Raw genomic sequence first — 115,343 nt, 5'->3', positions numbered from 1 at the left:
TATGTGGAACGTCACTTTGTGCACCGAAGCCACCAAAACCACCAGCATTTACGTTTGGCTGCTGCTCAAAATTTTGAGTGTTCGGCTGTTCGAACTTCGAGCTGTTACCACCAAATGCAGGCTGCTGACGATGCTGATTCATACTGCCCTGCTTCGCAGCCAACATGCCTCGCATCAGTTTAAAGATTAGGAAGGCAATCAAGCCAATAATAAGGATATCCATAAATTGGATACCTTCAAAAGCACCACCAAAGAATGCTGCCAGAAGGCCACCAGCTAAAAGACCTCCGAGTAAACCACCCATCAAGCCTTTCTTGCTTGAAGATTTGGCGGTTTGATCTTTACCGACGGTACTCGTGTTTGTTGTTTGCTTCTGTGTTGGCGCAGGCGCAGTCTTGTAGCTCTTACCAAAAGACTTACCACCACCAAACTTTTTCGCTTCTGCAATAGGTGTTACAGCAACGGTGAACATTAGCAGAGCAACAATCGAAAATATGCGTTTCATCGTTATCCTTACAATTGACGATAGTTATCCAAGAATGTGCCCAACTGAATCATCAGTTCTAGTGTTCAGATAGTGGCACGTCAAAGATGAGTGTTGAATCATCATACTCCGTATGCATGCTCATTAAAACAATCTAACCCGTCTGACATGTATCAGAATATTGCCAAAGTTACACTCGCTGATCATTTCTTATGCAAGTATCAGTAACAACAGACAAATCCACCTCTCGTTATGCTCATTTGGATACAGGATTTATTGACGGTGAATAACTAGCCGACTATCATATTGAACAATGTTCAATAAAGCAGTTTGAAGTATGGCGCGCAGAAACGATCACACCAGAGAAGAGTTAATAAACCTAACCTTAGCAACCGTTAAAGATTTTTTAGAAGAGAACTCTTATCACGAGCTTAGTCTTCGTAAGATCGCTAACATGATCGGTTACGTGCCAAGTACATTAGTTAACATTTTCGGTAACTACAACTTACTACTTTTACATGTTGTAGCTCAGACTCTGGATGAGTTATCCCAGGAGTCAAGAAAAGCGACAAGTGATTGTAAAAACGCAAACGAAGCACTGTTTGAACTGGCCTATTGTTACCACGATTTTGCCCTTAAACATCCATACCGATGGCAATTAGTATTCGAGCATAACATGAACGGCGCAGAGCTCCCTGAATGGCAAGCAAAACGCATTGATGGTATGACAGGGATATTAGAGTCACTTCTCGCGGAAATTGCGCCTCACCGCACAGACTCTGAAGTAATTCAAGCCAGTCGTGTGTTGTGGTCTGGCGTACATGGCATTACCCTACTCAGCGTAGATGATAAATTTTTCTCGAGTGAACCAGTGGACGGTAAAGTTTTAATAAGTAACCTGCTATCTAACTACCTCAATAACTGGTAATAAAGGATTCGACATGTCATCGGACAGACATCCCTCCTTACTTAGACAAAGAAAGTTCCTGCCTTATTTCATTTCTCAGTTTTTCGGCGCTTTCAATGACAACATTTTTAAGAACGTTTTACTGCTTTTTGTCGCCTTTGCTGGTGCGGGTGCCTTACCTATTTCCAGCAACCTGTTCATCAATTTAGCCGCGGGTTTATTCATTCTTCCTTTCTTTCTGTTTTCAGCCTCAGCAGGTGTGTTAGCAGACAAGTACGAAAAGTCCTGGTTTATCCGCAAGGTAAAGTTATTTGAAATTGCAATAATGGCTTTGGGCGCCATTGGCTTTATTACCGAAAGTTATGGCGTGTTATTACTGCTGCTGTTTTTGATGGGCACTCAGTCCGCATTTTTTGGCCCGGTAAAGTACGCTCTGCTGCCACAAAACCTGAATGACAAAGAATTGGTTCCGGGTAACGCCTTAGTCGAAGCCGGTACCTTTATCGCGATTCTGATTGGGACTCTGGGAGCCGGAATTATTGCCTCATCAGAGAATGCCAAATACCTCGCAGCATTTTGTGTGGTGCTATTTGCGCTGCTCGGTTATTTATCGAGTCGTTTTATCCCATTTTCAGCCGCTAGTGCACCGAACCTGACCTTCCGCTGGCAACCATATCAACAAACTAAGCACACCCTCTCGATCTGTAAGTCTGATCGGGTAGTCTTTCAATGTATTATGGCGATCAGTTGGTTCTGGTTTCTGGGTGCTGCTTACCTAACCCAATTTCCAAACTTTACGAAAGTGTATCTGAGCGGCACAGAGAGCGCGGTTTCCTTCTTACTTGCCCTCTTTTCAATCGGTATTGCGCTTGGGTCATTGCTTTGTAACTGGATTTCCAATCACCGAATTGAAGTCGGCATCGTGCCAATTGGCGCGCTGGGCATCACAATATTCGGTTACTTGATGGCGACCTCGATTCCAGGCGACTTACCTCAATTTCAAACTTTTAGTGAATTCATCGCCTTCCAGGATTACTGGCTTCTGTTTTTCTATCTATTGATGATTGGTGCATCAGGCGGGTTATTCATTGTTCCTCTTTACGCGTTAATGCAGCACCGAGCAAAAGAAACCGAACGTGCTCAGGTCATTGCTGGGCTCAACATCTTTAACTCGTTCTTTATGGTCGGTAGCGCGGTGTTAGGCATTGTCTGCTTAAGCGTGATTGAAATGACGATTCCGCAGTTGTTTGCGTTACTTGCAGTACTCAACCTCCTTGTCACTGTGTACCTGTTTATGCAGGTACCTATCTTCGTCGTCCGTTTTGTTGTTTGGATGCTGACTCACACTATTTACCGAGTCAAACACAAGAACCTGCATCATTTGCCAGAAAGCGGCGGTGCCTTGATTGTGTGTAATCACGTCAGTTATATGGACGCATTACTTTTAAGTGCGGTATGCCCTCGCCTCATTCGCTTTGTAATGGAAGAAGATTACGCCAACCTGACGCCGATACGTGGCTTCTTGCGCCGAACGGGTGTGATACCTATTTCAGCCAGTAATCGAAATTCAATCCGAAGAGCGTTCAATGACGTCGAACAAGCATTAGCCGAAGGCGATATCGTGTGTATTTTCCCGGAAGGTAAGCTGACCTCTGACGGCGAGATCCAAGAGTTCATGCGCGGTATTGATATTATTCTGCGCCGCAGTCCAGTCCCTGTTATTCCAGTAGCATTAAAAGGGCTTTGGGGTAGTTACTTTAGCCGATGCAAAGGCAGAGCTTGTAAAGGGCTTCCAACCAGATTCTGGTCGAAGCTGGAAATAGAAGCAGGCTCGCCAGTCCAGCCAAACGACGCAACGGCTCAATTGATGTTTGAGAAGGTGCGAGAATTACGCGGTGATTGGCGCTGATAAGCCCCGTTGAATCTATTCATTTGAACACATGTTTAGGATAACTGAACATGTGTTCAAATCATTAAGACAAACTGACCATAAGTGATGCGATATACTCACACTTTCACAAACAATAACGAATAATAAACCTTGAATAAAAAGTATCTTCTTTTTGGATTGGCGCTGCTGTTTTGCCTGACCCCTTTTGTATCCTCACCTATCGCGCTGGTTATTGGCTTTTTACTGGCTAGCTTTGGCTTTGTGCCAGGCGAACTGCCGATCGCGTCTTTCACCAAAAAGCTACTGTCTTATTCCATTATCGGTTTAGGGTTTGGGATTAATTTCGAGCAGGCTCTGGCGGTTACGTCTGATGGTATTGGTCTTATCATCGCTACCATACTCGGTACATTGGTGATCGGTTCGCTCATTGCCAAAGCCATTAAACTTGAAACAACGACGGCGTACTTAATTTCTTCCGGCACTGCGATTTGTGGTGGCAGTGCTATCGCAGCCGTTGCCCCCGCGATTAGAGCCAAAGATGAACAGATTGGTTTGGCACTGGCAACTGTATTCGTCCTAAACTCGGTCGCCCTATTCGTATTCCCCGTAATTGGCCATGCGCTGGAACTAGACCAACATACGTTTGGCACATGGGCAGCCATTGCCATTCATGACACCTCTTCTGTGGTCGGCGCCGCATCGGCTTATGGTGAGGAAGCGCTTACCACAGCAACGACCCTCAAATTAGCTCGCGCGCTTTGGATCATTCCGGTTGCATTAATTAGTGCTGTGATTTTCTCGCGAGATAATGGAGAAGATGGTTCAAGTAAGATTGCGATTCCTTACTTTATTTTTTGGTATTGCGCGGCCATTGCGTTCAGTGACTTTTTACCTCAATTCGAGATGCTCTATCACGGTATCTTTACCGTTGCCAAGCAGGCATTGGTGGTGTGCTTATTCTTGATAGGATGCAGTATTTCCGTTTCTAAGCTGAAGTCTGCTGGTGCTAAGCCATTGCTATTTGGTGTCAGTTTGTGGGTTTTAGTTTCCGTATCATCACTGATATGGTTGTTGATTCACTGATCCAATCAACCGTAGAAAATATTAATTAAACGCTTTCTGACTCAGTTCCACCTGACGCACGATCACTTCGTTGCTTGTGAGTAAAAACTAAAGCGATCGCGATGAGGAATGCCGTCAGTTCAGCTAAAGAACGAGCTAATCCTTCACTGTTTAGTGAGATGCCTATTTGTAGCAGAACTGCCGCTATTAACGCAGTCTTGACCATACTGAACCTTATGCTTTTATTCTCTAGAATGAAGCGTAATTATGATTCAGTGTTATAAGGATACAAAATTCCCTTTCTGACTAACACATAGCAAAATTGACTAACCTTACTTAAGATTGGTCAATTCCCCTGCAGCCACTCTTTTACCGCTTTGCGAGAGACCTTTATTCCACCCGCTAATAATGTCTTTGGCATCGAGTGATACGCGATTGGCCACTTGAACTTCTCAAGTTTGGCCTGCAGAAAATGTTCGTAGTACTCTGAACTCATCAACTGGTCGGTTTGAATCACCGCTACAGGTCGATGACCGAACTCCTTATCTTCAACGGGCACCACAATACTTTGCACCACAGTCTCGATCTGGTTCAGAACCGCCTCTATCTCTTCACAATGAATGTTTTCACCACCTGAGATGAACTGATTATCAGCACGACCGATAATCTTCAGCTCATTGCCCTGCCATTCTCCTAAATCCTTGCTGTCAAACCAGCCTGATTCGTCCACCAACGGCGTAATGTCACCCTGGAAAAAATAGCCAGATGCTAAGGTTTGCCCACCGATAAAAATACGGCCATCCACTATCTTGATGTCGCGATTTTGGAGCACGTGGCCAGCATTGCTGGTTTTGTCGATTTGCTTTGCTGTCACTGTAGACGCCGCTTCTGTCATACCGTAGCCCAGCCAGGTTTCAATCCCCTGACTTGCTGCACGCAAAGCCAACTCATGATCGACATGGCTCCCTCCCAGCAAAACATGAGATAAAGACAGCACTGCCTTGTCATCCAATAATCGTTTAAGTTGTGTAGGCACTAGTGAGGCATGAGAGACACCTAAAATATCCTGTGCCAACTGACCATTACCAACCTTCAGCGTTGCACCAGCAAACAACCAACGGTACATAATCGCCAGCCCAGACACGTGATAAAGAGGCAGTGACAACAACCAAGTATCCTTCTGAGTGAACGTAAACTCACTCAACAAACCTTGTGCTGAGGCGAAATGTTGTCGATGAGTATGCACCACGGCTTTCGGCACGCCAGTTGAGCCTGAAGTGAAGACAATCGACGCCGCATTATCATGGCGATAACCGCTCTCTTGCTTGGCGTTTAATGGTTGCGATGTATTCTTAGGGCAGGTCAGTAATGTGCCGTTCAGAGCGGTTTGATCTTGTTTAGAATAAGAGGCCAATGCCTCTTCGGTAAACCACATGAAACGCGGCTGTTTTGGCTGGTACAAAGTGTGCAACTTGCCGTTAAGAGCCTCGAACGGCTGTGGCATAGTTAATGCCGCAATAGCGCCTATCTGTTGTGCCGCCAGATATATCAACACCGTCTCAGCTTGATTCTTGCCGACGAGCGTAACAACGCTTCCGCACCCTACTCCTTGCTCCCGCAAATAGTGAGCATAATGTTCAATACGAGATTCAAGCTGCTGCCAGGTTAAGGGCTCTTCTGGAGTCACTAATGCAGTAGAAAATGGGCTCGTCTGAGCCCAGTAATTCCAAGGTGCAATCGCGCTATTTTCTGTCGCGAATGGCTCTACGCTGATTGCCACACTAATTCCTGCTCAGCGAGAGGGGCAATTGGAAGTTCACACTCTGGCCAACCTTGCTCTAACTGTGATTTAAACAGTCCGATGGTGTCTAGTCCCGGAACTTCATCAGGAAGTTGCCATTTCGCAAAACGTGCAAGTTGAGTCAATCCTAAGCTGGATTCGATACTTGAACTGATCACCGCTTTCATGCCCAGAGACTTTGCTTTTTCGATTAGCTTAATACAAAAATCAACGGAGCCAATCAGAGTCGGCTTAATGATGATAGCCTTTACGCCGGTTAGATCTTCGAGACGGAAATCTTCACGTCGAGACGCATCCTGTAGGGTTTCATCCCAAGCGATCGCAATGCCTGTGTTAATAGCGAACGACAGACTGTCGCCCGGCGAACGGCAAGGCTCCTCTAAGAACGAGATCCGTTGACGCAACGATGGCGTTACATATTTGGCGAACTGCTGAGCTTTTTCTGGTGTCCACGCCCGATTAGCATCAAGTCGCAAAGTGAGCTGAGGAATGGATTCCAGAAACAGGTTCACCAACATACCGTCGCGAATAGGCTCATAAAGCCCTACTTTGATCTTGGCGACTTTGTCCCCTTCCATCTCGTTCAATTTTGGAATCAGTTCGTCAGGATCACCGGTACAAAGTGGCGCAGCTTGATATTGACCATCACGAGGCAACTCTCCCGCCAGTTCAAGTTGAGCCATTGACAAACCAAAAGCAACCGACGGCACCATATTGGCGTAATCAATCGGCAATCCGGCAACCCAACGTTCAGCCTGATCCTGCAGCTGTATACCCGCCTCATCGCTGGTTTCGTGGCTAAACCCCACAAGAGGGGCCACTTCACCAAGGCCAACCTGCTCATCATCAGTTAACTCAATAACGTAACCGACACGCTCGGTCAATTTGTTATCACGTAATATAACGCCACTATCCATGGGAAGGCAGTAACGGTAAATTTTCGCTTTACGCATAATCCTCTCCTAGTAGTCCGTATAGCCCAAGCACGCTAGAAGAAAAATCAGCGTCCTCCCGAAGGACAAGATCCTTGGGCTCTAAATTCAATTCAGAGAAGCCCTATGGCTTCTCTTCTATACGGATTAAGGGTTACGAGGGAATTTATCGAAGTCTGGTCGACGCTTCTCGTTAAAGGCGTTACGACCTTCCTGACCTTCATCGGTCATGTAGAACATCATGGTCGCGTTACCTGCCAGTTCTTGTAAGCCTGCCTGACCATCACAGTCAGCATTCAACGCCGCTTTCAGACAACGCAACGCCATTGGGCTGTGCTGAAGTACTTCACGACACCAGCGAACGGTTTCTTTCTCAAGATCTTCCAGTGGTACAACGGTATTCACTAAGCCCATATCTAATGCTTCTTGCGCATTGTAGAAGCGACACAGGAACCAGATCTCGCGTGCTTTTTTCTGGCCGACGATACGAGCCATGTAAGAGGCACCCCAACCGCCGTCAAACGAACCGACTTTAGGACCAGTCTGACCAAACTGCGCATTATCAGCTGCAATGGTTAAATCACACATCATGTGCAGAACATGACCACCACCTACAGCCCAGCCAGCAACAGAAGCAATGACTGGTTTTGGACAAGTACGGATGTCACGTTGGAAGTCCAGAACATTCAAATGGTGGGTGCCCTGATCATCTTTGTAACCGCCGTAATCACCACGGATCTTCTGGTCACCACCAGAACAGAACGCATCTTCACCCAAACCGGTTAAAATAATCACACCAACTGCAGAGTCATAACGTGCGTCTGCTAATGCATCAATCATCTCTTTCACTGTTTGAGGGCGGAACGCATTACGCACTTGTGGACGCGCGATGGTTATTTTCGCGATGCCATCTACAGACTTGTGATAATGGATATCATCGTATTTTTCGCTGCAATCTTTCCATTCAACCGGAGCGTAAAGTTCTTCTTCAGAAATGCCTACTGTTTTTGCCATGGTGATTCCCATTGTTATCGTTACTCTCACTTTAAGTGAGATTGAATTATTTGCTTTATATACATCGCAAATTGTTTGGGTTGCTCTTGATGGACGTTGTGTCCGGCTCCCTCAATTTGTCGATACATCAACCCGCTATTTGCTGCCAGTTGACAGAATTTTTTATCTTTCGCACCACAAAGGTAATAAACCGGTACTGGTTGCGCTTGTAATGCTGGTAACAGATACGACTGTGTTGCCAGCGATGTCGCACGTAACATCTTCGCGACAGCATCGCCAAGATTAGCACTACGCTTTGCAATCAATGTTTGTCTTTGCTCATGGTTTAGTGAAGAAAACACCGTTTGCTGATACCAATCGCTCAAAACGTGTTCAATAGGTTCGATTTCAAAGCGCGACGCCCAGCGATAGTCGTTTTCAAACCTCGCTCGTTTCTCTGACTCTGTTTGAAGCCCGAAGTTTCCCCCCTCAATAAACGCGGCGCAAATATTGAGATCTGGAAAGCAGTTCTTGGCTAATCCATGCATGGTAATTCGGCCACCCATGGAGTAACCAATCAAAACAAGCGGTTGGTGAGAAGAAAATAATAAAGATAGTGTGGAATTAAGGGATTTGCAGCAATCATCTAAATCGGAGCAACAGGTAGCCTGGCTAGCCCCATGGCCGGGTAGGTCTATGGTCACCCGTTCAAACTCGGTCAACTCATCGATACAGGTTTGCCAATCCTCCCCACTTCCTAACAAGCCATGCAAAAACACCAAAGTAGGGAGTTTGACGCTTTGGTGTTTTCCAGTTGCCGTAAAGTATTTAGAACTTAGCATGCAGGTTTTTATTAAATATTTTAATCAGTTCCACCGCTTGGCTAGGTGGTGTTTGTACTTCTACTACCAGTGTGCCTTGTCCATGCTCAAAGTGATCGGAGACCAGTGCCTGATACTGTTCTAACGTTTTGGGCTGTTGGTAACTCAAGCCAAATTGTTTTGCCGCATGTTCAAACTGATAACCATGAGGCATTTGGTAATAGGTCTGGCGATGTTCCTGTGGCACAGGGAGCATATCAAATATGGCACCGCCGTCATTATTGGTAATAACGATAACAGCAGGCCGCTTCGAATGAGTAAACAGCGACAGAGAGTTAAGATCGTACAACGCGGATGTATCACCAATATAAACCAGTAATGGATTGTCACGAGAGCGCTGTACGCCAGATGCCGTAGCCAGAATTCCATCAATACCAGAAGCGCCACGATTAGAAAACACCTCACTTTTGCCCAGACGACCAAACATATCGACTAAACGGACGAACAGGCTATTGCCAAGAAAGACGTCTACGTTTTTCGCTCTTTCTTCGATATCAACCGCCACGGCAACTTCATTTAAGTCGAAGGTCGATGCACTTAAAAACGAGTGTCTAATGTGCTGGCTGATTTGCTCAACGTCTGCTTTTAGCTGGCTTGCCCATCCAGACTCAATTGAATTGACAGCAGAGACACGTTCCACCCAACTTTTTGGCGATTCAACCCAATGCAGTTGCGGCAGATGGCTTTGGTTATTTCGGCCTGGGCGCTGGGAAATATACCAATATTCAGTTTCTCGCTCTGCAACTCCCCGGGTAACCTGAGTTTCAATCCAATGATTCAGACGTTTGGAGATAATGCGGCTGCCGAACTGGACTATCAGATCACACAATTCAAGCTGCTGTACCAGATTCGGCAAGGTCAACCATAAATCGTAGTGTCCCCACTCAGAGCTGACACCACTTTGTGGATCAGCCAATACCGGCCAACCCATCTTTTGAGCAAATGAAAGCGCAGCTTCGGACTCTTCCAAAGGCAAGCTACCAATGATCACAACACCTTTTTTCTGGTCCAAACAAGGGATGTCGCTGACTGCGAGAGACGAAAAACGCTGAGTGTAAGTACGGCGGCTCTCCCTCCAAGCGGTGACAGAGCTGAGATAGTGCTGATATTCGCGTTTAGAGCCTGTGGAATATAGAGGCTCAGGGAAAGCACAATTAATATGTACAGCGCTCCCCTCCAGCTGCTGTGTAAACATCACTTCATCAACGGATGTAAGCAACCAGTTAAGCGGCGTAGTTTCTGTCGGACTTGGCAGATTCAAGCTCGCAGACACATGTTGAGAAAAAATGCCCAATTGATTGATGGCTTGATTCGCTCCACAGCCAACCAGTTCTACCGGACGATCTGCGGTTAACAGCACCAGCTTCTCACCGGTTAATTTTGCTTCCGCAATCGCTGGTAGTAAGTTCGCGACAGCAGTACCCGAAGTCACAATGACCGCTACCGGACTTTGACTGGCTTTCGCTAAGCCCAACGCCATAAAGCCTAATCCACGCTCATCAAAATGGGTATGAATCGTAAAATTAGGATTATCGGCGGCTTCTAGCGTTAACGGTGTTGAACGTGAACCAGGCGCGATGCATACATGCTCAACACCAAATCGATTCAGCTCTATCAACAGTGTTTCAGACCAAATACGATTTAGTACGGCTTGATCATGACTCATGATGCCACTCCAAGTGGCGGGTGCTCAGAGATGAGCGTTAACAACGTTGACATTTTCTTATCCAGTTCAGCCCATTCATGCTCGGCAACCGAGCCAGGTACGATCCCTGCCCCGGCAAACAACTGAACTTGATCACCAAGTACCAAAGCACTTCTTATAGCGACACAAAACTCCGCACGTTCGTGACTAATGTACCCCATAGAACCTGCGTACCAACCTCGAGCAAACGGCTCATTTTCAAGGATGAACTGCATAGACTCTTGACGAGGTAAACCAGCAACGGCCGCAGTAGGCTGTAATGCAGAAAGCAGCTGCACACCATTTATGCCAGCTTTGAGGCTTGCGTGGATATTACGTTTGAGATGCTGCACTTTTCTCAGTCGCACCAATCGGGGCTCCGTTTCCACCTCGACTGATTCAGAGTGAGGGGATAAACGCTCAACAATATCATCCACAACATACTGATTTTCTTTCAGGTTTTTAAGGTCTTGCGATAGCCAGTTAGCCAGTTCCATATCATGGGTCGCATTATCCCCACGACCAATGGTTCCAGCTAAAGCTTCAGTATGAAGTTCATGCCCCACCCGCACATAGAGACGCTCTGGGGTAGAGCCCATAAAGCTGTGCTTACGATCCAAACTGAACAGAAAATGGAAGCTATGATGATTTTGGCTGGCACTTGCTTTGAGCAATTGTGCTGCACTCAACTCTCTATCGAGGTGAAGCGTGGAACGACGTGCCAGAACAACCTTTTTGAAGTCATCATTTTCAATACCATTCAGTACTTTGTCTACCAGGTCTCCCCACTCAGGCTGAGTCGGAGTATGCTCTATTAACCGTATGTGAGTAGAAATTGGCGTTAAGGCTGCGACATCACAAGCCAGCTTGTGTAATCCAGCTAATGTACGTGATGTATCTTCAGCAACATTAACCGCTAAAGACCATTGCTCATCAAAGCGAATCAGTTCTATTTGCGGCAAAAAGAAAAACGAGGTCATGCAGCGACGGTTTTTCTCATGCTGGCCGTCAAAAGAGCGCCCGCCCCAAACTCGCTGGCCCTCTCCCAGAATCGTATAGGCTGAACCAGGGTCGACAAAAGAATGCAATTGTCCTAGTGCGACAACTTCTTCACGAGTATCACGGGATTGCCAATAAAACTTGGGAAAAAGTGGTTGCGCATCAAGCCAATCAATCAATGAAAAGTGTGGTTTCTCGCCAAGAGGCTCGACCAAACGCATTGGATTGCCTTGTATTTTCTGAACTCGCTTGATAATTCTTTGTACGGCTTGATGGAACTGTGACAAATCAACCTCGTAGTATGTGAGGATAAAGGGTAACTTATGGCTACTCTAAGTTTAGACCTAAAGCAAATCAAGGCTGTATGCGATCTTTTGCAAACTCGTAGAACAGCAAAGGTGCAAAACAAAGACTATAAACAGATAATTTACAGATATATATTCTATTAAAATACAAATTATTGTATTTTAATAAAGAAATTAACGAATTTTTAGGAATTAAACAATGCAAAATATCGGGATGTCGTCAAAACTCGATAATGTCTGCTACGACATTAGGGGTCCTGTACTCAAACATGCTAAGCGCATGGAGGAAGAAGGGCATAAAATCCTAAAGCTAAACATTGGTAACCCCGCCCCATTTGGTTTTGACGCCCCTGATGAGATTTTAGTCGATGTAATCCGAAATCTGCCAACTTCTCAAGGTTACTGCGATTCCAAAGGGATCTATTCAGCTCGTAAAGCCGTGGTTCAGCATTATCAGCGTAAAGGCATTCGCTCTCTAGACGTAGAAGATGTCTATGTAGGCAATGGTGTATCAGAATTGATCATGATGTCGATGCAGGCGCTGTTAAACAATGGTGACGAGCTGCTTATTCCTGCCCCAGATTACCCATTGTGGACTGCTTCTGTGGCACTATCGGGTGGTAAACCGGTTCACTATATTTGTGATGAGGAATCAGACTGGTATCCAGATTTAGAAGATATCAAGAGTAAAATCACGCCGAAAACTCGCGGCATCGTTTTAATCAACCCGAACAACCCAACGGGTGCGGTTTACAGCCGTGATTTCCTACTTGAATTCATTGAAATTGCACGTCAGCACAATCTGATTATTTTTGCAGACGAAATCTACGATAAAGTTCTTTACGACGGTGCGACACACACCTCTGTTGCGACACTGACTGAAGACGTGCTCGTGATGACGTTCAACGGCCTGTCAAAAGCATACCGTGTATGTGGCTTCCGCGGTGGCTGGATGTTCCTTACAGGGCCGAAGCACCTCGCACCTGGCTATATAAAAGGCCTGGAGCTGCTCTCATCAATGCGTTTGTGTGCAAACGTGCCAATGCAGCACGCGATCCAAACCGCACTGGGTGGATACCAGAGTATCAATGAACTGATTTTGCCTGGTGGTCGCCTGCTCGAGCAGCGTAATCGCGCTTATGAGCTGATCACGCAAATCCCGGGAGTATCGTGCGTTAAGCCGAAAGGCGCTATGTATCTGTTCCCGAAAATTGATACCAAGATGTACAACATCAAAAACGATCAGCAAATGGTGTTGGACTTCCTGAAACAAGAAAAAGTGCTTTTGGTTCAGGGCACCGGCTTTAACTGGCCAAAACCGGATCACTTCCGTATCGTGACACTCCCACATGTCGAAGATCTTGAAACCGCAATCGGACGATTCGAACGCTTCTTAACGACTTATAGCCAGTAATGAATCACTGGTAGTAATTAGTACTGATCTCTCATATGCTTAGAGGAACTCCTAGTGAGTTCCTTTTTTACACCAGAAACGGAGAAAGCTATGAAAGAGAGCCATTTTTTCGCCCACTTGGCAAGAATGAAGCTGATCCAACGCTGGCCTTTGATGCGCTCTGTATCACCAGAAAACGTTTCGGAGCATAGCTTACAAGTCGCTTTTGTTGCCCATGCCCTCGCGTTAATCAAAAACAAGAAGTTCGGCGGCGCTCTGAACCCTGAACGTATTGCCCTTCTCGCGATGTATCACGATTCAAGTGAAGTGCTTACTGGTGATTTACCAACGCCTGTTAAGTACTACAATCCAGAAATCGCGAAAGAGTATAAAAAGATTGAAGCCGCTGCAGAGCAAAAGCTTCTGTCTATGCTTCCAGAAGAGTTTCATGAAGACTTTGCCCCATTTCTTCTTTCTCACTCTGCACACGAAGAAGACGCAAAAATTGTCAAACAAGCGGATTCTATTTGTGCCTATTTGAAATGCTTAGAGGAATTGAGTGCAGGTAACCACGAGTTTGCTTTAGCGAAAAAGAGACTTGAAGTGACATTGCAAGAGCGTCACACACCAGAAATGGATTACTTTCTGACTACCTTTGCACCAAGCTTTGAGTTGTCACTGGATGAAATCAGTTAAGGTCTTAGTCAAAGGAGATATTCGTGTCATTTGAATTGCACTCACAATGGCAACAACGCCATGACGATGAACATAAGATCCGTCGAGATGACCACAGAAGCCCGTACCAACGTGACAGAGCCCGAATCCTGCACTCTGCCGCATTCCGTCGCCTGCAGGCCAAAACCCAGGTGCACGGTAACAGTCTAGAAGACTTTCACCGCACCCGGTTAACCCATTCACTTGAAGCGGCTCAGCTGGGAACGGGAATCGTTGCTCAGCTTAAAAAGAAACAAGCGGAATTTCGAAATCTATTACCATCAGATAGCCTAATAGATTCGCTCTGTCTGGCGCATGACATCGGTCATCCTCCATACGGACATGGTGGTGAAATCGCGCTAAATTACATGATGCGAGAACATGGTGGCTTTGAGGGTAATGCTCAAACCTTTCGTATCGTGACCAAGCTAGAGCCGTATACAGAACACTTTGGCATGAACTTGTCGCGCCGAACTCTGCTTGGCCTAATAAAGTACCCCGCCCTAATAAGCCAGACTCGCTCAACCGTTTTACCTGCTCCAGCAGAACACCAACGAAAACTGAAAGCGCACGAATGGTACCCAGCGAAAGGAATATACGACTGCGACAAAGCGCTGTTCGACTGGGTTTTAGAGCCTCTTACAGACAATGATAAAGCTCAGCTTAGCCAAATGCGCAATGAGCCAGAATCCGACTTGGAACACAGCAAAACGCGCTTTAAATCGCTTGATTGCTCCATCATGGAGTTAGCCGATGATATCGCCTATGGCGTTCATGACTTAGAAGATGCGATTGTTCTTGGCATGGTAACGCCCCATCAATGGCAAGAAGGCGCGGCCAGCCAGTTAGCCGACTGTGGTGACCCGTGGTTTGAGGCACATATCGAGTCCATTGGGCAAATGCTGTTCAGCGGTAAACACCATGAACGAAAAGACGCGATTGGCGGTATGGTCAATGCGTTGCTGACCAGCATTTCAATTAAACCAGTAGATGTCGCCTTCACTAGTCCGCTTCTCGCCTGGAATGCTTGTTTAGAGCCGCAAACAGCAAAAGCCCTGGATGTTTTGAAACACTTCGTTAGCCAGTACGTCATCCAGGTTCCACAAGTGCAAATTGTGGAGTACAAAGGTCAACAAATCATCATGGATATCTTTGAAGCGCTGACGGCCGCGCCTGAACGTTTACTTCCGATACACACCAAAGAGCTTTGGGGTCAGGCTGGCACTGAAAGTGACAAAATGAGGGTCATTGCTGACTATATTTCAGCTATGACCGACAGCCATGCGCAGAAACTGCATCGACAATTATTCTCGTCGATCGTGCTTTAGTCGTTACTGTCCTTCAGATAATTCTTTTCAAAAACGCCCGGAGGCATCTGGGCGATTTGAAACTCAATCATCTTTTCAAACACATTCAGCAGAGGCGTAAAGTTCTGTTGAGGTTCAAGTATGCTTAGTGCATAAAAGCCCGCTTCTACCGTCGATAAACTGTTCTGAGAAGGTGCTTTTCGAATCGTATACCCGCCTTGAAGGTTTGCAGGTAACTTCACCGTTGGTAAATCATGTAGGTTGGAAGAAAGCTGCCACATCTTGTACGCTTTCTTCCAGGTTCCATCCAACAGGATAAGACGAATTTTCTTGTTGTTTATACGCTTCTCTTCTTCAACTTCAGACAGGCATACGGATTGCTCCGATGGGTAGAGAATCAAATGCTCATAATCGCCATCCGCCAGTAAGTTGTTTAGGGTTTCATCCTGAGAAAAATCTTCCCCGATCAAACAAGTACAGTTGTCTAAGCTTAATTTTAGAATCCGTGCCGTACCAAGTGGCCGATGCTCTTCACTACTATGTTGAAGAATGATAAGTTCGACTTCGCTTTCTAGCGGTACAATCCAAGAGCAAATACAAGCTTTGCGCGATTTTCCACACTGAGAACAATAACGAGACATAGAGTGAACCTTTATACTTTGCTGACTATCATCAGCGTTATCTGCGTAGCACTGCAATTTGAACCAATGGCGAGCCTGAGCGAGTGGCACGCCTATAATATTCGCCACGGTGAATGGTGGCGAATCGTAACAGGAAATTTAACTCATACCAACTTTGCTCATTTAGGCATGAACCTGGCCGGACTATGGATTATTAGCTTTGTTTTCCGCCCGAGTACAAAAAACTTCCTCATTGTCTTTCTACTGCTGTGTACTTTCGTCGGTGCTTTTAATTTGTTCACCAACATGAAAGTCTATGTGGGACTTTCTGGTGCGCTGCATGGCCTGTTTGGCTTTTGGGCGTTAAGAGAGGTGTTCGAAGCCAGAAGAAGCAGCTTATTACTCGTTGGCGGTTTGATAGCTAAAGTGGTTTGGGAACAGCTTTACGGCCCATCAACAAGCACAGCAGCAATGATTGGTGCACGCGTCGCAATTGATGCCCACCTATTTGGGACGATTGGCGGTCTGGGTATGGCACTGCTGGAAAAAGGCAGTCGTCGCCGTTTGTTTGGGTAAAAAAAACCGAGCCAAGAAAAACTTGGCTCGAAAAACAGTAACCGGATACTAAACTCAATAACACAATGAACAAAAGCCGTGGCTAGAGGATGATGCGACCTTCGTTTTTCTTCAAAGTAGCATCTCCGATTCCCTTAACATTCCCCAGGTCACTCACTGTTTTAAATGGGCCATGCTCTGTACGATAATCGACAATATCTTGCGCTTTCTTGTCACCAATCCCTTTAAGCATTGTTGCAATCTCTTCTGCTGTCGCTGAATTGATGTTTACGGTAATTTCAATTCCTTCATATTTATCCGCTGTTGTATCTACTGCCAACCCAAACGGTGCAAATACACATAACAATAAAGTTAAAACCCATTTCATATTAAACATATGCTCTCCCTATTAGTTGACATATAAATTTCAACGATGGTCTCAGTATTGTTGCTGGTAAAAACATCGGAACTAATTTAGGTAAAGCTCGCTATTCATTGAAGTTTGTTGAGCAGAAAATAAAACGGGCCGCTTGCGCGACCCGTTTTAGTTAACATGCAAATTACATTATTAATGCTTAGTTGCTCACAACAAAGTATTCGATGTCGGTATTCGCTCGTAGTACTGCCAGTACAGAAGACAGATCTTGTTGCGAAGATGAACGTTCCATCTGCATCGCTACTTGATCCTCTAGGGCACTGTCTAGCTCAGAGTTAACCGCATCCAGCTCAATAACAACAACGTTGCCTTCTAGATCTTTCGATTGAGCGTATACAGGCTTACCTTCAACTGGTTTCGCCATAGCAAATACAGTCTGTGCAAACGGAGAGCGACGATCGACTGTTTCTTTCTCGCCGAACGCTAAGTTATTTTCAGCAAGAACTTCCGTTTTGCCTTCTTTCAGATCCGCGACAACTTTTGTACCAAGCTCTAGTGCACCCTGCTCACCTTTCACTCGTGAAAGTTCAGTAACCACTTGGTCTTTCACTTCGTCAAGAGGAAGAACCGTCTCAGGGCGAGCCTCTTCAACACGCACAACCACAATGTGTTCAGGTGCCACTTCGATCGCTTCAGAGTTAAGGCCGTCTTCTTTAACTTCCGGGCTTAGGATAGCTTGTATCACAGCTGGGTTACGAAGTACTTCTGGTGCATCCGCTTGAGAAACAAAGCCAGTCGTTTTCACTTCTTGATCTACCGCTTTCGATGCGTCGTCCAATGAATCTGGGTATTCAAAGGCAACACGTTCAAGCTCATTTTGTAGCTCATAGAATTTATCAACCGCTTTCTGATCAACCAGTTCTTGTTTGATTTCAGCAGCTACATCAGCAAATGGTTTTGCAACTGAATCTTTTAGCTCTTCAAGCTTGATAATGTGGTAACCGAAATCAGACTTCACTAGCTCTGACACATCGCCAACGTTCTCAAGTGCGAAAGCCGCTTCCTCAAACGCCGGGTCCATTACATCACGCTCAATCCAACCTAAGTCACCACCAATTTCAGCGCTGCCAAAGTCATCAGATTTTTCTTCTGCAAGTGTTGCGAACTCAGCACCGTTATTTAACTCATCCAAAATCGCTTGAGCTTTCGCTTCATCATCACCTTCTACCAGGATATGAGCGACACGACGCTGCTCTTCTGAAGAGTATTTATCAAGGTGCTCGTCGTAGTACTTTTGCACTTCTTCATCAGATACTTCGATCTGTGTTTTCAGTGCTTCAGCAGACAGTTCAATGTAAGCCACTTTAGCTTGCTCTGGGCGAGTAAAGTTATCTTGGTTTGCTTTGTAGTAGTCTTGAATTTCTTCATCGGTTAGTTCTACGTTTTTCGCAAACTCTTCGAAATCGATAGCAACAGTACGGATATCACGAGTTTGAGTGAAAAGCTCACCTTGAACTTGTACTTCACCAGGAAGAGTGAACTCACTGGTTTGTAGAGCATTAAGCAGCTGCTCACGAACGAGCTCACGACGCATGTATTCAGCAAAAGTATCTGGAGAGAAACCGGCGCGACGTAAAGACGCTTGGTAGATTTCCTGATCGAATTGGCCGTTTGACTGGAACTGAGGCATTTCCAGAATCATGCTACGAACCTGCTCATCGCTGATTCGAAGACCAAGTGCTTCTGCTTGCTGATCAAGCAACACATCATTGATCATACGATCAAGAACCGATTTGCGGAAAGATTCAACGTATGCCGGATCTGCCAGCATTTGAGAGAAGTAGTCACCCAATTGAGCTTGCATGCGGTTACGCTCATTTTGGTAAGCCATCTCGAACTCGCCACGAGGGATATCCGTGTTACCAACTTTCGCTGCTGCGTTGTTAGTGCCACCAACAATGTAGCTACCTACACCTGCGAATACGAAAGACAGGATGATAAGCCCAAGGATAATTTTGACCGCGATGCTATTCACGCCTTCGCGTAGTCGATCCATCATAATTTAATTGCTCTCCACAATTGAAGCCTACTGCTTCTATCTAATAGAAATAATGCCGCAATAGTACCAGAAAAAGAAATGCGCATCAGTATGATGCGCATAATTTAAGAAAGTTCGGCCCGAAGATTGTAAATTTTTGTTCGAAACGAATTGTTTGAGCAAAAGTTATTCAAATAGCCTTTATAGAGTCAAAGCCCTATGAATTAGTTCACTGAATCTTTTAGTGCTTTACCAGCTTTGAATGAAGGCACTTTTGCTTCTGCGATTTGGATTTCTTCACCAGTTTTTGGATTACGACCAGTACGTGCAGCGCGAGTACGAACGCTGAAAGTACCGAAACCAACTAGAGCAACTTGGTCACCTGTTTGAAGCGTACCGCTTACTGCTTCAATGAATGCATCTAGTGCACGACCTGCTGACGCTTTAGAAATATCTGCATTTTCTGCGATTTGTTCAACTAACTGAGTTTTATTCACTGTAATTTCCCCTTTGTGCCATCTGTGATTATTTTTGTGATGACTTTTCGTTCCATAATTAATAAATATGCTTCAACCCTTATACATAAAGGGCTGAGAGCTATCAAAACTAACTTAGCGCCCAAAAAAAACGCTGACAAGCCTTTTTAGGCTTATCAGCGCAAACTTTTACTTATTTTTGCTACACATCACTATTTTTTAGCTTCAAACTCAACGCCCGCCGGGTCTCGCTCGAGTGCAACTTTCAGTACTTCATCAATCCACTGAACCGGGATAACTGTCAGATCTGCGATAACATTCTCTGGAATCTCTTCCAGATCACGCTCGTTATCTTTTGGAATCAGTACCGTTTTAATGCCGCCACGATGTGCCGCAAGTAATTTTTCTTTTAGGCCACCGATAGGCAAAACTTCACCACGTAGTGTGATTTCACCCGTCATTGCCACTTCCGCTTTCACTGGGTTACCAGTTAACGCAGAAACCAAAGCAGTGCACATTGCTGTACCAGCACTTGGACCATCTTTTGGTGTCGCACCTTCAGGAACATGCACGTGGATGTCTTTCTTCTCGTAGAAATCGGTGTTAATACCCAGCTTTTCAGCACGAGAGCGAACAACTGTCATGGCTGCTTGGATAGACTCTTGCATCACGTCGCCAAGAGAACCCGTCTGTGTCAGTTTACCTTTACCCGGCATAGACTGAGTTTCAATCGTTAGCAAATCACCACCAACTTCAGTCCAAGCCAAACCAGTCACCTGACCAATACGGTTGCTTTCGTCAGCTTTACCATAGTCAAAACGCTGAACACCCAGGTACTCTTTCAGGTTATCCATGGATACGGTCACAGACTTGATGTCTTTATCCAGCAAGATATTCTTCACCGCCTTACGACAGATCTTAGAAATTTCACGCTCTAGGTTACGTACACCCGCTTCACGAGTGTAGTAACGAATAATGCCGACAATCGCTGAATCCTCGATAACAATCTCGTTTGGCTTCAGTCCGTTACGCTTCAACTGCTTATCTACCAAGTGGCGTTTCGCGATGTTCAGTTTTTCATCTTCTGTGTAACCAGAAAGACGAATAACTTCCATACGGTCAAGAAGCGGACCTGGGATATTCATCGAGTTAGACGTCGCAACGAACATTACATCCGACAGATCGTAATCTACTTCTAAGTAGTGATCGTTGAATGAGTTGTTTTGTTCAGGATCCAAAACTTCTAGCAGTGCAGATGCTGGATCACCGCGCATGTCAGAAGACATCTTATCGATCTCATCTAGAAGGAATAGCGGGTTTTTAACCCCAACTTTAGACATTTTCTGGATAAGCTTACCCGGTAGTGAGCCGATGTAAGTACGACGGTGGCCACGAATCTCAGCTTCGTCACGCACACCACCAAGCGCCATACGCACATATTTACGCCCAGTCGCAGATGCGATTGAACGGCCAAGAGAGGTTTTACCCACACCTGGAGGACCAACAAGACAAAGGATTGGGCCTTTCAGCTTGTTAATACGGTTTTGTACTGCCAAGTATTCCAGAATGCGCTCTTTGACGCGCTCCAGACCGTAATGATCTTCGTTTAGAATCTCTTCTGCCTTAGCCAGGTTCTTTTTCACTTTAGAACGCTTAGCCCAAGGAACGCTCACCATCCAATCGATGTAGCTACGCACCACTGTTGCTTCCGCAGACATTGGAGACATCATCTTAAGCTTTTGTAGCTCTTGCTCTGTCTTTTCGCGCGCCTCTTGAGGCATTTTGGACTCTTCGATTTTATTCTGCAGCGTTTCAAATTCATCCGGCGCATCTTCCATCTCACCTAGCTCTTTCTGAATCGCTTTCATTTGCTCATTCAGATAGTACTCGCGCTGAGACTTCTCCATTTGCTTTTTAACGCGGCCACGGATGCGTTTTTCAACTTGCAGAAGATCGATTTCCGACTCCATTTGGCCCATCAGGAATTCCAAACGCTCGGTAACGTCGATGATCTCAAGTACCTGTTGCTTGTCGACCAATTTCAAAGGCATGTGAGCTGCGATGGTATCGGCTAGACGCGCGGCTTCATCAATCCCATTTAGCGAAGTCAGAACTTCTGGTGGGATTTTTTTGTTCAGCTTGATAAAGCCTTCGAACTGGTTGATCGCACTACGAACAATAACTTCTTGCTCACGCTCATCCAGCTCAGGTGTCACGATGAATTCAGCTTCAGCTAAGAAAAAATCGCTCTCTTTAAAGTGATTAATCTTCGCACGCTGCTGACCTTCAACCAGTACTTTCACTGTGCCATCAGGAAGCTTTAAAAGCTGAAGAATGGTGGCTACCGTACCTACCTCAAATAGGTCGTCAACCGTTGGCTCGTCTGTATCCGCTTGCTTTTGTGCCACAAGCAGAACTTGTTTGTTTGTTTCCATCGCCGTTTCTAGACAGCTAATCGATTTTTCACGACCAACAAACAATGGAATGACCATGTGCGGGTAGACCACTACGTCACGTAGAGGTAGTACCGGGATCTCGATACTCTCGGAACGTTCCAAGTTCATATAATTCTCTCTTCCGCTTTCACGTTTAACGTATTACTTAAGGCAGTATATGGGGGCTAATTGTTTGGATTCAATAAGAGAAATAAAAAAAGGAGGTAATTACTTACCTCCTTTTTATTCATGGCTTGATTTACTCTGCTCCAGCGGCCTGATTATCGGCGTTGCTGTAAATAAGCAGCGGTTCTGACTCGCCATTGATGACTGATTCATCAATAACCACTTTGCTCACATCTGTTGCAGATGGTAGCTCGTACATGGTTTCAAGCAGAACACCTTCCAGAATTGAACGTAGACCACGAGCACCCGTTTTACGCTCCATCGCTTTCTTAGCAATCGCGCGTAGTGCGTCTTCACGGAACTCAAGCTCAGCATTTTCTAATTCAAACAATGCTGCGTACTGCTTGGTCAACGCGTTCTTCGGTTCACATAGAATCTGAATAAGCGCTTCTTCATCAAGCTCTGTCAATGTAGTAGTTACTGGCAGACGGCCGATGAATTCAGGAATCAGACCGTATTTCACTAGATCTTCAGGCTCAACCTGAGTAAATAGCTCACCGACAGTTTTGGTTTCATTCTTAGAACGAACTTCAGCACCAAAACCGATACCAGTACCTGTTGCTACACGTTGTTCAATCACTTTATCAAGGCCTGCGAATGCACCACCACAGATGAACAGGATCTTAGACGTGTCCACTTGTAGGAATTCTTGCTGAGGATGCTTACGACCACCTTGAGGTGGAACAGAAGCAACCGTGCCTTCGATAAGTTTTAACAGTGCCTGCTGAACACCTTCACCAGATACGTCACGCGTAATGGATGGGTTTTCAGCTTTGCGTGAAATTTTATCAATTTCATCAATGTATACGATGCCGCGTTCAGCCTTAGCTACATCGTAATCACATTTTTGCAGAAGCTTTTGGATGATGTTTTCTACGTCTTCACCCACGTAACCTGCTTCGGTTAACGTAGTTGCATCAGCCATTGTAAATGGCACATCCAAGAATCGAGCTAGTGTCTCAGCAAGCAATGTTTTACCACTACCTGTAGGACCAATTAGAAGGATATTACTCTTACCAAGCTCTACACCTTCGCTCGTTGTATCACCATTGCGTAAACGCTTGTAGTGGTTATATACCGCAACTGCAAGCACTTTTTTCGCGTAATCTTGCCCGATCACATAGTCGTCAAGGTGTTCGCGGATCTGTTTTGGCGTTGGTAACGCTTCAGATTCTTTCTTAGGGAGAACATCCTTAATTTCTTCGCGAATTATATCGTTACATAAGTCGACACATTCGTCGCAAATGTACACTGACGGACCTGCGATTAGCTTGCGAACTTCGTGCTGACTTTTGCCGCAGAAAGAACAGTACAGCAATTTACCGCTGCCACTTTCTTTGCTTTTATCTGTCATTCGCTAACCTCTTAGCCTTTACTCTTCATGAATGAGTGTATATCAATTTTTGCCAAAATGCGCTGGCAAATTACTCGCCGCGATGGCGTAACACTGCATCCACGATACCGTATTCCACAGCCTGCTCTGCTGACATGAAGTTGTCACGATCAGTATCGCGCTCAATCACTTCAAGTGGCTGGCCTGTATGTTCTGCTAACAACTTGTTTAGCTTCTGCTTGATAGTCAGGATTTCCTGAGCATGGATTTGGATATCAGAAGCCTGACCCTGGAAACCACCTAGCGGTTGGTGGATCATCACACGTGAGTTAGGCAGAACGTAACGCTTACCCGGAGCACCACCAGCAAGTAGGAAGGCACCCATTGAGCATGCTTGGCCCATACATACTGTGCTTACATTCGGTTTGATAAACTGCATGGTGTCGTAAATAGACATACCTGCTGTTACGCTGCCGCCTGGAGAGTTGATGTATAGGAAAATATCTTTATCTGGATTTTCAGATTCTAGGAAAAGTAGTTGAGCCACGACAAGGTTTGCCATGTGGTCTTCCACTTGACCTGTTAAAAAAATCACACGCTCTTTTAGCAATCGGGAATAGATGTCGTAAGAACGTTCGCCTCGGGAAGTTTGTTCAACCACCATTGGTACTAGTGCGTCCATAATTGGCGACATTGCATTTTTTTCTTGGTAGCTCATATTCTTATGTCCCTAAAATAAATGGCCCGGATGATGAGTATCATACGGACCATTGTTAGCAGAATAGTTAACGTGAAGTCAACCTTCTACGCAAGATATTGCTTATTAAGCAGGTTGTTGCTGGTTAAGTAGCTCGTTGAAGCCTACTTCTTTCTCAGAAACTTGTGCTTTAGCGATGATCGCGTCGATTGCTTGCTCTTCTAGCGCTACGTTACGCATGTTGTTCATCATTTGCTCGTTTTGCTCGTAGTAAGCAATAACTTCTGATGGATCTTCGTATGCAGTCGCCATTTCTTCGATTAGCGCTTTAACTTTCTCGTCGTCCGCTTTTAGTTCTTCAGACTTGATTACTTCACCAAGTAGAAGACCTACAACTACGCGACGTTTAGCTTGCTCTTCGAACAGTTCACGTGGAAGCTGTGCAGCTGCTTCTGGGTTACCACCGAAGCGTTGTGCAGCTTGCTGACGTAGAACTTGGATTTCTTGGTCGATAAGTGCAGCAGGTACGTCGATTTCGTTTTGCTCAACTAGACCGTCAAGAGCTTGCTCTTTGATGCGGTTCTTAACAGCTTGCTTAAGTTCGCGTTCCATGTTCTTACGAACTTCAGCTTTAAGCGCTTCTACACCGCCTTCAGCAACACCGAACTTAGAAACGAACTCGTCGTTTAGTTCTGGTAGTTCACGTGCTTCAACTTTGTTCACTTTGATAGCGAACTTCGCTGCTTTACCTTTTAGGTTTTCAGCGTGGTAGTCTTCTGGGAAAGTCACGTCGATGTCGAATTCCATACCAGCAGTCTTACCTGCGATACCGTCTTCGAAACCAGGGATCATGCGACCAGCGCCCATTTCTAGTGGGAAGTTCTCAGCTTTACCGCCTTCGAACTCTTCACCGTCGATAGAACCAACGAAGTCGATGCTTACGCGCTTGCCGTCTTCTGCTGCTTCTTCAACTTCAGTCCAAGTTGCTTGCTGCTTACGTAGAGTATCGATCATCTCTTCTACGTCTGCATCTTTAACTTCAGTTACAGGCTTCTCTACAGAAATGTTTTCTAGGCCTTTAAGCTCTACTTCTGGGTAAACTTCAAAAGTTGCTGTGAAAACTAGGTCTGCACCTTCTTTGTTTTCTACAGGAGCGAAAGTTGGCGCGCCAGCTGGGTTAATTTTCTCTTTTACGATCGCTTCGATGAAGTGACGTTGCATAACTTCACCAAGAACGTCTTGACGTACTGCTTTGCCGTACATCTGAGCAACCATTTTTAGAGGCACTTTACCCTTACGGAAACCATCGAAACGACGGTTTTTAGCGATGTTGCGTAGTTCAGCTGTTACAGCGTCTTCGATGTTTGCAGCTGGAACAGTAATGTTTAGACGGCGCTCTAGGCCCTCTAGCGTTTCAACAGTAACTTGCATTATATATAAACCTCTAAAGTGGCTCGGTTTTCCGAGCGTATGAGCGTAACTCACCTGAGTTAACGCTTCATCCTTGTGTTGTGTTCTGTCCGAGCACCTAATTTAAATCGAGTATCGATACTGTTCATCAGTACCGGACTAATCAGTGATATCTTCAGTGTCATCACCAAAGGTATCTCCTATTAGCCTCAAGACAGATTTTTAGACGCGACATTCTAGCGATCTGTTACTACCCTGTCGAGCCAATAGCCACTATGTGGACATTGTCTGCACTAAATTCTCGAATGTTGCCTCATTTTTTGTAAAAAATGCGATAAAACACCCGCATCAGAAACATCGGCATATCTAGAATGGGGACAATAGCGACTTTTTCAAGGGAATCGACCGCTTTTTTTATTGAAAAGCGTAAAAAGAGATCTTGCTCTTGTTTTACTCCACAGACTTGGCAACTAAATCCCCAATCTGACCTACAAGCCATTAACATTTCTTAATTACAAAGAAGTAGCAAAGTCAGGAACGAAGGAATGTCACAACGAAACCGTATTCTACTGATTTTTTTCGCCTTATATTTCCTGTGTGCATTTGTTGGTGGCCACTGGGTCTGGAAAAACAGTTATCAATCGCTACTGGATAAACACCAGTCTCAGCTTGAACAGTTTTCTAGCCATATTAAGAACAAATTGGATAAGTACGCTCATATTCCTAACCTATTGGCAAAAGATGCACCTTTGTTTGAGGCATTGCTGCACCCGAAAAATAGCGCCCAACTTGAAGTAACGAATCGCTATCTGGAATCGGTAAATCAAGTTATCGCCGCTTCCGACACTTATCTCATTGATCAGTGGGGAACCACCATCGCCTCCAGTAACTGGCGGCAAAGGCATTCATTTGTCGGGCGCAATTTTGCTTTTCGTCCTTATTTCAAACAAGCCATCATCGGTGAGCAGAGCCAATACTACGCACTTGGGTCAACGTCTGGTAAGCGGGGCTACTACTACTCTTCTCCCATCGTTTACGCAGGCGGCGTGATTGGCGTTGTGGTCGTAAAAATGGATTTGAGTAAAATCGAAGATAACTGGCAGCAACCAGATAGCGTATTTGTCGCCAGTGATCCTAACGGCATTGTGTTCATGAGCAGCAGAACGGACTGGCTACTCAAAAGTTTACAACCGCTTAGTGAGGTAGAAAAAAAACAAGTTTGGGCTAGCCGACAATACCTCGAAACGCAAATTCGTAGTTTAAATTTCGTCGGAGATCTGAGCCTACCTATTAGCGAATTGAAGCAAGGTTACCCATACAATAAAGGCACTCTGGTGGTTTCTTCTCTCGCTCTTCCCGAGATAAAACTGACCATGAGGGTATTGTCACCTAAACAATCTATCGTTTGGATAACCTTAGGTTACCTGCTGGTACTTACTCTCATTTTTACCATTTTATTCCTTATCGGCCAGCTGATTTATCACCGCCAACAACGCCATTTACAACTCGAGCTGATTCAGCAAGAAGCCAATCAAAAACTGGAATATCAAGTAATGGCTCGTACTGCGGAATTGCAAGCAGAGATCGCTCAACGAACAGAGGCAGAGCAAACACTACGTGTCACTCAGGATGAGTTGGTTCAGGCAGCAAAACTCGCTGTACTGGGTCAAATGTCCGCAAGTATTAGCCATGAGCTGAATAATCCCCTTGCGGCAATTCGCAGTTTCGCGGAAAACGGTAAGCTATTCTTACAAAAAGAAAAATTTGAACGAGTCGAAGACAATTTAAACCGTATTTCAGCGCTCACTGATCGTATGGCGAATATCAGCCAACAACTGCGCTCATTTGCCAAGAAAACCAGTGGTACTGAGCTAACTAAAACCCGGCTGTTGCCTGTCGTCGCCTCTGCCAAAGAGTTAATGAAGCCTGCTTTCAAGTCAGCCCGCGTAAACTTGTCGACCGATCTAACGGCAAAGGATGCAGAGGTTTTTATCAACACGATTCAGCTGGAACAAGTCCTAGTCAACCTGCTGAGTAACGCGATTGAAGCGGTCAAAGATCAAGAGAATAGACAGGTCTGGCTTTCGATAGAACATGACCAGAATCGAAATCAAATCATGGTTCATATCGATGATAATGGCCCAGGGATAGGACAACGCTCCCTCACCGAGCTTTGTGAGCCATTTCTAACTACCAAGAAAAATGGCCTGGGTTTGGGACTGTCCATATCACAGCAAATATTGAGTGGAATGAACGGCCAATTAAGTGCTTACAACCAAGCGCAGGGTGGCGCTCGATTCTCAGTTTGTTTACCTGTTGTAGCAATGCACGCTGAAAAAGGTTCAGAGGAATAATTATGTGTCAGGTGTTTTTTATTGATGATGAAGCGGATCTCAGGCTAGCAATAGAACAGACGTTCGAACTGGCCGATATCGACGCACAGTTTTTCCCCGATGCAGAGTCCGCTCTGCTGACGATGAAAAACGGCGAGGAACCTGGCGTTGTTATCACTGATATTTGTTTACCCGGCATATCAGGAATGAATCTACTTAATACTCTGGTGCAAAGAGACAACCACCTGCCAGTGATCATGATTACTGGGCATGGTGACATCTCAATGGCGGTGAACGCATTACATCAAGGTGCCTACGACTTTATTGAAAAACCATTTTCTCCCGAACAGTTGGTTGAAACGGTCAAGCGCGCGATCGAAAAGCGTCAGCTTACGAATGAAAACGAGAAGTTACGGCAATCACTCAAAGCCAGTCAGGCTCTCGGCCCTCGAATTATCGGCGAAACGGTCAGTATCCAGATGCTACGCGATACGATTTCTCACATTGCCGATACTGATGCTGATATTTTGTTGTTCGGTGAGACAGGTACAGGTAAAGAGCTCGTCGCTCGCTCATTACATGAACAAAGTTTGCGCAGAAATCACAACTTTGTCGCCGTAAACTGTGGTGCGGTACCAGAAAACCTGATCGAAAGTGAACTCTACGGCCATGAAAAAGGCGCATTTACTGGCGCAGAAAGTCGCCGGATTGGTAAATTCGAATTTGCTCAAGGCGGGACGTTATTCCTGGATGAAATCGAATCCATGCCCATTCAAGCACAGATTCGACTACTGCGCGTTCTTCAGGAGCGAGTTATTGAGCGAGTAGGATCAAACGAACTCCTTCCCCTTGATATTCGTGTAATAGCGGCAACCAAAGTGGATTTAAAACGTGCCGCCGAAGAAGGAACATTTCGTCAAGATCTCTACTATCGACTGAATGTGGTCACACTGGATTTACCCCCTCTGCGACTGCGCAAAGAGGATATCCCTGCTCTCTTCCATCACTTTTTGCTCGTGGCGGCCTCTCGATACGGAAAAAGCTCTCCGAGCTTGTCGTCTCAAGATCTGGCAACATTGATGGCGCATGACTGGCCCGGCAATGTACGAGAGCTGAGAAATGCAGCAGAGCGCTTTGTCCTGCTTGGGAAATTGATTCAACTCGGAGATACAAGCCCGGTTCCGGCTCCTTCCTCTAGCTTGGCTGAGCAAGTGGCAGAGTTTGAAAAAGCAGCCATTGAGCGCGCATTGCTCGAGCATAATGGCAGTATTAAGCAAACCATGACTCAATTGAATGTTCCTCGCAAAACACTGTATGACAAAATGCAACGCTATCAGATTGATAAAGATCTGTATAAATAAAACCTGACATCACATTTGTCGCTTTAGTCAACCTGTCTCATACTATTTATAGTTCCATGGTTGGTAGCGCTAAACATGAATGAGAAAACGAAGATACCTGTGATTAGGGAAACAGTGTTTGTCGACGGACATTATCAGGAAGAACGACGCTCCGGTGAGGATCGCAGAAAGAATAAACAAAAATGGCATGGCTACGAGCGAAGAATAAACTCTCAGCCCAGAAGGCATGACTACAAATCAATAGACGAAGAGGTGTGACATGTCACACCTCTTTTTGCGTTAATGAGTCTGAGCCCGTTATTTGGTAATGATCTCTGGCCCCATCAACATCGTCGGTAACCATGTTGAAACCCAAGGAATGTACGTTACGATAATGAGGAACAGGAACATTACCGCCACCCAAGGCAACGCCGCTTTAACAACACTCATCATCGACATTTTAGCCACCCCTGCTGTAACAAAGAGGTTTAGCCCTACAGGCGGCGTGATCATCCCAATCTCCATGTTCACCACCATCATGATACCCAAATGAATAGGGTCAATCCCTAAAGCAATGGCGATAGGAAATACCAGTGGCGCCACAATGATCAACAAACCAGAAGGTTCCATGAACTGGCCGCCAATCAAGAGCAGAACGTTTACCACGATCAAAAATGTGATTGGACCTAAACCAGCAGAAAGCATCGACTCGGTGATCATCTGCGGGATGCGTTCTTCTGTCAGAACATGCTTCAGTATCAGCGCGTTTGCGATGATAAACAGCAGCATGATCGTCAACTTACCGGCTTCAAAAAGCGTTTGCTGAGTGTCTTTGTGAACAAAGCTCTGAATGACTTTCACCACGGCAGGCTTGGTATTCTGTTTATCGGCAAACGGCCCCATGTCCTTGTAAACAAAGTTAGCAATTAAGAAGGAGTAGACCGCTGCTACTGCCGCCGCTTCCGTTGGGGTAAAAATCCCGCCGTAAATACCACCGAGAATAATGATTACCAGCATCAATCCCCAGATTGCGTCCTTAGCTGCCGCGATGGCTTCTTTCCAGCCTACAAAAGGTTGTTTCGGTAAGTTCTTAACTCGGGCAGCAATGTAGATGGCAATCATCAGCATCACACCGGCTAACAACCCCGGAATAACACCACCCAAGAACATACGACCTACCGACACATCTGTCGCTGCTGCATACACAACCATTACGATAGAAGGTGGGATCAGGATACCTAGTGTGCCCGCGTTACAAATAACCCCTGCGGCAAAATCTTTGGAATAGCCGTTTTTGATCATACCTGCAATAACGATGCTACCAATCGCAACTACCGTCGCCGGTGACGACCCTGACAGCGCGGCAAACATCATACATGCCACAACTGAAGCCATAGCAAGACCACCACGGAACCAGCCGACCATTGCAATCGCAAAACGAATGATGCGCTTCGCTACACCGCCAGTGGACATAAAGCTCGATGCGAGGATGAAAAACGGGATAGCAAGTAAAGTGTAGTGTCCTTCAAACGCATTAAAAAGCGTTTGAGCAACCGATGCCAGAGACGCATCTGAGTGCCACATCAAAAATAAAATACTGGATAGGCCCAGTGAAACCGCGATCGGAACACCCAACAGCATGAAGCCAATCACCATCAAGAATAACCATAAAATATCCATCGGTTAGTGCTCCTTATTCTTGTTGCTATCTTGGCTGTTGTCTTTGCCCTGCGTGGGTTCCATCACATCACCCGCATCTTTAAGCTCTTCTTTAAGTGCTTCTAACTCTTCTTCGCCTTCATGGCTGGAAATCAGACGGTCAAGCTTGCCAGTCAGTATTTGGTAGGCCGCCTGAGCAAAACGAAACGTCAGTAACGCCATACCAATTGGCAGTGCCATGTAAGGAATAAATCGAGGCAGCTTCTCGTAGCGCTCGCCTTCGTTGAGCCAGTCAGCCATAAACTGCAACATCTCTGGCATCGGAATATCATCCGTCTCGTACCATGCTCGCTCTGTGGCAAACGGGTACCAGTAATTCCATGAACCAATGAGAAGTAGAATTGAAAACGTCAAACAACATGACACGGCAAGCAAAGCACAAGCTTTTCTAAACCGTTCAGGTAATAAGTTAATCACCACGTCAACACCGATGTGAAAATGCTTTTTCACACCGTATGAAGCGCCTACGAGAACCATCCAGGCAAAAAGAAAAACGGTAACTTCAAGCGCCCAAAGAATATTGTCATTGAATAAGTAACGCATCACGACGTTGACAAATGTCAGCATCGTCATCGCTCCGAGGAAGAAAGCAATTAAAGTTTCTTCAACCTTGTCGGTAAACTGACCGACTTTCGAAAAAAATGAGTGTTCCATAACGGTACATCGCTCGAATCAGGTAAGTTTGGCTCCCGACGAACGGGAGCCGCTTATCATTATGTTGAGTTATTTTTGGTTGGCCGCTAATGCCGCTTCAATTAACTCTGAACCAATGTCTTTTTCAAACTTGTTCCAAACTGGTTTAAGCGCTGCTACCCATTCTTCACGCTGTTCTGGCGTCAGCTCGCGAACCACACCACCAGCTTCGATAACGTACTCTTTGTTTTGTTGCTCTACGCGGTTTGACTCAGCATTACGGGTTTGAGTCACTTCTTTAAGAATCATCGCAAGCTGGTCACGTACGTCGTCTGGAAGTCCATCCCACCACTTGGTAGAAGTAACCACTAGGTAATCCAAAATTCCGTGGTTGGTTTCAGTCGTACCGTCTTGAACCTCGAAGAACTTTTTACCGTAGATATTCGACCAGGTATTTTCCTGACCATCGATAACTTTAGTTTGTAAGCCACCGTACACTTCGGCAAATGACATTTTTTGTGGGTTAGCACCTAGTTGTTCAAACTGCGCAACCAATACATCGGAAGCTTGTACGCGGAATTTAAGCCCCTTAGCATCTTCCGGGTGAACCAGTGGTTTGTTGGCTGAGATTTGCTTCATACCGTTGTGCCAGAACTCTAGTCCTCGAATACCACGTCGGTTCATCGCATTCTTAAGCTTTTCACCCGCCTCAGAGTTTTGGAAGCGGTCAACAGCGTCTACGTCATCAAAAAGGAAAGGAAGGTCGAACAAACGGAATTTTTTGGTGAACTTTTCAAACTTAGACAGTGAAGGTGCAGCAAGTTGTACGTCCCCATTCAACATAGCCTCAAGTACTTTGTCATCATCGTAAAGCGTCGAGTTAGGAAACACTTGCATACACGCCTTACCGTTCATCTCTTCATTGACACGCTTTTCAAGCAGCGACGCCGCGATCCCTTTCGGGTGCTTATCGGTGTTGGTTACGTGACTGAATTTGATGACCAGCTCACCTGGGTCACAGTTTGCGGCAGCGTTAAAACTGGTAACAGCAAGAATTGAGGCAGTTAGTAGGGTAACAGGCTTAAACATTATTATTCTCCTTGATAAATGAACAACCCCATCACTGGGTGTTGATGCATCTACTAAAGCAAGGACCGAACCACTTTCTTTAACTACGTTTTTATTTTTATAAATCAAACACTTAAAAATATACCATTCACAGTGTATTTACCTAGATCACAAAATTATTTTTGAAATGGGTGAAATCTACCCACGCCAAATGATTAAGTGGGTGGATTTAGACACATTCTTGAATCAGCAAATAAAAATGGCAGCCGCTTGGCTGCCATTTAAAAGTTACGAGTTGTTGATTTGCCTTACTCCAGCGTCAATGAAACTCGATGCGTTGCTCAGTTGAAGCGTCGAAGAAAACCGCCTTGGACAAATCAAAATGCAGCGGCGCGACCTGACCAACCTTTACATCGAACTCCGGAGACAAGCGACAAGCGACTTCTTGATCGTTAACCTTAATCATCGCGATGGTATCTGGCCCCGTTGGCTCAAGGACTTCAAGCTGTAAATCAAGCTTGGTAGATGCAGCAGACTCTTGGTTCTCACTGTCCGTAATATGTTCCGGACGCAAGCCAATCACAATCTCTTTGCCGTCTTGTTTTCGCATCGAAGCTGGCAGCTTGATGTGATGCTCCTGTGCGTTACTGCCTGTCACTTTTATCACGGGGTTATCCTGAGCATCCAAATCGACCATGGTTTTAATGAAGTTCATCGAAGGTGAGCCCATAAAACCTGCGACAAACATATTATTAGGCTTGTTGTAGATTTCTTGTGGTGTCCCCAGTTGCTGTAACTCACCGTCTTTCATTACCGCAATACGGTCCGCGAGTGTCATCGCCTCAATCTGGTCATGCGTTACGTACACAATCGTCGTATTAAGTTGCTGGTGAAGACGCTTGATCTGGTGGCGCATTTCAACACGCAGCTTCGCATCTAAGTTCGAAAGTGGCTCGTCAAACAGATACAGCTTAGGGCGACGAGCAAGCGCACGTCCCATCGCAACTCGCTGGCGCTGACCACCTGATAATTGCGAAGGCTTACGGTCAAGCAGATGATCAATCTGTAGCATTTCCGCCACTCGCTCCACTTCGGCATCAATTGCCTCTTTCGCCATTTTACGAATCTTGAGACCAAATTCGATGTTGCCTCTTACCGTCATATTTGGATATAGCGCATACGATTGGAACACCATCGCAATATCGCGATCTTTCGGTTCCACATTCGACACATTATTACCATCAATCACGATGTCACCGGAGCTGATGTTCTCTAAACCCGCAATGGTGTTCATCAGTGTCGACTTGCCACAACCAGATGGGCCAACCAAGATAAGAAACTCTCCCGAATCGATACTGATATCGATACCTTTTAACGTCTCTTGTTCCGCTTTTGGATAGGTTTTACGGATTTGTTTAAGTTCGAGTGTTGCCATGATAATTATCCTTTTACCGATCCAGCCGTAAGGCCACGAACAAAGTATTTTCCTGCTAATACATAAACGAGTAGCGTTGGTAACGCCGCAATGATCGCCGCCGCCATATCGACGTTGTACTCTTTCACCCCTGTACTGGTGTTAACTAAGTTGTTCAGGGCAACCGTAATTGGCTGTGTTTCGGAACCTGAATAGACAACACCAAACAAGAAGTCATTCCAAATAGCGGTAAACTGCCAAATCACCGTCACCATGATGATTGGCGTCGAAATTGGCAGAAGAATTTTAAAGAAAATGGTAAAGAAACCTGCCCCATCCAACTTCGCGGCTTTGACAAGCTCATCCGGAATACTGATGTAGAAGTTACGAAAGAACAGAGTGGTAAACGCCATACCATAAATCACATGAACGATAACCAAGCCAGTGGTGGTATTTGCCAAACCTAACTTACCGAGCACCGCCGCCATTGGTAACAAAATCACCTGAAACGGAATAAAGCAGCCAAACAGCAGCAAGCTGAAGAACAAGTTTGAACCTCGGAATTGCCACTTGGTCACCACATAACCATTAAATGCGCCCAACAGCGTGGAGATCGCCACTGCAGGAATCACCATTTGGAAAGAGTTCCAGAAATACCCTTTTACCCCTTCACATTTCACGCCCGTACAAGCGCTGTCCCACGCCTTATACCAGGCATCGAAGACCCATTCGGTTGGCAGACTCATCAAGTTGCCCGCTTTAATATCTGGCAGTGTTTTGAATGAAGTCACCACCATCACGAACAACGGCATCAAATAAAATAAGCAAAAAAACGCTAACCCGAAGTAGATAAACAGCCGAGAGAAATTCACACTACGCATCATGACTTTTTCTCCCTAAGCTCTGAGTACAAATAAGGAACTAAAATGGCGAGAATACCTGCCAACATCATCATCGCGCTTGCAGCCCCCAAACCTATCTGACCACGAGTAAATGAGTGCGCGTACATAAACAGTGCGGGCAAATCTGAAGAGTACCCCGGGCCACCAGCCGTCATCGCTGTTACCAGGTCGAAGCTCTTAATCGCAATGTGTGAAGTGATGATTACCGAGCTAAAGAAGACAGGTCTTAAGCAAGGCATAATGATGCGCCAGTAAATGGTTGGCAGACTTGCGCCGTCGATTTGTGCCGCTTTGATAATGGATGAATCAATGCCGCGCAAACCCGCCAGAAACATCGCCATGACAAAACCGGATGACTGCCAAACAGCGGCTATCACCAAGGTGTACACCGACAGGTCAGAATTTACTAACCAGTCAAATTTGAAATTGGTAAAACCCCAGTCCTGCATTAGTTTCTCTATTCCCAGACCAGGATTGAGAATCCATTTCCATGCGGTACCAGTAACAATAAACGAGAGTGCCATCGGATAGAGATAAATGGTCCGAATTGCGCCCTCCTGACGAATATTTTGATCAAGCAAAATGGCTAAGCCCACGCCAAGAACAATAGCGATGAGCATAAACAGCAGCCCAAAAATACCAAGGTTGCTAATAGAAGTGATCCAACGATCGTTATCCATCAGCTTTTCATACTGAGTAAAACCAACAAAATTAAAGCTTGGCAGAAAACGGGAGTTGGTCATTGATAATGCCGCCGTCCAGAAGATGTAACCATAGATGCATACCACAGTTACCAGAACGGTCGGGGCAAGGACGATTTTCGGCAACCAGTGTTGAAGTCTGTCCGCCAAACTGAGTTTCGCGTGGGACTTCTTTGGATACCGATTCACAACATGCTCCATAACGAATCCTTACGTCTTAAAGGAAGGGCGCATAGGCTCCCTACAAGCCTGTACGCCCTTTAGGGTGTGATCTGTCAATGGATTAGATAGCGGCTTTCACTGCTTTCGCTAGCTTTTGTGCTGCTTGTTTCGGATCCGCATTGTCATCGTTGAAGAAGTTGGTCACGACGTCATAGATTGCACCTTGTGCATAGCTTGTGGTCGACAGGCCATGTGCCATACTCGGCACTAAATCACCGGACTGAGCACTGGCTTTGAAGGTTTCCATTGAGTCCAGAGCACATTGGTCAAATTTCGCCATATCCATATCAAGACGAACTGGAATGGAGCCTTTGTTGAGGTTAAAGACTTCCTGAAACTCTTTGGTCAGAATGGTACGAGCTAAGTCTTGCTGTGCCTTTTTGTTCTCTTCGTTGCTGAGTTCAAAGAAAGCAAAGCTATCAATGTTAAACGTAAATTGACCGTCAGTGCCTGGCGCAGGCGCACAAATGTAGTCTTTACCCGGCACTTTACCTGCCGCAGTAAATTCACCTTTCGCCCAGTCACCCATGATCTGCATAGCCGCTTCACCGTTAATCACCATCGAGGTCGCAACGTTCCAGTCACGCCCTGGTGAGTTAGCGTCAATGTAGTCGTGGATCTTCTTAAACTTGGTGAAGACTTCGACCATTTTATCGCCAGACAATACGTCCATATCTAGGTCTACAAACGCTTTGTTGTAGTCTTCACTTCCCAGCACGTCCAGTGCGACGGCTTCGAACACGGTCGCGTCTTGCCAAGGCTGTCCACCATGAGCGAGTGGGATAAAGCCGGCCGCTTTAATTTTGTCTGCCGCAGCAAAAAACTCGTCCAGTGTTGTTGGAAGTTCTACACCTGATTTTTTCAGTACTTCAGGGTTTGCCCACAGCCAGTTAACACGGTGGACGTTAACCGGTACAGCCACATACTCATCTTTGTACTTCATCACTTTAGTGACAACTGATGGTAGCAGGTCATCCCACTTTTCCTGCTTCGCCGTACTTTCCAGTGAAGTAAGGAAACCTAAGCTGCCCCACTCCTGAATATCGTGTCCTTTGATTTGAGCCGCCGATGGAGGATTGCCAGATACCGCGCGAGTTTTAAGCACGGTCATCGCTGACTCGCCACCACCACCAGCGACTGCAAAGTCTTTCCAGGTATGATTTTGTTCTTCTAACATTTGTTTCAGAACAGCCGCAGATTTTGCTTCACCACCAGCCGTCCACCAGTGAAGCACTTCGACTTCACCCGCGTTAGCCATGTTTGCCGCAGAGAGCAGAGAAAGAGTTAGTAGGGTTTTATTTAGTTTCATTATTATCTTCCGTGTATTGGATTAGACATTCAGGTCGACGACTCGATGACCTCAAGCGTTCATACTTGAACTAAAGTCAGTCTATCCAACGAGAAAATTTTGATTGAAACAAAGCGTAACCTTAACGTAACAATCATGTTACATTAAGGTTTTAGTTGATATTAAACAAACACTTGAACACGTAACCCGCGACTAGGCAAGTTGTCAATTATGAGATCTCCGCCATGACCGTGGAGAATATTACGGCAAATTCCAAGCCCTAACCCGTGGCCCTGATCATCATCAGCCAACCGATAGTACGGCTCAAATACCATGTCGAGCTGATCTTCTGGAATGCCAGGCCCCTGATCACAAATCTCGATTTTGACCCGGCCATCAAAGTTGGTGAGGGTTATTTCCGCTTTTTCCCCATATTTCACCGCATTATCAACCAAGTTGCCGATAACGCGTTTTATCGCCAATGGCTTTGCAACGATTGATTTAATGGGACTAGGCGAAAACGTCACCCGTGTTTGTTGCTGATTATAAGGCTCAATCACGCTAGTAATGACGTCATTCAGGTCAACATTGACCGTATTTTCATGCAACTCTGTATCTCTTACGGTCTGAAGCGCCCCCTTCACCATCATTTCCAGATCATCAAGATCACGGTTAAATTTTTCGCGTTTGATATCACTTTCCAACAGCTCAGCGCGCAGCCTTAGACGGGTAATGGGCGTTTTTAAATCGTGGGAGATTGAAGAAAACAATTGTTCCCGATCAGAAATATAATGACGAATTCGCTGCTGCATCCGATTAAATGCTCGTGTGGCGGTGACAAGCTCACTCGCGCCCTCTTCTTGCAGCGGAGCCTGCTCTACGTTCATACTCATTTCATTGGCGGCTTTTGCCAATCGCTTTAACGGCTTCACCTGCCTTTTCATCAGCAAATAAGTGAGAACCAATAAAATCGTGGTAGAAAAAATCAGAAACAGGATCTGCTCTCGCTCAATTAAGGTATCGTCTAGATTGACGTAAGGGGCTGGCAGCAAAGCGGCGATATAGAGCCACTCATCTTTGGCAAGTTCGAGCTGCACAACTAACACCGGAGGATCGATTGGGCTCAACGTTAGGGTGTGATGTGCCCACGACTTGGGTAAATCGCTCAAATAGATATCGTTTTTCAGCAAACGTAGGTTTTCGGGCAACGAGAAGTCGACCAAAATCGTGTCTACTTTTGGGAGTTTCTTTTTCAGCACCTCTTCTATCGCTTCGAGAGAAGCCAACTTAAGCGGAGTATCTTTAATTGGTTCAACAATGAGCTGCTCTCGATTAAACGACACAAAAAAGCGCGTCCCGCCCATATTACGGATCTGGTCGAGCACAATATGACGATAGCTGACAGGCAACGACTGAAAGAAGGTTACCGTTGAGGAGAACATATTCGCCATGCTTTGAGACGCATCGCGAATCCCAGCCAGTTCTTTCTGTTTTGACTCGGTATACCAAATGGTTGTTGCCACACCTTGAGCCAAAATCACCGCCAATAACGTTAAGCCTAATGTACGATTAACTAACGAGTTTGGCTTAAATCGCCTGAGAAAACGCCACCATTTATTGTTCATAACTGACTGGCACAGCGAGAAAGTAACCGTTGCCTCGCATCGTCTTTATGTAATGTGGATATTTGGTACTTTCACCGAGACGTTGACGCAAACGGCTGAGCTGAACATCGATGCCTCGTTCAAAGGGTAACGCTTCCCGACCTCGCGTCTCTACTGAGATCGTATCTCGGTCGATTATTTGATTCGGACGTTTTAGAAAAAGCATCAACAGCGAAAAATCACTGCCGGATAAATCGTGCGATTGTTGGGTTTCTTGGTGGGTTATTCTGTGTGACAAAGTGTCCAACAGCCAGTCACCAAAACGAATAGGCTTGGCTGTTAAAGGGCTGACTTGCTCTTCTTTGGTCACTTTAACTCGGCGCAATACGGCTTTTATGCGCGCATTAAGATGACGCGGATTAAATGGCTTGGCGAGATAATCATCAGCGCCGATTTCTAAGCCGATGATCTGGTCGGTGTCATCTGAAACTGCGGTCAGCATAATAATTGGTGTAGACGAATGCCGACGAACCGCCTGACATAAAGAAAAACCATCTTCACCGGGTAACATCACATCGAGCAAAATAAGGTCTGGGTACCCATGTTGCTCAATGTGAAGGTGCATTTGCTCACCATCATTCACGGCACTGACGATATATCCTTGTTTCGTCAGATACTCCTGTAGCAATTCACAAATTTCTTGATCATCATCTACGACCAGAATTCTAGCTGACATTCTTCCATCCAATGTATCACTTATAGTTCAGAGCAAGTGTAATCGGTACCAGAATTCATATTCAGCGACAATTTACAAATACTTTGAACCTGTCGCGGATAAATATCACATCTTATTAACAAACCACTAAAATAAATCCCTTATGATGAGCAGCTTATTTCCATTTTTTTGCCCCACTCTGGTGGCAATTTCGCGTACTCTTCAAACTCCGGCTGAGAATCGTAAGGGTTACGCAGTAGTGCGGCCAACCGATTGACTTCACTGAAATCGCCTTCTTCGGCTTTATCTATTGCTAGTTGGGCCAAGTAGTTACGAAGAATGTACTTCGGATTCGCACGACGCATTTGTTCACAACGCTGTTCTGTGGTGACTGGTTTGCCTAGCTCATCGACTTCTAACTCGCATCGTGCCAGATAAAGATCCAACCACGCTTGGGCTGCTTCACGATCAATAAACAAATCAATCACGTCTTGAGGCGACTTTTTGTCTAAGGTAGATAGCGTTCTAAAAAAGCGCGTGTAGTCTGTTTTGTTCTGATTGAGTAACTCAAACATAGATTCAAACAAGCGCGAATCTTCATCGATTCTGTTTTTTAAACCAAGCTTACTGCGCATCAAGCGACTAAATTGCTGGCTTAAACGAACCTCAAACTGGCCAAGTGCGGCTTCTAAATCTGTACGCTCCACCAGCGGAGATAACGCGTGCGCCAGTGCCGAAAGGTTCCAAAGTGCAACTCGCGGCTGCTGGTCAAACGCATAACGCCCCTGATAGTCGGAATGATTACAGATATAGCCAGGATCGTAGTCATCCAAAAATCCAAATGGTCCATAATCGAAAGTTTGACCAAGGATAGACATGTTGTCGGTGTTCATAACGCCGTGAGCAAAGCCAAAAGCTTGCCATTTCGCAATCATGTCCGCCGTTTTCTCCACAATATTGGCAAACATCGCAGCGTATGGTTTTTCGGTTTGAGCGCATTCAGGCAGGTGCCATTCTATGACCTTATCCGCCAACAGCTTCTGCTCTGCCAATTGATTGGTGTAAAAGAAGTGCTCAAAGTGACCGAATCGAATATGAGTTTCCGCCATACGAATTAACATCGCGCCGTTTTCCGTTTTTTCACGGTAAACCTGCGTATCGCTGACCATCATACCCAGCGCACGGGTAGTCGGTATTCCGAGTCCTTGCATGGCTTCACTGCACAAATACTCACGAATTGTCGAACGCAGTACTGCTCTGCCATCACCCATGCGCGAATAAGGAGTAAGACCTGCACCTTTTAGGTGGATATCAAACCAGGTACCATCCTGTCGCTGAATTTCAGCCAGTAACAACCCTCGACCATCGCCTAAATCCGGATTGTAAGTACCGAACTGATGCCCTGCATATTTCATCGCTAATGGACGAAATTCATCAAAGTTTGCTTGGCCAGAAAACACCTCAAGCAACGTTTCATCGGCTATAGGGGGCAAACCAAACTGCTGGGCAAAATCCCCATTCCAAACCACCCATTGAGTGTTCAATAACGGTTGTGGCTCTATGAAAGTGAAAAATGCCGAAGGCAGTTGGCTGTAACGATGGGTGAAATTGACCTCTTGCCAAATGGACATATTGGGTTCCTTATCTAAAAAGACTAACTACTAGTCAGTATACGTCCGATCCCAATTGCCATTCAGCCATGAATTCAACATGGGTATTCACAACTTCTATCGCTCGAAAACAAATAAGCCACTCGAAATGAGTGGCTTACGTCTAAAACGAGATTGGTATTAGTGACGACGTCTCCAACCTAACAGCGCGAGTAACATAAGTGACCAGTAAGCGACACTTCCGCCGCCACCTGAGCTGTCGTCCTTATTACTACTGGCTGCGACAACTTCAACGCTGATTGCACCTTTTGCTGTCGCGCCTGTACCATCAGAAATCACGTACTCCAACGTGACATTATCAGCTGCGCTATCTGGTGCCTGATAAGTCACCTTACCATTTTCAATATACGCAGAACCAATACCTGAAACGTTATCCACACTTTGAACCACAAGGCTGTCGCCGTTCATATCGGTGTCATTCGCCAGTACGTCGATCACAATGCGTTCATTCACCGCTACCGTCACCGCATCAGCTGAGGCAATCGGTGCGCTATTTTGAACTTCAATTTCGACCAAAGCGATAGATAAAGCAGCACTCACATCTGTCACCGTCAGTTGGAATGTGAAAACGTCCCCTGCTTTAGCTCCCTTAGGAATCTCGAAACTGGCAGTCATATCACTTGGATTACTCAAAGATAGAGTATCGCCAGCAATCTGCTTCCACAGATAAGTCAAAGCATCGCCATCGGGGTCACTGCTGTTAGCGGCTGACAGCGATACACGGCTCCCAGCTTTCAATTCGGTGCTAATGACATCGATAACAGCATTTGGGGCCGCATTGAACCCTATTACTTCAATCGAAACATTGACTGTAGAAGAAGCGAGTGAACCGTCTGCCGACACCAAGCGGTATTGGAAGCTGTCAAATCCGACAAAGTTATGATCAGGTTGGTACTGATTGTCTGTAATGGTGCCGTGGACAGGCTGTTGAAATACCTCGACCTCAAACTGGTAGTCGGAAGCAACGACGTCGTTAGACATCAAGTTCAGTGACAGTATTGTGTTCTTATCCGTCTGGTAAATATCTGGCCGTGCTTCAACAATCTTGGCGTTTTCGTAGTTTAGCAATGCAGCAAACGGAACCGTTGAGAAGCTAGACTCAAGCAAACCTTCAGAATACTGCTCACTGCTCTTGCCAACCCACATCTTGGGTTGAGTTGCTTTCTCCATATCCAATAAGCGGCTAAAGTTGAAGCTTTCTTCGAATTCACCGCCTTCAATTTCAACCACAATAATATGTTGACCAGCACTTAACTGTGTCGCGTGCGGAAATAGAATCCGAGATGACTTCTTGAAACTACCTTGTTGCAATAGTTCCGCATTTTGTTGATTCAATACCAAGCTATATTCATTATTACCCTCGTTAGGGAAGCGCCACACGCGAAAGGTCATATCGCGCTGTGGTGAACTTTTCTTAGCATAGATCTGTAATCCATCCAACTCTGTATCTCGACTTAAATCAAGCAGCACTGCGAGAACATTTTCATCATTTGAGAAGACGAATTCTTGATGGAAGGTGTTTAACCACGCCGATTTATTCGCATCATTTAGTTTAGTTAGTAAAAAACTACCGCCATTTGCACTGCTAGAAATATCTGAAATCGAAACATCACTGTCGAACCCTGTGATGACATTCAACCCTGGGTTAGAGAAATCAGAAATCTCGCTGCCGCCATTTGGGTATAAATCCCCTTGATCGCTTCGTTCGCCCTTTTCCAATTCACCTCTGCCATCCGCTTGCATCACTTGAACTTGCATATTCCCCAATCCATTGAACTGATTGAGAATGTTGACAGACATGGCAAGTACACCTTCAGCCGCCAAAGCTTGGTCATAATCTTTGAAAGTTCGATTTTCTAAATAAACTCGCGGACCATATTCTTTGAGGTATGGATCAAGGTAGACCAGCTTAACTTCATCATCTGTTAATCCGTGAGGGATGTTACTTTGATGAGCAATTGTCGGTACTACAAAACCAGCGGCATGCCTGCTCCATGCAGTCATATTGACTGGCGTTTCACCAGGATAAGAATCGCCGGGCTTCATCGCCCATGAGCCCGCGCCCATGACGCCCCAGGTACCGATCGATGCCTTACTGTATCGAGCGTAAAGATCAGGCAATCCGAGCATTAGGTGCCCTAGTTCATGAACGATAACCCCTAAGGTAGATTGGTGCGTTGCCTGATAGTCAGCAAACAAGCAGTAGTCTTTAATAGTCGTGCCATCGATTTGAACATCGTTATGAAAGTACCTATGAGGCCAGATTGCCGGCTTGTTTAGAACTCCCGTCGAACGGTCGCCACCAGCAAACACAAACATGACCGACAACTCTGTCGCATCCACGGTGCCATCCTGATCACGATCGTAACTCGACAAATCTATATATGGGTCAAGCTTGTGATACGCTTCTGAGAACACAAGGTTCATTTTATCTGTACAAAGGCTATCGCTGGTACTGGCATGACAATCTGGATGACGCAGTGGTACAGTCACGTCAATCACACCATCGTTCACCGTACCGTAGCTTTCAATCGCTGGGATAACCTTATATTTCCCCAAAGAGTTCTTGTCATAGTAGTCAACGACACTTTGCCCGTTTTGATCGAAGACTCGTTGCTCAAAATCATGCTTCATAACCTGATTAGTAAACGAAACCTGGACAACTAAGAGAGGTTGCTGCGTCACTCCAGAGCTACTCATGGCCCTATAAACTACATCTGTATCTGAAGCTGCTCGTAATAGGTTCTTACGCGCCATAGGCTCCATGGTTCGTAATGAGGAAAGGTGGGGCTGGATAGATAAATCTGGTCGAGACTTGGAAGATTCGGGCGCTACAGAAGTTTGCGTTTTCTTTATACCTGTAGACACTAATTCTAGGGCGTCTGATTCACGTAAAACTTGCGCAAAAAACCAGTCTCCGTCTCTCTGTATAAGCGCGTTGCCTTGCGTATCTTCAAACCAGTGGAAATCTGCGGTCCCTCTTAAAATCGCTTCGCTTGACGTTCCGTCAGTTAACTTGATTTCATGCCAGATAGGTGACGGTGGTGTGGTTGCCATGCTCTTTCCTGCCAGTAAAGCAGATAACACGGTTAACGCAACTAGGTTGAATTTCAAAATACGACTCCTTGTTCTCAATTCGCTTTCAGCACGCTACATCAACGCCTATAGTCACAGTTTCCATTGGTGGAGCTTATGCCTGCAAGATAAGTCCGGCCGTTAATATAGATTTGTCGAATGCATGGTACAAAAAGGTGAAAACGATGGCATATAAGGTTCGAAATTTCACAAACAAATTTGCGTGGCAGACCTCGTATTTGATCCAGATGGGAGATCGCTGCTTTTTAAACAGCGAACAAAGTAAGATCCTGATGTTTCTCTTATAAATCAACCGGTCAATACCGTATCTTCAGGGTATTTAATCAGAGTAGGTTCTGGGCGAGCTAACATATAAGCCAAAGTCAAAGGACCGATACGGCCAATGATCATCACCACGATCATGATGTATTTGCCCGGTTCCGATAGTTCTGCCGTCAGACCTGCGCTAAGGCCGACTGTGGCAAAAGCAGATATCGTCTCAAACATAACTCTATCAAACGCCGCATCCTCAGTGATCATCAGTAGAAACATTGCGGTTGTCAGTATTGCTCCGCTCACCACGATAATCGCGAGCGACTTAGTGACAGTTGGCCAGTTGACGGTACGTTTGAATATCACGACGTGTTTCTTTTGGCGTAAAAAAGTCCAGGTCGCCAAAAAAGCAACGGTAAAAGTCGACACCTTAATCCCGCCGCCAGTTGAGGTAGAACCAGCACCAATCAGCATCAGAATAATCATGATGAGTAAGGCAGGCTGAGAGAACTGAGATAAATCAACACTATTAAAACCAGCGGTACGTGCACTCGCCGACTGGAAAAATGCTGCAAGCCACTGCGCTGACAAAGGTAGCGATTCCATCGTATTCGGATTGCTTCGCTCTAACAGCCAAAACAGTAACGTGCCCACCAACAATAGTACTGGCGTCGCAATCAGCATGATTCGAGTATGAAGATGGGAGGAGTTAAACCCTTTACGCCAGTTTAACCAGATATCCCCGACAACAGTAAAACCTAAGCCACCGAAAATGAACAACCCTGCAAGGGTAAAGATCACCAAAGGGTCATTCACAAATCGGGTCATGCTATCTGAGAATAAGGCAAAGCCTGCGTTATTAAATGCGGAAATTGAATGGAACAACGCGTAGAACATTCCAGTCTGCCAGCCCATTTCCGGCACCCAGCGAAAAGACAGAACGATAAAACCCAGCGTCTCTGCCACTAGGGCAAATACCATGATTTTTTTAATCAGATTACGCAGGTTAACATGCCGATCCTGACCGAGCGCTTCTTTGGCCAATGCTTGCTGACGTAAACTCAACCGCATACCGAATAAATAGAGCAGCACAGCAGACAAAGTCATTTGCCCTAATCCACCAATTTGCATTAGGCACATTAAGAGAATTTTACCCGCCAACGTGAAGTGCTGACCGGTATCCACAACGCCGAGGCCCGTTACACTGATCGCAGAAGTCGCCGTAAATAAAGCATCGGTGATTGATAATCCGCTGACAGAAAAGACGGGAAGCGTGAGAAGTATCGCAGAGGGCAATAGCACTCCGAGAAAACTCATTAGGATAATCCGAGGCTCGCTGCCCTTCTCTTTTGTCCTTTGGCTATCTGGGACGTAAAATAAGCCTTTTTGGTGAAAATGCATCATAGTGACTTCAATGTGCGGGCCAGTTTTTCCTCTGGGCCAACCACAATCATAAGGTCGCCAATTTCTAAGGTAACATCCATGCTGGGCGCTTTAGTGATCTCCGGCCCACGTTTAAACCCAAGTACTTGCACACCTTCAACCTGACATAGAGACAGCTCGCCTAGCTTTTTACCCATCCAGCGAGAACCAATCACAAACTCGGTCATTGCCAAGTCGCTGCCTAATGGATGGAAATCGAGCACTCGCCTGTCGAGCATTTTACGTGCAACACGAATACCCATGTCACGCTCTGGCATGATGACATGATCAGCACCAATTTTTTGCAGGACTCTGGCCTGAAAGCGGTCGTTCGCTTTTACCCAAATCGATCTTACCCCTGCTTCTTTCGCAATCAAGGTGGCAAGAATACTGGCGTTAACGTCGGTGCCAATCGCAATCATCACCATATCGTAATCATCGAGTTTTAGCTCAGCGACCGTCTCTTCGTGGGTGCAGTTTGCAACGATAGCCTGACTTACAAACCCAGCGACTTCTCTTACTTTTTCTTCGTCAATATCTACCGCTAAAACTTGAGAGCCCGCATCTTGCAGCTCTTTACATACAGCCAAACCAAATCGACCAAGGCCGATAACAGCGAATTGCTTATCACCTTTTTTCATTTATGCCTCTTTTATGCATTTAGTAGCAAGAGAAAAATTCTGCGCCTATTTTTTCCCCTGTGCAAACCAGACGACAGAAAATTAACCAAAGCCTTACCAAGCTTAGGTTACAAATGTTAAGCGTATGACATGATTTGTTTTTTTTCATCGTTATGCTTAACAAAAGATAGATATCTAAAGATCAAGAATATAAAAAAAGCCGCATTAAAATGCGGCTTACTATCAAGAGGTATTTACCCTGCTATCAATCTCTCGTCTGACGTTTATCAGATTGAGAACGGTCTTCCTGAGGTTTGCGCTTATTCTTTGGCACATAGTTAAGAATAGAAATTGGTACTGGTTTTCTTGGTGCAAATCCGTCAATTTCAACACGCTCAAGCAAGTGGCCTAATCGGCTTTCAATCATGCATAAGTTTTTGAAGTCGTCCTTTGATACCAGTGAAATAGCTTCACCTTGCGCACCAGCACGACCTGTACGTCCGATTCGGTGTACGTATTCATCCGCCGGGTAAGGTAAGTCGTAGTTAATAACCACTGGCAGATTATCGATATCGATACCGCGAGCCGCAACGCCTGTCGCGACCAGGTACTGGATCTCCCCGGCTTTAAACTGCTCAATCAGCTCCTGACGCACACGCTGATTACGCCCACTGTGGAACGCTTCCGCAACAATGCCACGCTTCTCCAGCTGGCTGACCAATTTCGCAGCGCCGTGTTTGGTTTCGATAAAGATCAGAACTTGTGACCAGTCATTCTCTTTTAGCATGTGGCTCAGTAACGACGATTTCATGTCTTTATCGACGGTTGTAATCCACTGCTTAATGTTTGATTTAGAAGCACTATGTTTCGCAATCGTAATCTCTTCAGGATCGACAATCGCATTCTTGGCTAAGTCACGAACTGGGTTAGAAAGCGTGGCGGAAAACAGCAGGCTTTGCACATCCTCTGGCATGCAATCAACGATTTTATCTATTGCATCGATAAAGCCCATATCCAGCATCTTGTCTGCTTCATCTAAGACCAGCATTTCTACTTCATCAAAGTGAATCGAGCGTTGACCGTACAGATCAATCAGACGACCCGGCGTACTGACAACAATGTCCACACCCTCGATCAATGCTTGCTTCTGCGGTGCGTATTCAACGCCACCAAACATCGCCATTGAGCGTAATGGCAGGTTCTTACCGTAGGCTTCAATGCTTTGGTGTACCTGAAGCGCTAGCTCACGCGTTGGCGTAAGAATGATGGCACGCGCACGTTTTTTACGCTGCGTTTCACCCTGACTGAGCTTCTCTAAGATTGGTAATACAAAGCTGGCTGTTTTACCGGTACCGGTTTGCGCTGCTGCGATCAAGTTACGCCCGCGCAGTACAATCGGAATGGCTTTTTGCTGAATAGAAGTCGGTTTTTCATAACCTAGCGCCATCACTGCATCAGTGATTGGTGCGCTTAAACCAAGCTTAGAAAATGGCATAGAAACGTCTCAACGGAGGAAATGGGCGCGTAGTGTATCAGTAACAGAGTGATTAATCAGCTTAGCTGTACTGAGAAGTTCTACCCTTTAAATAAAACATAAGCTTAGCAAGAAAACGGGATTTATCCGCTACTTCACATTTACTCAGCCGGAATCTCGCTATGCTACTAACGTGTGGATGACTGGAAGGCTTCATGGATATTTTATTGCTAGTAGGATTGATAGGTTTAATTACGCTCAATGGCGTCTTTGCGATGTCGGAAATTGCATTGGTCGCAGCCAAAACAAGCCGTCTAAAAACGATGGCAGAAAACAGCAAACGCGCAACACTGGCTTTGGAACTCAAGAATAATCCGACACAGTTTTTATCAACGATCCAAATCGGCATCACTGTAATTGGTCTACTAAGCGGCATCTTTGGCGAAGCCACACTCTCCGTTCCTTTAGGGCAATGGTTAGTGAGTCAGGGTGTAGAAAAAGAGATTGCCAACTTTGTAGCCACGTTTAGTGTGGTTCTGTTGATCACATACTTCGCCATTGTAATAGGTGAATTGGTTCCCAAACGTATCGCGCAAAATAATGCAGAGATGATTGCCATCAATGTGGCTTACCCAATTCATTGGTTAGCCAACTTAGCCCGACCATTTGTTTTTCTTTTGACCTTTACCACCGATACCTTGCTCAGGATATTGGGGCAAAATGAGAGTAAAAGTGAGGTCGTCACAGAAGAGGATATCGTCGCCATCGTTAGCGAAGGTTCCGAATCTGGCGCTATTGAGCCTCAGGAACAATTGATGATCCAAAATCTTCTCCATCTTAACGATCGCCTTGCACTCTCGTTAATGACGCCTCGCTCTGAAATTCATTACCTCGACGCCACACTGCCCATTGACGCAACCCTCAAAAGCCTTCGACAAACCCAACACTCGGTTTGGCCAATATGCAAAGGCGGCCTGGATAACATCATCGGTACGATTTCTTCCAAAGTGCTGTTGGATGAATATGACAAGCTCTCGATTGAACGGCTTAATAAACGTCTAAAGCAACCGCGTTTTGTACCCGAGTCGATGAAAGGGCTGCCTTTACTGAACTATATGCAACAAACCAGTACCGAGATGGTATTTATCGTCGACGAATATGGTGATGTGCAAGGGTTAGTGACCTTCTATGACTTACTCAAGTCAATCGCCGGAGAGCTGGGTATGGAGCCTCAGCACATATGGGCAAAACAGCAAAAAGACGGCAGTTGGTTGATGGACGCACTGATCCCATTAAATGAACTCAAAAACAAACTCCAGCTAAGCAACATCGAAGGAGAAGAGAGCGAAGGTTTTCAGACCCTAAACGGCTTCCTTACTTGGTTAATAGATCGTGTGCCTGCTCAAGGAGAAATCATCGAGTACCAGAACTGGCGATTTGAAGTACTGCTGATGAAAAGTAACCGCATCGTGCAGGTTAAAGCATCCCAGCAAGTGCCAGCAGAAAATCCAGAAGAACCTGAGGCTTAGAAGTAAGCGGCATAAAAAAACGCCTCCAGTGGGAGGCGTTCTTTATTGATGTGAAGTCTACTGAATTAGAACAGGTAAGTTGCACTTACGTATGCGCTGCGGCCTTTCTCTGAGTAACCGTAGTAGTCATCTTCGTCATCCAGCTCAACGTCAAAGATGTTGTTCAAACCCGCTTTCAGATTCACTTGCTGGAGGTCATAAGAAACGCCCAGACCAACCAATGTGTAGCCGTCCACAGTTTTATCTTCGCTACTTAGATTTGTGATCACCTGCTTACCGATGTAGTTGACGCGAGCAAAAGTGGTCAACGAGTCGAATACTTGCCAGTTCACATCCAAGTTTGCCAAGTGTTCAGGCGTATCTGTTAGCTTTTCGCCAGAGCTCTTATCCTCTGCATCCGTGTATGTGTAGTTCGCTGACAAATTGATGTTCTTAGTAATGTCATACCAAGCTTCCAGCTCTATACCTTTGATTTCTGCTCGGCCAATGTTTTGGTAAGTGATGATTGGCATGGTGCCATCCATACCTACCGCGGTACTGGTGTCTCGCTCGATTTTGTTCTTCAGCTTAGAGTAGTAGTAGGTCAAGCCCAGACCTAGTGAGTCCGTCTCGTAAGCCAGGCCCGCTTCATAGCTTTCTGACTCTTCCGGTTTCAAATCATCATTACCGGTTAACCAGCAACGGTTACCACAACTGATCACACGAACTTGGTCGCTACTCTCCATCATGCCCGGAGCACGGAAGCCGCCGCCGCCGCCCGCTTTTGCAACAAACTCATCAGTAAAACTGTAGACTGCATAAGCACGTGGGCTGAAGTGACTGCCGTAGACCTCATGGAAGTCTTCACGACCACCCAGCGTCAGCGCCAGTTTGTCCAAATCGAACTCACTCTGCAGGAACACTGCACCTTGGTGGTAATCGATATCACCAGAAGGAATGTCGCGACTGTTGGTCAGTTCTGAGGTACGGAATTCGCCACCAAACACCCACTCGTGGCTGTCTCGCCATAAACCAGACAGTTTGAAATCGGCGTAATTATTCTGCAACTCCACGTCCGCCGAACCATTGGTATACGCGGTACTGCCGTCATTCAAATCCATGGTTTCGCCATACAAACGAGCTTGAGAGTCAAACCCTGACCAATTACCTTCATGCGTTAAACCGTAATTCCAGCGCGTAGAATCCTGAGTATTGGTTTGGTCTCCGGAACGAGGGTGCACCCACTCGGCTTTTCGTTCGTCCTTGGTGTAAGTTACATCGGCAATCAGCTTTTGCTCGTCTGTCAGTTGCCATGACATTTCACCAAACACGTTTGTGGTATCTTTTTTCTCCAAAGCATCGTAATCAGGCGTCGCATCGGTGCGCCATGGGTCACGAGTTGAGCTTTCAACGATGATGCTGCCTGCCAGTTCTGGCGTCAGTTCACCACTTGCGTAAGCATGGCCTTTCCAGCCATCGCCGCCATTACCTTCTAGCAAACTTTCATATTCAAGCCCTATCGAGCCAGCCATCTCTTCTGTTGGTGTTTTTAGAATCACGTTCACTACGCCACCCATCGCCTCTGAGCCGTACAGAGAAGAAACCGGGCCGCGCACCACTTCGATACGTTCAATTGCCGTCAAAGGAATCGTCGATAGATCAAAGTCGTTACCACGAATTAATGCATCTTGAGAATTGATACGACGGCCATTAATCAGGATCAGAGTATGCTTTGACTCAAGACCACGAATACGAATGGTGTTACGACCGTACGCGGCGCTGCTTAAAACACTGACGCCTGTAGCACTACGTACTGCTTCAGAGATGTCTTTCACTGGCATCTTTGCGATGTCTTCCGCAGTAATAACCGACACAGATGCAGGAGCAGTAAGCTCAGAATGTTGAGTTAATGACGCGGTAACAACCACGCGTTCCATTTCTGGATTTTCATTCTGCTGCGCTGCATTAGCTTGACCGCTAAAAGCAGTCACTACTGCTGCGGCCAAAATGGAAGGCATAAACGAAGGCTTTTTCACTTGAGTATTCACTGCATATCCTTATATCTATTTTTTGTATTAATTAGGCTCGCCAACTTTAATAAATAACTGTATAAATAGCAATAATTATCAGTTGCATTATCATTTGTATTTTTTGGTTGGTTTTTACTGTGAATAACAAGAGTTTGAAAAATATTAAGTTAGATGAAATTCTCTCCCCTAACTGCTTCCACTTTGGGACAACCAGTCCGCTGATTCAGATGGTGAAAGCCACATCAGATATGTACGCCAAAGCAGGCTTACCTTTAGAAGAGGAACATATTCAGAAATCAGTACCCAAACGGCAGGAAGAATTTAGAGCTGGGCGTCACGCCGCACGTGCCGCAATCAGAAAACTGACTTCAGACAATGCTTTTGCGGATCAATCCCCCATTTTGGTTGGCGCATCTAGAGAACCCGTTTTCCCTAACACTGTTAGCGGCAGTATTAGTCATACAGACTCCCTGTGTTTGGCGGCGTGTGCGGTTAAAAATGATGTGCCAAGTATTGGGATTGATGTTGAAAACAATCAAAATCTTGCCGCTCACCTTCTTCCTGCGATTTACACAGCCAATGAACAACATCACCTACAGAAATCAGACACCATCCCAAACGTGCTGATATTCAGCATCAAAGAGAGTTTATTCAAATGTCTGTTTCCATTCGTGAGGGTATATTTCGACTTTTTAGATGCCGAAATTGCGCTGCACCCCGAGACGGAAAACAGCGGACAGTTTCAGTTTGAGTTGATTGGAGATAACCGAAGGGATCTCCAATCCGCCCTGCCAGATCTAACGTTTCACGGTCATTATTGCTTTACCGAACAAACCGTTTTCTCGCTGTGCTTTTTTACGCCTTAAATTACCAAGAGTCCCTATTCAATCACCTTTTGAATTACCACTCTCTGGCGCTGATTCACAAGCGGTAGCCTCTTCTTTAGCTGCGCTTTCCACTTCTGGGGAATTTCAACGCCAGCTGCACTCAACTGCCGGGTTTGTGGGCCTAAATACCAGTAAGCATCCACCAACTGATCAACGGGTGTCTCAGAGTAAGGATTCACCGTAGGTTTGTTAGGAACCAGATCGGCAAAGTTCATCTGGCTAAACCTTGGCTGTTGGGTGGAATAGATACCCAATTCCAGCGAGTCTTGTTCAAGCGTTGTCGGCAACATATGTGGCCATACCGAAACGTATTGGACACCAAATCTCTGTGCGGCTAACACCCCGAAAGGATGATGGCGAGTTGAGCCAAATGTAGGAGAACGCTTGAGAATATGCCTTGCGCCGACGAGCACGATCACCCCTTTGTCATTTTGGCGCTTGATGACTTCAATACCTTCAATCAGAGCCTGATCTCGCTCTGCATTAAGCTGGGCAAGCTGTGACGGATGACGAAGTTCTTGCCAATCGAACGGAGGCTCGGTCAGTACAACTTTGATAGGAGTGGTACGCTGTGCGTTTGCTTGCTTTAAGCGTCGAAAAAACTCGCCATAGCAAGGGTGCATCCAGGCAGGAAAAGCGATGGAATCTATCCAGACCGCAGCCAGCTCATCATCAGAAATGTCACCTCCTGACAGGTAATCATCCAACATTTTTTGATGCTTGGCGTTACCAAACTCGACAAACAGATGAGTAAACACACCATCCAACTCCTCAGAGAGCAACACCTGCGTCATTTGCTCAAAAAGGTCCGCATACCAGTGGGCTTCACCAATAGCCAAAACAGAGCCAGACTCCAGTTTGCCTTTGAAGAAAGTCAGAGGGGAAATGCTCCCCTCCCACTTATTCTCTGGTAACAACGGATGACCAGAATTAAACATCGAATTTCACTCTCAGTTCTTCAACCATTCGGGTTCCAATAAGACGTAACATGTCTGGTCGCATCATATCTCGGTGAATACAATCAACATCCACGACATTGATTTCACCATCCATGTAATTAAACCAACCATTGCGATCCAAGAATGACTCTTCTGGTGGCTTCTCAGCATTGAAGAACAACATATCACCCTGATAACGATAATCTACCGAATCTCGTACGCGATGGTTGTTGTTGATCACCACTTCGATCATCGCAGATATGGTCTCGGAGCTCAGGTGAGCCATCGACGATCCCGCATCTTGTAAGATGTCGATAACTTCTGGCTTAGTAATGCTGCTATGCGCTGATTCGTCAAACTCAACACCCGCCATTCGAATCAATGCCCCCAGAGCTTGCTCTTCACCAGGTGGATTCATGGTCTGCCACTGCTCTGTAGGGTAGGAATCAAGCAAAGTAAGTAAACCGACTTCTTGTCCTTGCTGCTGCAAGATACCCGCCATCAAGTGCGCAATCATGCCACCAATAGACCAGCCAAGTAGATGGTAAGGACCGAAAGGCTGTTCTTCACGGATAGCAGCGACATAATCTTCTGCCATCTCCTTCATCGTTTTCGGCAAAGCCAAAGAAGGATCGCCAAGGTTACGAGCCTGCACACCATATAGAGGAATGTTAGATGGAATAATTGGCGTCAGCGCCGCATAACACCAGCTTAGACCACCTGCAGGGTGAACACAGAATATGGCGGCTTTACCCTCGCGTTTACGCAGTGGCAATAGCATATTAAGCGCTTCATCACTTTCGCTACCATTCAGTTTGGCTGCAATGCCAGCAACGGTCGGAGACTCAAACACCGCGGCCAGTGATAGCTCAATGCCCATGATCTCTTTTACATGCGCAATAAGCTGCGCCGCTAACAGAGAGTGTCCGCCAAGCTCGAAGAAATTATCTTCAACGCCCACAGCAGGAAGCTCCAATAACTGGCAGAACAGCTTACACAAACGTTCTTCGACCAAATTACTCGGCCCTTTTGTACCGACCTGACCAGATAGATCGGGTTTTGGCAGCGCATTACGGTCAAGTTTTCCGTTTGGCGTTAACGGAAACGCATCGAGCTCAACAAAATAGCTCGGTACCATGTATTCAGGCAGAGGATCAGAAAGATACTTCTGTAGCTGCGCAACATCGATAGGTTGCTCAGTACCTTCTGCTGTGACGTAGGCCACCAGACGTTTATCGCCATCGCTGTATTCTTGAGCCAACACAGCAACTTGCGCCACATTAGGGTGGCTTGCTAGGGCATTTTCGATCTCCTCCAGCTCGATTCGGAAACCACGAATTTTGACCTGAAAATCACTGCGACCACAGTATTCTATCGCCCCATCTTCACGCCAGCGTGCCAGATCGCCCGATAAATACATTCGACTTCCTGTTGGACCAAACGGATTATCAATAAACCGCTCTGCCGTCAGTTCTGGCTGGCCATGATACCCGATAGCAAGCTGACGACCTGCAATGTAAAGATGACCAACCACGCCCGGTGGTACTGGGTTAAGCGCATCATCCAGAATATAGATTTGCGTGTTCCAAACCGGGCGACCTATTGGTGTCGAGCTGCCTTGCGCATTAGCTTCACTCGGCCAGTAAGTCACATCGACGGCTGCCTCAGTTGGGCCATATAAATTATGCAGCGGCGCATCGAAAGATTGGTAATATTGGTTCACTAACTCAATCGGCAAGGCTTCCCCACTACAAAATACCTGACGCAAACTTTCGCATCGCTGGGCATCCGCCTGTTGAACAAAAATCTGCAGCATCGAAGGAACGAAATGTAATGTGGTGATCTTTTGACTGTGAATGAGTTCCTGCAGATAAACCGGATCTTTGTGTCCGTCTGGTTTTGCAACCACCAAACAAGAGCCGACGATCATTGGCCAGAAGAATTCCCACACTGACACATCAAAGCCAGCAGGTGTTTTTTGTAACACGCGATCATTGGCATCAATCGGATATTGATCGTGCATCCATAGCAATCGGTTCACGATAGCATCATGGCTCACCACCACGCCTTTGGGCTTACCAGTCGAGCCGGAGGTATAAATCATATAAGCCGGCGAATGTGGTTCTGGCTGAACTTGGGGTGGTAACGGCTCTACATTCTTATAAATCGCAGGAAGTGTTTCATCATCGACAAGTTTACTCTCGCACTCGGGCGGCAACTTGGATTGTAATGCCGAAGTCGAAAACACGAGCTTAGGCGCAGAAGATTCCAGCATGTAATGAATGCGACCTTCTGGGTAGTCCGGGTCAATCGGCACATACACCGCACCAGCAGCAAGAATGGCTTGCTGTACAACGATTAACTCTTCACTTCGCGGTACACAAACAGCAATGCGATCTCCTGCTTCCACACCTTGGGCAAACAGCCAGTTCATCAAAGAGTAGACCTTTCGACTTAACTGCTCATAGGTGAGTGTTTGATTCTCAAAAATCAGTGCCGGAGCATGGGGCGTCAAGATTCGTTGTCTTGCCATCAAGGCTGATAAGGAGGTTTCTGGAACAGAATGAGCGGTATCGTTCCAGGTATTGATCACTTTTTCTCGTTCACCAGCAAGCAAAATGCTGACATCACGGATCTTACACTGACTCGCACCCTGCTCACGAGCAGCCGCAAAAAAGTCACTCATAAAATGGAACAGACGCTGCTGGTGTTCTTGAATTTCACGCTCTGAATAAAGCTCGGGGTTGGCATCCATATCCACATGCAATTCGCCGCCAAGCTCATAACAGTACAGAGAAATGTCATCCACGGGCCCCGCTGAAAGGTTATGTGCCTTAGAATTTAGCTCTCCAAACTTATGCTCATACTCAAACGGCATAATGTTCACCAGAGGACCAAACAGGTTACGGTTGTCTTTGACCAGATTAAGTTCTCGGTGTAACTCTTCATAACGGTAGCCTTGATGACGACGTACAGAAGAAAACTCTTGGTTGACCTGCTTGACCAAGGTTTTGATATCCAACCCCTCATCAAAACTGACTCGTACTGGCAGAATATTCACTCGCATTGCTGGCGTTTGAATTGCCACGGAGCCTAACCGCCCCATGAGTGGCACACCAAGCACCACTTCCTTCGAGCGAGTCATACGATGAACGTACGCAGCAATAGAGGCGATAAGAACACTGTACCAGTGTGTACGGCACTGCTTCGCCAATAATTCCATCTGCTGAAAATCGCTGACTGGCATCACACCCTTGAGGCGCAGAAAGTGATCGGAAGTGACCGTTGGCTGACCTGCTAAGTTGACCGTGTCTGAGTGGTCTGCATAGCGCTGTAAGTAAAAGGCGCGATCGTTTTGATACTTCTCTGAGACTTTGTAGTTGTCGTCTTCTGTTAGCATCGCTTGCTGATCAACAAACTCAACCTTATCAAATGGTTTGCCTTTGATAAGTTGGCTGTAAATATGCGCGACTCGGGACACAATTAATGACATGCTGTAACCATCAATTGCGATATGGTGCAGTGATAAAAACCAAACGAATTTGTCTTCCGCCAGCTTAAGCAGCGCCATAGAAAAAAGTGGCCCCTGCTCTAGGTTGACGGGTTGTTTCAATTGCACTTTCATCCAGTCAATCGCGGCATTCAAAGGATCTGATTCAGAAGAAAAATCAAAGCGGCCCACTTGCCAAGGCTGTCGCTCTATCACCATGCGAGGCCCTTCGGTCGTCGTGACAAATTTAGCATGCAATGAGTCAACTTCTTCAATAGCGGCTTTGACTGCCTCGACGAAACACGGCTCATCCACCGCACCGTCAATCAGTAAATATTCGCCCGTCTTATATATTGGGTTTTCTGGATCTCGAAGCTGCGCAAACCAAATCCCTGCTTGCGCATCCGTTAGCGGTAACAACTGCTCCGCCGTATAAGGTAAATCGTACATTTCCGTTCCTTTACTACTTGTCCTTGCCCGGCACTAGGTGCGCTTCTTCTCAATCAATTGCCACCAGTGAGCCACACAAGGCTGAGCAGCAAGCTCCATAAAACTTAAATCCAGGCCCGCCTGTTGCCAGTCACCGACCAGAGACATAATTCGAACCGAATCCAGACCGAAATCGAGCAAGCTATCCTGCGGTTCGATTTCTTCAGCAGGAACGTCAAGCAAAGTCGCCAGTTGCAGAGCTAACTCTTGCTCAGATTGAGGAATCTCGTGAGTAATTGGCATATCGCTGACCTGGCTCAGCAGCTGTTGTTTGTCCAAAACATAACCACATCGGCCCGCGACATAATTCAGTGCCATTTCATGCTCGCTCTCAGAAAAGTCCGCTACCGCATCCGAAACCATAAAGGCTTGAATGTCGGTCATGAACGCTTCAGAAGCGGTCTGTAAACAACCAATATGCGCGTATACACCAACGATGATCAGCTGGTCTCGCCCGGTTTCATCCATCATGGATTTAAGCGGTGTGCGCTGGAAAGCACTGTAGCGCCATTTGGTATAAACGATGTCTTGCTCTGTTGGCGCAAGAGCAGGCAGGATTCTCGTAATCGTGTCATCAGCTTTTAGACCCGGCCCCCAGAAGTCCGTCAGTAATGCTCTATCGTCCTGACACTGATCACCAGGTTGAGCGGTGTATACCACTGGTATGCCTGCTTCAATACAGGCTTGTTTGATCTGTTGGATGTTCTGCGTCAAGGTTTGAATCAGCTCGCTGTCCAAATCGTAAAAATTCAGAAAATACTGCTGCATATCGTGGATCAGTAATACGGCACGCTCTGGATCTACCGACCAAGATACGCGATTTTGGGGGATCGCTTTAGATAACGGATAACCCGCAATAGCTGGAATTGCCATGAGGCATTTCTCCTAAAATTCGTAGATAAAAGTCAGGTTTGGTTGAGTGGGTTAAACCAACTCAAGGAGTTTGTTCTTGTTGATCTTTCCGACAGGGGTTTTCGGCAATACATCGACGAAAATGACGCGATCTGGGATCTTAAATTCGGCCAACCCTCGATTTCTCAGGAAGCGCTTTATTTCTATCGGTTTCGGTTTATCTTCAAGACAAACTAATGCGGCACAACTGCGTTCACCCAGATAATCATCTGGTATCGCGATAACAGCCGCATCATGGACGGCGTCATGCACCATCAGATGATTTTCGATCTCTTGTGCTGCGATTTTCTCTCCGCCGCGGTTGATCTGTTCTTTATCGCGCCCGACGACTTGTAAGTTCCCTTCTTTGGTTAACACCACCACATCGCCTGTTCGGTAATAACCCCCCGCAATAAAGGAACGTTGATTGTGCTCCGGTGCGTTGTAGTAGCCGCGAATCGTGTACGGGCCTCGTGCGCATAACATGCCAGCCGTACCCTGAGGCACAGGTTCGCCCATTTCGTTAACAACGAGTATCTCATCAGCGGGTGACATCGGCCGACCTTGCGTGGACACAATGACGGAGTCTGGATCGTCCAACCTTGTGTAGTTCACCAGCCCTTCCGCCATACCGAATACCTGTTGCAACGTGCAGTTTAATGTCGGTTTGACACGTCTCGCAGCCGCTTCACTAAAGCGCGCACCACCGACCTGAAGCACTTGTAACGAGCTGATGTCATATTGGGTCCGAGGCGCTTCATCTAGCCACAACAACGCCAAAGGTGGCACCAGTGCTGCTACAGTAATCTGATGGTTTTCAATCAATTGAAATGCGGTCTGTGGACTCGGATCAGGCGAAAGCACCACCGTTCCACCAGCCATAAAACATCCTAGAGCACCAGGCGAGCTCAACGGAAAATTGTGCGCAGCAGGTAGGACACACAAATAGCGAGTTTGAGGTGAAAACTCGCAAACATCATTGCTGGCGCGAACACTGTAGAGGTAATCCGTATGGGTACGCGGAATCAACTTTGGCGTGCCAGTTGTGCCACCAGATAACTGGAAGAAGGCAAAGTCTTGTTCCGGCATTGGCTCAGTTGCCGCGTGCGATAAGAAAAGTGAGTCTAGGTCAACACTACCCGTTGGTTTTAGGCTGTTATCACCGGCCCAGACAATGGTCTCCAACGTTGGTAATTCATTCGCGACTTTTTGCGCAATATCGGCGGTATCGACACCCATTTGTGGCGCAGTAATTAACGCTTTTGCCTCAGTAAAATGACAAAAGTATCGAATCTCATAATATCGGTGGGCCGGTAAAGCTAATACAGGCTGAACACCAATTTTCAATAGAGCAAAAAAGCTCAGGTAAAACGCGCCGATATTGGGTAAGTGCAAGACGGCTTTATCGCCAGCCTTCAGTTTCAGCGTTTGTTGGAAGCCTGCTGCCAGTTCATCAACCTGAACGGCTAACGCTTGGTAAGTCCATTGCTGGTCACCGGATACAAGTGCAACCTTTTCGGGATATGTTCCAGCGCTGGCTTCAAGCATCTCTGGTATAGTTTGCTCTGTCCAATAGCCTGCTTCCTGATACTGGCGTACGGTCTTTTCTGGCCAAGGTGTAAACCCAGACGCTTTCATGCTTGGCAGTTTCACACCACTACCTCCATGTTGTCCTGAACTTCAATGCCAAGTGCATTCAGTACGGTACGCATTTTGTTGCCCGTTTCTTCTAGCTCACTTTGTGGCTCAGAACCACTGACAATTCCCGCCCCGGCGTAAACGCGCAGACGCTTTTTTTCCACTTCCGCGCAGCGAATCACTACGACCCACTCACCATTACCTCGGGCATCCACCCAGCCGACCAGCCCAGTAAAGTAACCACGATCAAAAGGCTCAACTTTTTCGATAAAATCGTAGGCCTGAGCAGTCGGATAACCACATACCGCAGGCGTTGGATGAAGTGCACTGGCAAGCTTAAGCACACTGGTGGCAGAGTCCGAAATCGTACCTTCGATGCGAGTCGACAGGTGCAGCATCGCTTTGGTTTCAATAACCGAAGGCACCATTGGCACATAAAGATTGTGGCACCAAGGCTGAAGTGCTTTTTCTACTGCATCAACAACCACGGCATGTTCATGGAGATCTTTACTGCTCTCCATCATCAGTTCGCCTTGTTGCTGGTTCATCGTCTCGTTATCACTGCGCCTGCGTGAACCAGCCAATGGGTTGGAGCAAACATGCGGCCCTTTGCGTGAGACCAATAGTTCAGGGCTCGAGCCCATTAAGTAAGTATCACAACCTTCGCCCCCTAAACGGGTTGAAAAGGTATAACCGCCCGGATTTTGTTTTAGCAGCGTTTTAAGAAATTGAGCCCGATCTATCTCTTGTTCGGTATCCACTTGCATTGTTCGTGAAAGAACAACCTTCTCCAAATCAAACTCTTTTCGGGAACAGGCATTCGCCGCTTGAGCGACACTGCGCATGTATTCTTCAGGAGCTGGAATTGGCTTTATCGAAGACGGAACGCACTGGTTAGAACCATCCACAGTTGCCACTTTGTCCGGACGAATCGGTGATGTCGTACATAGACGTTCAGGCACAATAAAATGCACAGGATTGTGCTCAGAAAACGGGATGACACCAACCGCAATAGGGTTGTCGCTTTCATCTTCCTTGACCGATTCGAGTAGCTGACTAATACAAGAATCTAATTCTGAGAACCTGATTTTTTGGGAAAACTCTGCAGCAATGCCTTGTGTCAGTAACGTCACAGTCGGTGAACTGAAGAAAAACGAAGCATCATCCGAATGAACGTTAAGAAACTCTGTGAGCATAGTACTGCTCCCCATTGAGTTACGAAGCATAATCATCTCTCAAATTATATTAAACATAGGACCACAAATGAGAATCCCTCTCAATTGCGATGTAAGAGTACACATACTGTTACATTTGATCAAATGCTTTTAATAACTATTATCATTCGTATTATTTACAAATTAGAGGTTTGTTCCATTTTGGTAACATATGAAAAGAGTTCGGAAACCATCATTGAGATATAAGGAGAAACAAAAACGGCTGATGATGTCACCACTCAGCCGCTTGCGTTGGTACTACTTGTATAGATAACAGGGTTGAACACTACCCCTTGTTGGTAAAACCGTACTGTTCATCACTGCGTTCAATAAGCTCATTAAAGCTCTCTTGCATTTTGCCGCCGATGATATCAACTCGGCGCTGCATCTCTTCAACCCAGTCACGATCTGCGACTACGTCACGAGGAAGAACCATGGTTCTCTGGTTTTCGCCTAGATAAAGAAAGGCATCAAACAGGTCACCAACCTGTGCATCCATATCGTCCATTGCGGCCAGTTTGTAACGTGCTTTTGGCAAAAAATCGATCAAACGTAGATCCCGAATTGGTCCCTGATCCACTTCCAATACAGCTGGTGATTTCAGTGTACTAAAGGTCTTTACTACCTTGGGGTCAGTCATCGGCCAAATCAAATAAGTGCTGTCAGGAAAGGCTTGCTGCAGACGCGTTGCCAGCGGCCAGTCTGTTTCCTGTGTTTTCTTTACATAATCTGCTGGCGCATTAACCAAATGAAACGCACCAAAAATCATCAATGCTTTTTCATTATTCTTGATTCGTTCAGACGCGACTTGATAGAAATGATCGGTCTTATTCTTCGCTGCTTTCTTCCAAACTGTAACGTCCTGCAAGGCATCCCAGTCAAAAGGCGCTTCAGCCAGATGCACTTGAATTTTCTTGCCCTCAGGTAAAGCTTCATTGCGCTGCTTTATGGCTTTGAAAAAGTCTCGATAGACATCTGGCATCCAAGCCATAAAGTACAACGAACCTCTTAGCATCGTATTCAATTGGCTCTCACTGACTTCCCCTCCAGCAAGGTAATCATCCAGAATCGATTGGTATTTGGCGTTACCAAACTCCACGACGACATGATTCACCTGCTCGGAAAACTCTGGCTTAGAGACTAACTCGGTCGCATAACGAATAAACGCGTCATTCCAGTGATAATCTCCAATCGCGACAAAGTTATGCGTGTCAAAGGCCTGCAAAATGGCATCATCTGCGTACTTTGCTTGCTTAACCACTTGCGCCACTTCTCTTGGTGGTAAATCAACCTTAGCCGAGTGAGGTAAATACTCACACCCAACTAAACTCACGAGCCCTACACTTAGTAGCCATGGCTTTATTTTTCGACTTAATTTCCTCATGACCTAATCATTTCCTAGTTAACAAGATGACAACGATAACAAAAATAATTATCATTTACATAATTAAAGTTACCCATCTGTATCACGAAAAGGATGTTTAGATGAATGAAAACCGTTCAGAATTCAATGGCAAGTTATGCCTGGTCACTGGCGCTGGTCAGGGAATTGGTCTCGCATGCGCCAAAAGTTTATTAGCACAAGGCGCACAAGTGATTGCCTGTGATGTGAGTGAACAGACGCTAATGAATTTGATGAGTTCGATTCCTGACGAACAACAGGTCAGAACCACCCTTTTACCATTTGATCTGGCAAGTCCTGAATCTATCCAATCTGCCTGCCAACGTTTAGAAAATGACAAACTCATTCCAGAATATATTGCGACCTGCGCAGGTACCTTACACCTCTCCCCTATTCTTGACCTGCCTTTGGACGCACTCAGTAAAACATTGGATGTAAACCTAAAAGGTACTCTACTTTTAACCCAGCATATAGCTAAGCTATTAGTTAGAAACGGGAAAAGAGGCGCCATCGTAGCGGTCGGATCAAATGCAGCCGATACTCCAAGAAGCAATATGTCTGCATACTGCACATCGAAAGCTGGGCTCCATATGTGGATGCAGTGTTTGGGACTAGAGTTGGCTGAGCATGGTATTCGCTGCAATATCGTCAGTCCGGGGTCAACCAGAACTCCAATGCAGGAGCAAATGTGGAATGAGTCTTACGGTGAAAAAGAAACGATTCGCGGCAATCTGGAATCGCATCGTATTGGCATCCCCCTGAATAAAATAGCCGAAACCAAAGACATCACCAATGCGATCGAGTTTCTGCTCAGCGACAAATCAGGACATATCACCATGCATGATTTAAGAGTCGATGGCGGCGCTACTTTTTAGCCGTATAAACGACAAAGCCCCGACAACTCATCGAGTTATCGGGGCTTTTGAATAAATGGCACGCCCTATTGGATTCGAACCAATGACCACATCCTTAGAAGGGACGTGCTCTATCCAGCTGAGCTAAGGGCGCTTTCTACCGTGAGCACAGTCACGCGGGATGAATCGTACAGGACTGTGCCTGAGCTTTCAACCACCCTCCCACATGCGCAATAACATTTTGGAAGTTTAATTCGACTTTCCAGACAAGTTTCTCGACCTGACGAAGTTTGACCAGCATCACAAAACCCGAAAATTCAAAAAAACACACACCACACAACAAAACAACAATCTTGTAACAATTAAGAAACAAATGATGGCCGGTAAGTCGGAGATATTACAGGATTGACTGAAAAACAATAAATTTCTTCAAAAAAAATTTTTGCTGATCTCAGCTCGATTGTTAGAACTTTGTTAAAAAAATAGTTATTTACTCAAATTGGATTTTTAATATTTAATCAATCCGTTCTTTCCCGGGTAGAACACGAACTTTAATGGCCTTTGAATTTAAGTCGTTGATAATAATTAACTTTATAACCTTTTTTTCAAAGTAAACAGCCTGCTGTATAGAGGGTATATATCGAATTATGACCCATTTAAAAGTGAAGCGTAGCCAGTTACCTGCGCGAGCTTATAGCCCCCAAGAATCTATTGCTTGGGATAGTGCCGACCTAGATTCGGCAAAAGTGTTTAAACCCAGAGAGAAGGAATCTCGCATGTTAGAATTCACAAATGACTACAAACCAAAATTTATCGAAACACTGATTCAACATGGTTTAGTGCCGCCAAAACAGGTTATTGCAGACGGAAAAATTCACCGTTTCAGTTCGAACGGTAAGCCTGGCGATAAGGCTGGATACTACGTTCTGTATTCAAACAATGACGGTTCGGTTGCTGGCAAGTTTGGCTGCTGGCGCTCTCTCGATACTACTTTCTGGTCATCACATGGGGATACTCGTTTGTCTCTCGCAGACAAGTTAGCGCTAGAAGAAAACCGTCGTCATGCCCAGCTTGAAATTGAGAATGTTCTCTTTGAGCGAGCATTGTTTGCGAAAAGTGTTCTGGATAGTGCTAAGCCAGCCCAGAACAGCCATGCGTACATCCAGAAAAAGGGTGACTTGCCAGTCGACGGGGTTTTCGAACTTGAATCAATCCCATGCTCACTCTTTTTCGACAACCCAGAGAATACAAAAGTAATGCGTAACGTTCTCTTAATTCCTGTGTATGACAAAGAAGGCAAGCTTCTTACCCTACAAGCCATTAACGAACGTGGTGACAAGATGTTTATGTCTGGTGGTACAACGAAAGGCGGCATGTTTACTTTTAAAGGTAACGACGAGCAGATTTTCGTTGCAGAAGGGTTTGCGACTGCCGCGAGCATTCATGCAGCAACTGGTCATACTGCCGTGTGCGCTTTCAACGCTGGCAATCTCAAGGCAGTAGCACCACAGGTGAAAGAGCTAAACCCTGATTCACTGGTAATTATCGCAGCTGATAACGACAGCCAAAAAGAACAGGAAGGTAAAGGCAATAAAGGCAAAGACATCGCCCAAGAACTGTTTGAGCAAGAGGGCTTAGCGTACACTTTGCCTGTATTTGAGGAAAGTTCTTCTGGCACGGACTGGAACGACTATGCACTAGAGCACGGTGTCGAGACTCTTCACGATGCTATGCAAAAAGCGTTGGTTATGCCTAAAGCCCCGATTACAACCTTTGAGCAAGCGATCGAGAGCTTAGCTACAGACTCGAAAGACGTCGAGGCTTACAACGTGGCGATCAGTTTCATCAAAGATGCAGAGGCGTTGTTCAAAGGTGGCATGATGAAGAAACTGAAAGAACTGACGAATGTACCTTTCCAAGACATGAAGGAGAATATCACGCAACTGAAAGCGAAAGAACAGCCAGTACAACTGAGCCAAGGTGACATCGCTCACGCTCTTATCGAGAATTTCACAACAGTTGAAATGGTAGCTGCTTATGGATGTATTTGGACATATAACGCTTCTACTGGTCTATGGACAAGTATGAAACTAAGTCTTCTTGGTGATGTAATTGGAAGACGTTTTAATGCCCAAGATAAATGCAAACGCGTGCCAGACTACAAGGTTATCGCTAGTTTTGTATATGATTTGCAAGAAGAACAAGAATTCTTTGACAATGCCCCTAGCGGCATCGCGACACCTTCAGGCTTTTTATGTGTGGGTAATACTGGTATCGAGAAATTGCCATTCAGTCCACTACAGCGCTCTCGTCACGGCTTAAGTTTTGAACCCGCGCCAAAGGGTGTTAAGCCAGAACTATTCCTAAGCATGCTAAATGATGCGTTCGAAGGGTGCCATCCTGAAGAACAAATCCGTCAGTTACGAATGCTGTTCGGTTTGTCGCTTTTTGGATTGATGCCAAAACACCAGACTGCTGTATTACTGCATGGTGCAGGTGGTTCAGGTAAATCACTGGTTCTTAAGGTTTTAGAGAGCCTATTGTCCAGCGATGCTATTGCGACGGTCTCGCCTATGCAAATGGATAAGGATTACAAGGTGGCAACCTTAGCAGGAAAACGATTTAATCTTGTCCCTGAGTTGGATAAAGACATTCCCATCACTAGTGCGGCTTTTAAAGCAATTATTGGTGGTGACACAATTAATGCACGTGAGCCTTATGGCAAATCGTTCAATTTTACACCGAATGTTACGAACTGGTTCAACGGCAACTTTTTCCCTAAAACTACAGACCATACCGAGGGGTTTTATCGTCGCTGGGCAATTATTCACTTCCATAACACTAAACCTGTATCTGAACGCGACCCTTTCCTACTAGAGAAGATCGTAAAAAACGAACTGCCTGCGATTTTGACATGGGCTATTGAAGGTGTAGAGGACTACCTACAGCAAGGCTATGACTTAGATTCTGGAGAAAACGCCAATCACAGTCTTTACTTATCGCCAGCACATGACCAGTACTTGGCAAAGTGGGTAGCAGAAACAGATAGTGTAAAAGGTTGGTTAAATGATTCTGGTGAGAATGGTATTGTGGAGCGTAAGCGAGGCACTTCTATTCCGCCACTTAAGTTGTCGATTGCGTACAGTATTTACAAAGACTGGTGCGTCACAACGGGCATCAAACCTTATTCGAAAACAGAATTTGAGTCAAATATGGAAATGTGTGGTTATGTTGCGAGTAAACCTAACAACACCAAAACCTACATGGAGTTATCCCAAACCCCAATCATCAACGATGTTTTATTCAAGGGGGCGGCGTAGAGCAAGGTGGTAAAGGTTAAGGTAATTAAAAATACTTTTCTATAATGAAAAATATTACAACCTAAACATACCTTTCTCCATAAGTTAAAAAGGTGGTGTCGAAAGCACCACCTTTCCAACTTTTTACATAAGAAGAAGATTCACCTGACAAGGAAGCAAAGAAAATGCACGATCTACCGTTATACTCTTGGCTCCCCATCGCTATCATTCTAGTTATTGGATCACTCTACTTCATCAGGAAGTTTGTGCTCCGTTGGCGCAATCTTAAACGTAACTCGGTTCAACCAGCCTTTAGAAAGCCAGAGGGCGATCTTACGGATTTGGTTGACTCTGAGGTTAAGGTCATCAGAAAGCATCACGCCCTCACCCGCGACGACGCCGCGTTTATTGAGTCGTGCCTGTTTACGAGAAAACGCCGGAGATAGCTTAGTTCGCCTAATTATTACAACTTGGTTCTGAAGTTTAATCGTCTAAAAATAGTATGGACAATTCCAATTTACGATTTATGGAGCACTCTGATTTTCCAGATTACTTCTAGTATTGCAACTAAGCCAGATTACATGTAACTAAGAACACTATTTAGCTAGCCAGAGTGTTACTGATTACAACGATATTGTGTTGAAGGTAGGCAATCAGTGACATATGTTTGGGAAAGCGCAAATAGTGTGATGTAAATGTGCACGAGAGACTGGATTGACCTAACCAGTTAATTTTCCAGATAGATATAGCTGTTCTTCATGATGATGGCGAAATTCTTCACCGGATTGCCGCCTCGCCATCTGCAATGTAGGAAAAGTAACCAGCGGTCAAGAGTCTTCCCTACCTTATCGAAGCGGAGCATGGCCCATGCTTGGGTTAAAACCTTCTTCGTTAGCCCTCTTTGAGACCAAAGCTACCACCGCCAGTATCCCGCAAGGACTGCAAGTCCCGCATCAGGTGCCCTGTGGTTATTTGCTAGCCCAATCACGATATAATAAAGATTGACGAACTTTCAGCTAATGAAAATTAGCCTTGGTTGAGATGCTTGTGACAGTCGATCAACCAAGGCATTATGATTTTTCCATTGCCTTCAATATCCTCTGCTCCTTCTGACGCTTTGATATCTCAGGCAATTTGTTTTTCTTCCACCAAAACACCCATGTCCTTATGGCGTGTTTTGGTGTTTCCATTAAAGATATTCATACTGCTGATAAACATCTGCGTCAGCAACTGTTGTCAGCGTGAATTGATATCTTCTACTCATCCTGCTTATCGAATACCGATCCGGAGAGGTCGAACTCGTCGACCGCCCCGTCACCGCGAATAAAGATCCTGTGGTTGAATCGCACGTAGTTGAGTTCGCCAGACGGGTCTTTCAGCAATTCACCAAGCGCTCCCTTATTCGGGCCTTCGGTGATGATAAAATAACCATCGGCCGTGTTGGCCACATTGGCAGGCGCGGGATCCGCTCCCTTGGTCAATGCGGAGAACTGGACAAACACATATTTGTCGCCCTCTTTGCGGATCTCGATGTTTTGGGAATTACCCTTGAAGACGCCGACGAAGGGGTCGAGCACAGACGGATCAACGCCCGCAGCGACCGGAGACTTGGCCTCGATTTCCGTGAAGGCTTTGACCATTGCGTTCGCAACTTTTTTGTAGGCCTCAACTCCGCGATCGCTGTGGACCAAAACCACCACGGCAAAGTCGTGATCCGGGATTAGCTGCAGAAAAGAACGCGTGCCGGGCCAATTTCCCCCGTGGCTAGGACTGGTGACCCCATCGTAGTCGTGGACGAACCATGTCAGCCCGGTAAAGTCGCCGGTCTCAGCCTCGACTGCCGGAGCGTGGGCATAGTCCAGTGCTTTTTTAGACAACAACTGCTTGCCGGATGCGTCCTTACCGTCTAGCTGAAAGCGGGCGTATTTAAGCATGTCGGTAACCGTAGACCGGATTCCGCCTGAGGCTGCGGACTCTCTTATCATCGGAACGTAGTACGGTTTCAGATCACTGATGCTGCCTTCCCCATAGATCGGCGGATGCCCCCATGCGTAATTTTTAGCTGGAGGGGTGGTGTCGTAATTAAAGGATGACGCATCCATGCCGAGCGGGTCTAACAGGTTCTCTTCGATCAGGGTCTCAATCGGCTTTCCGCCGACATGCGACACCACATGGGTAGCGAAGGTAATGCTGGTGTTGTTGTACATCCAGGTTTGATCGAACGGATAGATCTGTTGGGCGTAAGCGCCCTGGAGCATGACCTTCTCGGATATCGATCCACCCGGAGGAACAGGAAGGAACCCATGGTCGCCATACCAGCCAGCGCGATGGTGGAACAGGTCAAGGACCCGCGCTTTGGACGTCGCCTCGGGATCCGCAACCCTCCACCACGGCAGAATATCGACGACACGCGCGTTTAAATCCAGAATGCCCTGTTCGGACTGCTGCATGGCCAGCGTCGAAAGGAAGGTTTTTGTCACAGAGCCAATTTGAAATTGCGTATCAGGGGTAACGGCCTCGTCGGTGCCTACCTTGGTGACACCGAGTCCGGCGCTATAGGTGTTGGCTCCATGGATGACACCGACTGCTAGTCCCGGTATGTGCTTTTCTTTCATAAGCTCAGCCGCTTCTGCAACGACCGTATCAAAGGCCGCTTGGCCCTCTTCCTTTGTCATTTGAGAATTGAACTGTTGGTTTTGATTTGCCAATGCCGGCTGCATTGCAAATAACGACGAAATGATTACGGTAGGTAATAGTTTCATTCTTTTCTTAATGCTTTTTTCCATATTTCTTCTCGTTTAAAAAAAATGGGCAGAGTTTTTTGCACCTACAAACCTTTAGGGTATGGTCTGCAAACAACAAAAAAAGTCACGACGGTTTGAAATCATAGTCAGCCAAAAGCCGTTTTGAATACCTATATGACAATGCGGCCTTTCTTGTAATTTTCGATTTCTCATAAATATTCTAGTGCAAGGAAAAGAAACTAGATTGTAAAATGTCACATAATTTGAAGGTCTTACTTATAGACTCTTTCGGATAACTTAAACTTAGTCTAACTATAGTCAAATAAAACGAGAGTAAAGAGCATCGTAAAAAGGAATGGGGCATAAACGTGCTAGCGGTGATCGTGCAGGCTCGTCTCTTACAATTCGTTTATACAACGGCTCAATAAGCCGCTCCCCCTTAAATTAATCCAATGTTACCAATTTTTAAGTTAACTCCGACATACATTAGAAATAACTAATTAAACCTGTTAAAATTAGCCAATCCTAATATAAAGAGCGACATTATGGCTGCACCCGCGGGAAACCAGAACAATAACAAATACCAACCGGAATATTCCATCCAGGTATACAAACTCTGTTTGATGGGAGCTCGGGACCAAGACTTAGCGAAATTTTTTGAAGTTCACAGAGACACGATATTCCATTGGGTCAGCCTGTATCCAGAGTTTGCGGAAGCAAGAAAGCGTGGAAAGCTGGCTGCCGATGCTGAAGTGGCATACAGTCTATTTAAACGTGCTATCGGTACGACTGTAACAAAACAGAAGGTGTTAAGCTCCGGTCAAGTAGTCGAGTACCAGGAAGAGTTACCACCCGATGTTCGAGCGATGGAGTTTTGGCTTAAATGTCGAAGCCGTGGCAACTGGAACCCCAGCCATCAGGTCGAACTTTCAGGCGATCATTCAAACCCGCTTGCCTTTATCCTTGCAGATATTGCGAAAGAATCAGAGGATACTTCCCCACTACCTAAAATTGTCTAAAAAAACCGCCAAATTTAACATAATAACCCTAATCTGCACCAAACGAGTTCACCAAGTTTGAAATGTCCGATGAAACGCTTATTTTCCGACGTTTAGTCGATAAATATGGCTGAATAATAAGTGCATAAACCCTGCATAAATGAGTGCATTTTAAAATCAGAACGAAAGTGCCATTTTCAACACTTTTGTTGTGACCACACTCTAAATCACTTCGTACACCGATGGACTTCCTATTGGATTGCGACATACTTTCTATATTGGAACGTAGCGGTTTCTAACAAGATTCCTTAGCTATCTGCATATCCAATAAACCTCGCTCCGGCGGGGTTTTCTCGTTTTAGGAGACTTATATGGAACATTGCAACAGACTAATACCGACGTCAATATTAATCATGACAATGCCATTCACACCGTTCGCATTGGGAGCAAATACGCCGTCACATCATGAAGTCTATATGGACAGAGAGCAGTTTAAAATCGAAATAGAAGCATCAAAGCAACAGTTAATCTCAGCAGTCGAACACTACAATCAAGCATTAGAACAACAGATGGAAGCAACTATGCTCGCCACGACAAGGCGACTTGAACGATATCATGCTCGCCAACTTGAGATGTCGAAAAATATAAAAGAAATTTTAAGAAGAGAAGGGCTACAAATAATCAGGGGGGATGGACCAAACACTAACACCCCCTCCCCCATCTCAATATATCGGAGTTGGAAATTTTTCCGATTTTTGAAACTGGAAACTTAACTATTGATGCCATAGTCGTTTGTTATACGTTTTTCTTGCGCAGTCTTTCTTTTAGAATTTCGGGTTTCATTGCTGGTTTAGTGCGATGAAGCATACGATGACAATTTGAACAAACCACACAGACGTCATCTAATGTACTGCTGTAATTTCCATCTTCCTCATAAAGTGGATTTTTATGGTGACACTCTATAAAACCAAAACCTAACTCTTTTCCATACACTGACTCGAAATCAAAATTACAAATTTGGCATATAAAACCAAATTTAGATTTTGCATCCTTTACTAGCTTTGCGTTGCGTTTAAAATACGAAGCTTCACGTACCTGCCTTTCTCCCTCTGCGTACTCCTGTTCTGGCGAATTCTCTCGAATTTCATAACGATCCAAACCATCGCCTGAAGAATCTTGTAAAAGATGACGAACGTAGCCATCTGAACCACCGAAAAGATCAAGTCGCTCACTCTTTACACGGTATACATTTCCTGACGGTCGAAAGTTAGGCATATATTGGACATCTTTCTTAAACTGAGTCCAAGTCAGCTCAATGTTCTGAGTTTTGAAAAAGAATACATACGGAAAATGACTGCTTCCCCACAAAAAGTTTGAAAGGTCTAGTAGCTGCTCTTTCCAAAAGCCTTTTACATGACAAAGGGCTGGCATTGCGCCATCTCCTCCCGTGGTTTTTATTAAGAGCATCACATCGTCAACTTTAAGTTGACGAATAACACTCTTGGCACCATCAGGAACTCCCCAGACGTTACACCAACCATCAGGAAACTCAGCTAGAAGCTTATCTTCTACTTCCGCTTGAAGATGGATTGGGCAATGTTCAACGATATCGGAAACAGCAACTTCACCAAAGACTGTTTTGGGAAAATCTGCATTTGCCCCTTTTAAACCAACATCATGGAAAAATAACTGCATAATACTTCCTCTAAACGAATACCTATAGCCGCGTTAAGGGGCACAAGCACGCAACACATGAGTTACCGCATAACGACTTAAGCACTAAACTCAACGCAAATTGAAAATGCCACGCGTGCCAAGTCCCTCTTGAACGCCTTGTTCATTTACTATTTTCGATAAAGCGCAAGTCGTTCTTTTAACTGCTCGATTGACAGTGCTGGTTTTTCTCTATGAAGCATTGCATGACAGTTAGGGCATACTGGTCGTAAGTCTTCCTCTGGGTTTAACTCGTACTCTTTACCAATTTCAGAGAGTGGCTTTACATGATGCACATGGATATAATTTTTACCGATTGCCCCATAAACTAGCTCAAAATGAAATGAACAAACCGAGCAGTTTAGTCCCCACTTATCTAAGCACTTTTTCCTAGCTTTTGGGTTTCGCTCATAAGCATTCACGGTTACTGTCTTCTTAGCTCCCTCGATCAAACCAGAGACTTCTATTTCATCAGGACCAGCGAAGTCTACAAGCTCAATACGATTTTCCCAAAGAGCATTTAATGGCTCTACAATATGTTCAGGTATGGTTTTACCGGAGCCTTGAGAGTCCCAAATTTTATGAGATAAATCGGGATTACTGTTTATTTCTTCACGGCTAATTGGATAGCGTTTCAAATCTGACAAATATTCAAACTTAACATCAACATACAGCGCGGTTTCACCATCCTTTGCGTAATGTTTTGCTTCGTAAGGTTCAGTAACTACGACACCAGAACCAATTATACCCTTATCACCTTTACCCTGCTTCAATAGATAAACTGGATCTCCTGCATTAATTTTTTTGGTAGTGCCACAACTCCATCTTAAAATATGACCTTTTTCATATTCTAAGTAGTACTTTCTGTACTCATCATAACCCCAGTTTTTAGGATTCCACGTCAATAAATATGTGTTCATAATTCTCCAGTAAGCTAACGCTGCATTAAGGTGTCAGCAACGCTACCACCATACCTGAACCTTTACACCGTAAACGCTAAACCCAACGCGAAGCCGAAGGTGCCAAAACGTTGGGAATCACTCTTAAATGCTTGTTAAGTGATTAGTTCACTGGACACGACCTAACATAAAAAGTGATAAGCGCAACTATTGCTAATACACTTGGTAATGTTAGTTCCCAGAAGACCTGAATCTTATTCCAGGTATATACACTTTTTCGTGACATTTTTGATGCTTCTTGATCGGTGTTTCCTAAACCAGGCTCATCAGCGTGCCTCGCTGGATCAAGTTCATCATAAGCTCTTTCTTTTGCTAACTCGTAGTTTGTACCACTAGCCAACAAAGCGGACGTCCAAAGTGCGACTAACCGATAAAAGAGCAAGCAGGATAAAATAAAACCAACATCAAATGTTTGTTTCGGTTCAACAGATATACCTAATCCAGCTAAAGAAGCACTCCCAAATGTAATATTAATATTGGGGTCGACTAGCATAACTATTACTGAAAGTACGAGAGTATGGCTTCTATGCTTTAGTGAAACCTCCCCCAACTTTCCAGTATAACCACGCAAATTAACCATATACATCCTCTTCACCTAATGCCCAATTAAGGTGTGAGTAACGCTACCACATAAGCTGATAAAAACACCGTAATCACCAGTCTAAAACTTAGCACTAAAATTCCAAGCGTTAGCAATCACGCTTAAATTGTTTGTTAGGGCGCAGGTTGTACGGTACACCACCATTTTTACCAAACGCACCACCATAGTACTTATTAAAATCAAGGCCAAACTCTGTTTTGTACTTATACTGCATTAGCATACTTTCATTGGCTAACGGAACCTTGGAACCAGCCAACAGATAACCTCTAGATACTTTAAGTATCGGCAGATGTTCTAACATACTGAATTCTATTAATAGATTTTTAAACTGCCCTGAATCAGATACACCATCAAGACAATTGATAAATAATAATGCTAATTCTTTCGTGGATAATTGAGCTCTTAAGATACTCGCATACTTTCGTTTCTGTACTAAGGTCAACGTGCTCTCTTCATAACTATTAATCACTTTCAATGCTTGATATAGATTGCGAAAGTAGTGTCCTAGTATGTGGTTATGATGATCTTGGATATATTTATATCGCTCTAATACTTCCTCTGGCGATTCTGCATCTGAAGATAAAAAATTGAGAATTTCTTCAAATACAGCTCGCCCTTCACTTTTTGTAGAAATGCTTACCCCAATTTGCGACTTCATTAACGAAGATGAGAACCCTTTTAATAGTTTCTGAGCTTCACTTTTATCACTTAATTCCTCAATATCAACTTTCAGGTTATCTACAATGTTATGGTGCAAATCTAAGATATTGAAAAAAGTAGTTTCTATTGCTTGCGTACTTAAAGCTTCCGCTGTTTTTTCATATTCGTTACGTGCCAAGCGTAATTCTTGCCTTTGAATAACAATCGTCGCAATCAGTCCAAATAGTGTGAAAAATGTAAGTACTGGGTTTAAAACACCGCCTAAGAAGTCACCAAAAACCCCTCCTTTCTCGGTAAAATAAACTAGGATTATGTTTATGGAGAGTAATAATCCAGCGCACAAAACAGCGTAAGAAAGAACCTTAAATAATGCTTTATTTAAAGACATCTTCGATGAGTCATTTTCTTCAAAGAGTTTCTCGAATAGAGGGTACTTCTCATCTAAAAATTGATTTAGTTGACCAGCTTTATTTTTCAACCAAGTAAGCATAAATATCCTGATATTTGATTCATTTTGAACATGTTTCCGCCCTCACGCTTATTAGTAAACTAAAAGCCGTTTATTATTCCTCTATGATGCAGCCTTGATTGTAGCATTTCAATTGACAATCAATGGGTTAGTGACAAGAAAGGAAGGTTATCCTTAAAAATAGCGCATAACTTTAGGTTGTTGGGCTGGATAAGTTAAGTTTTGAGGCTTGAGCCCAAGAAGATGGAATTAAGTATGGCTAGTGAGAACATAATGTCCACCGCAAGTATCCATCTAGGGGGCGGCTGGACCAAAACGCGATCCCCCTCCCCCCACATCTATATATTGGCATCAGAAATTTATCTAAATTTTGAACTCTGAAACTGTCCCTAATGCTATCTGCCACCCTAATCGAAAAGCTTCTCCGCCAGGGCTTCGGCATCCAACTTTACGTACCGACTCAATACCCGGTGATCTCGGTGACCTGAAACCTTGGACACCAGCACACTGTCATGCCCTGCCTCTATAAGTTTGGATAGCCTGTAATGCCTCAGTGAATGTAAGACAAACTCATGTAGCCCTTCTTCATCAGCTGCTTTTCGAAACTTCTTGCTGACGTATTCAGGTAATGAGCTAAAGACAGGGTATGTTGGAGCTCTGTCTGTGGTTAACTCCATCCTTTTACCCAGTATTGCCATTGCTGTAGAAGAAAGTGGTACCTTACGGTCTTCCCCATTCTTTGTGTTCCAAAGCTGTATGTATCGATGATCAAGGTACACATCGCACCTTCGCAGTTTCAGGACCTCATTCCTACGACAGGCTGTTTCACTTAACAGCATACAAATATCGCGTAATTCTTCTGAGGGTAATCTGGCGACTACTGCCTGAACTTGTTCATTAGTGGGAATGAATTGGCGAACGCCGTAATCTTTTGGTAACCGTATCTGTTTAAAAATATCTGGGATTTGTAAGCCGATATCTCGACGAAGCCAATTGAGCATCGCTTGCAGAGCTGCGGCATCCTTCCTAACAGTACCTGGCTTAACACTAGATAGACGATGAGTGATGAAAGAGTTGATGTTATCCCTAGCATAAGGGCTTGTGGTGAGATCTTTGATTAAAAAAGAAGAAAAGTAGCGGCTGATTCGCTCTAATCGGTATTTTAACGTTCCAATGTAAGTTTTATGGTATTGCGCGCGAATTTGAACGTAGCTGTCTATACAAGACGGAATTGGGGTGTTTAAATTAAGGTTTTGTGGTGGAGTTTTTGTGAGATTGTTCACTAAATACATGGCACAGTCCTAACAGTTTTGGATAGGAAGACTGTGCTGAGGGGAGAAATGGCACGCCCTATAGGATTCGAACCTATGACCACATCCTTAGAAGGGACGTGCTCTATCCAGCTGAGCTAAGGGCGCGCTACAGGGAAAGGATTATACGAGTTAAAATGGGTAAATCAACGGCTTTTAGTAACATTCTGATCTGAATGCCTAAAAAAAGGTCACTGAAGCAATGAATGCTCAAAAACACCTCAGAGCAAACGTTTGCGTATGGATGTTAAATAGAAATTCTGCGACAATGCGCCGCAGATTATCTGCCTTCTAAAATTTATAAGGAAAGTCATGACTGCTCAAAATATTGATGGGACTCTCATTTCCCAAACTGTTCGTTCTGAAGTTGCAGCACGAGTAAAAGCTCGCGTTGAAGCTGGATTACGTGCCCCTGGCCTTGCAGTTGTTCTAGTTGGTGAAGACCCTGCTTCTCAAGTTTACGTTGGCAGTAAACGCCGCGCTTGTGAAGAAGTGGGTTTTGTTTCCAAGTCTTTTGACCTTCCGGCATCAACCACTGAAGCAGAATTGCTAGCGTTGATCGATGAGTTGAACAATGACAACGAAATTGATGGCATTTTAGTTCAGCTTCCACTTCCTGCTGGAATTGATAGCACTCATGTTTTAGAGCGTATTCATCCAGAGAAAGACGTGGATGGCTTCCACCCTTATAACGTAGGTCGTCTTGCACAGCGTATCCCTAAACTACGCTCTTGTACGCCGAAAGGTATTATTACCCTGCTCGACCGCTACAATATTAATCTTCGTGGTAAGCACGCTGTGGTTGTTGGTGCTTCAAATATCGTTGGTCGTCCAATGACACTTGAGCTGCTATTGGCGGGCTGCACAACGACGACCTGTCACCGCTTTACTAAAGACTTAGAGAGCTACGTTCGTCAAGCCGATGTCGTTGTTGTCGCAGTAGGTAAACCAAACTTCATTCCTGGCGAATGGATTAAGAAAGGCGCTGTGGTTGTCGATGTGGGTATCAACCGTCTTGACTCTGGTAAGCTGGTTGGCGACGTGGAATACGATAAAGCACGTGAAAGCGCGAGCTTCATTACTCCAGTACCTGGTGGCGTTGGTCCAATGACAGTAGCAAGCCTGATTGAAAACACAATGCTGGCTTGTGAGCAGTTCCATACTGACAAGTAATCACAGATCGCTAAATACTAAAAAGGCTCCTCTCGGAGCCTTTTTTCTTTATGTAAATTTAGTCTAAATCGTTAAAGACTTAAAATCACACCCGCAATGGACGCACTCATCAAGTTCGCCATCACACCTGCGACAATCGCGCGGAATCCATGCTTAGAAACAAACGCACGCTTCTCTGGAACCAATGAGCCCAAACCACCAATGAGCATTGCCATGCTTGAGATGTTCGCAAATCCACATAGAGCAAAAGTCACAATCGCTTGAGAGTGTGCACTTAGCTGCGACTTCACTTCTGCAAGTTGGATAAAAGCAACAAACTCATTTACTACGATTTTATTACCGATCAGAGACCCTGCCGTGATCGCCTCTGCCCATGGAACACCTAACAGCCATGCAACTGGCGCAAATACGTAGCCTAAAACGAGTTCGAAGCTTAATGGTGTGCCAATAAGATCGCCAAACCATCCCAAAATACCGTTAAGCAATGCAATCACACTGATGAAAGCCAACAGCGTGCCACCAACGGCAACCGCGATACGAACACCCGCCATCGCACCATCTGCCAATGCTTCAACTACATTGGTTGCTCGTGGGATTTCAACTTGGCTAAGATCGATTTCCTCAGCTTGGTTTGTGTCTTCCGGCATCAGAATTTTAGCCATCAACAAACCGGCAGGAGCAGACATAAACGCCGCCGCGATCAGGTAATTTAAGTCTACACCCAAAGATGCATAACCGACCAACGTACCACCAGCAACCGAAGCCAAACCACCAGTCATTACTGCAAAGAACTGAGAATCCGTCATGTGCTTTAGATAAGGTTTAACCATTAATGGCGCTTCAATCGTACCAACAAAGATATTGGCTGTAGCAGATAAAGACTCAGCACGACCAATGCCTAACAGCTTTTGGATACCACCACCGATAAAGTTAATCATTCTTGGCATAACACCAATGTGGTAAAGGCCAGCAATAAGCGAAGAGAAGAAGACAATAATGCCCAGTACATTGATAGCGAAAGTGAATCCGCCTGTCGCCAAATTGCCGAATAAAAACGCGATGCCTTCCTGACCATAGTTGATTAAGTTCGATACTACGCTGCTCACTGAATTTAGAGCGTCTCGCCCTGCTGGTACATACAGAACCAATAGTGCAAACAATACCTGTAAGGCAAAAGCAAGTGAGACGGTTCTGAGCTTTATATTTTTTCTATTTGTAGAAAGTAGCCATGCTACGAAGAGTATGGCTACGATACCAATAAGTGAATTCATAAATTGGGTCCGACAGAAGGGGAATGGTAAAGGCGTCGGATTGTATAGCGGACTCAAAATGCTGCAACTTGAGGTTGTTAACAGTGTGAAAAGTTTCAGTGGTCAATATTTATACTAAACATTAAACCATTGAATTTACTAATGATAAACGTTTGCTTTTTGTTATTGTTTCTATATGGAAAAATTGTTTATAGATTCAGAAAAATTTTTGTGACAAAAATCACCTTATGTATACGATCGTCATGACTTAGGAATGGAGATATACGGTGCTAATCTTTGATCCCAATGACATGGGTTACCGATCTTCTGTTTTATAAAGTTGATCACCGCAGATATTTTTTTCGGCATGTGCTGTCGGCTCGGATAAACAGCATAGAAAGGCATCGACTGGCTGGCTTTCCATTCCGGGAGTAATTGAATTAGCTTCCCAGTTCTGAATTCATCGCCAAGCAAATACGTCGCAAGATAAGCAATTCCCCACCCTGCGATTGCAGCGTCGCGAACCGCTTCAGCAAGATCAACAGAATAGTTACCGGAAACTTTTACGTTTAGTTCCTGCTGATCTTTTGTAAATGCCCATCCGGTGTAATCACGCTCCCAGCTTCTGTAGATCAGGCAGTTGTGCAACGATAAATCGTCAGGTTCCACTGGCTTATCATGTTTAAGCAGGTAGTCTGGAGACGCCGCGACAACAAACTGGCAATCCGTTAATCGCTGGGCAATGTAACCTTCGGGCAAGTGTTCATTGTTGGTTACCCATAAATCCAAGCCTTCAGCTAACATGTCCACCTTGTAGTCGAACAAGTGCACTTCAACCTCAAGTTGAGGATACCGTTCTCTTAGCTCCTGAATGGCAGGAATGATATGTAAAGTGCCGAATGATTGCGAAATGCCCAACCGCACAAGCCCAGCCACTTCATCTCTCTGGCTTTCCATTTCCAGCGTCGCGCTGCTGACAGCCTGAACGACCTGCTCACAATGATGATAAAAGGTTTTGCCCGCTTCAGTCGGAGTAAAACTTCGCGTTGTGCGTTGCACCAGCTTGATACCAAGTGAGTTCTCTAATTGGCTAAGTTGTTTACTCACATGGGAGACGGATACGCCGAGGCTTTTTGCTGCCGCCGTAAAGCTTTTATGTTTGATCAATGCAGAGAAAATGACCATTTGAGCAGCACGTTCAGATAACACGAATTACCTCGATTTAAATGCAGTAAAAACTAAGGGCTCCGAAGAGCCCTTAACAACGATAATTTATTCAGGAACTAGTATGTGATGCGATCAGCTAAGTGGCTAACAGCTAGAGCGAAGTAGTAAGAGCGGTTCCACTTCATCAACACATTGTAGTTATTGTAAACCAGATAAGTTCGACCGTTTTCATCGTCAGGCATAATCAGCCAAGCTTTGATATCGTCATCCAGTTTAGGTAGCGGGCTGCCATCAAACTTGGTGATACCTAATTTGCTCCACTCCTGCAGGTACTTACCTTTCTCTTCGGTTCGACCTTCCAAGTTATGATCAATGCCTTTCGGAACTTTTACCTGACGTCCCCAAGTGTAATTGTCATCCCAGCCGGATTTGCTCAGGTAATTCGCTGTTGAAGCAAACACGTCCGCTTTGGTTTGCCAGATGTCTTTCTTGCCATCGCCATTGCCATCCGCTGCAAAGCGAAGGAAGGAGCTTGGCATAAACTGACACTGCCCCATCGCACCAGCCCATGAACCTTTAAAATTCTCAAGTTCAATATGGCCTTGATCCAGAATCTGAAGGGCAGCCATGGTTTCTTTACGGAAGAACTCTTCACGGCGACCTTCAAATGCCATGGTAGAAAGCGCGTCTATGACACGGAAGTTACCCGTAAACTTACCGAAATTACTTTCCACGCCCCACAACGCAACAATAAAACGTGGCTGAACGCCGAAGGTCTCACCAATGCGTTTAAGTTCCGTGTAGTGCTCTTTGTATAATTCTTTCGCTTGCTTAACCTTCCACTCTGGGACTGCACGCGGAATGTACTCATCCAGCGTCAGTTTTTTCTCAGGTTGGTTTCGGTCTGCTTTCACTGCTCGTGGCTTATATTCAACATTAGCGAAAGCGGCGCTGATGACCTGCTCGGAGATGCCTTGAGCACGCGCTTCTGCACGCAACTTATCCAGGTATTCCTCAAAACCTTCACTACTTGCAAAGGCCGAGGCACACATGCCAACGCTAAGCAGTGTAGCCAGTATTTTTTTCATATTCCCCTCCTTGAGCAAGGCAGAAGTCTCAGCAAGATATGGAATTATTTCCTGTCTTTTTGCTGAGCTTTTTGTTCTTTATATTTTTCTAACAGATTTTCCGGTGGTGGCGGAACCTGCAGGAAGAAACCATCGTTAATTAATGAGGCTTTCACTTTCTCGATATCCACCTGCGCCAATGTACGACCATCAAGTTTAATCGTCATGACAGCGATAGGCTTACCGAACATCTGCATCAAGGTGTCAGGAACCTGTGAAAAATCATCCTTTTTCGGAATATAGAGATAAGTACCTTCTTTTTTAGAGCTTTTATAAATAGAACAAAGCATGACACGCCTTTTATGCTGATTTAGCCGTTTTTATTACGGATTTAGTTGGAAACGTAAAATTGCCGCAAACTTAATAGCAAATTTGAGATTAATTCACCGAATTGCTTGTTAGAGAACTTGCTGCGCCAAAAGATGAAATATAACATGATAGACCTAGTTTAAGGCAACGCTCTTTCAACAGAGGCAAGAAGTCCACGATGACCCATTCACCAGACCTTAAAGGTAGCAGCTTTACTTTGTCAGTTTTACACCTTTCTGACAGCAAGATAGAAAAAACTATCGAATTTTTGCAAGAAAAAGTGTCTCAGGCACCGTCATTCTTTGCATCAGCACCTTTAGTTATCAATATATCGAAAGTCGAAGGCGACATTGATTTTCCTAAACTCAAGCAAGGTATTGCCGATGCTGGGTTCATTCCGGTCGGTGTAACGGGCTGCAAAGATAAACGTGTACAGAACCTTGCTTCTGAAGCTGGCTTCGCCATCATGTCCGCAAGTAAATCGCCGAGCCAGGCACCCGCGAAAATAGCGCCGACTAAGTTCGTTCGTACACCGGTTCGCTCTGGTCAACAAATCTACGCGAAAGACGGTGATTTAGTGGTACTAGCAAATGTTAGCGCTGGGGCGGAAGTTATTGCCGATGGTTCTATTCATATTCACGGAACTTTGCGCGGGCGCGCAATTGCAGGCGCTAGTGGGCAGCATGAAGCGCGGATTATTTGCCACGATTTACAAGCAGAACTAGTATCTATTGCTGGAGATTACTGGTTAAGCGATCAAATTGAGAGTGAGTATTGGCAGCAGAAAGTAATGATCAGTAGAGCCGAAGAATCATTACATCTCGAAACACTCACGATTTAGTATAAAAAGGAAAACAAATGGCACGCATTATTGTAGTAACGTCTGGTAAAGGTGGCGTCGGTAAGACCACTTCAAGCGCAGCCATCGCCTCTGGCTTGGCTTTAAAAGGCAATAAGACTGCGGTAATCGATTTCGATATCGGTTTACGTAACCTCGATCTTATTATGGGCTGTGAGCGTCGCGTAGTTTATGACTTTGTGAACGTCATTAACGGTGAAGCGACACTAAACCAAGCGCTGATCAAAGATAAGCGCACAGAAAACTTATTTATTCTTCCTGCATCACAGACACGCGACAAAGACGCACTCACGAAAGATGGCGTACAGCGTGTATTTACAGAATTGGACGAGATGGGTTTTGATTTCATCATCTGCGATTCACCAGCAGGTATCGAGCAAGGTGCTCTAATGGCGCTCTACTACGCGGATGAAGCCATTGTGACCACCAACCCTGAAGTCTCATCTGTACGCGACTCAGACCGTATTTTGGGTATTCTGGATTCGAAGTCGCTACGAGCAGAGCAAGGTTTAGAGCCTGTGAAGCAACACCTTCTGTTGACTCGATACAACCCGATGCGCGTAAACCAAGGTGAAATGCTGAGTGTTGAGGACGTTGAAGAGATCCTTCACATCCCGCTTCTGGGCGTGATTCCTGAAAGCCAGGCGGTGCTTAACGCATCAAACAAAGGTGTGCCAGTAACGTTTGATGAAGAGACAGACGCGGGCATGGCTTACTCTGACACAGTAGACCGCTTACTTGGTAACAAGGTAGATTTTCGTTTCCTTACAGAGGAGAAGAAAGGGCTCTTTAAACGACTGTTCGGAGGATAGACATGTCACTATTAGAATTTTTCCGCCCACAGAAGAAAAAATCCGCAAGTCTAGCCAAAGAGCGTTTGCAAATTATTGTGGCAGAACGCCGCAGCCAAGATGATCCGGCACCGTCTTATCTGCCTCAGTTAAAAGAGGATATCCTGAAGGTGATCGGCAAATACGTAGACATAGACCCGAACATGGTTGATTTAACATTTGAGCATAAAGACGATGATATCTCGGTGCTTGAGTTAAATGTAAAACTGCCTGACGACGAGAAGTAATTCGGATTTAGGTGTTTGTGAAGTGACATCACTGATTGGTTTACTAACAAACACCTACATTTCTACATTGCACACTGCATAAAAAAGGTTGGCTACATGGCCAACCTTGTTCTATCTACATCTTGCGCTACTTAAGCGCTTTATTCATTTTTTCGCCGATAAGTTCAAGACGCCAGTTTTGCATCACATCAGGCATTCTTGCCGGATCACGGTCCTTTTTCCATACCCAGCTAAGCAACTGATTGATCTGCTTTTTAGAGGCAAGGAACTCAGTCGCTAAGCCAGATTTCTGTGATGCACTTTTCACAATATCTTTCATGTTCTTGAAGACCTGCTTATAGCCTGGGTAGTCCATAAGACGTTCAATTTTCTCAGGGTATTCATCCGCAGGTGTCTGCTTGGCTTTTTTAACGATATCAGCAATCTTTGCACCGTGACGGTTAACGGCTCGGATATCAATGCCTTCCGCTTCCATTTTCTTAAAGCTTGTTAAACCAAGGCGGGCAACCGTTAATAAGTCCCCCTCTTTGAAAACAAAGTTCAGAGCGAGGTCACGTTTGATTGCCTGACGGTAACGCCAAGTGGCCAGCGGTTTTAAGACAGCCAACTCTGCCGGTTTAAGTTGCCATGCACCTTTGATATCAAGGTACGCATTTTCTTCGTTCACTTCACGAATACGCTTCGAAACCAGTAAATCGCTCTCCTGCTGCACCGCATGCCACCAGCCAGCTTCGGTGACTTTATCGAGCAAAATTTCGTAAAGCGGCAGCAAGTAGTGTACGTCAGCCGCAGCATAATCAAGCTGCTTTTGCGTCAGCGGGCGAGCCATCCAGTCTGTGCGAGACTCGCTCTTATCCAGTTCAACACCCAGATATTCTTCCACTAGCGTTGCAAAGCCTGTTGATAGCCCATGCCCAAGAAACGCTGCCATAAGCTGGGTATCGACCATCGGAAATGGCGTGCAACCAAACGCATTCTGGAACACTTCGAGATCTTCACCACATGCATGCAGAACTTTTAATACCGAGGTATCTTTCAAAAGTTCAACAAACGGTGACATGTCCGTCAGTTCTGTCGGATCGATTAAGGAAAGATTATTGCCGTCGAAAAGCTGAATCAAACCTAGCTGTGGATAGAAAGTTCTGATCCGTACAAATTCCGTATCCAACATAACGACATCTGCGTCTCTGGCTTGAGCGCAAACTTGTTCTAGGTCTTTGTTTTTAATAATAATCTTATAATTCACATGCTTCTCGCTATAAAAAATGCCAGCAAAACGCTGGCATTCTATCATTTTTTAATTCCGGCGACTTCACGAAATCGACTTATGCGCTCTTCTTCGCAAGCTCTGCATCGTTTTCTTCACGAAGAACACGGCGTAGAATTTTACCTACGTTAGTCTTCGGTAATTCTTCACGGAATTCAACCAGTTTTGGCACCTTGTATCCCGTTAAATGTTCGCGACAATGCGCAATCACTTCATCTTTCGTTAAGCTTGGATCGCGTTTAACGACATAGATTTTCACCAGCTCACCAGAAACATCGTTAGGCTGACCAATCGCTGCAACTTCCAGAACTTTACCGTGCAATGCGACAACATCTTCGATTTCGTTCGGATAAACGTTAAAGCCAGAGACCAGAATCATATCTTTTTTACGGTCAACAATATGCAGGAAGCCTTCGTCGTCAAACTTAACAATATCACCGGTTGATAACCAACCTTCTTGGTTGATGGTGTCTTTGCTGGCCTCCGGACGCTGCCAGTAACCTTGCATCACTTGAGGGCCACGAACCTGAAGCTCACCCGTTTCAGTATTTGGCAGAGCATTGCCATCTTCATCAACGATACGAACTTCTGTCGACGGAACAGGCAAACCAATAGACCCATTGTATTCGATAAGATCATGCGGGTAAGCGGCCACCAGAGGAGAACATTCTGTCAGGCCATAACCTTCTAGCAGATAGCAACCTGTTGTCTTCAGCCATTTTTCTGCAACGGCGCGCTGAACGGCCATGCCACCACCAACAGACAGTCGCAGATTGCTAAAGTCCAGCTCATGGAAGTCTTCATTGTTAACCAGAGCGTTAAACAGCGTATTAACCCCGGTGATAGCAGTAAATGGATGCTTTTGTAACTCTTTTACAAAGCCCGGAATATCACGTGGGTTGGTAATCAGCAGGTTACGGCCACCCATTTCGATAAACAGCAGGCAGTTAACGGTTAATGCAAACACGTGATAAAGCGGTAATGCGGTCACAACCAGTTCTCTACCAGGAGTCAGCACCGGGCCATACGCACCTTTCGCCTGCAATACGTTTGCAATCATATTGCGATGGGTCAGAATCGCGCCTTTCGCTACACCCGTCGTACCGCCGGTGTATTGTAAAAATGCAATATCATCGCCAGACATAAATGGCTTCACGTACTGTAAACGACGGCCTTTGCCTAACGCTTTACGCATTGAAATCGCACCAGGCAGGTTATATTTTGGCACCATACCTTTAACGTATTTCACGACAAAATCGACAATCGTACCCTTCGCTCGCGGCAACATCTGCCCAAGGCTGGTCAGCACAACATGTTTTACAGAGGTGCTCTCAACAATTTGCTCTAACGTATTAGCAAAGTTAGAAACAATCACGATCGCTGTTGCACCAGAGTCGTTGAGCTGGTGTTCAAGTTCACGAGGAGTGTATAACGGGTTCACGTTTACCGCGATGCAACCTGCACGCAAAATACCAAACAGCGCAACGGGGTATTGAAGCAAGTTAGGCATCATCAGAGCAACTCGGTCACCCTTTTTTAGCTTTAACTCATTTTGTAGGTAAGCGGCAAATGCACGACTACGCTCTTCCAGCTTTCGGAAGGTCATAACCGAGCCCATGTTCATAAATGCTGGTTGGTCTGCGTACTTTTGTACAGACTGCTCAAACATTTCAACCAAAGACTCATATTGGTCTGGGTTAATGGTTTCAGGTACGTCACTTGGATAACGTGAAAGCCATGGTTTATCCACGATATTACTCCTCGTTCATCGCTGTCTTACGATAACAGCCTTTTTATTTTGAGGGCTATTACAGCACAGCGAAGGTGCTTGAGCACGAAACTCCCAAACACTTGTTTAAATTTTGTTAACTACACCAAGAATTCCGTCTGAAACTTCGAGTATTTGCTCTAAATGACAGTGATGACCTCCCGAGACAGTAATCACTTGTGGTGAATTCTGCCCCCAATCAGCTTGGCTGGAAGGTAAATTTTTGAATCCTTGGTCGCCCAATACGATAAGGTGTGGACAACGTATTTGGCTGGTGATTGAGTCCGCATGCTCTTGCGCCATTCGGTAAAGCGAAGCGCATTTTAACTTGGCGTCATGTCGCCAAAACCAGACATTTTCACGCTGTACTGTTCCGCGTTCTACGATTGGCAGAAGCTGTTCAGCGGTCAGCTGGTTGGCTTGCATGCGTAACTTTAGAGCCAGTTCAAAAGAAGATAGGGATCGTTCAGGCTTATTTTGTTGCCGATGTCGACTCAAAACGCCATCACGAAGTCTTTGCAAACTATTGGAAGGCGCCTCGGTAAGAGGACCAGCACCTTCGATTTGCACTAACGCTTCGACCTGCTCAGGAAACGCAGCACTATAGCAACTTGCGACTAAAGCACCAAGTGAATGACCTACTAATACCAGCCTGTTTGGCGATAATTCATCCAACAACTCATATAAGTCGGCAATATAATCGTGGAAGAGGTAATAATTGTCGGATGATTTGTGGCTAGACAAACCATGCCCAAAGTGATCAATGGCTAATAAATGGAGAGTTGGGTTGAGCTGATGCATTTGCCCCATCAACGCTTTGAAGCTACCTGCGTTGTCTAACCAACCATGAAGAAAAACGACTGACAAGTCAGCCGTTTTTTCATTACCTATTTCAAGGGCTGCCATTGTTCCGGCAGCAAGTTCAAATCGACGCTCATGCATAGCAGATTATTTGACCTGTTTGATGATTCTGCCATCTTGCGGGAAATCATGACGCTCCATACGGCAGTTAATTGAATAGCAAGGGTAGAGGAAAAGTGGTGTATCGTAAGTACGTACTCGCTCTTCTATCGTCCATAAACGGTAGCCCTGACCTTTCATCAGAGGGAAGATGTATTCACGCTCGCCGATTTTCCCTTCTTCTTCACCCGCACTTTTTCCGACCACTGTGACTAAACGCCCTTTGCTAAATGCCACAGGCTCTAAATAACCATCGAAGTAAACGGCAAAACGGCCTGCTGGTTCAGCACTAATATCGGGCTTGCCCGTCTCGCTAATGGGTAAATTCACGATTTCTACGAGCGTTTTGTCTTTGAAGTTGTCGACTTTAGCAATGATACCCCCTAAACGGACATCACTATTTACAAGCCCTTGCGACTCAGCAAACGTTTTATAGTCTGTGAGAACTTGCTCAGTTGTTGCATTCAATTCTTCAGGAAGAGAACTGCACGCCGACAGCCCAAACGCAGCTAACAAAACCAGAAAAATGTGTCGAGAAAATGTCATAAGCTACCATTGAAATCTATTTATCGGGAACGAATGAGTTTCGTCCATTACACATAAATATCGACACCAAGCAATTGAGCCAGTTCCTCTTTTTTCGCTCGATTCATGACATCCATGTACTGTTCCATCGCTTTTCGTGCATTTCCCTCGGGAAGATCGTACTGCACTTGTGCTCTGTGAATCTGGGATTCATCCACTTGCTTTATGGAATGCGCGACCGCATTAGCAACTTTAGACGTCTGACCGACAGGTTGCTTAATCTGAGATTCTTTTACCTGCTTCTTTTTACTGACTTTGTTCGTGCGAGTCGAACCTGCTATCAGCGAGGGCGGTAATCCATTAATCGACGCCATAACGTTCCATAAAAAAGCGGGGTAATCCCCGCTTTTATCTCAATCTAAATTATTCGCGGCCCGGAAGTTTCTTCCAGGTCACATTATCGCGCAGATAAACCGGGCTCGATTCTTCAACCGGAACCGTGTTGCCTTTTTCTAACTCTTGCTTGGCCAGAATCACGATGTCTTGTGAATCTGGATAAAGTACGTCACTTGAAGTAACACTGAATGGCAAATTGGCCAGCTCTTCCTGATAAGCACTCCAACCGGTACCTGCCGTTGTCCAGGTTTTATCGTCGGCTTGAGCTTCTTCAACCAGACGTGCTGGAGGAATCACACACTCTTCATCCACACCGGCCCACTCACCATTTTCCTGGCGAGAATAACGCGCCCAGTACACTTCACTCATGCGTGCATCAATAGCAACGGCAACATCGGTCGAACCATGAAGACGGTAGCTTGCTTGTGCCATCGCAGCGAGTGTTGACACACCAATCATCGGCAATTCAGCACCAAACGCTAAACCTTGTGCAATGCCGATACCGATACGAACACCTGTGAAGCTACCCGGACCACGACCAAATGCCAGTGCATCCAGTTCTTGTAGAGTCAGACCCGCTTCTTTCAACACTTCATCAACCATAGGTAAGACTTTTTTCGTATGGTCACGAGGTGCAACTTCACTGCGTGAAATCACTTGATCATTAACCAGTAGTGCAACTGAACAGTTTTCAGTTGATGTATCGATGGCAAGAATTTTTGCGCTCATTTAACTCTCTACAACTCTATTTGATTTGATTATGCCACAACACAGGTCTGTGGCTGATTATCCTGCTTTAAGGAAAGCTTTGATTCGTTCTAAATCTCGTGTTCTTGGAATCGGCGGTAAACTTCCCAAGAAGGTGCCACCATAATCTCGGGTCACCAGGCGATTATCACAAATGATCAATGCTCCATGATCTTTCTGATCCCGAATCAAGCGTCCTACGCCCTGCTTTAACGTAATCACCGCATCTGGAATTTGCACTTCAGCAAAAGGCTCGCCGCCACGCAGTCGACAATCTTCGATTCGGGCTTTGAGGAGCGGGTCATCAGGGGCGGTAAACGGTAATTTGTCGATGATAACACAGCTCAGTGCATCACCTCTAACATCGATCCCTTCCCAAAACGCACCCGTTGCCACCAGCAACGCATTTCCGAGCTCCATAAACTCTGCCAAGGTTTTTTGTTTACTCATTTCACCTTGCATCAGAACAGGCAAATCCAGTGTTTCACGGAACTGTTCACCCAACTCACGCATCATGCTATGAGAGGTACACAAAAAGAAGCAGCGTCCCTGGTTCTCTTCAATGACTGGCGCTAACATTCTCACCAGTTTATCCGCGAGCCCCGGACTGTTTGGTTCTGGTAAATAACGAGGTACACATAAGCGCGCTTGTTTTTCATAATCAAACGGCGATGGCAACGAAAACTGCTGTTTGGGCTTCAGACCTAAACGCTCGGTAAAATGTTTAAAATCTCCCGACACCGCCAAGGTTGCGGAGGTAAAGATCCAAGACCCCTGCTTAATTTCAATTTGCTCATGAAACTTATCGGCAACGGAAAGCGGAGTGATGTGCAACGCAAAATGACGGGGTGAAGTGTCATACCAATAGGAATAACCAGTGATGTCGACGTCACAAACACGGTTGATCCGACCTTTAATTAAATTGGCACGTTCAAATGCGGCATCCAGCAGTTGGCTACGGCCTAATGCAATTTTGAGAACATCAATGGCAAGATCGAGACTGTCGGTTAGCCGAACCAGTTCACGCTTGATGGATTCCGACTGCATCGCTTCTCGCCAGTTGCCACGAAATCCAGGTTCGCCAAGCACAATTCTCATGTCCATGGCACTTTGCAGTAACTTATCCCCGACCTTCTGCAATTGACGCATGTCTTTCGCTTCGGTTCGGTAAGCAATTTCAATGTCTTTAGCCAAATCATGAATTTGACGGCTAGAGACCGTCTGCCCAAAATATTCACTGGCAATGTCGGGTAACTGATGCGCTTCGTCGAAAATAAAGACGTCCGCCTCTGGGATCAACTCACCAAACCCGGTTTCTTTAATCGCAAGGTCAGCAAGAAACAGGTGATGGTTCACCACAACCACATCAGAATCCATGGCTCGTTTGCGTGCTTTTAGTACAAAACAGTCGGTATAGCTTGGGCATTCTTTGCCCAAACAATTGTCGTTCGTCGATGTAATCGTCGGAATGATCATGCTGTCTTCCGGCAAATCTTCGCAGTCACCTAAGTCACCCGTTTTGGTTTCGGAAGACCACGATCTCACCTTAACTAATTGAGTCAACAACGTGGGATCCGACTCGTTAGTGTGGCTTTCCACCATCTGACGGCTAAGGCGATCCAGACAAAGGTAGTTGGAGCGCCCTTTCAGTAACGCTACCTGACCATAAAAGCCCAGTGCATTCACCATGAGTGGTAAATCTCGATGGTACAGCTGCTCCTGCAGGTTTTTAGAACCGGTACTGATGATGACTTTCTTGCCGCTTAACAGAGCAGGAACTAGGTAAGCAAAGGTTTTGCCTGTTCCTGTCCCGGCTTCCACTACCAGTTGACTCTGATCTTTGATCGCACTACTGACAGCTTCTGCCATATCAATTTGGGGCTGGCGAGCCTGAAAGCCCGGTATAGCTTTACCTAAAGCGCCCTCAGAGGAGAATGTTTTTGCGATCATATCTGGGTCTGATTAGAAAAATTGCCGAGATTATAACAGACGATTGGCGCAGACATCAGCCTACAATATGACCTGCTTATTACTCATCGTAGATATTTTGTTGAAACCAGTCCCAGAATAGATTATTTATGGTGGAACATTGCGGTACGGTTGGTTCCTGTCAGCCAACGCACTTTTCGTACGCTTCATTTTTATTGCATGGAAGTCCCTAGTTTATGGAAAAGAAAACCCTGTTAACCCATTGTTCAGACGCTCCGGGTTTAATCTCAAAAATCACTAACATTTGTTACAAGCATCAACTAAATATCATTCACAATAACGAGTTTGTTGATAATACCAGCGGGCACTTTTTCATGCGCACAGAGTTGGAAGGTTACTTCAACGATCACACTCTTCTCGCCGATTTAGACCAGGCTTTACCTGCCGGTGCAAAACGCACGTTGGTTAGCTCCCGCCGTAAGCGTATCGTTATCTTGGTAACGAAAGAAGCGCATTGTCTGGGCGATATTCTGATGAAAAATTACGATGGTGGCTTAGATGTTGAAATCGCGGCGGTCGTTGGTAACTACGACAAACTGCAAACGCTGACTGAGCGATTTGATATTCCTTATCACTATGTGACGCATGAGGATCTCAGCCGCGAAGAGCACGAACAAAAAATGCTCGAAGTCATCGGCCAATACGATGCGGACTACATCGTTCTAGCGAAGTACATGCGCGTATTAACTCCGTCATTTGTTGAGAAATACCACCACAAAATCATCAACATTCACCACAGTTTCTTACCAGCGTTTATTGGTGCGAAGCCTTACCAACAAGCCTATGACCGTGGGGTTAAGATCATCGGTGCTACAGCGCACTTTGTGACCAATGATTTGGACGAAGGCCCGATCATTAAGCAGGACGTAATTCCTGTCGACCACAACTTTAGTGCACAGGACATGGCGCAAGCAGGTCGTGATGTCGAGAAGAACGTCTTAAGTAAAGCGCTTAATAAAGTGTTGAATGACCATGTCTTTGTCTACGGCAATAAGACCGTGATTCTGTAATAACCTCTTACGTCACATACCAGAACGACAAATAACCCCGCCTCTTTGGCGGGTTTTGTCTTTTCAGCACTATCCTGAGCTTTTAGCGTTTTAACGAAGCGATCTGCGCCGAAATTTTTCCATTTACTTACAATCATTTACCTAACGAATAATTTGGTTTATAAATCAAGCTCCTTATAATAAACCAATTTAATAACGAGGAATTAAAATGAAAAAAACGTTAGTGGCTTTTCTGATTGGGATGACTTTACCTGCGACCACAATGGCAGATACTGACACTCTTAATCCTTTTCAGAATGATGTATCCACACGAATTATTGGCGGAGAGCCAGCCAATACAACAGACTGGAGATTTATTGCTTCAATCGTACATAAAGACCAGCCAGCCTACCTTGGCCACTTCTGTGGTGGTAGTTTCCTTGGCGGAAAATACGTATTAACCGCAGCGCACTGTGTTGCAGACACCAATGCAGATGATATCGATATCGTGCTTGGCCTCTACGACCAAACAAATGAGTCTCAAGCGCAGCGTATCGCAGTTCAAAATATCTATACACATCACGCCTATAATAGCTATACAACGAACAACGATATCGCCCTTATCGAACTTGCACATAGTGTCGATAGCGCGACTATCGACTTAGCAACACCTACAGTGTTAGATAGTGTGCAAGCAGGGGACAAGCTCCATGTCGCGGGCTGGGGCAATACCTCGACCACAGGTACAGTATTCCCAACCGTGCTACAACAAGTGGATCTGGAATATGTAGACCGCGCTACGTGCCAAAATCTGGAGGGAAATTATTCCAATGTATCAGATGATGGCATTTGTGCTGGGTACATCTCGGGAGGAAAAGACAGCTGTCAAGGAGATAGCGGCGGACCACTCATTGTCGATGATAACGGCATCAACAAACTGCTGGGTGTGGTTAGTTGGGGTGAAGGGTGTGCTCAACCTGAGGCCTATGGCGTTTACGCCAACGTGGCTCACTTTCAGCACAACGGCTGGATAGATAGCCATCGTAATACCATCAGCTATACCCAGTATCGCGATCTTCGTCTGGTTGAGAGAAAAGCTCAACAGGAGACCTTTACCATTCGTAATGACGAGGTAGATTCTCCACTCAACATCACTAATGTTACCCTATCAAGCGGACTAACGATTGCCGAAAACACTTGTATAGAGACCCTGAGTCCTTCTGAAAGTTGTCAAATTACGGTGGGCTACTACCCAACTTATGCAGCTTCAGTAGAAACGATTGAAGTTACCACCGATCACCCAAAACTACCTAAGCTTTCGACCACCTTTGAATATATGGGTGTTGATAAGGCCAGCAACTCGTTGAGCAGTGCCGTTTCGCTGACAAACGCGAAGGTCTTTACTAATGAATACGCTTGGAAAGCCGTAAATGGAGAACTTCACTCTGCAGATATGGGCGCTGCTACTGGTGAGTCTATCTTGTACCTCACCGATCTGCCTAAAGGCAAACTGACGATGGAACTAAAAGTGTTATCCGATGGTTTTGACTATTTTGTCGTCTATATTAATGGTCAAATGTATGATTACACCAACCAGCTTCTAGATTACACCGAGGTTTCAGCCGATCTTTACAGAAAGTCAAATACGGTTATGTTGGCTTACGTGAAAAACAATGCATCAAGTGGTGGTTATAACGCACAAGCGTATATTCGTAATATCAAAATGGCGGCTAGCGCGGATAACGATGGCGATAATAGTGTTAAGAGCAAATCCAGCTCAGGCGGCAGCTTCTCTATTGGTCTGTTAATGCTGCTGGCTGCTGGCTCATTCCTTCGCCGAAAAAGAGGATAATCAGATGAAATATGCATTCAAAACAGTACTGCTTGGCTTGAGCTCTATCGGCTTGGCCGCTTGCTCAGCGAATGCAGAGATGCAAGAAGGTCTCACATCTGAGCACCAAGCAATGATGGTTGAAGCTTACCGAGTGAGTGAGAGTACGATTTCATTTATCGCTGAGTCGACCGGCTGTAGTCAAAACGATGACTTTAGCCTGAGAGTGGAGCAAAATTCTCAAACAGAGGTTCTGGTCACCATCGTCAGAGACAAAATGGATCATTGTAAACGAATGCCGTTTTCAAAGACCTTCACATTACCTTTGGGCGAAGAGTTGCAAGGCAAAAAGCTTTCCATCTCAAACCCAACGGGTAAGTCACTGACTAAGAAATAATTCGCTAATTTAAAGGGAGCCTCAGCTCCCTTTTCATCTTCTACAACAGAGGAGATCACCAACGAACTTGTTGAGACGGCAGTAATAAGCCAACCTCTCAACTCTAACGTTCTTGCTTTTATGCTTCAGACTCGACAATCGCCTTTAGTGAATGCGGATGAAGTTTGATACACACCCCTTGGTATTTAAATGCCACCGTTGGGTTGTTGAGGCGTTCCCCTTCCCCTTTCGGACTCGATAATTTGGTTTTCACGCCAATCTCTGCCAACTTTTCAAACTGCGCACCGAAATCCGGGTAAGTGTGTCTTAGATCAGCGAGAAACTCATCCGCCGTATCCGCATGAGACGGGATGACAAACTCTACATGCTCCCAACCTTCTGTTGGGTAAATTTTACCTTCTGCCGGATACGGTAATTCCAAACACTCAATTTTCCAGCCCCGGCTTTCTAGCATGTTTTCAAACTCAATCACGATGATTGGACGGCCATTGATTTGCGCCTGAGAAATGACTTTACCGTACTGAACCCATGCCTGATGAGCTTGTTGCGCAGTTTGAGAGTCGTTGATACGCAACGCAATATGGTCAGCCTGAGCCAAACTCAAATCCAAGTGAAGCATTGAAGCCAGTTCTTCAATTTTTTCCACAAACGCGTCCAAGTCTTGGAGCATCAATTCGGGTGTTAAGCGTTTTTCTACTAATTCAGTCGTCATCGGTATTCTCTGAAAGGAGGATTTTGTCTTTTATAGAGTCGCAATAGTAAACCTAAAGCGCCTTATACCCAAATAGCTTCACTATGATGGGTTCAGCGAGGCAGGGCTTGTTTGGATGTCCATTTCCATTCAGTCGAAAAAGTATAAATTTCCCCAAATCCTCTCTGTATGAAAAGCAATAAAGTTGTTATCATTAGCGCCATTTTTGTGAACTCCAACAGAACTCGACTCCGATTATAACGGGTTCTTAGTCCTCGAATTGAAGGAAACTCGTGTGAATATCCAAGCACTTATTAATGACAAAGTATCTCAGGCTCTAGAAGCCGCTGGCGCACCTGCAGGCAGCCCTGCAGCCGTTCGTCAATCAGCAAAGCCACAATTTGGTGACTACCAAGCAAACGGCGTAATGGGCGTTGCTAAAAAACTGGGTACTAACCCACGAGAATTTGCACAGAAAGTACTGGATGTTCTAGACCTTGACGGCATCGCGAGCAAAACAGAAATCGCTGGCCCTGGTTTTATCAACATTTTCCTAAGCGAAGAGTTCTTGGCGAAACAAGCGGATGCAGCACTAGCAGATTCACGTCTGGGTGTAGCAGAAGAAGAAGCGCAAACTATCGTCGCTGACTACTCGGCTCCAAACGTTGCAAAAGAAATGCACGTTGGTCACCTGCGTTCAACCATCATTGGTGACGCTGTTGTACGTACTCTTGAGTTCTTAGGTCATAAAGTGATTCGTGCGAACCACATCGGTGACTGGGGTACTCAGTTCGGTATGCTTATCGCTAACCTTGAGCGTGTACAACAAGAGTCTGGCGAAGTGTCTATGGAGTTGGCTGACCTTGAAGCCTTCTACCGCGAATCTAAAAAGCTTTATGATGAAGACGAAGAGTTCGCAGTTAAAGCGCGCAACTACGTGGTGAAACTACAAAGCGGCGACGAGTTCTGCGCAGAAATGTGGAAGAAACTGGTTGACGTAACCATGATCCAAAACCAACGCAACTACGACCGTCTAAACGTTTCACTAACTCGTGAAGACGTTATGGGTGAGAGCATGTACAACGACATGCTACCTAAGATTGTTGCAGACCTAAAAGAGCAAGGTCTTGCGGTTGAAGATGACGGCGCGCAAGTTGTTTTCCTAGACGAGTACAAGAACAAAGACGGTGAGCCGATGGGCGTTATCGTTCAAAAACGCGATGGCGGCTTCCTGTACACCACAACAGATATCGCATGTGCGAAATACCGTTACGAAGAACTGGGCGCGAACCGCGTACTTTACTTCATTGACTCTCGTCAGCACCAACATCTAATGCAGGCTTGGACTATTGTTCGTAAAGCTGGTTACGTGCCTGAGTCAGTTTCTCTTGAGCACCACGCATTCGGTATGATGCTAGGTAAAGATGGTAAGCCATTCAAGACTCGTGCGGGCGGTACAGTACGTTTAGCGGACCTTCTTGATGAAGCAGAAGTTCGTGCAGCGCAGCTGATCGAATCTAAGAACCCAGAGCTAGATGCAGAAGAGAAAGAGAAGATCTCTAAAACAGTTGCGATGGCAGCAGTTAAATACTCAGACCTTTCTAAGCACCGTACGACTGACTACGTGTTTGACTGGGATAACATGCTTGCGTTCGAAGGCAATACTGCACCATACATGCAGTATGCATACACTCGTGTTGCTTCTATCTTTGCAAAAGCAGGGGTTGCCATGGATGACCTTCAAGGTGATATCCAGGTTACTGACGAGAAAGAAAAAGCGCTCATCGCAAAACTTCTACAGTTCGAAGAAGCGGTTCAATCTGTCGCTCGCGAAGGTCAACCACACATTATGTGTAGCTACCTGTTTGAACTAGCTGGTCAGTTCTCAAGCTTCTACGAAGCGTGCCCTATCCTAGTTGCAGAAGACGAAGCCGTTAAACAAAGCCGTCTGAAGCTTGCTGCACTAACAGCGAAGACCATCAAGCAAGGTCTGTCTCTACTAGGTATCGAAACGCTAGAGCGCATGTAAGCGAATCTTAGCTAACGCTTAAAAACAAAGGCTGACGTGAGAGCGTCAGCCTTTTTGTTTATACTGAATTCAATCAATACAATTAAAAATGAATTGGAAAACAAAATGAGTTTTGAACTGCACCCTCAACTAGCAAAAGACACTACTGTTATTGGTCATTTTCCACTTTGCGTTGCTCTGCTACATAAAGATAATGCCGTACCTTGGGTAATTCTGGTTCCCAAGCGTGCAAACTTAAAAGAGTTGCACCACTTACCCATGCACGATCAGAGACAGTTCTTGTTAGAGTCTCAGGCGGTGAGCCAAGCTCTTGAAGCGACATTCCTTCCAGACAAGCTCAACATGGGAGCACTGGGTAACATGGTGCCTCAACTGCATATTCATCATATCGCACGCTTTAAAGATGACGTCGCTTGGCCCGGGCCTGTGTGGGGCAACACCAAAGGTGAGTTCCGCAGTGACGAAGAGCAAGATGAAGTCCTTGGGCGCATTCAGAATGTATTGTCACTCAGTTCTATTTTCCAAAAAGTATAGATCTGGCGCAGACTCCAGAGACGAAAAAGCCGCCCGTTAATATGGCGGCTTCTTTATGTCCGACGGTTTACATCGTCACTGTCAGTGATAGTCCATCTTGCCGCGTCACCGCATAACGCACGCGAGTCACATGATGCGCTTTATTGGTGTCAACCAAACGGGTAATACGACCTTTGTTAATCCACACACTCAGCATTGCGTCGGCGCCATCTTCACTCATACCAAACTGCTTTGCCAACTCTGACTGCGACACCGCGCCGTTATCTTCAATATATTGATAAAGCTGTTTTAAGATCATGCCACTTGTGCCTCCAGAGAACCTTGCTGTTTCTTACCAATGCGCTTAAAGACACGATAAGTAGCAAAGAAAATCGCCACGATCACTGCCATCCATACCCCACTGGTAATAGGACTGTCCGCAAAGTGCATCATTTGATGATAGAAAGTCGCCGCCAGATAAGCTAACCCCATCGTCCACACCGCAATAAAGCGTGCAAAGTTGCTACCAAATTCACGCACATACGCCCCCATTGCAGCAACACATGGCGTGTACAGCAGAATGAAGATTAAGTATGCAAATGCAGCATGGCCAGAAACAAACTGAGATTTAATGTTGCCAAAAATAGAGGCATCAATTTCTTGCTCTTCTGCTACCGCATATGAATCGGTTAAGTCACCAACCTCGATGCCTAATGGATCTGAGTAACTAAGACCGGCAAGGTTCTCAGGTATACTCATGACCGCTTCTTCTAAGCTACCTATTAGGTCGTATTCCGCTTCGTCGCCGTCAGTCGGCGTGGTGTATAAGCTGTTCAGCGTACCGACTACGGCCTCTTTCGCGAAGATACCAGTAATAATACCCACTGTCGCAGGCCAGTTATCCTTTTCGATACCAATTGGCGCAAACACGGGGGTGACAACCTGTGACGCTTTTGAAAGTACAGATTTCTCGCTATCTTCATTACCAAAGCTGCCATCAGTACCAAGTGAGTTTAGGAAGCTAAGCAGCGCCACCACAATAACAATGGTTTTACCTGCCCCGAGTACAAAACGCTTGAGCTTTTGCCAGGTTTTAATCACAACATTCTGCAGTGTCGGTAGCTCATAATTAGGTATTTCCATGACAAAGCTGTCACTGCTACCCGGGTAAAGGGTATTTTTAAGGAACAGGCCGGTGAAAATGGCAGCCACAATACCAAGCAGGTAAAGCGCAAATACAACGTTTTGACCTGAATCAGGGAAGAACGCTGCTGCAAACAATGCGTAAACAGGTAGGCGAGCACCACAAGACATAAACGGAACCATGGATGCTGCCAGCTTACGTTCACGTTCTTGATCAAGAGTTCGGGTAGCCATAATAGACGGGACATTACAGCCAAACCCTAAAACAAGCGGTACAAAGGCTTTACCTGGCAAGCCGATTTTCTGCATCACTTTATCCAGAACAAACGCCGCGCGAGCCATGTAACCAGAGCTTTCTAGTACTGCGAGGAATAAATATAGACAAGCAATGACTGGAATAAAGGTAGCGACCGTTTGAATACCACCACCAATACCATCTGCAAGCACAGTCACTAGCCATACAGGTAAGTGATCATCAAGTAGGTAATGGCCACCATCAACCAGTAACGCACCGACTCCGATATCAAAGAAGTCAATAAATGCGCTGCCGATATTAATCGAGAACATAAACATCAAATACATGACAGCAAAGAAAAACGGAATACCTATCCACTTATTTAAGATAAATTGGTCTAGCTTTTCTGTCACACTGCGACTAAGTTTGCCCTCACTACGGCGAATCTTCTTACACTTTTCATGCAAATGCGTATATTTGATATCCGCAACATGTAAATCAATATCCAGATCAAGCTTTGCAATCGACTCTAAAACCGTGCTTCTATCACTTTCTGAAAGACTGTTTAGAACCAGGGTGTCTTTTTCTAAGGCGCGAATAGCAAGCGCACGATGAGAGACGGTTTGATCACTAAAAAGCATCGAAACTTTTTCAATCGCCGCTTCCATTTGTTGACCATAGTTCAACGACATCTCTTTAAGCGCAACACCCTGAATGATGGATTTGTGCAATCGTTCTTTAAATTCTGCGACTTGTTTTTTGTCCGTCGCCGACAAACTGAGAACCGGGCACCCCAATGTCTTCTCTAACTCGGCCACGTTAATTACTTGACGTTCGCGCTTTAGCGCATCCATCTTGTTCAGAACGACAATCATCGGACGACCAAGCTCGCGAAGCTGCAGCGTCATGTATAGACTGCGCTCCAAACTTGTGGCGTCGACAACATTGATGATCAAATCTGCTGGATGAGTTAGTACCGCACGTGAAGCAATTGATTCATCGATACTGTTGCTATCATTTCCGCTGTCTAATGAGTAAATGCCAGGAAGGTCTGTAAGCAAAAACTGGTCACCGGCATGTTTAAATTGACCCGTCTTTTTCTCGACAGTCACACCAGCCCAGTTACCGACCTGTTGCTTTGCGCCTGTTAAACCATTAAAAAGAGTCGTTTTGCCACTATTAGGATTACCTACCGTAAGTACTTGATACTGCATTACACCCTCTCCACTTCGATTTTTTGAGCAATCGTCTCTCTTACTGCAACAGACACACCACGAACTTCAACTTGTAATGGGTCACCCATTGGAGCGCGCCTAATAACTTTGACTACTGTGTTAGGCAATAGCCCCATTACCATTAGCTTTTTTCTTACGTCAGGTGAAAGACCATCTAATAAACGAATAGTCACCGAATCGCCGGGTATAATTTCTGATAGCTTCATTATGGCTCCAACATGATTATTGCTAATGATAAATATTTTCATTTAATAAATTGATGCTGCAATATTACTCCTATGTCTCCATTGATTTATTGTGTGAAATCAAAGTTACCATAATTGTTGTCACCCTCCTTTAAACGTCAACTTCGTCAAGTTTGGACACGTCAATTTCGTCAAAACTATCTTTATTGGCGTTTTTTATCTTTATCCGAACGATAAGAATCAAAGCTGAAAATATAATTATTTCTTATATATCATAAACTTAAATTAATCACCCAAATATTGTCGCTTTTTTCACATTAATGTGTCGTTATTTTTATAAGAAAAATAAGTAACCCCTCGTATAGTTAACTCATCGAGAGGGCGACCTCTCAAATGTATTCCAGAGGTGGCATGTCTCATGCCACTCCGGCAGCAAGCGAAGGTGTCCTTGACACCCGTGGTATAGTCCCCCCGGCTATACCACGATATTTTTTTTCATTGTTCCCTCCCTATTAAACCACTACTCAAACCACACATTTACTTCCCTAATCGATATAGCTTTACACTAATAGACAAAGACACACGTTAGCTTTAGACATGTCAGCAACTTAAATAATCTGGCACTAACCAAGTGAGCGTTGGAAAGCGTAATGACACAATAATGTCTCTTTCTAAGACAACACCATCCAACGACGACTGCATGATGCCAAGCCGTGAAGACGTTGAGTTGAATTACTAGATAGGGAGAAGCGCTGAGCTTAAAAAAGAAAAATGGGGACAGTTCTGAGAGGCAAAAATTAGCTTTAATTTTCGCCAGAAAAGAACCGAGAGATAAATATCGGCCACTTAACTCAGAGAGCTATCGGGAGCCAAAACGGCAAGTAGCATGACGTGACTTATTGGTTCTCTTGAGTCAGTGCAAACTTAGAAGGAGGCAAGCCAAAATATAATCTGAACTTCTGGCTAAAGTAAGACGGGTCGTTGAAACCACAATTAAATGCAACTTCACTGATTTTCTCTCCGGCGAGTAGCTGCTCACAGGCGGTTTCTAAGCGTACTTCTGTTAGATAATCTTTTAACGTTCTTGACGAGGCTGATTTGAAACGCCTTTGCAAACTGCGTTCCGACATAAATAACATTTTTGCCGCAGATGCAGTACCGAACTCAGCATCGTGGTAATGCTCAGCCACAAGCTGGTAAACCTTTTGCAACCACTCATCTTCCGGGCTAACTAAGTCTTCAAGCTCTTTATCTGGCGCAAACTCTGATAAAGGCTCATCTACATGACTAAGCTCTTGAGCGACTGGCCATGTGATCTCAATTTTGTTCTGCGACTCGGAAGTAAATACCGCTAAATGCCCCCCACTCTCACTGACTAATTGTGAGATGCTGTCTATTCCCAGATCGTTAGCATTCCCACTTGAAGCCCGACTTAACGATACCTTGTTCGTCAATTGGCTACCGTAGTCTATAAAATTTAACCATACCGATTCACTTCCTTCAGACAGCATGATTTTGACCGTTTGTCCGCGATATGAACGCTTAATGATATTGGCAAAAATACTGTTAAAAATGACGTCTAGGTTGAAGCTCTCCAGAGCGATTCTACTCGATTTGTTTTCGTCAATAATCTCAACCAGGATACCCGCTTTCGAAAAGTCTTCTTTCCATACATCCACTACAGATTGGGTTATTTGGCTCAAATTGTAGTTTTGGCTGCCGCCACAAGATTCATCCGGAACACTTCTCAATTCATTTAATTGCCAATAGGCTTTAGCAAAATGATCTTGCGTTAGCGCATCAATTGCCTGGGGATATTTAGAAGCAAGATGATCAACGCTTGATTTGATTGATTGAGCAACATGATCAACCAACAGGTTTCTCACTTGGATCTGCTTGCGAAGTTGTTGGTTGCTGGCGAGCAGTACACGGCTTTGGTGTCTGAGCTGATTGGTTTTGAGAGTAACTTGTGCGGCCAACGCCCGATTGACTTGAACCATATAGCGAGAGCGCCAATACGTGAGTAAACCCATAATAATGAGCGTAGCCGCTAGGAAAGCAAATATCGCCAGAGAAGATAAATACCATGGTTGCTTTACCTTAAAGCGAGACTCTAATCCAATCAGACCCGCAGCAACTTGAGACTGGCTACTTACCTGAAGATGATACTCGCCAGAATTAAGGTGTTCTAAGGTAAGTTGTCCGCCTTCCAATGTTTGCCAAGGCTCACCATCACTCAATCGATAATACAAGTTTTGGCTATCGGGCCTTGGCATGGTGCCAAAGCGGAAGCTTAATGATGAGCCATAAGGTAATTCAACGCCATCAAGGTTGGCACTTCCTACCTGAATAACTTCATTTTCATGCACTACCTGGCTAACGATAAACGTGGACTCAGGGGCGTTGGAGACCCTCAGAGTTGAGGCTTTGGCTTTGACCAGACCATACTTCGAGCCAAGCACTAGCTCGCTATCCTGATCTCCCTGTATTACAGTACATATTCCTGGCAGAAACTCATTGTTTATCAAACCGGATGAAGAAGAGAAATGCTTTACCAACTCTCCAGAAAGATGGTAGTAGCTCAGCCCGACAGACGAAGCAAGCCAGACACCTTGAGCGTCACCGATCATGCAGGCAGGTTTGGCATTAGAAACACTCAACTCTACAACTTGCTCTGAATCACCGACATTAACCGTTTTAAATAAACCATAAGACGAAGCAAACCAAAGGTTTCCGTCAGCAGCAGTTAGAATATCTAGAGATTCACCGAATTTTTCCGAGAAACGCTTAAAGCGAATTTGTTCATTGTCATATTCATAAACACCGTGATCAGTACCAATCAATAATCGATCTTGCGTATCGTACAAGCTTGTTATTTTTGCAGGTAAGTACTGGCTAACCAACCATTCACTGCCTAGATTCCTTACCCGTTGATTGGCGATATCAACGTTATACAATTGATAGCCGCTCGCAACCCAAAGACGTGAAGCATCATCAGCAGCAAGGTGTTCAACCGCATGTCCTGCCATTACTTGTAAGTAAGGAAAAGAGAGCTCTTTTAAACCATCAAGATCGAATACTTTCAACCCTTCTGAGGTTGCGAGCCAAAGCAATCCTTCTTGAAACACGAGATCATTGATTGGAGTGTGAGACTCGAGGATTATTTCGTTTCCGTGCAATCCTCTCCGGTAGAGTTTGTAATCATCTGCAAACCACAAGGCACCATCAGGTCCCGTCACTGTTTTACGAATTCTTCCCGATAGTGTTTGTGAATCGTAACTACTGAAGGTAATTCGCTCAAACTTTTTACTGAACATGGAGTAGTAACGGATCCCCTGTCCCGTTGCTATCCACATCCCTCCCATGTTGTCACTCAACAGCGAGAAAATCTTATTACTGTCCAGCTCTAACTCTAGGAAACTCGAGGATTCAACTTCCGTCACCTCCCCAGTCAAAAAGGAATATAAGTACAACCCGTGCTCCGTCCCAACCCAATACTCTTGGTTGGTCTCAGCAAACGTTAATACATGTGACCCGCCGACTTGGGTAACTTGCTTATTCGGCTCATTGATATTGAAAACCAACGCTCCCCGAAGCGTCCCAACCAATATTTCCCGTCGTGTAGGAGAGTAGTAGATTTTTTCAATGTAGTTCTGACCAGATTCAGCGACATGATCAAAGGCGTTTCCTTCAGACAGATAGAAGCCCGAAGTCGTGGCAAGTGCCCATTTATTTTCTATAAAAATCGCATCATTAATATAGACGTAACTGTTGTTACTATGATGATAAAGATGGAGTAATGAATACGTTTTTAACTCACTGGTTTCTATATGGTAAGTATAAAAGTGTGCACCATCACTAACCCAGATATAGTGGTTAGAAGCGCCGATCTTTCTGATTTGGGAGCCGGGGTTAAGGCTGAACACCAAACGCCGCTCTTGATTTGGATAGGTTTGGTAGACTTCATTCTCAACGAAAGTCCAAAACGCACCTTTATTGTAGGCAAGTTGCTTGACAGGGCTCTTCAAAAAACTGCCTGATTTAGGAAGTATATTCTGGCCATCATAGAATAAAACGCGTCCATGCACGTCGTGTATCCAAAGGCCACCTTGCTCGCCTAAATACAAATTTTCCGCCGCAACAAAAGTCCCCTTAACCTGCGTAGGCAAAGGGTAAAAAATCGCATTGGCTTTATTAAACGCAAATGCATGACATGAAATAACGGCTCCAACGAGTAATAGAGCCAGATAGCGTAGCAAGACGAAACCTTTAATATCTATATTTATGCCGACTCGTCACATTTCATGTCTTCCTCGACATGGTTATTTCGAGTCGCTAATTATTGGATAATAATATCTCAATTGGCTGTTGATAAAAGGCTCGCCTTACCAAAGGTTGCAATTCTTACTGCTGGATCACGTAAAAAAAGAAAATTCCCACAGAGAATAACAACCCTATAACTATTTGTTGCCTAAACACTGCTCGAAGCTATCTGCCATACCTGACAGAAAAGTGAAGTAACTTCCCGGTTTAGATTCAACTGAGCTGCCTAACGGATCTAACTCACCTTTAGCCACATTACTGCCACGCATTACGCTTTCAACGACTGCTGGGGTAAATTGTGGTTCCGAGAACACACAGGCAACATCTCCAGAACTGAGCGCTTTACGTATTTCAATCAATGTTTTCGCACCTGGCTTACGGTCTGGACTTACAGTAAAGGCACCAAGTTGATTCAGTTGATAGTGCTGTTCAAAGTAGCCATAAGCATCATGAAATACAAAGTAGCCTTTATCTTTTACTGTATTGAGCTTGCGCTTAATTTCACTATCCGTTGCGGCTAATTGCGCTTCAAAGTGAGAAAGGTTTTCTCTATATTTATTCGCGTTAGTAGAGTCAATCTCGATAAGCTTTTCCGCCAATGCGTTAGCGACTTGTTTGACTGGTTCAACGCCAAGCCAAAAATGCGGGTCGTAAGAGCCATGGTTATGCCCGTCGTGATCATGGTTGTCATGATCAAATTCACGTAATGCCAAATCCGGAATAGCACTGATTGTCATTGTATTTGCTTTTCCTGCCACGACTTTCTCAAGAAAAGGCTCTAAGTCATGTCCGTACCAAATGACCAGATCAGCTGAAGCGACTTTCTTCACATCTGAAGGACGCAGAGCGTAATCATGCGGGGAAGTATTTGACTGGAGCAATACCTCTGGCTCCGTCACGCCTTGGGTTAGCTCTGCCACCACCAATTGAATAGGTTTTATACTGGTAAGCACTGTCACCGCCTGCGCAGGTAACGTTAGCATTGCCGAAGCAATAAGAATTAAAGCTCTTTTCATAGTTTTACTTGGGATATCGAGTGGAAAGTGCAATAATGTTACATTATAACATTATTGATTTGCAAACGAGTTTCATTCATGTCCTCATTAGTCCATCTGGAACACTTATGCGTCGAGTTCGATGAGCGCAAAGTTCTGGACAACATCAGCATGGAATTAACCAAGGGTAAAATAACGACCCTGATTGGCCCCAACGGCGCTGGGAAATCAACTCTAGTAAAAGTCATTTTAGGGCTCCAGAAGCCAACTAGTGGGAAATTATCTAAAAAAAAGAAATTAAAAATTGGTTACGTCCCACAAAAGTTAAAGCTCAATGACTCTTTACCATTAAATGTCACTCGCTTTTTAAATTTGGCAGGCAAATACAGCAAGCAAGAGTGTATTGATGCACTGAGGCTTGTCGGCGCTGAGCACCTAATCAGCAGCAATATGCACAGTCTGTCTGGTGGTGAAAATCAGCGTGTCCTCCTCGCACGAGCTTTGCTTCAGCGTCCTGAGCTTCTTGTTCTTGATGAACCCGCTCAAGGTGTGGATATTCAGGGACAAATTGACCTGTATGATCTAATAGAGAGCATTCGTCACCGCTTTGATTGCGCTATTTTTATGGTTTCCCATGATTTGCATTTGGTGATGGCTAAAACTGATGATGTGATTTGCTTACATCACCACGTTTGCTGCTCCGGTTCTCCCGCAACAATTACCCAAGATCCATCTTACATCGCCTTATTTGGCAATGCGGGTAGAGAATCACTAGCCTTTTATCATCACGACCATCATCACCATCACGATCTGTCCGGTGATCCGGTTTCCGGTGATGCATCATCTTGCGCCAAGCATAACCATGGACACCATCACCATGATTGAGTTTCTGCTCCCTTCTATTCTTGCCGGTATTGGCATCGCAATTATCGCAGGGCCATTAGGCTCATTCGTCGTCTGGCGAAAAATGGCCTACTTTGGCGACACACTAGCCCACGCCTCTCTAATGGGTCTGGCGCTCGGTTTTTTGCTTAATGTGAACATTTACCTGGCTCTACTCGTGTGCTGTTTGGCTCTCGCCGTACTGCTGGTAACACTACAAAAGCAACAATTGGTCGCCACTGACACCTTACTTGGTATTCTGGCTCACAGCTCACTATCAGTAGGCTTAGTATCGGTTAGCTTTCTGGATAACGTGCGCGTTGACTTGATGAGTTACTTATTTGGTGATTTGCTCGCTGTTTCATTGCAGGACCTGATATTTATTTATGCGGGTGTTGTTGCCGTTAGTGCATGTTTATACATTTTCTGGCGCCCATTGCTATCGAGCACGGTCAGCGAAGAGCTTGCCGCAGTGGAAGGCGTGAATACCGATCTTGTGCGTCTGGTACTGATGTTGATGGTAGGCGTTGTGATTGCAGTGGGCATGAAGTTTGTTGGTGCATTGATCATGACATCACTGCTTATTATCCCAGCAGCAACGGCTCGAAAACTGTCTTCCACACCAGAACAGATGGCGCTGTTTGCCTCCATTATCGGTTCGATTTCTGTATTGATGGGGTTAAGCCTGTCCTGGCACTTTGACACACCAGCCGGCCCTTCCGTTGTGATAAGCGCAACTTCGCTGTTTATGCTAAGCCAAATCATCCAACGCAAAGTATAAGAATGTTGTCTGTTTGAGTTTGATTATTGCGAAGTTTCACTCGCTTTACTTGTCTTCATTCTTAACCAAACTCCACGATCAAAAAAGCCTGGCGATGCCAGGCTTTTGTATTCTAACAGGTTGGAATTTACCAGCCTGTTACTTCGCGTAGACCTTTACCGATCTCTGCTAGAGATTTAACTGTCTTAACGCCAGCTTCTTCTAGTGCAGCGAACTTGTCTTCAGCAGTACCTTTACCACCAGAGATGATCGCACCAGCGTGACCCATACGCTTACCAGGAGGCGCAGTTACACCAGCGATGTAAGAAACAACTGGCTTAGTCACGTTCTCTTTGATGAACGCTGCCGCTTCTTCTTCTGCTGTACCGCCGATTTCACCGATCATTACGATCGCTTCAGTTTCTGGGTCTTCTTGGAACAGTTTCAGGATGTCGATGAAGTTTGAACCTGGGATTGGGTCACCACCGATACCAACACACGTAGACTGACCGAAGCCTTCGTCTGTAGTTTGCTTAACTGCTTCGTAAGTAAGTGTACCAGAACGAGATACGATACCCACTTTACCTTTCTTGTGAATGTGACCAGGCATAATACCGATCTTACACTCATCAGGAGTGATAACACCCGGACAGTTAGGACCGATCATGCGAACGCCAGTTTCTTCTAGCTTCACTTTTACGTCGATCATATCTGTTGTAGGGATACCTTCCGTGATAGTTACGATTAGCTCGATACCTGCGTCAATCGCTTCTAGGATTGCATCTTTACAGAAAGGTGCTGGTACGTAGATTACTGTCGCTGTTGCGCCAGTTGCTTCTACTGCTTCGCGAACTGTGTTGAATACAGGTAGACCTAGGTGAGTTTGGCCGCCTTTACCTGGAGACACACCACCAACCATTTGCGTACCGTATGCGATAGCTTGCTCTGAGTGGAAAGTACCTTGACCACCAGTGAAACCCTGACAGATTACTTTAGTGTCTTTGTTAATTAATACAGACATTATTTAGCCTCCGCAGCAGCAACAACTTTCTGAGCAGCATCTGTTAGCGACTCAGCAGCAATGATATCAACATCAGAATTAGCAAGAACTTCGCGACCTAGGTCTGCGTTAGTACCTTCTAGACGAACAACAACTGGTACGTTTACACCTACCTCTTTAACCGCACCGATAATACCTTCTGCGATCATGTCACAACGTACGATACCACCGAAGATGTTTACTAGTACTGCTTTCACGTTGTCATCAGATAGGATGATCTTGAATGCTTCTGCAACACGTTCTTTAGTTGCACCGCCACCTACGTCTAGGAAGTTAGCAGGTTTGCCGCCGTGTAGGTTTACGATATCCATCGTACCCATTGCAAGGCCAGCACCGTTAACCATACAGCCAACGTTACCGTCTAGTGCTACGTAGTTCAGTTCCCACTGAGCTGCGTGCGCTTCACGCTCATCTTCTTGTGATGGATCGTGCATTTCACGAAGTTTAGGCTGACGGTATAGAGCGTTTGAGTCGATGTTGATTTTGCCGTCAAGACATAGCAGGTTGCCTTCGCCAGTAACAACAAGTGGGTTGATCTCTAGTAGAGCAAGGTCGTACTGAGCGAACATCGTGCCAAGACCCATGAAGATCTTAACGAATTGTTTGATTTGGTCACCTTCAAGACCAAGTTTGAACGCAAGCTCACGACCTTGGTAAGCTTGTGGGCCGACTAGTGGATCGATTGCTGCTTTGTGGATTAGCTCCGGAGTTTCTTCCGCAACTTTTTCGATTTCCACACCGCCTTCAGTAGAAGCCATGAAAACGATCTTACGGCTAGCACGGTCAACTACCGCACCTAGGTAAAGTTCGTTTGCAATGTTTGATGCTTCTTCAACAAGGATTTTTGTTACAGGCTGACCATTTGCATCTGTTTGGTAAGTTACTAGGTTCTTACCTAGCCACTTTTGCGCAAACTCTTTTACGCCATCTTTTGTATCGTGTAGCTCTACGCCGCCCGCTTTACCGCGGCCACCAGCGTGAACCTGACACTTAACGACTTTCTTAGCTGTACTAATACGGCCTGCTGCTTCAAAAGCTTCTTGTGGTGTATCACACGCGTAGCCTTCTGGCACAGGTAAACCGAATTCTGCAAACAGCTGTTTGGCTTGGTATTCATGCAAATTCATTTCGATATTCCGTTTGTTTTTTCCCAAAGGGATTTATTATTTCCATAACGCTGCAGTCTTGGCTGCTTGTACGTCTGTAGGGTCTTCTCAAATCAATCACTTAGTGATTCAGATGAAGGCCAGACGTCGAGCTAGTCTAGCCATTGAAATTTTTAACGTCTAGCTACGCAAGGCAACTAGACGTTTTAGCGATATTAAACGTCTAATAGGAGACGTGCTGGATCTTCTAGTAGCTCTTTAATGGTTACTAGGAAGCCAACTGACTCACGACCATCGATTAAACGGTGATCGTAAGATAGCGCTAGGTACATCATTGGCAGGATTTCAACCTTACCGTTCACAGCCATTGGACGCTCTTGGATTTTGTGCATACCAAGAATCGCCGATTGCGGTGGGTTGATGATAGGCGTAGACATTAGTGAACCGAACACACCACCGTTAGTGATAGTGAAGTTACCGCCCATTAGCTCATCTACTGTTAATTTGCCGTCACGACCTTTAATCGCTAGCTCTTTGATACCTTTTTCGATATCAGCAAAACCTAGCGTGTCACAGTCTTTCAGTACTGGAGTTACCAGACCACGTGGCGTAGATACCGCCATGCTGATGTCGAAGTAGTTGTGGTAAACGATATCATCGCCATCGATAGACGCGTTTACTTCTGGGTAACGTTTTAGCGCTTCAGTTACGGCTTTCACGTAGAAAGACATGAAGCCTAGACGTGTACCGTGACGCTCTTCGAACTGGTCTTTGTACTGCTTACGAAGATCCATGATTGGTTTCATGTTCACTTCGTTAAACGTCGTTAGCATCGCTGTGCTGTTTTTCGCTTCTAGAAGACGGTTAGCAACTGTCTTACGTAGGCGAGTCATCGGTACGCGTTTTTCACTACGTGCCGCTGCTGGAGCTTCAACTACTGGCGCTTCAGCTTTTGTTGCAGCTTTTGCGTTTGCTAGGTGCGCTTCAATATCTTCACGAGTGATACGACCGCCAACACCAGTGCCTTTCACTTGGCCAGCTTCTAGGTTGTGTTCAGCCAGAAGACGACGAACTGCTGGGCTTAGCGCATCATTGCTCTCTTCAGTAAGTGCCGCTTTGTGACGCTTATCTGGAGATGCTTGTGTACCTTCCGTTTTATCTGCTGTTGGTTCACCAGCAACTGCACCCGGCTTGATTTTAGCCAGAAGCTGCTTTGACAGTACCGTCGCACCTTCTAATTCAACAATAGCTTCTAAAACACCAGCTTCTGGAGCTGGCACTTCTAGTACTACTTTATCTGTTTCGATATCAACCAGTACTTCATCACGCTCAATAACGTCGCCTGGTTGTTTGTGCCATGTCGCAACGGTTGCATCTGCAACTGATTCAGGTAAATCTGGAACCAGAATTTCAATTGTCATATCTGTTTCTTCCTTTAACTTCTAGTTCTTAATTCGAAGTTTTTGAGTTCACGTTCAGAGCGTCTTCAACCAACGCTTTTTGTTGTTTCAAGTGCACCGACATGTAGCCAACTGCTGGCGAAGCAGAAGCTGGGCGACCTGCGTATTTAAGATTTGCACCTGCAGGAATAGCGGCACGGAAGTTATGTTGACTACAGTACCAAGCACCTTGGTTCTGAGGCTCTTCCTGACACCACACAAAGTCTTCAACATTTGTGTATTGAGCAATAGCGGCTTGTACTTCTTCCATCGGGAATGGGTAAAGCTGTTCAATACGCACAATTGCGACGTCTTCTTGCTCGTTGTTGCGACGCTGTTCAAGTAGGTCGAAGTAAACCTTACCGGAACAGAATACAACGCGTTTCACTTTGCTTGCTTCCAGTTTATCGATTTCTGGAATAGCCGCCTGGAAAGTACCTTCTGCAAGGTCTTCGATAGTAGACGTACAAAGTGGATGACGAAGCAATGATTTAGGAGACATTACAATCAGTGGTCGACGCATTGGGCGTACAACCTGACGTCGAATCATGTGGTAAACCTGCGCTGGCGTTGAAGGAACAACTACCTGCATGTTTTGCTCTGCACACAACTGTAGGTAACGCTCTAGACGCGCAGATGAGTGCTCAGGACCCTGACCTTCATAGCCGTGAGGCAGAAGCATCGTTAAGCCACATAGACGAGCCCACTTCTGTTCACCAGAAGAGATAAATTGGTCGATAACCACTTGAGCGCCGTTCGCAAAATCACCGAACTGTGCTTCCCAAATCGTTAGGCCGCCTGGCTCTGCGGTTGCGTAGCCGTATTCAAACGCCAATACCGCTTCTTCTGACAATACAGAGTCGAATACCTGGAAAGGACCTTGCTTGTCATGAACGTTTGCTAACGGAATGTATGTGCTTGCGTCTGTTTGGTTGTGAAGAACTGAGTGACGGTGGAAGAAAGTACCACGACCCGAGTCCTGACCAGAAATACGGATACGCTTGCCATCGTCAACCAAAGTTGCGTAAGCCAGTGTTTCCGCCATACCCCAGTCAATCGCTTTTTCACCAGTCATCATTGCCAAACGGTCGTTGTAAAGCTTGTTTACTCGACTTTGTAACTTATGACTTTCTGGGTACTGACATAGACGAGTACCAAGCTCAACCAGACGTTGTTTGTCGTATTGAGAGTCCCATTGCATGTCCCACTCGTGACCTAGGTATGGAGACCAGTCAACAGAGTGCAATGCCATTGGACGCCACTCTTTCACCACAACTTCACCGCGGTCAAGCGCATCACGATATTCGTTGACTAACTGAGTTGCAGTTTCAATATCTGATTCGTTTTTATCGATCAGAACATCGGCGTAAAGCTTACGTGGTGTTGGGTGTTTCTTGATTTTTTGGTACATCAAAGGCTGAGTTGCATTTGGCTCATCTGCCTCGTTGTGGCCATGACGGCGGTAACATACCAAGTCAATAACTACATCACGTTTAAACTCGTTACGGTAATCCAATGCGATACGCGTAACAAACGCAACCGCTTCTGGATCATCAGCATTAACGTGGAAAATCGGTGCCTGTACCATCTTAGCGATATCAGTACAGTACATGGTCGAGCGAGTATCACGTGGGTTAGATGTCGTGAAACCTACTTGGTTGTTAACAACAACGCGAACCGTACCACCAACGCAGAAACCGCGCGACAGAGACATGTTGAATGTTTCCGCAACTACGCCCTGGCCAGCAACAGCTGAGTCACCGTGAATAGTGATAGGAAGAACTTTACTGCCTTCTTTATCACCCAAACGGTCTTGACGGGCGCGCACAGAACCGATAACCACTGGGTTTACGATTTCTAAGTGCGATGGGTTAAATGCTAGCGCTAAGTGAACATCGCCACCCGGAGTCGCGAAGTCGGCAGAGAAACCTTGGTGGTATTTAACGTCACCCGTTCCCCACGTTTCATCATGCTTGCCTGCAAATTCATCGAACAGATCTTGTGGTTTCTTACCGAGTACGTTCACCAACATGTTCAAACGACCACGGTGTGCCATACCAATAACCACTTCGCGCATGCCACTGTTACCTGCATGACGGATCAATTCTTTGGTCATTGGGATAAGCGCGTCACCACCCTCTAGAGAAAAGCGTTTTGCACCCGGGAATTTTGCGCCTAAGTAACGCTCAAGGCCTTCAGCTGCTGTTAGCTCTTCTAGGAAAGTACGTTTCTCATCGTTGTTGAATGATGGCTGGCCTACGACAGACTCAAGACGTTGTTGAATCCAACGCTTTTGCTCTGTGTCAGTCATGTGCATGTATTCAGCACCGATGGAACCACAGTAAGTTTTTTTGAGGGCTTCGTAAATGTCTCTCAACTTCATGGTTTCTTGCCCAATAGCAAAAGAACCTACGTTGAAAGTTTCTTCGAAATCTTCTTCGGTAAGATTATGAAATGCTGGATCCAACTCAGCAACGGTTGGACGTTGCCATAGACCTAGTGGATCTAATTCTGCAGCTTCGTGTCCGCGGAAACGGTATGCGTTGATTAGCTGTAGAACTTTTACTTGTTTTGCATCGACATCTGGGTCACTAACTTGGACATTGTAATGCTTTGTTTCTTGAGCGAGTCGTCGGAAGTAGTCACGGACACGTGAGTGCGGCTGTTCTGCCACTTCTTTTGAAGGCTTAGGCAAGCCATCAAAAACACGTTTCCACTCCTCACTTACCAGATCGGGATCACTTAGATACAGTTCGTAGAGTTCCTCTACATACGTTGCATTGGCGCCAGCCAAGTGTGAAGACTCGAGCCATGCCTTCATCACGCCGTTGTGCATATTTTCCCTTAACCAGTAGTTTTCACGTTTGCTTCGGTCTACGCCGAGCTATAAATAGCCGACTTAAAAAATCGGCAATTTTAATATTCGTCTACTCGAGTTATGCAGTTGCAGCGCAGTGATGGGGTTTACTTTACACAACACTGCAACTGGTTCATCTACGAGTCAATTACACCGAGCGATTTACCAGCATCGACTTGATATGGCCGATTGCTTTCGTCGGGTTAAGTCCTTTCGGACAAACACTTACACAATTCATGATGCCATGGCAACGAAAAACGCTAAATGCGTCATCAAGATCAGACAAACGTTCATCTGTTGCCGTATCGCGGCTATCAATTAACCAACGGTAAGCCGCTAGAAGACCTGCAGGACCGATGAATTTGTCCGGGTTCCACCAGAATGACGGACAAGAAGTTGTACAACATGCACACATGATACATTCGTACAAACCATCTAAATGAGCACGGTCATCTGGTGACTGCAGATTCTCACGAGAAGGTGGTAATGCACCATCATCGATCAAGAATGGCTTAACTTTCGCATAGTTATCATAGAACTGCGTCATGTCAACAATAAGATCACGTACCACAGGTAGACCTGGTAGTGGACGAATTACGATCTTGTCGCCTTGTAGTGCAGACAATGGTGTGATACATGCCAAGCCGTTTTTACCGTTCATGTTCAGGCCGTCAGAGCCACAAACACCTTCACGGCATGAACGACGGAATGCGATGCTTGGATCTTGCTCTTTAAGCAGAATCAACGCATCCAGAACCATCATGTCTGAGCCTTCTTCTACATCAAGTGTGTAGTCTTTCATGTAAGGCTTAGTGTCTACATCCGGGTTGTAACGGTACAAAGAGAAGTTCAGTTTCATAGTCATATCCTCCCTTAGTATGTACGTACTTTCGGCGGGAACGCGTCACGGTGTACTGGCGTCATGTTAACATCACGCTTAGTCATCGCTTCAGTTTCCGGGTTGTAGATTGAGTGGCATAGCCAGTTCTCGTCATCACGATCTGGGAAGTCGAAACGAGCGTGCGCACCGCGGCTTTCCGTACGGTAGTTCGCAGCAACTGCTGTTGAGAACGCTGTTTCCATCAAGTTATCTAGCTCTAGACACTCAATACGCTGAGTGTTGAACTCTGAAGACTTGTCCGCTAGGTGAGCATCTTTTAGACGTTCACGGATAACTTTAAGCTCTTCCAGACCTGTTGCCATCGCATCACCTTCACGGAATACCGAGAAGCTGTTTTGCATGCAGCTTTGCAGATCTTTACGGATTTGCACTGGATCTTCGCCACCTGTGCTGTTTTCCCAACGCATAGTACGCGCCAGAGAAGCTTCGATGTCAGATTCAGTCGCAGGACGAGCTTCAACTTGTGCTGCTAGTGTTTCACCAAGGTGAAGACCTGTCGCACGGCCGAATACCACCAAGTCTAGTAGTGAGTTACCACCTAGACGGTTTGCACCGTGAACCGATACAGAAGCGATTTCACCACAAGCGAATAGACCTTGAACTTCCGCTTCGCTGCCATCAGCAAGCTGTTTAATTGCTTGACCAGAAACCTGAGTTGGAACACCACCCATCATGTAGTGACAGGTCGGGATTACAGGAATTGGTTCTTTAACTGGATCAACGTGCGCGAATGTACGAGACAGTTCACAGATACCAGGTAGACGTGACTCAAGCACTTCTTTACCAAGGTGATCCAGTTTCAGTTTAATGTGTGGACCCCATGGGCCATCGCAACCACGACCTTCACGGATTTCGATCATCATTGAACGAGCAACCACGTCACGACCAGCAAGGTCTTTCGCGTTTGGAGCGTAACGTTCCATGAAACGTTCGCCGTCTTTGTTCAGAAGATAACCACCTTCACCACGACAACCTTCTGTTACAAGAACACCTGCGCCAGCGATACCCGTCGGGTGGAACTGCCACATTTCCATATCTTGCATCGGAACGCCCGCACGTAGAGCCATACCAACACCATCACCAGTGTTGATGTGTGCGTTAGTTGTTGAAG

The 115,343-nt window shown here is 45.4% G+C and carries 95 protein-coding genes and 2 tRNA genes (2 of these 97 only partly in view); 27 read left to right on the top strand and 70 right to left on the bottom strand.

What is annotated here, in order from left to right:
- Window positions 1-505, bottom strand: partial view of a Tim44 domain-containing protein gene (locus VEJY3_RS04485; protein ID WP_014231241.1) — the 5' portion only. The gene continues 371 nt to the left of window position 1, outside the view; only the first 505 of its 876 coding nucleotides appear in the window; its start codon is at window positions 503-505; its stop codon lies off the left edge, out of view.
- A gap of 316 nt (window positions 506-821) precedes the next feature.
- Here VEJY3_RS04485 and VEJY3_RS04480 point away from each other — a divergent pair, with 316 nt between their 5' ends.
- The 3 genes from VEJY3_RS04480 (at window position 822) to VEJY3_RS04470 (ending at window position 4,365) form a co-directional block, all read left to right on the top strand.
- Window positions 822-1,412, top strand: coding sequence for a TetR/AcrR family transcriptional regulator (locus VEJY3_RS04480; RefSeq protein ID WP_014231240.1), 591 nt, complete (start codon window positions 822-824; stop codon window positions 1,410-1,412).
- Window positions 1,413-1,425: 13 nt separating this feature from the next.
- Window positions 1,426-3,300: an MFS transporter gene (locus VEJY3_RS04475; protein ID WP_014231239.1), complete on the top strand. Its 1,875-nt coding sequence runs from the start codon at window positions 1,426-1,428 to the stop codon at window positions 3,298-3,300.
- Window positions 3,301-3,459: 159 nt separating this feature from the next.
- Entirely contained in the window at window positions 3,460-4,365 is a 906-nt protein-coding gene (locus VEJY3_RS04470; protein WP_162470575.1) for a putative sulfate exporter family transporter, read from the top strand.
- A gap of 25 nt (window positions 4,366-4,390) precedes the next feature.
- Here the strand turns inward: VEJY3_RS04470 and VEJY3_RS04465 are convergent, their stop codons facing one another.
- The 7 genes from VEJY3_RS04465 to VEJY3_RS04435 all read right to left on the bottom strand — a co-directional run bounded on the left by VEJY3_RS04465 (window position 4,391) and on the right by VEJY3_RS04435 (window position 11,921).
- Complete coding sequence (locus VEJY3_RS04465) at window positions 4,391-4,570, bottom strand: hypothetical protein (protein ID WP_014231237.1); 180 nt, start codon at window positions 4,568-4,570, stop codon at window positions 4,391-4,393.
- A 120-nt stretch (window positions 4,571-4,690) separates the two neighbouring features.
- Complete coding sequence (gene menE / locus VEJY3_RS04460) at window positions 4,691-6,124, bottom strand: o-succinylbenzoate--CoA ligase (RefSeq protein WP_014231236.1); 1,434 nt, start codon at window positions 6,122-6,124, stop codon at window positions 4,691-4,693.
- Window positions 6,109-7,098, bottom strand: coding sequence for an o-succinylbenzoate synthase (menC, locus tag VEJY3_RS04455; protein ID WP_014231235.1), 990 nt, complete (start codon window positions 7,096-7,098; stop codon window positions 6,109-6,111). Before menC ends, menE begins: the two co-directional genes overlap by 16 nt.
- A gap of 126 nt (window positions 7,099-7,224) precedes the next feature.
- The gene (gene menB, locus VEJY3_RS04450) at window positions 7,225-8,091 is read right to left on the bottom strand and encodes a 1,4-dihydroxy-2-naphthoyl-CoA synthase (protein WP_014231234.1); all 867 of its coding nucleotides are present in this window, start codon (window positions 8,089-8,091) and stop codon (window positions 7,225-7,227) included.
- 26 nt (window positions 8,092-8,117) lie between these two features.
- Complete coding sequence (gene menH, locus VEJY3_RS04445) at window positions 8,118-8,912, bottom strand: 2-succinyl-6-hydroxy-2,4-cyclohexadiene-1-carboxylate synthase (protein WP_014231233.1); 795 nt, start codon at window positions 8,910-8,912, stop codon at window positions 8,118-8,120.
- Window positions 8,899-10,617 carry a 2-succinyl-5-enolpyruvyl-6-hydroxy-3-cyclohexene-1-carboxylic-acid synthase gene (menD, locus tag VEJY3_RS04440; RefSeq protein ID WP_014231232.1) on the bottom strand — a complete coding sequence of 573 codons (1,719 nt, stop codon included), beginning with the start codon at window positions 10,615-10,617 and terminating at the stop codon, window positions 8,899-8,901. The genes menH and menD overlap by 14 nt, the downstream gene beginning before the upstream one ends.
- A complete protein-coding gene (locus tag VEJY3_RS04435) occupies window positions 10,614-11,921 on the bottom strand; it encodes an isochorismate synthase MenF (RefSeq protein WP_014231231.1) in 1,308 nt (435 codons plus the stop codon). Before VEJY3_RS04435 ends, menD begins: the two co-directional genes overlap by 4 nt.
- 217 nt (window positions 11,922-12,138) lie before the next feature.
- On the opposite strand from VEJY3_RS04435, the gene VEJY3_RS04430 reads away from it, so the two are divergent.
- The 3 genes from VEJY3_RS04430 to VEJY3_RS04420 all read left to right on the top strand — a co-directional run bounded on the left by VEJY3_RS04430 (window position 12,139) and on the right by VEJY3_RS04420 (window position 15,374).
- A complete protein-coding gene (locus VEJY3_RS04430; RefSeq protein WP_014231230.1) occupies window positions 12,139-13,353 on the top strand; it encodes a pyridoxal phosphate-dependent aminotransferase in 1,215 nt (404 codons plus the stop codon).
- 90 nt (window positions 13,354-13,443) lie between these two features.
- A complete protein-coding gene (yfbR, locus tag VEJY3_RS04425; protein ID WP_014231229.1) occupies window positions 13,444-14,028 on the top strand; it encodes a 5'-deoxynucleotidase in 585 nt (194 codons plus the stop codon).
- Window positions 14,029-14,051: 23 nt separating this feature from the next.
- Complete coding sequence (locus VEJY3_RS04420; protein ID WP_014231228.1) at window positions 14,052-15,374, top strand: anti-phage deoxyguanosine triphosphatase; 1,323 nt, start codon at window positions 14,052-14,054, stop codon at window positions 15,372-15,374.
- Here the strand turns inward: VEJY3_RS04420 and VEJY3_RS04415 are convergent.
- The gene (locus VEJY3_RS04415) at window positions 15,371-15,994 is read right to left on the bottom strand and encodes a tRNA-uridine aminocarboxypropyltransferase (RefSeq protein WP_014231227.1); all 624 of its coding nucleotides are present in this window, start codon (window positions 15,992-15,994) and stop codon (window positions 15,371-15,373) included. The genes VEJY3_RS04420 and VEJY3_RS04415 overlap by 4 nt on opposite strands.
- Window positions 15,995-15,997: 3 nt before the next feature.
- Between VEJY3_RS04415 and rrtA the strand changes: the two genes are divergently transcribed.
- Window positions 15,998-16,549, top strand: a complete 552-nt coding sequence (gene rrtA, locus VEJY3_RS04410; RefSeq protein ID WP_014231226.1) for a rhombosortase — start codon at window positions 15,998-16,000, stop codon at window positions 16,547-16,549.
- 82 nt (window positions 16,550-16,631) lie between these two features.
- Here the strand turns inward: rrtA and VEJY3_RS04405 are convergent, their stop codons facing one another.
- The 8 genes from VEJY3_RS04405 to VEJY3_RS26115 all read right to left on the bottom strand — a co-directional run bounded on the left by VEJY3_RS04405 (window position 16,632) and on the right by VEJY3_RS26115 (window position 25,978).
- Window positions 16,632-16,916, bottom strand: coding sequence for a ComEA family DNA-binding protein (locus VEJY3_RS04405; protein WP_081469384.1), 285 nt, complete (start codon window positions 16,914-16,916; stop codon window positions 16,632-16,634).
- Between the two features lie 187 nt (window positions 16,917-17,103).
- Window positions 17,104-18,963, bottom strand: a complete 1,860-nt coding sequence (ppiD, locus tag VEJY3_RS04400; protein ID WP_014231224.1) for a peptidylprolyl isomerase — start codon at window positions 18,961-18,963, stop codon at window positions 17,104-17,106.
- A gap of 203 nt (window positions 18,964-19,166) precedes the next feature.
- Window positions 19,167-19,439, bottom strand: a complete 273-nt coding sequence (locus tag VEJY3_RS04395) for an HU family DNA-binding protein (protein WP_014231223.1) — start codon at window positions 19,437-19,439, stop codon at window positions 19,167-19,169.
- 191 nt (window positions 19,440-19,630) lie between these two features.
- Complete coding sequence (lon, locus tag VEJY3_RS04390) at window positions 19,631-21,982, bottom strand: endopeptidase La (RefSeq protein ID WP_014231222.1); 2,352 nt, start codon at window positions 21,980-21,982, stop codon at window positions 19,631-19,633.
- Between the two features lie 130 nt (window positions 21,983-22,112).
- Window positions 22,113-23,393 carry an ATP-dependent protease ATP-binding subunit ClpX gene (gene clpX / locus VEJY3_RS04385; RefSeq protein ID WP_014231221.1) on the bottom strand — a complete coding sequence of 427 codons (1,281 nt, stop codon included), beginning with the start codon at window positions 23,391-23,393 and terminating at the stop codon, window positions 22,113-22,115.
- Between the two features lie 70 nt (window positions 23,394-23,463).
- The gene (gene clpP, locus VEJY3_RS04380; RefSeq protein WP_014231220.1) at window positions 23,464-24,090 is read right to left on the bottom strand and encodes an ATP-dependent Clp endopeptidase proteolytic subunit ClpP; all 627 of its coding nucleotides are present in this window, start codon (window positions 24,088-24,090) and stop codon (window positions 23,464-23,466) included.
- A gap of 105 nt (window positions 24,091-24,195) precedes the next feature.
- The gene (gene tig, locus VEJY3_RS04375) at window positions 24,196-25,500 is read right to left on the bottom strand and encodes a trigger factor (protein WP_014231219.1); all 1,305 of its coding nucleotides are present in this window, start codon (window positions 25,498-25,500) and stop codon (window positions 24,196-24,198) included.
- 292 nt (window positions 25,501-25,792) lie between these two features.
- Complete coding sequence (locus VEJY3_RS26115) at window positions 25,793-25,978, bottom strand: hypothetical protein (protein ID WP_014231218.1); 186 nt, start codon at window positions 25,976-25,978, stop codon at window positions 25,793-25,795.
- Window positions 25,979-26,024: 46 nt separating this feature from the next.
- Here VEJY3_RS26115 and VEJY3_RS04365 point away from each other — a divergent pair, with 46 nt between their 5' ends.
- The 3 genes from VEJY3_RS04365 (at window position 26,025) to VEJY3_RS25935 (ending at window position 29,431) form a co-directional block, all read left to right on the top strand.
- On the top strand, window positions 26,025-27,833 hold the full coding sequence (locus tag VEJY3_RS04365) for an ATP-binding protein (RefSeq protein ID WP_014231217.1): 1,809 nt from the start codon (window positions 26,025-26,027) through the stop codon (window positions 27,831-27,833).
- Window positions 27,834-27,835: 2 nt separating this feature from the next.
- Window positions 27,836-29,173 carry a sigma-54 dependent transcriptional regulator gene (locus VEJY3_RS04360; RefSeq protein WP_014231216.1) on the top strand — a complete coding sequence of 446 codons (1,338 nt, stop codon included), beginning with the start codon at window positions 27,836-27,838 and terminating at the stop codon, window positions 29,171-29,173.
- A 75-nt stretch (window positions 29,174-29,248) separates the two neighbouring features.
- Window positions 29,249-29,431, top strand: coding sequence for a hypothetical protein (locus tag VEJY3_RS25935; RefSeq protein WP_014231215.1), 183 nt, complete (start codon window positions 29,249-29,251; stop codon window positions 29,429-29,431).
- Window positions 29,432-29,470: 39 nt separating this feature from the next.
- On the opposite strand, the gene VEJY3_RS04350 is transcribed toward VEJY3_RS25935, so the two are convergent.
- From VEJY3_RS04350 to VEJY3_RS04285, 14 genes are all read right to left on the bottom strand, one after another.
- A complete protein-coding gene (locus VEJY3_RS04350) occupies window positions 29,471-30,832 on the bottom strand; it encodes a TRAP transporter large permease (protein WP_014231214.1) in 1,362 nt (453 codons plus the stop codon).
- Between the two features lie 3 nt (window positions 30,833-30,835).
- On the bottom strand, window positions 30,836-31,525 hold the full coding sequence (locus VEJY3_RS04345; RefSeq protein WP_014231213.1) for a TRAP transporter small permease: 690 nt from the start codon (window positions 31,523-31,525) through the stop codon (window positions 30,836-30,838).
- A gap of 69 nt (window positions 31,526-31,594) precedes the next feature.
- Window positions 31,595-32,593: a TRAP transporter substrate-binding protein gene (locus VEJY3_RS04340; protein WP_014231212.1), complete on the bottom strand. Its 999-nt coding sequence runs from the start codon at window positions 32,591-32,593 to the stop codon at window positions 31,595-31,597.
- Between the two features lie 298 nt (window positions 32,594-32,891).
- Window positions 32,892-34,007: an ABC transporter ATP-binding protein gene (locus VEJY3_RS04335; RefSeq protein WP_014231211.1), complete on the bottom strand. Its 1,116-nt coding sequence runs from the start codon at window positions 34,005-34,007 to the stop codon at window positions 32,892-32,894.
- A 5-nt stretch (window positions 34,008-34,012) separates the two neighbouring features.
- Window positions 34,013-34,870, bottom strand: coding sequence for a carbohydrate ABC transporter permease (locus VEJY3_RS04330; protein WP_014231210.1), 858 nt, complete (start codon window positions 34,868-34,870; stop codon window positions 34,013-34,015).
- Window positions 34,867-35,790 carry a carbohydrate ABC transporter permease gene (locus VEJY3_RS04325; protein ID WP_014231209.1) on the bottom strand — a complete coding sequence of 308 codons (924 nt, stop codon included), beginning with the start codon at window positions 35,788-35,790 and terminating at the stop codon, window positions 34,867-34,869. Before VEJY3_RS04325 ends, VEJY3_RS04330 begins: the two co-directional genes overlap by 4 nt.
- 82 nt (window positions 35,791-35,872) lie before the next feature.
- Window positions 35,873-37,120: an ABC transporter substrate-binding protein gene (locus tag VEJY3_RS04320; RefSeq protein ID WP_014231208.1), complete on the bottom strand. Its 1,248-nt coding sequence runs from the start codon at window positions 37,118-37,120 to the stop codon at window positions 35,873-35,875.
- A 161-nt stretch (window positions 37,121-37,281) separates the two neighbouring features.
- A complete protein-coding gene (locus VEJY3_RS04315) occupies window positions 37,282-38,724 on the bottom strand; it encodes an ATP-binding protein (RefSeq protein ID WP_014231207.1) in 1,443 nt (480 codons plus the stop codon).
- Window positions 38,714-39,439, bottom strand: coding sequence for a response regulator (locus VEJY3_RS04310; RefSeq protein WP_014231206.1), 726 nt, complete (start codon window positions 39,437-39,439; stop codon window positions 38,714-38,716). Before VEJY3_RS04310 ends, VEJY3_RS04315 begins: the two co-directional genes overlap by 11 nt.
- 140 nt (window positions 39,440-39,579) lie before the next feature.
- Window positions 39,580-41,049 (bottom strand): protein adenylyltransferase SelO, encoded by a 1,470-nt coding sequence (locus VEJY3_RS04305; RefSeq protein ID WP_014231205.1) that lies wholly within the window; start codon window positions 41,047-41,049, stop codon window positions 39,580-39,582.
- Window positions 41,050-41,208: 159 nt separating this feature from the next.
- Entirely contained in the window at window positions 41,209-44,202 is a 2,994-nt protein-coding gene (locus VEJY3_RS04300; protein ID WP_014231204.1) for a M6 family metalloprotease domain-containing protein, read from the bottom strand.
- Between the two features lie 270 nt (window positions 44,203-44,472).
- Window positions 44,473-45,840: a TrkH family potassium uptake protein gene (locus VEJY3_RS04295; protein ID WP_014231203.1), complete on the bottom strand. Its 1,368-nt coding sequence runs from the start codon at window positions 45,838-45,840 to the stop codon at window positions 44,473-44,475.
- Complete coding sequence (locus VEJY3_RS04290) at window positions 45,837-46,499, bottom strand: TrkA family potassium uptake protein (protein ID WP_014231202.1); 663 nt, start codon at window positions 46,497-46,499, stop codon at window positions 45,837-45,839. The genes VEJY3_RS04295 and VEJY3_RS04290 overlap by 4 nt, the downstream gene beginning before the upstream one ends.
- Window positions 46,500-46,743: 244 nt before the next feature.
- Complete coding sequence (locus VEJY3_RS04285) at window positions 46,744-47,973, bottom strand: DEAD/DEAH box helicase (protein ID WP_014231201.1); 1,230 nt, start codon at window positions 47,971-47,973, stop codon at window positions 46,744-46,746.
- A 194-nt stretch (window positions 47,974-48,167) separates the two neighbouring features.
- Here VEJY3_RS04285 and VEJY3_RS04280 point away from each other — a divergent pair, with 194 nt between their 5' ends.
- Window positions 48,168-49,481 (top strand): hemolysin family protein, encoded by a 1,314-nt coding sequence (locus VEJY3_RS04280; protein ID WP_014231200.1) that lies wholly within the window; start codon window positions 48,168-48,170, stop codon window positions 49,479-49,481.
- A gap of 65 nt (window positions 49,482-49,546) precedes the next feature.
- On the opposite strand, the gene VEJY3_RS04275 is transcribed toward VEJY3_RS04280, so the two are convergent.
- Entirely contained in the window at window positions 49,547-51,508 is a 1,962-nt protein-coding gene (locus VEJY3_RS04275; RefSeq protein ID WP_014231199.1) for a TonB-dependent siderophore receptor, read from the bottom strand.
- A 119-nt stretch (window positions 51,509-51,627) separates the two neighbouring features.
- Between VEJY3_RS04275 and VEJY3_RS04270 the strand changes: the two genes are divergently transcribed.
- On the top strand, window positions 51,628-52,356 hold the full coding sequence (locus tag VEJY3_RS04270) for a 4'-phosphopantetheinyl transferase (protein ID WP_014231198.1): 729 nt from the start codon (window positions 51,628-51,630) through the stop codon (window positions 52,354-52,356).
- A gap of 14 nt (window positions 52,357-52,370) precedes the next feature.
- Here the strand turns inward: VEJY3_RS04270 and VEJY3_RS04265 are convergent, their stop codons facing one another.
- From VEJY3_RS04265 to VEJY3_RS04240, 6 genes are all read right to left on the bottom strand, one after another.
- On the bottom strand, window positions 52,371-53,315 hold the full coding sequence (locus VEJY3_RS04265; protein ID WP_014231197.1) for a hypothetical protein: 945 nt from the start codon (window positions 53,313-53,315) through the stop codon (window positions 52,371-52,373).
- A complete protein-coding gene (locus tag VEJY3_RS04260) occupies window positions 53,308-57,255 on the bottom strand; it encodes an enterobactin synthase subunit F (protein ID WP_014231196.1) in 3,948 nt (1,315 codons plus the stop codon). Before VEJY3_RS04260 ends, VEJY3_RS04265 begins: the two co-directional genes overlap by 8 nt.
- A 33-nt stretch (window positions 57,256-57,288) precedes the next feature.
- Window positions 57,289-58,167 (bottom strand): isochorismatase family protein, encoded by an 879-nt coding sequence (locus VEJY3_RS04255; RefSeq protein ID WP_014231195.1) that lies wholly within the window; start codon window positions 58,165-58,167, stop codon window positions 57,289-57,291.
- Window positions 58,168-58,218: 51 nt separating this feature from the next.
- Window positions 58,219-59,823 carry a (2,3-dihydroxybenzoyl)adenylate synthase gene (locus VEJY3_RS04250; protein WP_041170307.1) on the bottom strand — a complete coding sequence of 535 codons (1,605 nt, stop codon included), beginning with the start codon at window positions 59,821-59,823 and terminating at the stop codon, window positions 58,219-58,221.
- Between the two features lie 11 nt (window positions 59,824-59,834).
- Window positions 59,835-61,055 carry an isochorismate synthase gene (locus tag VEJY3_RS04245; RefSeq protein WP_049794613.1) on the bottom strand — a complete coding sequence of 407 codons (1,221 nt, stop codon included), beginning with the start codon at window positions 61,053-61,055 and terminating at the stop codon, window positions 59,835-59,837.
- A gap of 268 nt (window positions 61,056-61,323) precedes the next feature.
- Window positions 61,324-62,421, bottom strand: a complete 1,098-nt coding sequence (locus tag VEJY3_RS04240; protein ID WP_014231192.1) for a hypothetical protein — start codon at window positions 62,419-62,421, stop codon at window positions 61,324-61,326.
- A 101-nt stretch (window positions 62,422-62,522) separates the two neighbouring features.
- On the opposite strand from VEJY3_RS04240, the gene VEJY3_RS04235 reads away from it, so the two are divergent.
- Window positions 62,523-63,314: a 2,3-dihydro-2,3-dihydroxybenzoate dehydrogenase gene (locus VEJY3_RS04235; RefSeq protein WP_014231191.1), complete on the top strand. Its 792-nt coding sequence runs from the start codon at window positions 62,523-62,525 to the stop codon at window positions 63,312-63,314.
- Window positions 63,315-63,370: 56 nt separating this feature from the next.
- On the opposite strand, the gene VEJY3_RS04230 is transcribed toward VEJY3_RS04235, so the two are convergent.
- A tRNA-Arg gene (locus VEJY3_RS04230) sits at window positions 63,371-63,447 on the bottom strand.
- Between the two features lie 622 nt (window positions 63,448-64,069).
- Between VEJY3_RS04230 and VEJY3_RS04225 the strand changes: the two genes are divergently transcribed.
- Window positions 64,070-66,613 carry a phage/plasmid primase, P4 family gene (locus VEJY3_RS04225; protein WP_014231190.1) on the top strand — a complete coding sequence of 848 codons (2,544 nt, stop codon included), beginning with the start codon at window positions 64,070-64,072 and terminating at the stop codon, window positions 66,611-66,613.
- Between the two features lie 221 nt (window positions 66,614-66,834).
- On the opposite strand, the gene VEJY3_RS25705 is transcribed toward VEJY3_RS04225, so the two are convergent.
- Both VEJY3_RS25705 and VEJY3_RS04215 read right to left on the bottom strand, forming a co-directional pair.
- Window positions 66,835-66,972, bottom strand: coding sequence for a hypothetical protein (locus tag VEJY3_RS25705; RefSeq protein WP_158308254.1), 138 nt, complete (start codon window positions 66,970-66,972; stop codon window positions 66,835-66,837).
- Window positions 66,973-67,848: 876 nt separating this feature from the next.
- Entirely contained in the window at window positions 67,849-69,378 is a 1,530-nt protein-coding gene (locus VEJY3_RS04215; protein WP_014231189.1) for a serine hydrolase, read from the bottom strand.
- A 503-nt stretch (window positions 69,379-69,881) separates the two neighbouring features.
- Between VEJY3_RS04215 and VEJY3_RS04210 the strand changes: the two genes are divergently transcribed.
- Together VEJY3_RS04210 and VEJY3_RS04205 are read left to right on the top strand one after the other, a co-directional pair.
- The gene (locus VEJY3_RS04210; protein ID WP_014231188.1) at window positions 69,882-70,355 is read left to right on the top strand and encodes a hypothetical protein; all 474 of its coding nucleotides are present in this window, start codon (window positions 69,882-69,884) and stop codon (window positions 70,353-70,355) included.
- Between the two features lie 350 nt (window positions 70,356-70,705).
- Window positions 70,706-71,107 (top strand): hypothetical protein, encoded by a 402-nt coding sequence (locus VEJY3_RS04205; protein WP_014231187.1) that lies wholly within the window; start codon window positions 70,706-70,708, stop codon window positions 71,105-71,107.
- A 22-nt stretch (window positions 71,108-71,129) separates the two neighbouring features.
- Here the strand turns inward: VEJY3_RS04205 and VEJY3_RS04200 are convergent, their stop codons facing one another.
- The 6 genes from VEJY3_RS04200 to VEJY3_RS04175 form a co-directional block, all read right to left on the bottom strand.
- Window positions 71,130-72,029 (bottom strand): HNH endonuclease, encoded by a 900-nt coding sequence (locus VEJY3_RS04200; protein WP_014231186.1) that lies wholly within the window; start codon window positions 72,027-72,029, stop codon window positions 71,130-71,132.
- Between the two features lie 149 nt (window positions 72,030-72,178).
- On the bottom strand, window positions 72,179-72,967 hold the full coding sequence (locus VEJY3_RS04195; protein ID WP_014231185.1) for an HNH endonuclease: 789 nt from the start codon (window positions 72,965-72,967) through the stop codon (window positions 72,179-72,181).
- A gap of 142 nt (window positions 72,968-73,109) precedes the next feature.
- Window positions 73,110-73,592, bottom strand: coding sequence for a hypothetical protein (locus VEJY3_RS04190; protein WP_014231184.1), 483 nt, complete (start codon window positions 73,590-73,592; stop codon window positions 73,110-73,112).
- A gap of 103 nt (window positions 73,593-73,695) precedes the next feature.
- Window positions 73,696-74,757 carry a putative phage abortive infection protein gene (locus VEJY3_RS04185; RefSeq protein ID WP_014231183.1) on the bottom strand — a complete coding sequence of 354 codons (1,062 nt, stop codon included), beginning with the start codon at window positions 74,755-74,757 and terminating at the stop codon, window positions 73,696-73,698.
- A gap of 386 nt (window positions 74,758-75,143) precedes the next feature.
- Entirely contained in the window at window positions 75,144-76,028 is an 885-nt protein-coding gene (locus tag VEJY3_RS04180) for a site-specific integrase (protein ID WP_014231182.1), read from the bottom strand.
- A 49-nt stretch (window positions 76,029-76,077) separates the two neighbouring features.
- A tRNA-Arg gene (locus VEJY3_RS04175) sits at window positions 76,078-76,154 on the bottom strand.
- 204 nt (window positions 76,155-76,358) lie between these two features.
- Between VEJY3_RS04175 and folD the strand changes: the two genes are divergently transcribed.
- The gene (gene folD, locus VEJY3_RS04170; RefSeq protein ID WP_014231181.1) at window positions 76,359-77,219 is read left to right on the top strand and encodes a bifunctional methylenetetrahydrofolate dehydrogenase/methenyltetrahydrofolate cyclohydrolase FolD; all 861 of its coding nucleotides are present in this window, start codon (window positions 76,359-76,361) and stop codon (window positions 77,217-77,219) included.
- A 71-nt stretch (window positions 77,220-77,290) separates the two neighbouring features.
- On the opposite strand, the gene VEJY3_RS04165 is transcribed toward folD, so the two are convergent.
- The 4 genes from VEJY3_RS04165 to VEJY3_RS04150 all read right to left on the bottom strand — a co-directional run bounded on the left by VEJY3_RS04165 (window position 77,291) and on the right by VEJY3_RS04150 (window position 81,053).
- Window positions 77,291-78,490 (bottom strand): NupC/NupG family nucleoside CNT transporter, encoded by a 1,200-nt coding sequence (locus VEJY3_RS04165; protein WP_014231180.1) that lies wholly within the window; start codon window positions 78,488-78,490, stop codon window positions 77,291-77,293.
- A 240-nt stretch (window positions 78,491-78,730) separates the two neighbouring features.
- Window positions 78,731-79,678, bottom strand: a complete 948-nt coding sequence (locus VEJY3_RS04160) for a LysR family transcriptional regulator (protein WP_014231179.1) — start codon at window positions 79,676-79,678, stop codon at window positions 78,731-78,733.
- Window positions 79,679-79,752: 74 nt separating this feature from the next.
- Window positions 79,753-80,724 (bottom strand): lytic transglycosylase domain-containing protein, encoded by a 972-nt coding sequence (locus tag VEJY3_RS04155; protein ID WP_014231178.1) that lies wholly within the window; start codon window positions 80,722-80,724, stop codon window positions 79,753-79,755.
- Window positions 80,725-80,768: 44 nt separating this feature from the next.
- Entirely contained in the window at window positions 80,769-81,053 is a 285-nt protein-coding gene (locus VEJY3_RS04150; protein ID WP_014231177.1) for a YcgL domain-containing protein, read from the bottom strand.
- Between the two features lie 197 nt (window positions 81,054-81,250).
- On the opposite strand from VEJY3_RS04150, the gene minC reads away from it, so the two are divergent.
- Genes minC through minE form a run of 3 tightly spaced genes read left to right on the top strand, consistent with a single transcriptional unit; the run spans window position 81,251 to window position 83,009 of the window.
- Complete coding sequence (gene minC / locus VEJY3_RS04145; RefSeq protein WP_014231176.1) at window positions 81,251-81,913, top strand: septum site-determining protein MinC; 663 nt, start codon at window positions 81,251-81,253, stop codon at window positions 81,911-81,913.
- Window positions 81,914-81,930: 17 nt separating this feature from the next.
- Window positions 81,931-82,743 (top strand): septum site-determining protein MinD, encoded by an 813-nt coding sequence (gene minD / locus VEJY3_RS04140; RefSeq protein WP_014231175.1) that lies wholly within the window; start codon window positions 81,931-81,933, stop codon window positions 82,741-82,743.
- Window positions 82,744-82,745: 2 nt separating this feature from the next.
- Window positions 82,746-83,009, top strand: coding sequence for a cell division topological specificity factor MinE (gene minE, locus VEJY3_RS04135; RefSeq protein ID WP_014231174.1), 264 nt, complete (start codon window positions 82,746-82,748; stop codon window positions 83,007-83,009).
- A gap of 127 nt (window positions 83,010-83,136) precedes the next feature.
- Here minE and rnd read toward each other — a convergent pair whose 3' ends face one another.
- The 7 genes from rnd to VEJY3_RS04100 all read right to left on the bottom strand — a co-directional run bounded on the left by rnd (window position 83,137) and on the right by VEJY3_RS04100 (window position 90,622).
- Complete coding sequence (rnd, locus tag VEJY3_RS04130; protein ID WP_041170305.1) at window positions 83,137-84,255, bottom strand: ribonuclease D; 1,119 nt, start codon at window positions 84,253-84,255, stop codon at window positions 83,137-83,139.
- A gap of 79 nt (window positions 84,256-84,334) precedes the next feature.
- The gene (gene fadD / locus VEJY3_RS04125) at window positions 84,335-86,026 is read right to left on the bottom strand and encodes a long-chain-fatty-acid--CoA ligase FadD (RefSeq protein ID WP_014231172.1); all 1,692 of its coding nucleotides are present in this window, start codon (window positions 86,024-86,026) and stop codon (window positions 84,335-84,337) included.
- A 105-nt stretch (window positions 86,027-86,131) separates the two neighbouring features.
- Complete coding sequence (locus tag VEJY3_RS04120) at window positions 86,132-86,986, bottom strand: alpha/beta hydrolase (protein WP_014231171.1); 855 nt, start codon at window positions 86,984-86,986, stop codon at window positions 86,132-86,134.
- 6 nt (window positions 86,987-86,992) lie between these two features.
- The gene (locus tag VEJY3_RS04115; RefSeq protein ID WP_014231170.1) at window positions 86,993-87,550 is read right to left on the bottom strand and encodes a Slp family lipoprotein; all 558 of its coding nucleotides are present in this window, start codon (window positions 87,548-87,550) and stop codon (window positions 86,993-86,995) included.
- A gap of 47 nt (window positions 87,551-87,597) precedes the next feature.
- Entirely contained in the window at window positions 87,598-87,903 is a 306-nt protein-coding gene (locus VEJY3_RS04110) for a hypothetical protein (RefSeq protein WP_014231169.1), read from the bottom strand.
- Between the two features lie 49 nt (window positions 87,904-87,952).
- On the bottom strand, window positions 87,953-88,654 hold the full coding sequence (tsaB, locus tag VEJY3_RS04105; RefSeq protein ID WP_014231168.1) for a tRNA (adenosine(37)-N6)-threonylcarbamoyltransferase complex dimerization subunit type 1 TsaB: 702 nt from the start codon (window positions 88,652-88,654) through the stop codon (window positions 87,953-87,955).
- A gap of 57 nt (window positions 88,655-88,711) precedes the next feature.
- Entirely contained in the window at window positions 88,712-90,622 is a 1,911-nt protein-coding gene (locus VEJY3_RS04100) for an ATP-dependent DNA helicase (protein ID WP_014231167.1), read from the bottom strand.
- A 215-nt stretch (window positions 90,623-90,837) separates the two neighbouring features.
- On the opposite strand from VEJY3_RS04100, the gene purU reads away from it, so the two are divergent.
- From purU to VEJY3_RS04085, 3 genes are all read left to right on the top strand, one after another.
- A complete protein-coding gene (gene purU, locus VEJY3_RS04095; protein WP_014231166.1) occupies window positions 90,838-91,671 on the top strand; it encodes a formyltetrahydrofolate deformylase in 834 nt (277 codons plus the stop codon).
- A 208-nt stretch (window positions 91,672-91,879) separates the two neighbouring features.
- On the top strand, window positions 91,880-93,502 hold the full coding sequence (locus VEJY3_RS04090; RefSeq protein WP_014231165.1) for a trypsin-like serine protease: 1,623 nt from the start codon (window positions 91,880-91,882) through the stop codon (window positions 93,500-93,502).
- A gap of 4 nt (window positions 93,503-93,506) precedes the next feature.
- Window positions 93,507-93,878, top strand: coding sequence for a hypothetical protein (locus tag VEJY3_RS04085; protein ID WP_014231164.1), 372 nt, complete (start codon window positions 93,507-93,509; stop codon window positions 93,876-93,878).
- Between the two features lie 118 nt (window positions 93,879-93,996).
- On the opposite strand, the gene VEJY3_RS04080 is transcribed toward VEJY3_RS04085, so the two are convergent.
- A complete protein-coding gene (locus VEJY3_RS04080; RefSeq protein ID WP_014231163.1) occupies window positions 93,997-94,590 on the bottom strand; it encodes a VOC family protein in 594 nt (197 codons plus the stop codon).
- Between the two features lie 274 nt (window positions 94,591-94,864).
- Between VEJY3_RS04080 and argS the strand changes: the two genes are divergently transcribed.
- Both argS and VEJY3_RS04070 read left to right on the top strand, forming a co-directional pair.
- On the top strand, window positions 94,865-96,598 hold the full coding sequence (gene argS, locus VEJY3_RS04075; RefSeq protein WP_014231162.1) for an arginine--tRNA ligase: 1,734 nt from the start codon (window positions 94,865-94,867) through the stop codon (window positions 96,596-96,598).
- A gap of 105 nt (window positions 96,599-96,703) precedes the next feature.
- Window positions 96,704-97,132: an HIT domain-containing protein gene (locus VEJY3_RS04070; protein WP_014231161.1), complete on the top strand. Its 429-nt coding sequence runs from the start codon at window positions 96,704-96,706 to the stop codon at window positions 97,130-97,132.
- A 67-nt stretch (window positions 97,133-97,199) separates the two neighbouring features.
- Here VEJY3_RS04070 and VEJY3_RS04065 read toward each other — a convergent pair whose 3' ends face one another.
- The 5 genes from VEJY3_RS04065 to znuA all read right to left on the bottom strand — a co-directional run bounded on the left by VEJY3_RS04065 (window position 97,200) and on the right by znuA (window position 105,248).
- Window positions 97,200-97,430, bottom strand: coding sequence for a FeoC-like transcriptional regulator (locus VEJY3_RS04065; RefSeq protein WP_014231160.1), 231 nt, complete (start codon window positions 97,428-97,430; stop codon window positions 97,200-97,202).
- Window positions 97,427-99,703 (bottom strand): Fe(2+) transporter permease subunit FeoB, encoded by a 2,277-nt coding sequence (gene feoB, locus VEJY3_RS04060; protein ID WP_014231159.1) that lies wholly within the window; start codon window positions 99,701-99,703, stop codon window positions 97,427-97,429. Before feoB ends, VEJY3_RS04065 begins: the two co-directional genes overlap by 4 nt.
- Window positions 99,703-99,930 carry a FeoA family protein gene (locus tag VEJY3_RS04055; protein ID WP_014231158.1) on the bottom strand — a complete coding sequence of 76 codons (228 nt, stop codon included), beginning with the start codon at window positions 99,928-99,930 and terminating at the stop codon, window positions 99,703-99,705. The genes feoB and VEJY3_RS04055 overlap by 1 nt, the downstream gene beginning before the upstream one ends.
- Before the next feature lie 875 nt (window positions 99,931-100,805).
- On the bottom strand, window positions 100,806-104,168 hold the full coding sequence (locus VEJY3_RS04050) for a helix-turn-helix domain-containing protein (protein WP_014231157.1): 3,363 nt from the start codon (window positions 104,166-104,168) through the stop codon (window positions 100,806-100,808).
- Between the two features lie 201 nt (window positions 104,169-104,369).
- The gene (znuA, locus tag VEJY3_RS04045) at window positions 104,370-105,248 is read right to left on the bottom strand and encodes a zinc ABC transporter substrate-binding protein ZnuA (RefSeq protein WP_014231156.1); all 879 of its coding nucleotides are present in this window, start codon (window positions 105,246-105,248) and stop codon (window positions 104,370-104,372) included.
- 78 nt (window positions 105,249-105,326) lie between these two features.
- Here znuA and znuC point away from each other — a divergent pair, with 78 nt between their 5' ends.
- Both znuC and znuB read left to right on the top strand, forming a co-directional pair.
- Window positions 105,327-106,112, top strand: a complete 786-nt coding sequence (znuC, locus tag VEJY3_RS04040; protein ID WP_014231155.1) for a zinc ABC transporter ATP-binding protein ZnuC — start codon at window positions 105,327-105,329, stop codon at window positions 106,110-106,112.
- Complete coding sequence (gene znuB, locus VEJY3_RS04035) at window positions 106,105-106,890, top strand: zinc ABC transporter permease subunit ZnuB (RefSeq protein WP_014231154.1); 786 nt, start codon at window positions 106,105-106,107, stop codon at window positions 106,888-106,890. The genes znuC and znuB overlap by 8 nt, the downstream gene beginning before the upstream one ends.
- Before the next feature lie 127 nt (window positions 106,891-107,017).
- On the opposite strand, the gene sucD is transcribed toward znuB, so the two are convergent.
- From sucD to sdhA, 6 genes are all read right to left on the bottom strand, one after another.
- Window positions 107,018-107,890: a succinate--CoA ligase subunit alpha gene (gene sucD, locus VEJY3_RS04030; protein WP_014231153.1), complete on the bottom strand. Its 873-nt coding sequence runs from the start codon at window positions 107,888-107,890 to the stop codon at window positions 107,018-107,020.
- Window positions 107,890-109,056, bottom strand: a complete 1,167-nt coding sequence (gene sucC, locus VEJY3_RS04025; RefSeq protein ID WP_014231152.1) for an ADP-forming succinate--CoA ligase subunit beta — start codon at window positions 109,054-109,056, stop codon at window positions 107,890-107,892. The genes sucD and sucC overlap by 1 nt, the downstream gene beginning before the upstream one ends.
- 194 nt (window positions 109,057-109,250) lie before the next feature.
- Window positions 109,251-110,456 (bottom strand): 2-oxoglutarate dehydrogenase complex dihydrolipoyllysine-residue succinyltransferase, encoded by a 1,206-nt coding sequence (gene odhB / locus VEJY3_RS04020; RefSeq protein WP_014231151.1) that lies wholly within the window; start codon window positions 110,454-110,456, stop codon window positions 109,251-109,253.
- Between the two features lie 28 nt (window positions 110,457-110,484).
- Complete coding sequence (gene sucA, locus VEJY3_RS04015; protein WP_014231150.1) at window positions 110,485-113,310, bottom strand: 2-oxoglutarate dehydrogenase E1 component; 2,826 nt, start codon at window positions 113,308-113,310, stop codon at window positions 110,485-110,487.
- A 169-nt stretch (window positions 113,311-113,479) separates the two neighbouring features.
- Window positions 113,480-114,190: a succinate dehydrogenase iron-sulfur subunit gene (locus VEJY3_RS04010; protein ID WP_014231149.1), complete on the bottom strand. Its 711-nt coding sequence runs from the start codon at window positions 114,188-114,190 to the stop codon at window positions 113,480-113,482.
- A 14-nt stretch (window positions 114,191-114,204) separates the two neighbouring features.
- Window positions 114,205-115,343, bottom strand: partial view of a succinate dehydrogenase flavoprotein subunit gene (sdhA, locus tag VEJY3_RS04005; RefSeq protein WP_014231148.1) — the 3' portion only. The gene runs 628 nt beyond the window's last position; only the last 1,139 of its 1,767 coding nucleotides appear in the window; its start codon lies beyond the right edge, outside the window; its stop codon occupies window positions 114,205-114,207.

This window comes from Vibrio sp. EJY3 (genome assembly GCF_000241385.1).
In the GTDB taxonomy this organism is placed as follows: Bacteria; Pseudomonadota; Gammaproteobacteria; order Enterobacterales; family Vibrionaceae; genus Vibrio; species Vibrio natriegens.
Note: the sequence above shows the minus strand (reverse complement) of the source record. Positions and strands in the feature narration are given on the sequence as shown.

What these genes read in the sequence shown, in the direction of transcription:
- VEJY3_RS04480 (WP_014231240.1), top strand. Translation starts at nt 822, where the DNA reads ATGGCGCGCAGAAACGATCACACCAGAGAAGAGTTAATAAACCTAACC.
- VEJY3_RS04475 (WP_014231239.1), top strand. Translation starts at nt 1,426, where the DNA reads ATGTCATCGGACAGACATCCCTCCTTACTTAGACAAAGAAAGTTCCTG.
- VEJY3_RS04465 (WP_014231237.1), bottom strand. Translation starts at nt 4,570, where the DNA reads ATGGTCAAGACTGCGTTAATAGCGGCAGTTCTGCTACAAATAGGCATC.
- menC (WP_014231235.1), bottom strand. Translation starts at nt 7,098, where the DNA reads ATGCGTAAAGCGAAAATTTACCGTTACTGCCTTCCCATGGATAGTGGC.
- menB (WP_014231234.1), bottom strand. Translation starts at nt 8,091, where the DNA reads ATGGCAAAAACAGTAGGCATTTCTGAAGAAGAACTTTACGCTCCGGTT.
- menH (WP_014231233.1), bottom strand. Translation starts at nt 8,912, where the DNA reads ATGCTAAGTTCTAAATACTTTACGGCAACTGGAAAACACCAAAGCGTC.
- menD (WP_014231232.1), bottom strand. Translation starts at nt 10,617, where the DNA reads ATGAGTCATGATCAAGCCGTACTAAATCGTATTTGGTCTGAAACACTG.
- VEJY3_RS04430 (WP_014231230.1), top strand. Translation starts at nt 12,139, where the DNA reads ATGCAAAATATCGGGATGTCGTCAAAACTCGATAATGTCTGCTACGAC.
- yfbR (WP_014231229.1), top strand. Translation starts at nt 13,444, where the DNA reads ATGAAAGAGAGCCATTTTTTCGCCCACTTGGCAAGAATGAAGCTGATC.
- VEJY3_RS04415 (WP_014231227.1), bottom strand. Translation starts at nt 15,994, where the DNA reads ATGTCTCGTTATTGTTCTCAGTGTGGAAAATCGCGCAAAGCTTGTATT.
- VEJY3_RS04405 (WP_081469384.1), bottom strand. Translation starts at nt 16,916, where the DNA reads ATGAAATGGGTTTTAACTTTATTGTTATGTGTATTTGCACCGTTTGGG.
- ppiD (WP_014231224.1), bottom strand. Translation starts at nt 18,963, where the DNA reads ATGATGGATCGACTACGCGAAGGCGTGAATAGCATCGCGGTCAAAATT.
- lon (WP_014231222.1), bottom strand. Translation starts at nt 21,982, where the DNA reads ATGAACTTGGAACGTTCCGAGAGTATCGAGATCCCGGTACTACCTCTA.
- clpX (WP_014231221.1), bottom strand. Translation starts at nt 23,393, where the DNA reads ATGACAGATAAAAGCAAAGAAAGTGGCAGCGGTAAATTGCTGTACTGT.
- clpP (WP_014231220.1), bottom strand. Translation starts at nt 24,090, where the DNA reads ATGAGCTACCAAGAAAAAAATGCAATGTCGCCAATTATGGACGCACTA.
- tig (WP_014231219.1), bottom strand. Translation starts at nt 25,500, where the DNA reads ATGCAAGTTACTGTTGAAACGCTAGAGGGCCTAGAGCGCCGTCTAAAC.
- VEJY3_RS26115 (WP_014231218.1), bottom strand. Translation starts at nt 25,978, where the DNA reads ATGGCTTGTAGGTCAGATTGGGGATTTAGTTGCCAAGTCTGTGGAGTA.
- VEJY3_RS04365 (WP_014231217.1), top strand. Translation starts at nt 26,025, where the DNA reads ATGTCACAACGAAACCGTATTCTACTGATTTTTTTCGCCTTATATTTC.
- VEJY3_RS04360 (WP_014231216.1), top strand. Translation starts at nt 27,836, where the DNA reads ATGTGTCAGGTGTTTTTTATTGATGATGAAGCGGATCTCAGGCTAGCA.
- VEJY3_RS25935 (WP_014231215.1), top strand. Translation starts at nt 29,249, where the DNA reads ATGAATGAGAAAACGAAGATACCTGTGATTAGGGAAACAGTGTTTGTC.
- VEJY3_RS04350 (WP_014231214.1), bottom strand. Translation starts at nt 30,832, where the DNA reads ATGGATATTTTATGGTTATTCTTGATGGTGATTGGCTTCATGCTGTTG.
- VEJY3_RS04345 (WP_014231213.1), bottom strand. Translation starts at nt 31,525, where the DNA reads ATGGAACACTCATTTTTTTCGAAAGTCGGTCAGTTTACCGACAAGGTT.
- VEJY3_RS04340 (WP_014231212.1), bottom strand. Translation starts at nt 32,593, where the DNA reads ATGTTTAAGCCTGTTACCCTACTAACTGCCTCAATTCTTGCTGTTACC.
- VEJY3_RS04335 (WP_014231211.1), bottom strand. Translation starts at nt 34,007, where the DNA reads ATGGCAACACTCGAACTTAAACAAATCCGTAAAACCTATCCAAAAGCG.
- VEJY3_RS04330 (WP_014231210.1), bottom strand. Translation starts at nt 34,870, where the DNA reads ATGATGCGTAGTGTGAATTTCTCTCGGCTGTTTATCTACTTCGGGTTA.
- VEJY3_RS04325 (WP_014231209.1), bottom strand. Translation starts at nt 35,790, where the DNA reads ATGGAGCATGTTGTGAATCGGTATCCAAAGAAGTCCCACGCGAAACTC.
- VEJY3_RS04320 (WP_014231208.1), bottom strand. Translation starts at nt 37,120, where the DNA reads ATGAAACTAAATAAAACCCTACTAACTCTTTCTCTGCTCTCTGCGGCA.
- VEJY3_RS04315 (WP_014231207.1), bottom strand. Translation starts at nt 38,724, where the DNA reads ATGAACAATAAATGGTGGCGTTTTCTCAGGCGATTTAAGCCAAACTCG.
- VEJY3_RS04310 (WP_014231206.1), bottom strand. Translation starts at nt 39,439, where the DNA reads ATGTCAGCTAGAATTCTGGTCGTAGATGATGATCAAGAAATTTGTGAA.
- VEJY3_RS04305 (WP_014231205.1), bottom strand. Translation starts at nt 41,049, where the DNA reads ATGTCCATTTGGCAAGAGGTCAATTTCACCCATCGTTACAGCCAACTG.
- VEJY3_RS04295 (WP_014231203.1), bottom strand. Translation starts at nt 45,840, where the DNA reads ATGATGCATTTTCACCAAAAAGGCTTATTTTACGTCCCAGATAGCCAA.
- VEJY3_RS04290 (WP_014231202.1), bottom strand. Translation starts at nt 46,499, where the DNA reads ATGAAAAAAGGTGATAAGCAATTCGCTGTTATCGGCCTTGGTCGATTT.
- VEJY3_RS04285 (WP_014231201.1), bottom strand. Translation starts at nt 47,973, where the DNA reads ATGCCATTTTCTAAGCTTGGTTTAAGCGCACCAATCACTGATGCAGTG.
- VEJY3_RS04280 (WP_014231200.1), top strand. Translation starts at nt 48,168, where the DNA reads ATGGATATTTTATTGCTAGTAGGATTGATAGGTTTAATTACGCTCAAT.
- VEJY3_RS04265 (WP_014231197.1), bottom strand. Translation starts at nt 53,315, where the DNA reads ATGTTTAATTCTGGTCATCCGTTGTTACCAGAGAATAAGTGGGAGGGG.
- VEJY3_RS04260 (WP_014231196.1), bottom strand. Translation starts at nt 57,255, where the DNA reads ATGTACGATTTACCTTATACGGCGGAGCAGTTGTTACCGCTAACGGAT.
- VEJY3_RS04255 (WP_014231195.1), bottom strand. Translation starts at nt 58,167, where the DNA reads ATGGCAATTCCAGCTATTGCGGGTTATCCGTTATCTAAAGCGATCCCC.
- VEJY3_RS04250 (WP_041170307.1), bottom strand. Translation starts at nt 59,823, where the DNA reads ATGAAAGCGTCTGGGTTTACACCTTGGCCAGAAAAGACCGTACGCCAG.
- VEJY3_RS04245 (WP_049794613.1), bottom strand. Translation starts at nt 61,055, where the DNA reads ATGATTATGCTTCGTAACTCAATGGGGAGCAGTACTATGCTCACAGAG.
- VEJY3_RS04240 (WP_014231192.1), bottom strand. Translation starts at nt 62,421, where the DNA reads ATGAGGAAATTAAGTCGAAAAATAAAGCCATGGCTACTAAGTGTAGGG.
- VEJY3_RS04235 (WP_014231191.1), top strand. Translation starts at nt 62,523, where the DNA reads ATGAATGAAAACCGTTCAGAATTCAATGGCAAGTTATGCCTGGTCACT.
- VEJY3_RS04225 (WP_014231190.1), top strand. Translation starts at nt 64,070, where the DNA reads ATGTTAGAATTCACAAATGACTACAAACCAAAATTTATCGAAACACTG.
- VEJY3_RS04215 (WP_014231189.1), bottom strand. Translation starts at nt 69,378, where the DNA reads ATGGAAAAAAGCATTAAGAAAAGAATGAAACTATTACCTACCGTAATC.
- VEJY3_RS04210 (WP_014231188.1), top strand. Translation starts at nt 69,882, where the DNA reads ATGGCTGCACCCGCGGGAAACCAGAACAATAACAAATACCAACCGGAA.
- VEJY3_RS04205 (WP_014231187.1), top strand. Translation starts at nt 70,706, where the DNA reads ATGGAACATTGCAACAGACTAATACCGACGTCAATATTAATCATGACA.
- VEJY3_RS04200 (WP_014231186.1), bottom strand. Translation starts at nt 72,029, where the DNA reads ATGCAGTTATTTTTCCATGATGTTGGTTTAAAAGGGGCAAATGCAGAT.
- VEJY3_RS04195 (WP_014231185.1), bottom strand. Translation starts at nt 72,967, where the DNA reads ATGAACACATATTTATTGACGTGGAATCCTAAAAACTGGGGTTATGAT.
- VEJY3_RS04190 (WP_014231184.1), bottom strand. Translation starts at nt 73,592, where the DNA reads ATGTATATGGTTAATTTGCGTGGTTATACTGGAAAGTTGGGGGAGGTT.
- VEJY3_RS04185 (WP_014231183.1), bottom strand. Translation starts at nt 74,757, where the DNA reads ATGCTTACTTGGTTGAAAAATAAAGCTGGTCAACTAAATCAATTTTTA.
- VEJY3_RS04180 (WP_014231182.1), bottom strand. Translation starts at nt 76,028, where the DNA reads ATGTATTTAGTGAACAATCTCACAAAAACTCCACCACAAAACCTTAAT.
- folD (WP_014231181.1), top strand. Translation starts at nt 76,359, where the DNA reads ATGACTGCTCAAAATATTGATGGGACTCTCATTTCCCAAACTGTTCGT.
- VEJY3_RS04165 (WP_014231180.1), bottom strand. Translation starts at nt 78,490, where the DNA reads ATGAATTCACTTATTGGTATCGTAGCCATACTCTTCGTAGCATGGCTA.
- VEJY3_RS04155 (WP_014231178.1), bottom strand. Translation starts at nt 80,724, where the DNA reads ATGAAAAAAATACTGGCTACACTGCTTAGCGTTGGCATGTGTGCCTCG.
- VEJY3_RS04150 (WP_014231177.1), bottom strand. Translation starts at nt 81,053, where the DNA reads ATGCTTTGTTCTATTTATAAAAGCTCTAAAAAAGAAGGTACTTATCTC.
- minC (WP_014231176.1), top strand. Translation starts at nt 81,251, where the DNA reads ATGACCCATTCACCAGACCTTAAAGGTAGCAGCTTTACTTTGTCAGTT.
- minD (WP_014231175.1), top strand. Translation starts at nt 81,931, where the DNA reads ATGGCACGCATTATTGTAGTAACGTCTGGTAAAGGTGGCGTCGGTAAG.
- minE (WP_014231174.1), top strand. Translation starts at nt 82,746, where the DNA reads ATGTCACTATTAGAATTTTTCCGCCCACAGAAGAAAAAATCCGCAAGT.
- VEJY3_RS04120 (WP_014231171.1), bottom strand. Translation starts at nt 86,986, where the DNA reads ATGCATGAGCGTCGATTTGAACTTGCTGCCGGAACAATGGCAGCCCTT.
- VEJY3_RS04115 (WP_014231170.1), bottom strand. Translation starts at nt 87,550, where the DNA reads ATGACATTTTCTCGACACATTTTTCTGGTTTTGTTAGCTGCGTTTGGG.
- VEJY3_RS04110 (WP_014231169.1), bottom strand. Translation starts at nt 87,903, where the DNA reads ATGGCGTCGATTAATGGATTACCGCCCTCGCTGATAGCAGGTTCGACT.
- tsaB (WP_014231168.1), bottom strand. Translation starts at nt 88,654, where the DNA reads ATGAGCGCAAAAATTCTTGCCATCGATACATCAACTGAAAACTGTTCA.
- VEJY3_RS04100 (WP_014231167.1), bottom strand. Translation starts at nt 90,622, where the DNA reads ATGATCGCAAAAACATTCTCCTCTGAGGGCGCTTTAGGTAAAGCTATA.
- purU (WP_014231166.1), top strand. Translation starts at nt 90,838, where the DNA reads ATGGAAAAGAAAACCCTGTTAACCCATTGTTCAGACGCTCCGGGTTTA.
- VEJY3_RS04090 (WP_014231165.1), top strand. Translation starts at nt 91,880, where the DNA reads ATGAAAAAAACGTTAGTGGCTTTTCTGATTGGGATGACTTTACCTGCG.
- VEJY3_RS04085 (WP_014231164.1), top strand. Translation starts at nt 93,507, where the DNA reads ATGAAATATGCATTCAAAACAGTACTGCTTGGCTTGAGCTCTATCGGC.
- VEJY3_RS04080 (WP_014231163.1), bottom strand. Translation starts at nt 94,590, where the DNA reads ATGACGACTGAATTAGTAGAAAAACGCTTAACACCCGAATTGATGCTC.
- VEJY3_RS04070 (WP_014231161.1), top strand. Translation starts at nt 96,704, where the DNA reads ATGAGTTTTGAACTGCACCCTCAACTAGCAAAAGACACTACTGTTATT.
- VEJY3_RS04065 (WP_014231160.1), bottom strand. Translation starts at nt 97,430, where the DNA reads ATGATCTTAAAACAGCTTTATCAATATATTGAAGATAACGGCGCGGTG.
- feoB (WP_014231159.1), bottom strand. Translation starts at nt 99,703, where the DNA reads ATGCAGTATCAAGTACTTACGGTAGGTAATCCTAATAGTGGCAAAACG.
- VEJY3_RS04055 (WP_014231158.1), bottom strand. Translation starts at nt 99,930, where the DNA reads ATGAAGCTATCAGAAATTATACCCGGCGATTCGGTGACTATTCGTTTA.
- znuA (WP_014231156.1), bottom strand. Translation starts at nt 105,248, where the DNA reads ATGAAAAGAGCTTTAATTCTTATTGCTTCGGCAATGCTAACGTTACCT.
- znuC (WP_014231155.1), top strand. Translation starts at nt 105,327, where the DNA reads ATGTCCTCATTAGTCCATCTGGAACACTTATGCGTCGAGTTCGATGAG.
- znuB (WP_014231154.1), top strand. Translation starts at nt 106,105, where the DNA reads ATGATTGAGTTTCTGCTCCCTTCTATTCTTGCCGGTATTGGCATCGCA.
- sucD (WP_014231153.1), bottom strand. Translation starts at nt 107,890, where the DNA reads ATGTCTGTATTAATTAACAAAGACACTAAAGTAATCTGTCAGGGTTTC.
- sucC (WP_014231152.1), bottom strand. Translation starts at nt 109,056, where the DNA reads ATGAATTTGCATGAATACCAAGCCAAACAGCTGTTTGCAGAATTCGGT.
- odhB (WP_014231151.1), bottom strand. Translation starts at nt 110,456, where the DNA reads ATGACAATTGAAATTCTGGTTCCAGATTTACCTGAATCAGTTGCAGAT.
- sucA (WP_014231150.1), bottom strand. Translation starts at nt 113,310, where the DNA reads ATGCACAACGGCGTGATGAAGGCATGGCTCGAGTCTTCACACTTGGCT.
- VEJY3_RS04010 (WP_014231149.1), bottom strand. Translation starts at nt 114,190, where the DNA reads ATGAAACTGAACTTCTCTTTGTACCGTTACAACCCGGATGTAGACACT.